Source organism: Agrobacterium sp. MCAB5 (genome assembly GCF_052114365.1).
Taxonomy (GTDB): Bacteria; Pseudomonadota; Alphaproteobacteria; order Rhizobiales; family Rhizobiaceae; genus Agrobacterium; species Agrobacterium tumefaciens.
In genome coordinates this window covers 1-115,343 of the sequence record NZ_JBFREP010000008.1, presented here as the reverse complement: position 1 = coordinate 115,343, position 115,343 = coordinate 1, and the positions used below count along the sequence as shown (strand labels likewise).

Sequence of the window (115,343 nt, the reverse complement as noted above, 5' to 3'; positions counted from 1 at the left end):
AACCAGCGACGGCCAAAAACCACTGGAAGATCAATCCGCAAAGAGCCACGCGGTGGCAGATGATGAGACGACAACGCGTCCTGCGCGCCTTCCAATTCTCCCAGTATTCGCGAACACGTCTCGTAAAATGCCTGCCCATCGGCCGTCAGCGCGAAGCGGCGAGTCGTTCGGTTGAACAGGCGTACACCCAAACGCTCTTCAAGCCGCATGACCGTCTTTGCCACTCCGGATTTCGACAGCCCCAGCCGTAAGGCGGCTTGCGTGAAACCGCCTGCGTCGGCAGCTTGAACAAACACAGATATACCTTTGAGATGGTCCTCGGCGATCATGCAAAACCCGATTGACGAACTGGTGTCGTCTTAGTTGAGAGGTCTTGGTACTTTAATTATATCCAGAACGTCAATAGAACAGGTGCAGGGAGGGTTTTGCTTAAAGGGGATATCCGTGTCAGTGCAATTCCAAACCCAAACCCTATCTTCAAGCGGCAATGAGGCGCGGCCGGCAGGGCGTGCAGTGATATTGCTGCTTTCGGTCGGTGCGGGCGTCGGGGTTGCAAGTGTTTACTATAGCCAGCCAATTCTGCCGCTCATGCGCGACGCATTCGGCGCTTCACCGGAACAAATGATATGGGTTCCCGCTATCGCCCAAGCAGGTTATGCGGCCGGAATGCTGTTTCTTGCGCCACTTGGCGATTTTGTCGAACGTAAGCGTTTGGTTCTCGTGAAATCGGCCCTTCTAGCGCTCGCGCTTGCGGTAACCGCAATTTCGCCGTCACTTTCCGTGCTGCTCATCGCGAGCTTGGCTTTGGGTATCCTGGGTAGCCTTGGACAGGACTTCGTGCCCATGGCAGCCCACCTTGCGACGGAAGAGCGTCGCGGTCATACGATTGGCGTCGTCACGACTGGACTGCTTTGTGGCATACTTTTATCACGGACCGTCAGTGGTTTTATCGGAACGGCGTTTGGTTGGCGGGCAATTTACGAAATTGCAGCAGTTTTGGTTGCCTTGGTATGGGTAGCTGTCTGGCATTGGTTGCCGCGTCAGCCCGCGACGGCAAGCGGCTCGTACCTCAGCCTTTTAAAAAGTCTTGTCAGCCTGTTTCGCCAGCATACAATTTTGAGAAAGTCTCTGTTGACGCAAGCACTTCTAGCGCTCCCGCTCGGTGCCTTCTGGTCAGTCCTCGCGCTGATGCTCGCTGGACCTCCATTCCACCTCGGTCCCTCGGCTGCCGGTGAGTTTGGTCTAGCCGGGGCGGCGGGAGCACTGGGAGCTCCCCTGTTCGGTCGACTTGCAGATAGCCACGGTCCCTCTGCCGCAATCAGGGTTGGTTGTGTGCTGGTCATCGCCGCTTTTTCGCTGGTCCTCATCTTTCCATTGTCCTTGCCGGTTCTGATCGCAGCTACCGTCTTGTTCGATCTAGGTGTGATGGCGGGATTGGTGTCCCACCAGGCCGTGGTCACGTCGATCGATCCAGCAGCGCGCGGCCGCCTTAACGGTCTGCTGATGAGTGCTGCCATGATCGGAATGTCCGTCGGCGCGACGATCGGTGGCTTTGCCTGGAACCACTTTGGATGGACCGGAGTATGCTGCCTTTGCGCGGTGTCGGGCGCTCTCGCCTTGCTTCGCTCGCTGCTTCCCCCTAACGCCGGCACTGGAATAGGTGGTGTCAGTGATTGAAAACACTGAACGTAAATCGGATCGAGCAGCCCGAATGCTCATTTCAGTTTCAGAGTGTCGCATAGATAAACGGACGCGAGGCTCGCGAATTTAGCAATTGCAGCATTTATAGTTGAACCCGGCGCAAAGGCATCGCGGGCTTGCCCCGTCGTTCCGAACCAAAGAACGACAATGATGTCAGGAGACACCGGTTCCGACCAAAGACGCGGACGGGCATGGCTGGCTGTCACGTGGTTCAACGAAACCTCTGTCGCTCCAGATTCCCGGCCAGCAAGGCGAAGCGCGTCGCTCGCGCTATGCACATCAACGCCGTCTTGGAAAACGAGAGGGATCATAACCTTGGTTCCGTCACCGTCATGCGGCCCCTCGGTTTCGACAAGATTGAGAGACCAGCCCTTCAGAAACAGAAGTTCATCTTCGGGAATCTTGACCGCCCCCGTTTCTGATGCCTGCGCTAATTTCATGGCCCCATCGTCGGTGAAATAAAGTTCGACAATACCTTGGGCACTGAACGCACCGGTTGGGGGGATGCTGAGCAGTTCCTCATCAACGCGGTTCTGATCGTACTTGCAGACCCCGGGGAGCGATAGAGCCAACTGGGCATGATTTCCTGCCCAATGCGTACGGAAGGTCTCTATTCCGAGGTCCTCCCTCTTTGCCAAAAGTGTCATGCGCTTCAACACGAACAAGCCTCCAAATCGTTTATTCTATGGGCGAGGAAAATCGAGTTCTATTTGCTCACGATTAGCTCGCGGCCGTGAGATGAGCAGTCGCCTGCCTGAGGCAACGACCAAAGCCCGCCAGCAATCGTGAAAGGTTCCACTGTGCTCATCTAGAAATTGCCATAGGAAATCAGCAATCAGACCGCCAGATAACCGCCGTCGACAACAAGTGTCGTGCCCGTCACGTAAGTCGACATATCAGATGCCAAGAAAAGCGTTGGGCCAACCAATTCGTCAGGCTCACCAAACCGCCCCATCGGAATACGTGCGAGGAATTTCGCCGCTCGCTGGGGATCATTCCGCGTTGCGCTGGTCATCGGAGTGTTAAACGTTCCAGGAGCAATTGCGTTCACGCGCACTCCGTCCTTGGCCAGTTCCTGTGCCAAGTTCTGCGTGAACATGCGCACGGCTGCTTTGGACGTCGAATAGCTGACCGAAGTGGCAGTCGAGACAAAGGATGCGATCGACGCCATGTTAATGATGGACCCCTTCGTGGCGCGAAGGTGTTCAAGAAAAGCGAGCGTGACATTCAAGGTGCCGTCGAGATTAACTTTCATTGCAGCGTCCCACGAGGTGCGGACGTCGGGGCTGTCGATCGTATTGCGCGGGCAGATCCCGGCATTGTTTATGAGCACTGAAACCTGGCCGATCGATTCTGCGACCTCGCGGGCAAGCGCGACACATCCGTCGGCGTCAACAACGTCCAGCGCCCATGACCAGGCGTCGCCACCGCGATCTTTGATCTCTGCAGCAGTATTTGCAGCAGCGTCGCCGTTGATGTCAGTCGCAATAATCCGAGCACCTTGGGCAGCAAGGCCGTGAGCGATTGCCGCTCCATTGCCTTGTCCAGCACCGGTGATGAAAACAATCCGATTCTCAAGTAGCACGAGTTTCTCCTCCCTCATGTCCGCCATGTTGGCGTTGTTGCTATGTAACGAATAGATTCGGTGATAGCAAATTTTCTATACAGCATTTTTTGAAGTCTCGACAAGAGCCGGGTTCTGGCACCGGTCTTGATCGCGACGCCGATGTTTGAAAATCGTTTCAAGTTTTTGCGTGTTCTAAAAAGGGATATGAAATCAGAATGCTTTGCGGACTGACGTAAATTACATCAGCCAAGGCTTCTACGTGAGATAGTGAATGAACCCCCTAACGGGTTCATATTACACGCTACTCCAATTCTCAGCAGAGAGAGACCTTCGGCATCAAAATCTCTTCCAGGTTGTCGTTTCTAACGTCCCGCCAACCGGCCTCTGCGACTTTTCGCGACCTGGAAGGAGGCTGTCGACGAGGAGCTAAAAATATTACATTGACAAATGGCTTCGTTATCACAGAATATCCTTGGGTGGCAAAGGGCGTGATATTGCTCTCAGGAAAGCGTATGGGAGTGCGCTGCCGCTGGAGGAAGGCGATATTTATCGCTATTAAATTTGGGAGGAGACCGCGTGCCTAGGACTGCGGATATTTGTGCGTGCGCACATGATCATCAAAATTTTCTCGAGGTCGACCCGGACGCGGATGCAGCGGAGGGCGGTCGTCATGTCGTTAACTGACAATCTTCTTGAGATGGATGGGGTTTGCAAAGTTTTCCCCGGCGTTCGGGCCCTGCACGAGATTACATTCGACGTCAAACCAGGTGAAGTCCACGGTCTTGTCGGCGAGAACGGCGCCGGTAAATCGACACTGATGAGCGTTGCGTCCGGGGCGCTTGTTGCCGAAGCCGGCATCGTCAAGATTGCGGGAGAAGAAGTGCGAGGCAATCCTCAGCTCGCGCGCGATCTTGGGCTGGCAATCGTTCGCCAGGAACCTTCGCTGATGCCGGACCTTACGGTCGCAGAGAACCTGTACCTTGGCCTGCCTGCATCGAAACGCCCTCCTTTATCGTCCACTGTGCGATGGGCCAGCCAGCTTTTGCGACACTGGAGCAGCGACGTCACGATAGACGTGCGCGACCATGTCGCAACTCTCAATCCCGAGCACCGCTTCATTGTCGAGATTGTCAAAGCGCTGGCCTGCGAACCGAACGTGCTGGTTTTGGACGAGCCGACAGAGCATTTGGCCGCCGAAGATGTCAGCCGCCTGTTTGGCCGGATTAGAGAAGTAACAGCACGCGGCGCAGCAGTTATTTATATTTCCCACCGCATCCGCGAAGTGCAGGCAATTGCTGATCGCGTAACCGTTCTGCGCGATGGCGAAGGCCAAGGCACGTTTGATGCAAAGACGCTTTCGGAAGACAAGATCGTTTCCCTGATTGTTGGGACGTCTCTCGACCGGGCCTTCCCTGAAAAGGCGGGATTGCGTATCGGAGAGCCGATTTTCGACGTTCAAAACTTTTCAGGTCATGGCTTCTCTAATGTCTCGTTGAATGTACGGCGTGGCGAGATCCTGGGCTTGGCTGGCATCGATGCCAACGGCCAACGGGAGTTCATGCGTGCCCTGGCGGGGTTGACCACAGGTCATGGTGTGCTCTCGATATCGGGCAAGACAGTCGATATCACCTCGACGAAGGACGCCATGAGGGCCGGGATTTCGTACCTGCCTGGCGATCGACACCGAGAAGGCATTTTTCCTGATCTCACGGTACGCGAGAATTTTTCTGCTCGAAGCCCTGCTGCCGACACTCTAGGCGGCGGGATCGTCAACCTTGGCTCGGAAGAACGGCGTGCTCGTGAAGCTGTCCATCGGTTTTCCGTCAAGACACCGAGCATTGAGACACCAATTCGATCATTGTCAGGAGGCAATCAGCAGAAAGTTGTGCTGGCCAGCGTGCTCGCATCAAATCCGTCCGTGCTTCTCGTCGACGAACCTACCCAGGGCGTCGATGTCGGCGCGCGCGCAGAGATCTACAAGGTCCTGCGCGATACAGCCGCTAAAGGCGTCGCCATTATCGTCGTTTCTTCTGATGCTCAGGAAGTGGCTGGGTTGAGCGATCGCGTCGCAATCTTCTCGCGCGGTCAGGTCGTTGAGATGCTTAGCGGAGACAAGGTCGGCGAAGACAATATTACTTCGGCTGTTCTAAAATCGACCAGTCAACGAGACAAGGTTCATCGGCAAACAGGTGCGTTCTGGAAATGGGCTGCGGGCGATGCGGCGCCTCTGGTGATGGTCGCAGCTGCGATCCTAATACTGGGCACGGCTGCAGCCTTTTGGAACCCGTTCTACGTTTCACCCAGAAGTCTGGCTGGCATGATGACGTTGATTGCCACGCTTGCCCTCGTCGCTTATGGACAGCAACTGCTGATGCTCGTCGGTGGCATAGATCTGTCGGTCGGGCCATTGATGGGGCTTTCACAAGTCGTGGCTTCCTTCTTCCTCATCAAGGGTATGCCATTTGAAATGCAGTTGACTGGTTGGGTGCTGGTAATTGCCGTGGCGGTCTTGGTGGGTATCATAAACTGGGTGCTGGTTGAGCCTCTGAAGCTCCATCCCATGATTGCGACCCTTGCCACTTTCATGGCCGTGCAAGCCGTCGCCCTCCTGCTTCGACCGGTGCCCGGAGGTATGATTGACGGAGCGGTTCTTTCCACTCTCTCAACCCGCGTCGGTTTTGTCCCCGTGACATTCCTGGCAGCAATTGGACTGGCGTTCCTGTTGGAGTTTTTTCTTTACCGGTATTCCGTTGGTGTTTCCCTCCGCGGCCTTGGATCTCGACCAGAAGCGGCCCGCGTAGCCGGTGTAAATCCCCGGAAGATGCGCCTTCTTGCCTATGTAGGATGCTCTGTGTTTGCAGGCATCGCGGCCATCACGATGATGCAACAGGTCGGAATTGGTGACCCTCGCTCTGGCCTCGGCTACACGCTGTCCTCGATCGCGGCGGTGGTGATTGGCGGGGCGAGCCTCTTCGGCGGTCGTGGATCTTTCGTTGGGGCGTTCCTTGGAGCAGTGTTTATCACCCAGATAAACGCAGTGACCTCGTTTCTCAGCCTCGATCAGGCTTGGCAGTCCTACCTGCTGGGCGGCCTCATCCTCGCGTCGGTCGCACTTTTCTCGAAGAGCAGACAGAAGGTCGTTGCGACATGAACAGTACAACAATGGAAAAAACGACCATGACGTCTTTTGAGCGCGTCAGTACGAAAGTAAGCGAGTCGGTGAAGCATGAGTTTGCATGGATTTGGATTGGCGCTGTCGCAATCTTCATCGCAAGCGCCATTCTAGCTCCAGGAACGGTTCGAGCGGCGTCTATCTATTCAATGCTGCCTTTCGCCGGCATCCTCGCGATCGTAGCGGCGGGCCAGACTATCGTCATCCAGCAACGCGGTCTTGATATGTCGCTTGCCGGAATGATGACAATTTCCGGGCTCCTACTTGCCAAGCTGGGCTTCATAACCGGATCTTTGCTGATCGCTGCGCCGATTACGTTGGTTCTTGCCTATCTCTTCGGCGTGTTGAACGGTATCTTAGTGTCGCGGGTCAACATCACACCAATCGTCGTCACGCTGGCGACGAATGCTATCCTGCTCGGTGCGATCCGAACACTATCTGGAGGCAGCCCGATGGCGGCCCCGCAGGAATTGGCGGCTTTCTCGCACCAGACGGTGCTCGGTATCCCTATGACCCTGGTTCTGGCCCTGCTTTTTATCGCCTTTATCAGCTTTGCCACAAAGCGGAGCACATTTGGGAGACGGTTCGTCGCTGTCGGTGCCAACCCCGCCGCCGCTTCCGCAGCCGGAATTCCGATCCTTCGCTACCAAGTAGCAACCTATGGCATCGCAGCGGTGTGTTTCGCGGTAGCGGGCATGCTGTTCACGGGCTTTATTGGCTCTGCTTCACAGACTGCCGGCAATGATTACCTGCTTCCAGCAATCGCTGCTGTCGTTGTCGGCGGGACGCCGTTCACAGGCGGACGAGGGAGTGTCATCGCAAGTGGCGTAGCGGCACTTTTCATGGTGCAACTGGGGCAGATGGTCTTGGCGCTCGGGGCGGGGACCGCCGTCCAGCTACTGGTTCAGGCTTTCGCCATCATTCTGGCAGTCACCATTCGACACGTTCCTGGCCTGCTGCGCCGGGCGTGAGTGACGACCACCAAGTCTAAGATCCGTTTGCGCTGACCACCGGGACATTGCCGGGCCTGCTGCGGCTTATCTGCTGGTTCGTCATCGATGCCAGGTCAAGAGAAACATTTGAAGAGGCATGGTCCATCAGATCATCGCCAAAAAGGGAGGAATACATGCCTAAGCGAATTCTGGGGGCCATGATGGCCTCCGCCACAGCGTTCTGTGCTCTTGCGGCAACCGCGCACAGCGGGGATTTCGTCTACACCAACCAACACGCTGACATTACCAAGATGTGCGGTACAAAGCCGACGCAGGTGGCCCTTATCGATGGCCAGGGAGGCGACACGTGGCGGAAGACCGCTCTTGCCGAACTTCGGGATGAGGCCTCGAAATGTAACAACATTACCGATATTCAGTACACGGATGCCGGCGGCGACGCGCAAGCCTATAACTCGGCGATCAACGCCTACACCGCCCAGGGATTCGATATCATCATCGCCTTCACCGACTTCGGCGACGCCGCCATTCCGGCTTATCGCGAAGCGACCAGCGCCGGGGTCATCATGGCTCCTTACTTCAACAATCTCGGCGGTGAGATCGGCGTGGATTATTCGGTCAACACCTACGAAGATGCCTTTACCGAAGGTAAAATGTTCGGGGACTGGGTGGGGAAAACAGTTAAGGAAGGCAACACTATATTCCTCGGCGGCATTCCAGGTGCGGCATCCTCGACTGCCTATTTCGAAGGCTACAAAGAAGCGTTGAAGAACTATCCCAGCATACAGTTGCTGGATGAAAACTTCATCGTCACGAACTGGAATCCCGCTGACGCGCAACGCGCAGTAACTGGGCTCATCGCGCGCTATCCCAAGATCGATGCCATCGGTGCGGACTACGGCCAGATCAGCTTGGCGGCTGTCAAGGCGTTCGAGCAAGCCGGCCTTGCGGTACCAGCGATGGCGTATCCTGGGACCAACAACGAATACAGCTGCAAATTTATTGACCAGAAAAAAATCGGCAAGGCCTGGAAGCAGTTTGCCGTGAGTGGCAACACCGCAGACATCCGGTTTGCCCTAAGAGCAGCGCTTGCGAAATTCCAGGGCACGGAAAACAACGAGCCACGCGCTGCTGTCGCCTACACCTTTTCCGACACAGAAGCTGGCCTTGATCCGCTTTGCGACAAGAACGCGCCCCCGGATGCCGATCTCGGATCGTCGCTGCCGCGCGAAAAGCTGCTCGAGCTTTTCAAGCACTGAACGACCCACGTACGGATGACTGAGCAACACACGACAGGCATTGAAAATGACGCTGCCAAAATATCATCAACTCCCGATCGACCCGTCTAAACCCCCACGTTCCGCTTGGGGACTTTGGGGCGACGAGGATCAACTCGGTTCGCTGAACCTCTTGGGAGAGGAGCAGGTTCGCCGAGCTAAAGACGCAATCAAGAGCTTCGAAACCTTTTCTCTAAATTGGCACCTGGAAATGCCAGATCCTCCGCTTTTTGGGCGCCATGCCCTCAAGCATCACCCGTTTCCGATTGAAGTCGGCTTCGACGATTCCTACGATAACTTTTCGACCCAGGCCTCGACGCAATGGGATGCTCTTTCTCATATCGAGCATCCTCAATACGGCTCCTATAATGGCCGTACCCGCGAGCAGCTTTCTGTTGCAGGCGGCGCCCATAACGGCATCCATCACTACGCCCGCAAGGGCATTGTCGGTCGAGGCGTCCTCCTTGACGTAGCGACATTCCTGGCAGAGCAGGGGCGTCCCGTCGATTGCAGCCAGCGGCGGGACTTTACAGTCGCCGAGCTTGAGGCGACCCGAAAATGGGCGGGCATTCAGTACGAGGTCGGCGATATCCTTGTCGTGAGAACTGGCTGGATTGGCTGGTACGAGCAAGCGGATCGGGCAATCCGTGTGGAAATGGCGGAAGGCACGCCTAAGACACCTGGCCTAGCCGGCGGCGAAGATATGGCGGAATATCTCTGGAACAGCCACTTTTCGGCCGTGACGTCCGATTGCCCAGCCGTCGAAGCTTGGCCACATGAACTCGAGGTCGACAAATATCTTCATTTTCGCCTGATCCCTTTGCTGGGCTTCGCGCTCGGCGAGATGTGGGACGTAGAGGCCCTTGCGCGCGCATGCGCGCTCGATCGACGGTACGACTTCATGGTCACGGCTGCGCCTTTGAACAAACTGGCTGGTGTCGGCTCCCCGGGGAATGTGCTGGCCATCCGATAGGAGCCATTGACCTACTCAACACTGACATCGGGAGGATGTCGGGTCGGGGTGATTTACCATTGGATGCGACGTCCGATGCGCTTTTCCAAACGTCGCACGGGAGGAATGAACAATGTCAAAATTCAATATGTTAAATATTACCCTGGTGACTGCAGTGGCATCCGTTGGGCTGTCGATACCGGCGCTGTCTGCGGATTTCGGCAAACTCGGTAAGGGCGCAGACATTGCCACGATCTGCGGCGATAAGCCGGCCAGTGTCGCAATGGTCGACGGATACGGCGGAAATACGTGGCGCAAAATCGCCATCGCCGAAGTAAAGGACGAGGCGGCCAAGTGCCCGAACATTGAGCGAACGGCCTATTCCGACGCTGGCGGTGATGCACAGAAATACAGTAGTGATATCAACAGCTTCGTTGCGCAGGGGTATGATATCATTATAACCTTTGCCGATTTTGGCGATGCCGCACTTCCCGCGTATCGCGCCGCACTGCAGGCCGGCGTGGTTGTTGTTCCTTATAACGCTAAGCTGACAGGTACACCCGGCGTCGATTACACGGCGAACCCGCACCAGGAAATGACTGAGGTGGGCAAGGAGATGGTGCGCTGGGCCGGGAAGAATATCAAGAAAGGAAACGTCGTGTTCCTTGGTGGATTTCCAGGCGCTGCAACGTCTCAGGCAATCATGGACGGAATTCGTGAAGGCATCACGGATTATCCAGACCTTCGTCTCCTCGACGAGAACTATGTGGTGACAAACTGGAACCCGGCGGACGCGCAAAAAGTCGTCGCGGGCCTGATCGCCAAATATCCGCAGATCGATGTTGTGATGTCAGACTACGGCGTCATTTCGCTTGCGGGTATCAAGGCCTTCCAGCAAGTCGGCCTAAAAGTTCCTGCACAGACCGTTCTTGCCAGCCAGAACGACATTAACTGCAAGTATCTGGCCGACAAGGCAGCGGGCAATGGCTGGGACTACATGTCGCTCGACAGCACGATCACGATCGTCCGTTTCGCACTGCGGCAAGGCCTTGCAGCATTCGAGGGCACGAAGCTTGATGAAACCACCAGACTAGTGCCCCTGACTTATGTCGACAGCTTCAAGTCGCAAGATCCGAAATGCGATGGCAATGCGCCCCCGGACGCCGACTTTACTTCGCTTCTATCACAGGAAGCGCTGATGAAGGCGATCAAGTAGCCGTATTGCCCCTGGCGCCGGAAGGCCGCGGCCATTCGGCGCCCCAATGTCCGCGAGTTACACGCTCGTGTGGCTGCAAAAAAAATTACAAAAAGGGAAGAACAATGATCATCCGCAGTGGCCTGATACGCAATCGCGATGGCATCGATTTCGGAACCTTCACGGAGCACTGGCGAAACGTCCACGCGCCACTCGTCGTGAAGATAGATGGGCTTCGGGCATATTCGCAAAACCACGTTCATGAACGGCTACCCTCAAACAGCGGGTCCGGGCTCCACCGCGTCGACGGAATCTCGCAGCTTTACTTCGATGATATCGAGGCAATGAAAATCTCCATGGCTTCCCAAGAGCAGCAAGCCTGCATCATCGACTTGCGTGGTTTTCTCAGCGACGTCACGCTGCTGATACAGGAGGCCGGCGATTTCAACACCTTTGGGCCTGCCACCTTACCGATCAAGCTGCTTTATCTTCTGCATTGCAACCAGAGCGACGTGCAAGAACTTGCTGGGCGCATTGGGTCCGTGATGGGCGAAGCTGACGCCAGCTGGAAATTTCGAATTAACCCGATCATCGCTCGAGACGTTGTGGTGGACCATACAATTTCTGCAGGGGAGCAGGTTGTCGATCTGGTTATGGAGGTCTGGGTTGAAAATAAGAGCGATGCTCAAGCTGCCGCTGCCTTGGTCAAGGAGAGCAGTCAAATCGGCGTCGTGGCCGGGTTCGAGGTCGAGGAAGTCGTTGTCTTGCCACAACAGTGATCTGTTCGAATTAGGAGGAGGAGCGAAACAATGAACAAGGTAATCGCAACGGGCATCATCGAAGGCGAAGGTCCGGTGGTGAAATCGGATGGCAGCTTCTGGGCCGTCGAAATGGCCGCAGGACGTGCCTGCGTGTCGCGTGTCAGCTACGCCGATGGGATCGTGCCAACCATAGAGGTTGGTGGTCGACCAAACGGAATGACGATTGATGGCAACGACAGGTTATGGGTGGCCGAGGCCAGGCATGGTGCCGTAATCTGCTACGATGTGGACGGAACGATCGTTCGGGAGATCAAACATCCGACGAAGCGGTTCTTGTGGGCAAACGACCTGCGATTTGGACCGAACGGTCTGCTTTATCTGACGGATTCCGGGATACTCGACACCACGTATATCACCGGCATTTCCATTGACCCAGCTTACCGGAGCTTCGACTACGAGGGTTGTATTTTTGAAATTGATCCGGTGGCAGGAACTGTGCTCAGAGAGATTGATGCCGGCATGAAATTCGCCAATGGTCTGGCATTTAATGCCGATGGTTTTCTGTTCGTCAACGAGACGCTAACCGGAAACGTCTATCGCTATGATCTAAGCGAGGTTGATCCGATCCGACGTCCGTTTGGTAACGTCTACCAGACCGGCGATTTCCCGGAATGGGCTGGGCCGGACGGTATGGCGTTCGGCGCTGATGGAAGGCTTTATTGTACGATCTATGGTCAGGGCGGCATCTCGGTCCTCGACTTGACCGGGAAGCTCGTTGACGTCATCAAGACGAACGGATCGCGCACGACCAATATCGCCTTTATTGGCAATACGTCGACCGCTATCGTAACTGAGGTCGAGCACTCGGCCGTGGAACTCGTCGAAATGCCGTGTTCCGGCTTGGCATTGCATCGGCCACGCCTATCGCTCTGATCTGAAATATAAAGCCTCACCGTGCCGACAACCTTTGCGGACTTTATCCGCAAAGGTTTGTGGCGGTTACCTCAAGATCGTAACCCCAGAGCTATCACAGGATTATGGTGGGCAAACCCCTGCTTTGCGGCCCGTAATCTCGTCAGTCAGTAGAAATATTAGAATCTCAGCAAATCATCTTAAGCGGCCAGCGCGGCCCTGCGTTAATAACCTACGGTGAAGCGCTGCTTCACATGTCGTGGCTTTTCCAGTTCATCCACCAACGCAACCGAGTAGTCTTCGAACGAGATTGCGCTCTTTCCATCAGTCGTCAGGAGTTCGTCCATACCCAAACGGAATTTGCCTGTGCGCTCACCCTGACTAAATAGTGCAGACGGCGATAGAAAGGTCCAGTCTAGATCTGTGACAGTTCGAAGATAGTCCAGGAATTCCCCTCCTCTGGCAGCTTCGGCCTTGAAGGCATCGGGGAATGATAAGGTTTCGCTGAGTTTTTGACCGGGCGCGACCTCAAGGCTGCCCGCACCACCCACCACCAGGTAGCGGCTGACGCCAGATTTTCTAACGGCGTCAACCAGTTGAGAAGGTTCACTCCCGACAAATTTGACCGAGCTGATGACCGCATCGTGATCCTGGAGGATGTTCGCAAGTTCGCCAGGCTCGAAGATATCGCCCCTCCTTTTTGTGACGCCTTGTTCGTCGCGTATAGCATCCGGTTTGCGCGCAACAGCAGTCACCCTGTGTCCGCGGCTGACCAGCTCTTTTAGGATGGCTGATCCGACCCTGCCCGACGCTCCAATCAGCGCAACCTTCGCCATGTGCTTTCCTTCGATGTCATTGCATTGCGCACTTGCATGCTCTGTGAGGACCGACCTCGATCAGTCGGGCGTTATCGAGCCGGCACGATTTGGGAGCGGCATTCGCCAAAGCCAATGGTAGCGTAGCCGTCCCTTCGACCACGCGCTTGCAAGATCACCTCGTCACCATCCTCCAGAAATCTCCGGGTTTCTCCTGAAGCGAGCTCAATCGGATGCTTGCCTCCCTCGGTGGTTTCGAAAATGCTCCCAAAACCGCTACGATCTGGCCCGGATATTGTTCCCGACCCCAGAAAGTCCCCGGACCGTAGGTTGCAGCCGTTGACTGTGTGATGCGCAATCATTTGCGCCACGGTCCAATACATGTGCCGTGTGTTGGAAATTGATAGGCGGTGCGCAGGCAGACCCTTTTCCCGCAGACCGGGTGTAAGGAGAAGTACTTCTAGCTCGATGTCAAAAGCGCCCTCCGACTGATCCATCTCATCAGTGAGATAAGGAAGCGGCGCAGGGTCGCCATCCGGGCGCTTGGGCTGTGCGATGCGAAACGGAGCCAGCGCTTCCGGCGTGATTATCCACGGCGAGATCGTGCTACCGAAGCTTTTTGAGAGAAACGGTCCGAGTGGCTGATACTCCCAAGCCTGAATGTCTCGCGCAGACCAATCATTTAAGAGACAAAAACCCGCGATACTCGAGCTGGCATCGCCAATTGATATAGACTCGCCCTGATCATTGCCGGGACCGATCCAGACGCCGAGTTCCAGCTCGTAGTCAAGCCGCTCCGTGGGAGCGTGACGGGGCATGTCAGCGTCTGGAGCCTTGAGTTGCCCCATTGGCCGTCGGGTCGGCACGCCGGATGCTCGGATGGAGGATGCGCGGCCGTGATACCCGATCGGAACGTGCTTGTAGTTGGGAAGCAGCGGGTTTTCCGGACGAAGGAGCTTTCCGACATTTGTCGCGTGATGAATCCCAACATAGAAATCCGTGTAGTCGCCAATCTGCGCAGGGACATGCATCGTGACTGCTGAGACGTGGTGAAGACATCTCTCGACGCGATCCTTCTCTACAGCCCCCGTCGAAAGAATTTCGGACAAACGTAGGCGCAAAGCGCGCCGCGCGCTCTCGCCCAGTTTGAGGAACTCATTCAGCGTTTTTCCGGACGCCGCTTCTGCTGCTTCTGCAGCTGAACCTGAAAAAAGGCCGGCAGCAAATCCGACGAAGATGTCCAGGACTTTGTCACCTATCCTGATCCCTCCCCGAGGCTCTGCCCCTTCATAGCTGAAAATGCCGATCGGCAGGTTTTGGATCGGGAAATCGGATCCGATATTTGCACTTTCAACCCAGCTCTTGAGCTTCGGGTCATGTGTCTGATCAATCTTATTCATGATACTCAACGCTTTGTGGGATCAAAATGCTTGGTGAGGCGCTTGCCGTAGGAGCCGTAGTCGCTCTGAAGCGAGGGCGTCTCGGCTGCAAAGGAGGTCACTTTTTGTGGGAAGCGTGTCTCAAACATGAATGCCAATGTACCCTCAAGCTTGTGGGGCTTTAGTTCGGCATTGCTAGCCTTCTCGAATGCATCCATGTCCGGACCGTGTGGGAGCATGGTGTTATGCAATGAAATGCCACCGGGGACAAAACCACCACCTGTCTTTGCGTCATAGACGCCGTAAATCAGACCCATGAATTCGCTCATCACATTCATGTGGTACCATGGCGGTCGGAACGTGTTTTCGGCTACCAGCCAGCGGTCGGGGAAGATGACGAAGTCGATATTCGCTGTCCCTGGTGTCTCCGATGGCGACGTCAGGACTGTGAATATCGAAGGGTCCGCGTGGTCGTAAAGAAGCGGGCCGATTGGGGAGTATCGGCGAAGGTCATATTTGTAGGGCGCATAGTTGCCGTGCCAGGCGACAACGTCCAGCGGAGAATGGTCAATGTCGGTCACCCAGAGATTGCCGCACCATTTGACGAACATTTTCGACGCCGCGTCCTTGTCCTCGTACGCGGCAACGGGCGTCAGGAAGTCGCGTGGGTTGGCCAGACAATTCGCACCGATCGGCCCACGTTCAGGGAGGCTGAAAGCACCACCATAGTTTTCGCAGATATAACCGCGCGCCGGACCACTGATCAGTTCGGCCCGGAACTTAACCCCACGAGGAATAAGTGCGATCTCGCCCGGCTGCGCATCTATGATGCCGAACTCTGTCCACAGCCGCAGGCCGCCGAACTCTGGAACGATCAGCATCTCGCCGTCGGCGTTATAAAAGTATTCGTCGACCATTGAGCGTGTCGCAAGATATACGTGAGAGCCCATGCCAGCTTGGCTGCCGGCGTCCCCGGCGGTCGTGATTGTCCGGATACCTTCGATGAAGCTGAGCTGCTCCTCAGGCATGGGGATCGGATCCCAGCGCATGGGCGCAATCGGAACGTCGACTTCGTGTGCGGGGGCCGTGCGCCACAAGCCGATATCGACCTTTTCGAACCTGCCCCAGTTGGCGACTGTCGGACGAATGCGATAGAGCCAAGACCGTTCATTGGTAGTGCGGGGTGCCGTAAAGGGGGAACCGCTCAATTGCTCGGCATACAGGCCGTACGCGCATTTCTGGGGCGAGTTTCGGCCAATAGGCAAAGCGCCTGCAAGTGCCTCGGTTTCGAAGCCATTGCCGAAACCGGACATGTATCCATCGTTTGCGGCGATAACGCTTAACTTTTCTGTGGCTTGGAATACAGGATTCTGGACATTCATGATTGTTCCTCCTAAATCTAGTTACAAACGTAACTGTCCTTTTTGTAACTATCAACGATGGCAATGCTTAGACTTGAAAATTTCCTTCCATACCGTCTCAACAGGCTCGCCTCTCGGGTTTCGACAGAATTCCGGGCGGTCTATGGGCCTTACCACGACCTAACGATCCCCGAGTGGCGTGTCCTTGCTACACTCGGCCAGTTCCATGAGATGGGCGCCAGTGCAATCGGTGCACATTCGGCCATGCACAAGACCAAGRTCAGCCGCGCAGTCAGGGCTCTTGAAGACCGTCGTTGGCTCAGTCGCCGATCCCGCGAGGAGGACCGACGAGAGGAGGTACTGTCCCTGACCGTCGCGGGCCGCCGCGTCTATGACGATGTGGTGCCACGAGCCATCGCATTCGAAAAGCGGATACTCGACGCTACCGGAACTGACGCCGACCGGATCTTGCTCTTGCTGACGAAACTGGAAGCTGCTCTTGAAGGAGAATAGTCATGCCAAGTAGGCGACTGACGCAGCGCAGTCGTGTTCACGCTGCATCGTGCGTCACCCCGAGATAGGCGGCACGAACCTTCGGATCGTGAAGAAGCTGCTGCCCCGAACCTGACATCGTCACTCTACCTGTTTCGAGGACATAGGCTCTGTCGGCGATGGCCAGTGCCATGTTGGCCATCTGCTCGACCAGAAGGATTGTGATGCCGGCTTTTCGCAGTGACACGATGATGGCGAAAATTTCCTGGATGATCTTCGGCGCGAGACCGAGTGAAGGTTCGTCCAGCAGCAGCAACTTCGGTTTGCTCATTAGTGCGCGCGCGATGGCCAACATCTGTTGTTCACCGCCGGAAAGCGTCTCGGCAAGCTGCCCCTTGCGCTCGCGCAGTCGGGGAAAGAGTTTGAACTGTTCTTCGATTTCCGCTTCGAGATCATTTTTGGAGAGATTACGGAAATAGGCGCCAAGCGTCAGGTTATCGTAGATTGACTGATCAGAAAACACCTGACGACCTTCCGGCGACAGCGCCAGGCCGCGCGCCACACGAATGTGAGGCTGGACGCGCGTGATGTCTGCGCCATCGAAATGGATCGCGCCCGCCTCGGCCGGCATAAGGCCAGCAATTCCCTTGAGGAGCGTACTCTTTCCTGCTCCGTTTCCTCCGACAATCGCGACGACCTCGCCCGACTCGACCTTAATCGATGCGCCGCGAACTGCGGTAATTGGACCATAGGCCAGGGTAACGTCTTTGAGCTCCAGCATCGCAGGTCTCCTATGCTGCTTCAACGATGGCGCCAAGGTAGGCTTCCATCACGCGGGGGTCGGATTGAATCTTGTCGGGCCTTCCTTCGGCAATCTTCTGCCCGTAGTCTAAAACGACCACATGGTCGGATATCGCCATGACCAGATCCATGTGATGTTCGATCAGGAGGATGGTGACCCCTTCTTTTTGGATCCGGACCAGCAACTCACCTAGCTCCGCCGTCTCGTGTGGATTCAAACCGGCTGCCGGCTCATCTAACAAAAGGACTTGGGGTTCAGACGCCAGCGCTCGGGCAAGCTCAACGCGCCTTTGCAGGCCATAAGCAAGACTTCCTGCAGGAGAGGCCGCAAACTGGGTGAGGCCGGTGAATTGCAAGACGTCGTTGACCCTTCTCAGCGCCTGGGCTTCTTCTCGAGTCGCCTTCGGCAGGCCAAGGAGCGAAGAAACAAACCCATTCTTCATGCGCGAGTGCTGGCCAAGCAGGACATTTTCGCGCACGGACAAGTCCTGAAATAGTCGAAGGTTCTGGAAGGTCCTTGCCACACCGCGACGGCAGATATCGTGGACCTTGTGGCCAGTTATATCCTCGCCCAGGAATTCGATCTTGCCCCGATCGGCTCTAATGATGCCAGTCAGCATGTTGATAAACGTGCTTTTTCCAGCCCCGTTCGGGCCGATCAAAGCGTGGATGTGGCCCGTTGTAAGCTTCACAGATACGTCCTTTGCGGGGACGACACCGCCAAAAGCTTTGTTCAACGACTCCACTGTCATCAGGGAGGTGCCGGGCTTTTGATTGCAGCGCGTCGGGAGCTTAATTGAAAGGTCGCTAGCAGGAAGTATTTTGGAGCTACCCTCGGCAGCATGGTGTTCGCGGGTTGAACCGAACCGGAGCTTGGAAAGGACCCCCGCAAGACCCTTGGGCATGGCAAACAGGGCGAATAGCAGGAGAGCGCCGTTCACGAAATGCTCCGCCCAGGTCCATCGAGCCAGGACTGCCCCAATGATAACCAAGCTTACTGCTCCGAGAAGAGGCCCATAAAGCGAGCCGCTACCGCCAAACAGAACGAGCAGCAGAATGAAGATCGACAGGTTGAAGTTGATAAAGTCGGAATTGATGTACTGGTTCTGCTGGGCGACCATCGCACCAGCAAGCCCGCAAGTCACAGCCGCAATAACAAAGGCGAGCACTTTATAGCGATAGACTGGCACTCCCACCGCCCCAGCGGCGATCTCATCGGCCTGAAGCGACAGGAACGCGCGTCCAAACCGCCCGACAAGCAGGTTTCTTAGCAGTAGATGGGTGACAAGGCAGAGAGCCAGGCCGAACCAAACCCACTGAAGTGTTGTAAAAGGCACACCCCTGAAAGTCAGCGGCTGGATGGCATAGATGCCCATAGCGCCACCAAATATGTCTGAACCCTCCGCCACCAGCTTTTCGATGACAATCCCGAACGCCAGCGTTACCATTGCAAGGCTCGGACCCCTGACGCGTAGCGAAGGAACGGCGATCAATACGCCAAAAATCGCGGATACGACGCAGGCGAGCAGAAGCGATGTCCAGGGTCCGAAGCCATATAGTGTCGTCAGCAATGCTACCGTGTAGGCACCTGCTGCAAAAAGCCCCGCCTGACCAAGCGATTTCTGCCCTGCAAAACCCAAGAGGACGTTCATGCCTGCGGCACAGAGAAAGTAGATGCAGATCATAAAGAGGGTGCGTAAGTAGAATTCGTTCTGGATGAACGAAGCAGCACACGCAAGTAAGACCGCGAGGCCGACGGCTCCAATCAGATGTCGCATACGCTTAAACCTTGTCGATTGCGGCATGTCCGAACAACCCTTGCGGGCGAACTGCCAAGACTAGAATGATGAGGCCAAAGACGACAATCTCCTTCCACTGGGCCTGCCAAAGGCCGACAGCGGACTCGAGAACACCGAGAATAAAGCCGCCATAGATACAGCCACGCGGATTGGTGAGGCCCCCGATGATAGCGCCTGAGAAAGCCTTGAGCGCGAAGGCCAGTCCCATGAAGAGCGAAGCGGATGCGATAGGCGCAATCAGGACACCGGCAAGTCCTGCAAGCCCGCTCGACAGAGCGAACGCACCGATCATCATGGCACTGACATTGATGCCCATTAGGCTAGCGGTCTGTGGGTTGTGAGCGACCGCCATCATCGCTTTTCCGATCTTTGAGCGGCGCATGACAAGATCGAAAGCCACCATGATGATTATGGCAGAGACGAGGACGAGAATCTCTTGCGGCCTGACACCGGCACCCGCAATGCGCAACACATTGTCGCCAAGCGGAGACGGCACCATTACCGGAGCCGGGCCCCATATGGTCAATCCGATACTTTGCAAGATGACGCCAAAACCGATCGTGCTCATAACCCAGTTCATGCCTCGCTTCCCGGCAAATGGCCGAACAGCGAGCAGAAAAATGAGCACTCCCATTCCCCCAGCGATCAGAGTCGCGATGATCGCAGCAACCGGATAACGCCATCCAGCCGCCGCTTCAGCGGGAACGGCGGTTAGGCCACCAGCCAAACCTGAAAACGCAAGGAGCGTTGCAACTCCGATGAAAGCCCCAAAGGAGATGAACTCGCCCTGGGCGAAGTTCATCGTCTTGGTGGTTGTAAATGTGATGCTAAAGCTCAACGAGATGAGTGCGTAAACACCGCCGATCGCCAGGCCACTAACAAGTGTCTGTATATAGGTTGCTAGCATGACCGCTCCAAAAATGATCTATCGGGATAGGCGCGATTAAGCCCTCCGTTATTCCTCGAAGTCGGAAGGCTTCAGAGCTTGAACGGTTTCGTCGGAATATGTCGCGAGCTTGCTGTCCTTCCAGTGCGTCCACCGATAGTCCGACGCCGTCAGAGCTTCGTGCTGGTCGGCTGTGAAGGGCTTCTCGTAGGTCTTCATCACGCCTTTGACGGGAGCCTGGAGGTTATCAAGGGCTTCGCGCAACTTGGCGCCGTCCGTGTCGCCTGCCTGCTTTATCGCAGCGGCCAGGATGAGCGTTGCGTCATAGCAATGCGCTGCGAAACTGAAAGAGCTTTTCGACTTCAGGTTTGGCGCCAAGCGGTCGTAAAGCTTCTGCTGATCTGGTGTGCGATCTTCCGTGATCGTACGCATGAAGATTGGCCGCTCTGCGAGGGTCTTACCGGCAGTGTCGAAAAAGCTTGCATTATCGGCCGCCCACGAGGTGAGTGTCACCGGCGAATAGTCGATCTTTTCCATGCTGCGCAGCAACTGCGCTATCGGGGTACCTTGCGCCCAGACGAGGACTGTATCGACGCCCGCAGCCTTCATCTTGCTGAGCTGGGATGTCATATCGGTATCGTTCACGCCGAATTTCTCCGTCGCTACCGGGATTAGACCCTTCGCTTCAGCGAGAGCAGTCAGGTCTTTGAGACCGCCTTGGCCGTAGCCAGTTGTTTCAGCAAGGAAGCCGACATTTTTGGTGCTAGGCCGGTTCTTCGCATAGGCAACCATGCCCGCGATCTGCGCCCGATCGACCATCGAGACGCGATACATGTAATTGTCGGCTCCAGGCATCGCTTTGGTGATATCCGTTGCCGAACCCACACAACCGAGCGACGGATTCTTTCGCTGGTTTGGAATGTGTTTCCAAGCGAGGGCATTACCGGAGTTTGTGGGTCCAAAAACAGCGACGACCTCTTCGCTGTCGATAAGATCACTCATGTTTTGGATAGATTTTGGCGGTTGAGACAAGTCGTCTCGGATCACAAGTGTGAGCTTTTGGCCCAGCACGCCTCCCGCAGCATTGATATCCTCGATAGCGGCCTGGATGCCTTGCACACCCGCCTGTCCGCTCTGTGCCGACGGTGATGCCGAAAGGTCACCATTGAACCCGAGTTTGATTTCTTGCGCAGATGCCGTCGCCGCTGCCAATGCGCTCGTCAAAAGCGCCGCATTAAAGAGACTGTTTTTCATTGTCATTGTTCTCCTCCACTTCAAAAAAGCAGTGTTTCATCGCCGAATTTTGAGGCGCGGTATGTGTGGAGATCATTGGCGTGACGAGATACCTCGCTATTCGCAGCCATTTGAACAAACGTTCAAACGGCAGCTCTCCTCCATTCACCGTTGCTCCTCCAAGCTGGCGTCCTCCTTCCCGCTGCTGCAGCGGGCGAGTTTGACCAATACCTCATGACGAATTGATTAGCAATAGACAAACAAATTGGAAGTTTTCACTGTGCAGTGAGTGTTAATTCTATGAGAGGTATCGCGAGTAACTTATTGATTGTGCGGTATTTTTATACCGAGTCCCCAAAATTCTGGAAACCGGGAGGGCCGTAGCGCTCAAACAGAAAACAGCATGATTCTCGAGTGGACCACGAGAATTTGGGAGGCTGAACGAAAGTTGTTGAGGAACGAAGAGATTTGCATATAGCCTCACAACGAGGAACGATTGCACGCGATCGGAGGAGGAGAATTCGATGGAGAGGTCATCTCACCAGAACATCAAGGTCTGGATTTTGCGTCTGGGAGCAACACAAGGCGATGTTGGATGGTTTCTACGCGGGCGAAATAGTTCGACCGTGTCTGACCCTTTCCCCACGCACGAGCGCCGCCGCATGTTGATGTTTGCGATGCTGATCGCACATCCTGACGCTGGCCTGGTACTTTATGACTGCGGGTCTGCACCTGATCCTGCCGTTGCTTGGGGGCCGGACTTTGCTGACGGCTTCCCTTGGATCGAGTATACGGATGAGCATCGTTTGGATCGGGCGATTGAATCGACAGGGAACAGCATCAAAGACGTCAAAGCGATCGTCCTTAGCCACCTCCATCTGGATCATGCCGGCGGCCTTCAGTACTTCACTGGCACAAGCATTCCGATTTATGTCCATGAAGACGAATTGCGCCAGGCATTCTACGCGGTCGCGACAAAGGAGGATTACGGCAATTATCTTCCTGATTATCTGTCGTTCGAACACAACTGGCAGCCGTTGACCGGTTCAACCGTCGAGGTTTTCAAAGGGGTGACGTTTCATTTGCTGCCCGGGCACGCAAACGGTCTCATGGGACTTTTGCTGGATCTGACGAATTCAGGGCCGATCTTTTTCACGTCGGATCAGTGCGTGTTCCTGGGAAATTTCGAAGCGTCAGAGCCACCTGGCTGGGGAATGCGGAATCAGGATGCGTGGTTTTCCTCGAATAGAAGGTTGAAGCGCATTGTTGAAAACAGCAAGGCCCGTGTCTTTTTCGGTCATGACGAGTGCAACCTCGCAAACTTCGACTGCGCGCCACACTTCTACGACTAGTGGCGAAACGACATAGCGGGCGGGCATAGCCTTAAATTTGCTAATACCGAATGTATTGACGATAAACGGATATCGCGGTACCTCTTCCTCTAGGTCCGCAAGCGAGAACACGCCCGTAAGCGGGAGGTCATTCATCCTGTTTCCTTACTGCGGCGATGGTCCTTTGGCCGGGAAATATGGTGCGTTTTTGAGCAGCTCTGTAAGGCAGTCACTGGCGTCGCCCGCTTCTAGGTCCAACCCCAAGATCTGCTGCCCTGACGGCGGTGGTTCGAAAGAAATGACAACAGGAGAGGAAGTCAGCATGGTCGGGAGACATGGAATCGTGAGATCACCTAATCGCGTAACGGCTGCAGCGAAGGTGATGGGCGCCGCCGCCTTGTTCATAGGATGCGTATGCCTCAATGCATCTGCGTCCTGGGCACAAGAGCATACGCCGCACGCGTCCGCAACGCCTTGGCCCGGCGGAACGTGGACGCCTGGAGAAGCAATTTTCGGCGCGAAGGTCGAGACACAGACATCGGTTCGCATGAACGACGGCACTGTCCTGAAGGTCGATGTCTCTTACCCGACCGACCTCAACACGGGCGAACGGGCGAAAGGGCCATTTCCTGTCCTTCTTACGCAAACGCCTTATCTGAATACGAAGCCGACCGCAGGCGACTACTTTGTAAAGCGGGGCTATATTTTCGCCACCGCCTATGTTCGCGGCACCACTTCATCTGGCGGTGAATTCGGATTTTTCGATCAACGGGAAGCAAAAGACGGAGCAGAACTTGTTGCATGGGCTGCGTCACGGCTCGAGAATTCAAATGGGGTTGTCGGGTTACATGGTGGATCTTACGCCGGTATCAACCAGGTTCTGACCGTCGCGGAGCTTGGTGCAAACTCGCCGGTTAGAGCGATAGCGCCCTATTGTATGGGAGCAGAACTATATCGTGAGCCGTATTTCGCTGGTGGGATTCCGTCGCAGACGTTGAATTTTCAACGTGTTATCGGAAGCGCAATGGGCGGCAAAACCGCACCTACAGGCGTCACTTTCCTTGAGGAGGTAACGACCGGAGGCTCTCGAGCCTATGATGGCACGTACTGGCAATTGCGCACTGTTGGAAACCTTGTACAGAAAGTCGCCGATACTGGTGTTCCGGTCCTGCTTTGGAGCAACGAAGGCGATATTTACGCGCAGAGTTCTTTGGAGCTCTACGCCTATCTGCAGAATGCCAGTCAAAAGCTCCCGGTTTTCGGTCAGATGGCGAAAAGCAAGCTTCCGTCAGGCCGGTATCAGATCGTTATGGGGCAAGGTGGGCATTGCGAGAACGAAGATGATCGCATTACGCTTGAATGGTACGACACTTGGCTGAAGGGCGCCAAGACCGGAATGGCAGACACGAATGCACCGATCCACGCGCATGAAATGATCTCGAACCGCTGGTTCAACACAGGCGCCTATCCACCGGTCAGCACCTACACCTCGTACTATCTCTCAGCCGACAGGACATTGTCTAAAGACGTTCCGGCGACGCCGAGCCGCGACGGAATCACTTGGGCACAGCCAGGCGCCGGCAGCATACTCCAGTTTGATTCCCCGGCTTTCGTGGATGGCGCCACACTAGCCGGCCCGATCAGCGCATCTCTCTTTGCTTCATCGAACACAAAAAACCTGGAACTGATCGCAACTCTGGAGGTGGTCGACGCTGATGGGGCCGCTACGAGGATATCATCAGGTACAGTGCTCGGCAGCTTATCCGAAAACGACCCTGACCGATCGTGGTTCGATACCAAGGGTCTGCCTGTTCGGCCCTATGGCGCTTATGCCGTTAATAAGCCGGTTAAGCCGGGCGAAGTAAACAAATATGACTTCGCCGTGTCGGCACGTTTTGCCGCTATTCCCGCGGGCAGCAAGCTTCGGCTGGTTATAACAACGCAAACGCCTTCAGACAAATGCGGGCCGCCGCTCGGTCTTGATCCATGCTTTCCCACCGGTCCTCAGGCAGCGTCACTGGCGGGGGGCACGACGACGCTTCATTATGGACCTGAAACCGCCTCGGCGATTAATCTTCCTCTCGCGCCGGCGGAATGCTGGGTATCGAGTGACAATCCAGGAATACCGTTCTGGAAGAACGATCCTGAGTTGGCGGGCGAGGGGCCTTGTCAGGTGCGGTCTAGATAATCCCGCCATATTCTTCAACGATAGATACTGCCCGGCTTTAGTCAGTGCCCCCGGGCAGTATCTCGCCGCTTAGACGATCGCCTTGGGAATTAGTAAATCTCTTGATGCCCTCTCCAATCGATATAGCCTTCATGATGATGCTTCCAACACAGGTTGTCGAAACGTACTTTCACCGCGTCGACATGCCCGCCTGAGTGATCAAAGATTACGATTTAAATTGATCTGGGTGAGCGGAAGCGACAGCAGGAATTTGCGCGAGGGATTTATATAGACCGGCCGTTCGTGGCCACGCTTCTAGATCAACATCCCATCGTTGCGCATTATAAGCCTGAGGGATCAAACAAATGTCAGCGAGTGAGATTTGATCGCCGTGGCAAAACGCGCCCGTTTCCGGAGTATCCAGCATGCTTTCAAACGCCGTAAGGCCGCGCTGAATGAAGTGCTGCATCCATGCCTGGGTTGTAATCTGACCGTCTGAAGCATCTACCGCGTACTTCGCGACAGAGACGTTGCAGATCGGATGGAGGTCCATCGAGATTGCGTAAGCAAGAGCACGCACACGGGCACGCTCCATGGCGCCATCGGGAAGCAGGTTGGCTGCTTTCGTGTCATGGAGATACTCCAGGATTGCCAGCGATTGCGTGAAGATCCGCCCATCAAGGTCAAGCGTCGGCACGAAACCTTGAGGATTGAGCGACAAATATTGCTCTTCTCTTTGCTCGCCCTCCAAGAGATTGACAGTTTTTGTCTTGAACGGAATCTCCGCAAGATTGAGCCCGATTCGAACCCGATAGGCCGACGATGAGCGCCAATAGTCGTACAAAAGAGCCGGCATTTTAGCCTCCAATGATTGCTTCCAAGGCGAGAGCTTGACCTCCCAGAATTTGACGGTATGTTTGTTATACGCGAACTCGTTTGTCAAATACGACTTCGTTCCGTCGTTATAGAGGCGTCCCGTCTGAGCAAGAATTGGACATGAATTTTTGCGTTGGGATGCTTCCCTCTTCATCTACTTGCCCCCGGGATTGTCACCAACGGCACTCAGAGGGCGTCTTCTGACCAGTTAATGGGTTGGTCGACGGCTAGATCAAGTAGCCAAAATCGAGAACAATGCAGGAGAAACACCAATGGAAAAGAAGTTCGCATCGCAGGGCGATCTCACCGAGAAGAAAGTCACTTTCAGCGAGATTGGCAGAGATCTTTACGCGTTCACCGCAGAGGGTGACCCGAATTCAGGGGTGATCATTGGCGATGACAGCGTGATGGTGATCGAGGCACAGGCTACGCCACGCCTTGCCAGGAAAGTCGTTGAGTGCATTCGGTCCGTGACAGATAAACCTATCAAGCATGTCGTACTCACCCATTATCACGCTGTGCGAGTTCTCGGGGCGTCGGCATTCGGTGACACAGAAATCATTATGTCGGATATAGCCCGTTCGCAGGTGGAAGAACGCGGCAAGGAGGACTGGGATTCTGAATTCGGGCGCTTCCCGCGCCTGTTTGAAGGCCACGAGGAAATTCCTGGTCTAACCTGGCCCACCACAACCTTTTCAGGTAAGATGACCGTGTATCTCGGCAAGCGCAAGGTCGAGATCATGCATCTAGGTCGCTCGCACACCGCCGGCGACTCAGTCATCTGGGTTCCGGATGAAGAGGTGATGTTCACCGGTGATATCGTCGAATATCACTCTGCATGTTACTGCGGTGACGCACACTTTACGGACTGGCCCCGCACCCTTCAGGAAATTGCTAAATACAGTCCGAAAGCAATTGTACCGGGCCGCGGTGACGCTCTCGTTGGCCATGATATGGTTGCGAAGGCAATCGCCAGTACGACAGACTTCCTTGAAAGTACTTATAAACCTGTTGCCCAAGTCGCTGCGCGTGGCGGTAGCCTGAAAGAGGCGTGGGATGCGTGCCGGGCGGCCTGCGATGAAAAGTTCGCCAAATATGCGATCTACGAACATTGCCTCCCGTTCAACGTTGCGCGCGCTTATGATGAAGCACGTGGTATCGACACACCCCGCGTATGGACTGCAGAGCGTGACAAGGCGATGTGGGAATCTCTTCACGGATAAGCTTTCTTGCTTCGGTCACGCCCTACGGCGTGACCGAACTGGTGCATCTGACATGTCCAAGTTATTTGAGAAGTGCTTGATAATCACTCACCCGGTGCCTCAAGCCTTTTATTCGCGTTTAAATTCAAGCAACCATTGTCGTGTGTGCCCGGCCAAGTCATTTCTCGAAATGAGCCATCCAGGCGATGATCTGGCGTTAGTACCAGCATTAATGCTGAGATTAGATCGGGATCTTAGAGGTTGGCATGGCTCGCATGGACATTATTTCAGGCATCGAACGCAGACGACGCTGGCCGTTGGAGGTGAAGCTGAGCATCTTGGCGCAAGCAGCTCAGCCTCGTGCACGCGTCTGCGATGTGGCACGTCGGCATGACGTTCATCCATCCCTCATGATCCCAACGTGTGGCGTAGCAGCAGGCATTAAGGACAAAGTCCGGAGACGAAATTCCTTCGGGTTGCAGTTTGTTTCACGCTTAAAGAACTTGCTGAAGTGGGTGGCCTCCTGAAATCCCAGCTTTTCCGCAATCACACCGACCGCTAAATCGGTATGTGCTAACAAGCGCTTGGCTTCGAGAGTTAGGCGCCTGGAAAGAAATGCCTTTGCACTCATGCCAACTGCTATTTTCGTAGCTCGCGTCAGGCTTTTCTCCGTGCACCCAAGTTGCCTGGCATAATCACTGACTTGACTCTTTTCGGAAAACTGCTGCTCGACAAGATTCTGAAAGCGATTGAAGCGTTGGAGCGCCCCCGCATTCTGGTGGTCCTGGCCCGGTCGCCTGCCATGTATGACAGCAAGCCACGTCACAAAGGCATAGAATTCATAACGCAGCAACGCATTGACGTCCGCTGCAAGTTTTTCTGTGCTGGCATTCCCGTCCAGTGGGGAAAGTACTGATCGTGATTCGATTAGCGAGTCGTCGCGCATCCGAACAATGGCGTCTGATGCACGGTTTAGCTCAGAGGCGTCCAGCGTAAGGCTCGCTGGCAAGCGATCAAGATCAAAGACCGGCCGGAGGTCGTTGGATATGGAAAGCGCGGGCAAAAGGAACTCGGGGCGAAACAGGATAATCCATCCGTTCCAGCCCTCGTCGCTACCGAAGTTATGCGCTTGTCCTGGCCGCAGTGCAAGGAAGGTTCCGGCGGAGCAGGATACCGGTTCGAAATCCACAATCTGAACACACCGGCCTTCGGTGACACAAATCAGCATGTAAAATTCATAGCTGTAAGTAAACTGCATGGCCTCCCTCGGTGTTCTTCCCTTGAGGTCAGCTACTGCGAAGACTTCAAGGTCGTACCGATATGATCCCGAGGGGTGATAGCCGAGATGTTCGACATCAACCTTCCTCCGGCTAGTGGAAGCCATTTTTACATAACCTTTCCGGGCATACTGAAATCACCACATGTCCGAATTCTATCAGGAATTCGCGGAAATCTGCCTTTTTGTGCGATGTCATGGCTGTTAATAGCCATGTGAATGGTTATTTTGAAGGATAAAAAATGTCGATTGATGTGAAAAAAATCGGAGAGACGCTTCTTGAGCTGGAGCGTTCGGCCAACGAGCGTTGGAGCATAGGCGACACCAGTGGCTACTTTGAAAGCTGGCACGAAGACCTCGTCTATTTCGATCCTCTCGTAGAGAAGCTCCTTGTGGGTCGTGAAGCTGCGATTGCCCATATCCAAAAGCTTTACAAGAACCCTCATATTATTCGGAATGAATATCTCAATCCTGACGTTATCGTCAGTGAGGTGGGCGATCTTGCCGTGTTGAGCTACAACCTCAATACATTTGTCTCAGACGGAGCCGAGGGCGAAAAACCTCTGCGTGCCTGGAATTGCACGGAAGTCTATCGCCTGATTGATGGTCAATGGCGCATTGTCCATTCGAACTGGGGTCTGACAAAATCGGTGGATATCGCCTCAGTTTAGTGACCGATGAACTCCAATCCGATGTTTCTCGATCGGCTTGCCTTCCGTTGGAGGGCAAGCCGATAACTCGTCCCATGTGGGGAGCGTACTATGAACAAGACTATCCGAGCTGTCGTTCTTTGGTCGAGACCCTCGAAAAAACAACGAACTGAGCAATCTATGGCGAACTGTGTAAACCTCGGAAATTCATAAACTTTGGGTCACGCTAGGTTCCGTTTTTACAGCACGTCAGGCGAAGCTCCCCTACTAAAGTTCCATAACATACATTATGCGATATGTTATACCATAACGTGTTGATATCAGCTCGCTATGCCCCTTGGCCGCACTGTCATTTTGGCCGCAACACACGTTATGGTGGAGTTTTGAATGGAGATTTTACGAGTACGGGATGAATTTCAAGATATTGTTCATGCGGTTCAGAATGCCCCGAGTGTTTACGATGCGCTGCGCGTCCTGGAAGTGGCTTACGATATCGACTTTTCAACTTACCACCTTGCGCTGACGGTAGCGGACGTGGTCGATACTCCATATGTACGCACGACATACCGCGACGCATGGGTTGCTCGTTACCTTCTACGAGGATACGCGAAAGTCGATCCCATTCTGCGCGAAGGTCTCCTCCGGCAACTGCCCTTCGATTGGCGCGAGGTCGAGTTTTCATTAGCGGCCCGTGACTTTTTGCATGACGCCAGGGAAAACGATGTTGGCGCCAACGGCTACTCCATTCCGATCGTCGACAAAAAGCGCCGTGCGCTCTTCTCCCTGAATTCGCACAAGTCTGCTGACGAATGGAACGCAATCGTTGAACAATTCCGGAGCGAATGGAAGGAGCTGGCCTTTCTTATCCATCACAAGGCCATCTTCGAACTTCACGGCGAGCACGACCCAATACCGCAGCTATCCAGTCGTGAAATCGAATGCCTGCATTGGACCGCCCTGGGCAAAGACAGCGTAGATATTGCTGTCATTTTGAATCTCTCCGAGCATACCATTCGAGCCTACATTAAATCGGCTCGACACAAGCTCGGGGGTGGCTCAATCACCTTTACGATTGCGCGGGCAATGCAGCTACGGCTGATCAATCCATTTGGCAATACCCACAGCTGAGGGTACCAATCCGGGGTATTTATCGGCCCTTGTGCAATCCTCATGGTGCTTTCTATCGAACGATGGAGGCAAACATGTACATTCTTGTTCAGGCTCACGAATATCACAAACATCTTGAGCTTCTCTATCAATCATTCCGGCTGAGAAAGAGGGTCTTTGCTGACCACCTCGGCTGGGATGTATCAGTGTCAGGCCCTTACGAACGGGATTGCTACGACGATCTTCAGCCCAGCTATCTCCTCTGGTGCGATGACGATCGGGCGAAGCTCTACGGCTCGGTTCGTCTTATGCCGACGACAGGCCCCACGCTTCTCTACGACGTCTTCCGCGAAACATTCCCCAATGCCTGTGATCTTGTCGCGCCCGGCATATGGGAGGGAACGCGCATGTGTATCGACGAGGAGACCGTAGCGCGCGACTTTCCCGATATGCGCCCAGACCGCGCCTTCTGCCTGCTCCTCCTTGCACTGTGCGAAGTGGCCCTCGACAACGGCATCGATACTCTGATCTCGAACTATGAACCGCACATGCGGAGATTGTACAAACGCGCCGGTGCAGAGTTCGATGAGCTCGGTCGAGCCGACGGCTACGGAAGGTTTCCAGTTTGCTGCGGAGTCTTCGAGGTCTCCCAGCGCGTTCGCGCGCAAATGCGGCTGAACTTGAAAGTGGCAGGACCTTTGTATGCAGGCCGTTCATTTTCCAGGCAGGGCGAATTGCCGGCATTCATAACCGCTTGAATCGGAGACTGCGGCAACCAACCAGGACTGGAGGGAGCCGCACAAGGTATCGAGGTTTCAATAAGGCAAGGCTGGCTTCCAGCTTTGATCGTTAGCGAATGAACTACAATGGCAACACATTCCGGAAAATCGGCTCTACGGGCCTCGTCATTTTCGAGAGAGATGGGACCCTGTTGACACGGCAAAGCCCGCCGAGGGATTTCATGCTGGGAGACATCAGCAACGAATTCGTCCAAATGCTTCAGCATCTGCGCGTAACCGGCATAAGGTTTGGGTTTATCTCGGATGCAAGAGGAATGGACGTCGGCTCCCACGGCATAGCAGAATTTGCGGCCCTCACCGGACGACTCGACGAATTACTGCGGACCCGGGAGGCGGCGCCGGATTTCTGGATGACATGGGGTCTTTCTCCGCAAGAAAGTAGAGTCGCTGCCCAGACAGGAAAGGAGCGACGAAAGACCGATGGTTTGATCTCCGGGATGATCTTACAAGCCGTTGAATGGTATGGTGTCGACAAGCAGGAAGCCATATTTGTCAACAGCACGGCGGCTGGTCTGCTGGCGGCAAACGATGCAGATATTGCGGCTCTGCAATATTCTGGTCTTCCAGCGGATCGAACCATTCCGCCCTTGATAGAAAGGGAACAGCAATATCTTTCTCCGTCTGAAATTGTGGACATTCAACGGCTTCACACCGAGATTCAACGGGTTATCGGGCTGAGCCGTCGCCGGTCAGCCTAAACGCAGAATAGAAAACGGATTGTCGCCTCAGCGGCTGCGGTCGCGAGGCGGGCGAAGCTTTATCGACTTTTGCGACTCGCGACTACGTTGTTGGGCCTTCTGGCGCTCGCGATCCGCGCCATCGGCTTCCGTCCTGTCGTGCTCGGCATTGGACCTGGCAATACGCGACTGATCGCTTGAACGGTTGTTTGAGCTTTTGTTGACAATGCCCTGCTCCGCAACGTGATCACGACCAGCCGCCGACTTCGTTGCCAAACCGTTCAGGCTGGTTTTGTCTTGGCCCCCATCACCACGATCGCGGTTTCTGGCCACACGTGAGTCAAGCTGGAGCCCAACGACCTTCCCAATGATCTTCGTCGCCTGTTCGAAGATCAACCGATCGGATGGGTCGGCAATCTTCGCAGCAAGATTGATCGCAGAGTTTGCGAGCGTTTCTTTCGCGGCCTTCGCTTGGGCAGCGTTAATCGGTGTTGATCGCAACATGTGCTCATCTCCTTTCTCTCTGGTAGGGTCACGGCCGGCCTGGACGGCTGTCTCAAGCCGCCGGTATTCACGTTGGAGCCCAATCGCCATGTCCTGGCTAAGCTCGCGCGCAGTGCTCGGAGCAGACCGGTCCTTCGCGATCTCATCCAACATCTTGAGAACAAGTCCGACCGAGTGGCGGCTCTGATCGAGCCGCTTTCGTGCATCCTGCAATCTGGGGGCAGTTGGCGTATCTCGAACCTTGGCCAGGACTTTGTCGACGACGTTACTCGGCGCCGTGGCTCCCATTCGCCGAAACATTTCCCATTCCCACCGTTTGACGGGCGGCGGCCCGGCCCGCTCAAGGCGCTTCTGACGATCAATCGGGATGCCCCGTTCACGTGCTTTATCGGCGAAGCGAAGTCGCCATTCGGTAAAGTCGCGAATGTTCGGATTGAGCATCTTCCCATTGGAATTTCGCAGCGCGACGATCACATGCAGGTGTGGATGCTTGTCGAGATCGTTGCGATTATGGACGGCATAGGCATAGCGGTGTCCAGCAAATTGCTCCCTCAGGAAATCACGGCCGGCAAGAATGAGTTGATCGCGATCGACATTTGCCGGTCCTGAGAGCAACAGGTGCATGAAATCCCGAGGCTGGCGGGTCTGCATAAGCGCACCGACGACTTTCGCTTCCGCCGTCAGCTGTTTGTGATCCGCAGTGGTTGTTTCGCGCCGCTCAGTGCCGTGCAGATATCGCCCGCTCTTACCAGGACGCTCCTCGACATGCGTGGTCGTCGAAAGTGTTACCTCCGCGCCCCTGCGTTGCATGGCGTGCAGCGTAGCAGTCAGCCCTTTCGGGCCCGACGAAAACTCGGCCGGGTATCGCGAGATCGGTGTGATCCCCTCGTTCCTCAAAGCTTGATCCAGGCGTGAGTCGATTGCATGGGCCGCATCCAGCTCGCCCGGGATGCGATTGCTACTGCTTCGATCAGACCTGTCCTTCTTTTCGTGGGCGATCACCAGGGCGAAATGCAATCTTGTCTGCCCGTTCACACCGTCGCTCACACTGAACGCGTATGTCCGGCCAGTGTCACCAAGTTGGTGAAAACCGTCAGCAGCGAGGGAGCCAAGAGCTCGGGCTATTTCTTCCCGACCGGCTTTTTCAAGCTCGTAGGTCAGACGCAATACGTCGCTGCTGCCCTTCCGATTGCCAAAATCCCTCTCCCATGAACGCGCCGCTTCGTTCAGATCCGAGACTTCGCGGTCGTCCTGATCGAGCGCCTTTTCTTCCTTGCTCTGGTAGGCAAGCACGTTTCCGGCGGAACCAGCCCCGGCACCATAGGAGAGGACCTTTACCACCACCGCATTGTTGCCAGCGGCCCGACTGATCGCCGAGGCAGCGCCAGCATTCTTGACCGAGGGTCGCTTGCCTAGGCCGACTGACGGTCGTTTTCCGCTGCCACCACCACCGCGTCGGCGCAGATCGTCTTCGATCAAATCAAGGTAGCTCGGCAGTCGCCGACCTTCCGGTCTAGACTTTGAGCGATTTCTGGAGACCTCGTTCATCGTGTTTCCTGATGAGCTCGACAATGTACGATGACGGCCGGACAAAGGCGGCGTCGCGGATGGCGTCGATGGCCCCTATGACCTCGTCCAGCTTCTGTGCGATCAACTTGATACCCTCGGCGTGCCCGATCTCTTGTGCGAGAACGGCCTCGTTGCGAAAGGCAAGTTCGCGGAGAAACTGATGCATATTTGCCATTTGCCGGTCGTGCTCTTCGAGCATCGCTGGAACATGCATGATCTCCCTGGTGACGATCAGCTTGGCGATGATGTTGATGGAGATATCGAGCCGTCCGGCAAGTGCGTCGACATTGCTCAGGATGTGATCAGGCAGACGGAACATGATGGGGGGGTGTCGCATGTGATCTATAGCCCTCTCGCCTTCAGCGCCTCCAGGATGAGCCTGTGCGTCGCCGACGACAGTTGCTCATGTTGCTCCAACGAAACCCTGAAAATCTTCGTCAACACGTCGTCATCGAGATAAAGCGATATCCGTTTTCGTTTCCCGGATACGTCAGCCGCTTTGGCCCGCACCGGCGCCGCTGATCGATCCTTGCGTTCTTGCCTGGCTGGCGCGGGGGTCTTGGGAACATCTGTCTCAGAGGGTGCCGTTTCCTGTCGTTGCGGATCGCCATCGGGCATGAGTGTGTCGAGATCGATGGTCGTTGGCATATACGAGGTCGCGGCCTCCTCCACATCCCTGGCCTGCTCTTCACGGGATCGGGCAAGGGCGAGAATGTTTCCGGCAGGCGTTCTTTCCCTCGACATCGTTTAGGCGGCCTCCGCCTGCAGTAGCCCGATGAACTCGTTGTTGATCCTCTTCACCAGATCGATTGCGTCGAGCACGCTTTCTGACGCCCGCCGCTTGGCCGACGGCGTCAACGACGGATTGTCTGCAATGCCTGCAAGCTTGGAGTAGAGGGAACCATAACCGGCCCCGACATCGCTGAAATGATTGCTCTTGCGGACGACTGTCTCGACCATCGGAATCCGGCCGCTCGCCAGGATGGCGTGAACCTCGGGAAGGGATCGATTGTGCTTGAGGGCAATCATGTCTACGTAGTTCCAGATTGCCGCGTATGGGATCGGCTCACGATCCCGCTTCCGGCTTATCTCCGTCAAAATGGTTGCCACTTTGATGGCTGATGTCGCAGCTGTCGGCTCGGGAATGACCGGAATGAGAATTGCGTCGCACTCGTGATAGACCTCGATCGCGCGCTGATGCACATAACCGCCGACATCGTAAATCCGGATGTCCGCTTCGGGAGCCTTGTCGAGGCGCTCACGAAACCTGTCACCGGGCGCTACGCGCAGATGCAACAATGTCCCGTCGGTCGGCAACAGTCCCCGCTTCATGGAGACATTGTACCAGCGCGTCGACGATTCCTGCTCGTCGCAATCGATCAGCAGAGTCCTGTGCCCCTGCTGCGCAAACTCCGCAGCAAGATTGACGTTCAGCGTCGACTTTCCGGCCCCACCTTTGAAGGTCGAAATGGCGAGCGAGAGAGGTTTGACTGTCATAAAATTTCTCACTCTTTGGACCGAAGCCGAAGTTGCGATCAATCGAGCCCGCTCACGCGTTCGCCAGCGGAAGATCGAAACCCATCGGGTTCAGCAAATTGTCTTCGCCCCCATATGACACGAGGGAAGCGCATTCTTTTACCGACCACGAAGCTTTGCCCGTGCTTCCTCCTGCTGTCGGGCTGCGATTAACCCCTCATTGAGCCGCATCATTGCGCGCTCACGTGTAGCCTCGGAAATTGGATCCCTCCCCGGCCAGAAGCGAAGGATTGGCAGGACGAGCAGCAGGAAGGAGGTAATTGTCGCGGCCTTGAACCATGCGGATCGGGCATAGAGATCGGCAGCCCATTGCCAAAGATTGTCCGTCATTTCTAGCGGCAGAAGAGCATATGAGAACGTCAACACAATCCAGTAACCGACGAAGGCTGCGACCAAAATGCATGCGGCTGACACCAGCAAAAAGCACGCGATCTGGAACATCAACCACACGGCACGGAATGGAAGTGTGAAGGCCACGAGCGCCCTTTGATACATCGCCATCTTCTTGTCCCCACAGGCAAAATGAGTACCTGAACAACCATATCTCAATCTTTGCAGCTTTTCCATACTTGCACTACAGTACAATTTCGTGCATGTTCAAAAAAGTCAACAGGTGACGGATGAGAACATGAAGAATGGCGCATGGCGATCTTCTCGCCACCTCATTTGCAGCCTTTTGGGTGCTCTGGTCTCGGTGCCCGCGTCGGTTAGGGCCGACACGGCTGAAGAGTTCGTCAGCTACTACCAGCAGGCCTACTTACAGGGGCGTGACCTGGTCCCCGCATTGCCGATACCACTCGATACGTCCTCGATTGCGACACGACTCGATCTCCAGAGTGTCACCCCGAAAGCTGCGCTGAGCGGCAATGGGTTTCTCGCAGCGGATGGAACTATTATCAAACTCGCAGGAGTTCAGGGCTGCCTTTCAACCGAGCCGCTCGATTATTCGGGAATTATTTCGACCTGTGCCATGATCTCGCTTGCCGCGATGACTGCGACCATCGCAGAGATACAGGAAGTTGCTGGAAACGCGCTCCCTTGCCATGAGCTTGGGCGGAGCCCCGGCCATCCGACGGTACGATATGCGGAATGCTTTTTCATGGACAGAGATACCGCGCGATCGCTTTCTGAAGTGCTGATCAGCAAGGGCGTGGCCTTCGCCTTCCGTGACAGTGCTGGCCAACCGGCCTTTCCGGAATATGCGCAAATGGAAAACGTCGCACGGGCGAATAAAGCCGGTATCTGGGCCAGCGCCCATTTCTTCCATCCCTACGGTGAGCGCTACCGCGCCAATCCGACAATGCACTGATGCGGACCGGAACCTTGATGCTTATATCCACGATCACAGCTTCCGGCTTCTACGCAGGAATTGTCATACTGCCGATGCTTGCTGGTAACGAATTCTCGCAGATGCAACTTCCTCGGGCACCAGCCTCTCCCGTTCCGGTATCGCAGGCTGACCCTCCTGTCACGAAAGACGCGGAGCTTGCTCAATCTTCCGCATTTGTACCCTTCCCGACACACGCGCAGTTCGAGACCGGCGATAGCTGGGTCTCAGGCGGCCGGCGGTATCGGCTCTTTGGTCTACAGGCATGTCTGCGCGGGACTACCGTTACCGTATCTCAAGGGACTTCGCGCGACTGTGGAGAACTGAACGTGATCATGATGCAGGCCCTGGTCAAAGACGCAAAGCCCGTCTGCACCAACATTCAGATGATCAACGAGAACAATGTGGTTGTCGCGTGTCAGACAACGGCAGGCCAACACAGTTATGATTTTGCGACCTATCTTATCGCGCAAGGATGGGGATTTGCCGCAGTCGATAGCACCGGCCAACTCATTGTTCCTGGCTACAGGGTCGCTGAGGAAAGCGCGCGCACTGCCCGTGCAGGGCTTTGGGCTTATCCTGACATGCCGCACCCGGTCACCGTCCTGATGCAACAAGCCGGGGTTTCGCGATGAAGGTCTCTGTCATCTCGATGATATTGCTCGCCCTCGCCCCCACAGGATCACTGGGGCAGGCTTTCCCCAGCGACGTTCCGCGTCAATTGTACGGCAGGGTTCAGGTCGTCGATGGCACTACATTCGAATTCATCAAGACCCGTCAGCTCGTCCGTCTTGCTGGATATGAAGCCCCCCGGCTGGCGCAAAGCGCAACGACTGAAGGTGTGACATGGCCGGTCGGGCAGGTCTCGCGCGCTTGGATGGTCCTTCGGACGCTCGGCCAGAACGTTAATTGTGCGCCGATCGGTCGCGACAGCAACAAGAACCTGATCGCCCATTGTTTTGTGGGCGAGACCAACCTGGCGGCGACGGCGATTGCAGAGGGGATCGGCTACGCCTTCAACTATCCCGACGAGCCCCAGGTCCTCGCCTATTTCGATCTGGAGAGAAAGGCGAGAGGGCTCGGCTTTGGCATCTGGTCGTCGCCGGACTTATCGCCGCCCTGGCTCTACAACGTATTCCCAGTACCTGGTGAGAGGTCCGGCGGCCGCACGCCAGCGGCCGAAAAGAGCCTTCCCCTGCCCCTTCCGGTCACTCCCGACACCGCGCTGTCTCTCACGCAAGCGCAAGGAGGCTAAATGAAAAGCCCTTTCGAAACTTCGGCTATTTTCGCAATCTTGCTCGCGGTTTCTCCGATCGTCGCCGGAGCGCAGGACGGCGCCACGCAAACACAAATCGAACGGCGCGATCCGGACTTTTGCGGTGCGGGTGGTGGGGGCTGCGACCCAGCAGAAGTGCAGCAGTGGAAGGCGGTTGGCAACAGGCTTGCAGACCTGTCCTCGGCCGACCTTAGCCAATACGCCTATGCCTGCGCCAAGCATCGTGATTGGAAATTGGAGTGCGAAACCAACCCGATCGCGATCCTGAAGCGCCTTGGTATCGAAGGATATTGAGGCCGCCCGTGCGTAGCTCTCGCAATGACGCCGCTGTCGCTGCTGCAATCGGCCTCCTCGTGGGAACCGGTGGTGGCTATGCGATCAATGAAACGGTGTGGATTGGTCAGACAGTGGAACTAAGGCTGGAAATCACACGCCTGAAAGAGGAGGCGCAACAGAGGCTGACGGTTGATGTTCCCAATAACCAGGAGGCGAGTGCCGCGATCGCCAAATCAGGTCGTACGATCCGGATTTCTGAATGCAAACCCCGCCAGGCCGTGCCCGGTGTCACCTGTACCGGCATCATCACCACGACCAGTGGCTCGTTTGCGGGAACAACGCAACCAGGCGTCCTGTCGTTTGCCAAAATCGACGGCACATGGGCGCAAATCCAGTAGTGCACACAAAGGAGACGGATAGTGAAAGCGATCATGTTCTTGGCCGCAAGTTTGATTGGCGCGCTGTCGACGGTGCCTGCAAAGGCAGAAGACGCTGAATGGGGATGCCAGGTTCTGCTGTGCGCCGCATCGAAAAACCCAAACTGGCATGGTGTCCCCTATTGCGTTCCACCAATGCGCAAACTCATCGCAGCCATGTCCAGACCCGGCTTCTCCTGGCCCATCTGCCATGAGGCGAAGGCGGGAAAGCCTGGCCGTGAAACCTACAAAGATTGCCCACCTGGCACCACGGCCGGTTACTCGTCGCGAGGCGGCGACAACCATTGGCGGGGAGAACCCGACCAATGCATCGAAACAGTCAATGTCTGCCGGGCTTCGGGCCAGCACGATGGCAATACCAGGTCAACAGGTTTGACGATCAATCGGCATTTCGGCCGAGATGGCGAAAGCTGCATCCAGCAGATCGCCACTCCGCGCCCGCGCCGCGCGGATCCTTACTATTTCGATATTCCAAACGACGAAGGGGTGAAAGAAAGGTTCTGGTTCAACCTGAACCAATAGCGCTGGCCTGTTACCGCTGTGGCGAACTTGGCATCACGAGTCTGTCGCGGCGGATTTCTGCTTTTTGCGGCGGGCTTTCCAGACCGCTATCCGATGGAGGTCGGCTTCGGTGATCCTGAGCAAATCCTCGATAACGACATTCCATTCTCGCTGCATCTTGTCGAGGGTCGAGAGTTTGACGTCACGCATGGCACGGGTCACCTGCGATATGTATGCTTCATGTACGCCAAGCTGCTCGGCCAGTACCCTGTTCGTCAATTTGCGCTCGGCTTTCAGACGCTCCAGGCCAATGGCTAGCCTCTCCTGGAACGACAGTGAGTCCAGTGTTGAGATGTCGATGGGCTCGACCGGGTTTTCACGCTTCACACGAGGCATCGGACACCATCCCTGGCCGCGAATACAGCCCTGCTATGACAGAGGTGAATGCCAACAAAACGACGGCCCAACTCCCTGTCACGGCGAGCTCGCTGCCTCCCTGGAACTCTCCTGTTCATCCGTCCCCCGATATCGACCGCAAACCAAAGCGATCAGGCGTAAACCAATTGTTGGCCAAATTTTGTATTGGGCAGTTCGCGAACTCGTTGCGGTCCCTACACCTACACCGCCAAGGTCCGACCGTGCAAGTGGACCTGGCCTGCAGACTGGAGCGTGTTACCGGACGTACCGTACCGGTTCGAAGACGATATGCGTATAGTGGTCAGGAACAGTTCCGCTCATGTACTGGCCGACCTTTCCGGGGAAGAGGCCGCAGCGCTGCGCGCCTGGTATGGCGACGCCGCTTCCAACGCAGAGAAGGCGGTCGCCCTCGCTGTTATCCGGCAAGCCAAGGTGATGAACGGCTGGATCGAGTGTGATTGTCTCACAGGTCGGGTCCAACCACTACTTGCCCCGATACGGCAGGAGCATACCTATACGTTGCGACGATTGTCGTCCAAGGACGAGGACCCTCTCCGACATATGGAGCGGCCAAATCATACAAGCACCTGCCCGTTCCACGTCGATAAGGACGCCAAGCCGGCGCTCATTGATCGCAGTTACTACATTCGACCGGTTCGAAAATCCGATCGAAGCTACATCGATGCATTGCCCGCGATTCCCGACCGTCTCGCCGACGTCGCTGACCGTGACATCAACCGGTTGACTGAGCGAAACGACAGACCGTCCAGACTCGGTGGCATCCTGTGGCGGCTGCTCGACGACGCCGGGATGAACGTAATCCCACCATTGCAGGATGATCCCGATCTGGCACTTCGAAATCAGCTCTCGAGACTGCGTGCCGCCGCGAGGGGCCTTCGGGTCTTGAGAACATGGTCTCTCAACGCGCTGCTCTCGACGTGGGCCGCCGATTACTGGGAGCCCGACAGCCGCTGGCAACGCCTGCTCGAAACCTCACGTCCGGATTGGCCCGGTACGCTTCGTCGGACTGGCTTCATGCTGCTGTTTGCCAAAGCTGTGTCCGCTCAGGCGATCATGCCGGCATCATCCTCGCGACCAATCGACGTGCTCGGAAAGGTGCGACAACCGCTGCGCGGCGACCCGTCACGTCGAGGCCCGTTCCTCAGCCTGCTGAACGTGGACTTCGGCGACGATGACGCGGGGCCAGTGCGAGCTGTTCAGGCCTATGCCCAGCCGGTCTACAATGGTGACACGCTGTTTCCGGTGGAATCCGGTTTCGAAAGAGATGTCTCTCATCTCCTGTTCTGGCTTCAGGGATCCCTTTTCGAAAGTATTCCTGATCTCCGCGTCAAGATTACCAAACCGCTCTTCGCGTCAGAGACACCGCTTGGGCCCTGCCGGCCGGATTTCGTCCTGGAAGCAACCTACAAGGACCATAGGCCGGCAACATTGATCGTTGAGGCCTTCGGCATGGAAACCGAAGAATATCGCGAAGCCAAGGACAAAACCGTTCCCCGCATGAAGCGTCTCGGGCCGATTTTCAGCCTCTTTCCCGAGCATCTCGCGGAGGCAAATGCGCAGGCCACAGCCAAGCGCCTGCAAGATTGGGTGGTCGAGCAGGTCCGGCACATTTGAAGCGTTAGAATTCAACAAGAACTTGAACGGATGACCTGCCAAGCTACGCTTAGCGCGCCGTGTGAACGCTTCACTTACCGAACAGGCTATAAAGAAAGAGTCGCCATCGGCCCTTAGCGGTCAGGCGCCATCCCGAGGAGCCATGAACCCATCGTTCGTTAATTCTCGCGGCTTTCCGGAATGGGAATGGGCTATGGTTTTCTAGGAACGTTTCGTAGGTTTTTGACCTCCACCCAGGAATTTCTTGATAGACGGTTTCGTCGAAGACAATGTCGTTTACCGCGAAGTCAACGAGGCCGGTAGGAGATCTATTAAGGACGACCCACTCTCCCGGCTCCACTGCGAACCTGTCTGCATAGGTGCCGACTTCACGGCTCGCAATCATATTGCTGAAGTACAGAATATCAGCAGTAGGTATAATTCGCTGGATCATTATCGGATAATGTGGGTAACCCCCGTCATCCCCCCACGAGTTGATAACATCAAGTTCAAACGCAATCGTTTCTTTGCCAGCTGCCTGGGCTGCTCGCTTCAGCCGCATGATGGTCTGGGCATAGCTTTCACCAGCGGTGGGATGATCACGAATCTCGCGCACCATTCGTTTTAGGTGAACGATATGGATACTTTTGTCCCGTAGTAATGACTGGGTGTGCTCGTAAAGTCGCAAAAGTTCGTCGCTGATAGCGTCAATCCTTTGAGGCGTCAGTGTTTTAACTATCTCGACGATAACTTTCTCTTTGTCCTTAGATGGAGAATGCTCAAAAACCCTGTCAGGAAAGAAGGGAAATCGATAGACGTGAAGCGCTCGCTGCACAAAAAATGTGAGAAAGGCATAGCCCATCCCTTTCGTCCAAGTGAAGCCTTCAACTGGCCTGCTCGCTAGGCCGTCGCCATATGTGATGCAAGCGTAGAGTAAATCATCCTCTATACGGAAAAGCCGATCCTGCATTTCCCGGACAGGAAACAAGATGTCTTGGCTCGTTCTCACGCTGCAGCTCTTCATATCCGAACTTTGCTGCGGCGAAGGTGTAAAGTCGATATCCTGTGTTGTCACGTCGGGTTCCCATACAATTTCGGCTCAGTCGGGAATTAACCTCACGCCGCCCGTCTATTCAATCCAATTTGGAAGCTGGAGACTGGCCTCCGGTCAGGGGCGAAGTCATCACCGATCTCGGTTCATTCTCAGCCAGCTGACTGCCGGATCAACGACTTGCGGAAGTAAGATGCACAACGGATTACCATATTGTGGTTGTCTGGGCAGGATTTGAGCCCGCAACCACATTGTAGGTGATAGTCTTCGCTGACGCGCAAATATTTCTTCAAAGCAATGTCCAAGCTTGTATGACACGAATTCATTCGTTAGCTCCTCGAACCGCGACCACAGTCTGGCCGCGAACAAACGGTCGGTGTCAGAATGAAACGAATTTGTCACCACTGTGAAGGCTCACCCAGCTCTCGCGCCGCCGCAGCGAGCAGGGCATCCTGAACCGGCGCCAGCATGTCTGGAGGGCAGCGTCCGAACATGTGCGCTACGAGCTCGTCCGCGAGGTGCGACAGTGTTGGCTTTAGCCTTTTCGGAAACAGATGATCGATCTCGCTCTCGTCAGAACCGAGACGCTGAAGCTCGGCGCGGATCGTTCTCAGCTCCATTTCGCGTTCCTTCACCATCAGCCAGAGACCAGGTTCGGCTTTGGCGGCGGCAACGATCCGTTCGAGGCTACGCTCACCGGCAATATGCAGGCTCGAAAGGTGTTCTATTTTTGCCATGCTGTTGTTCTCCTGATGCTCGGGCACCGCAACCTGTCCTGGTCGAGCCCTGTGAACTTCGATTCGCTCGAGGTCAGCCCACTACGCGCCATCCGGCTCTTTGTTGGACTCCCCATTATCTTCGCGCAAAGGATCGCGGGCAGTGTCTGCGAACTCGCGTAGCCAGGCTCTCGAACTGTCCTCGGTTAGCTTGCCGGAGAGCGTGTCTATCAGGAGCTCGACGTCCGCATTCAACTCTTCCGGCTCAACTACATTTTCCGCAGCCTGCCTGAAGATGACTTCATTCAAGGCCTGAAGGTCGTCTCCGAATGCCTGTCTTACTTCCTGGCGCTGGAGAACGGGCGAATCGGATGACCGATCACGGGCGGCACCTGCTGAGACGGGTGCGCCATCCTGACGATTATTCCCGCTCGTCGGAGATCCGGAGTAGACACTTCGGCCGAGCTTCTCTTCATCGATATCGAGATTGATGTCATCTGCAGGTTTGGCGTGGAGGTCTTTTGCCTCACCGCGCTTCTCTTTCCGGCTGGCCGCACCATGGGCGGGCCCGCGCGCCGGCTGCCGATGCTCATCGCCATGGTCTCCTTCGGCCACACCTGCTGCGCGGGTCTCATCGAGGTCCAGCCGGCGACGCAGTTCATCGAGGGAGGAAATATAAACGTGACGAACGCCTTCCTTGACGATGAAGCGCAGGTCATGAGGCTTGCGGACGCGCTCGATCGCAGCAAGGTCGATGTCAACTCCGGGTTCGGCACCTGGCCGATCGCTCGGAGAGGCTGCATCCGGAGCGACGGGGATGGGGAATTCGAAACGGTCACTGTCTGCGATCGTCCACTCTACGGGCTTCAGACAGGGCTTCGGCACCATCTTGAACTTGCGCACTTTCGCGAACATCCGTTCGCCACCAGCGTCCAGTTTCATGATCCGCATCACCGGCATGCCGGTGACCTGCAGGATAGCCTCTTCCGGTTTCATCATCATCAGCGTGTTGACCGGCAGGAGATCGACAGAGACCGGGACCTTCGAGATCGACCGTTGACGGCGGCCGTGGCGATGGGAATAGGACGACTGCTCAATCCATTCCGTCGTTTTCCCCGCCGCGAGCGAGACCGCCATCGCATCGTCCTGGTTCTGGAAGTTCATGAAGACCTTGATCGTCGATGCCCCCATCAGGATCTTCTGTCCGGACCGCTGATACAATCGCTCCAGCTGGGCCCCGTCCTGAAGAATAAAGACAAAACGCACGCCATTTTTTCGTATCAGGGGGGCGAGCGTCAGCACCGTGTCGATGCGGCCGCCATTGCCGAACTCGTCAAGCATCATCATGACTTCGTGCTCGCCATTGGGCAACGACCCCATCTGGACCAGCTTGTCGGCCATTTGCTGAATGAACATCGAGATCAGCCGCTCATAGATCTGGATGGCATTCCAGTCGGCCTGGATATAGATCACCATCTTCCGCTTTCTGATCATGTCGATCGGGATCGTCGTGATCGAGGTGAGCGCCTCCACCAGCGGGTTCTGCAGGAAATTGAGTTTGGCGACGATTTCGGCCGCGATACCCTCGCCCAGCTTTTCATGACGACCGGCAAACTTGGTGAGCTGCATACGGGTCTGGTCGGAGAGGATCGTCTCATAGTTCTCCAGCAGCTGGACGATTGCCGTCCGTTCGTCGGACATCGAGTTCAGAATACGGTAGAGTTCGCTCAGCGACTTGCGGGTGTCAGGGCATTCGAGCACGAAGCCAAGCATGGCGGTGAGCAGGATTCGGGCACTCTCCTCCCAGAAGTCTGAGGAATCCGAGCGCAGTCGCTCCGGCAACAGCATCTGCGTCAACTTCTGGAGGTCTGTGATGCGCTGGTGAGGATCCGTGCTTATTAGGTCGAGAGGGTTGTAACCATCGGTGAACTTCGATCCCGGCGCCAGCAGGAAAGTCTCAAAGCCCTTGTCCTTCAGATAGCCGGAAGTCTCCTCGAACAGTTCACCGCTCATGTCGAGCACGACCTGAGAACCTTCGAAACTCATCATAGAGGGGATGACGAAGCCGCGCGACTTTCCCTGTCCGGGGGAGCCGATCAACATCACATGCTGGTCGCCGTCATTGCGCAAAAGCAGCCCTTGCTTGAGCCCGAGCACGATCCCTTGCTTGTCGCGCAGGCGAAAGTCAGCCGCATCCTTGAGAGTCGCAAGGCGGGCCTTACCCATGATCATCCGCTGGCGCTTCTGGATTGCTGCACCGATCGGAAACCCCACAAGCGCGCCGGCCGCGGCAAGCCCCGCCAGCGTGGCCTGAACCGTCTGACGGGATGGCCGCTGGTACCCACCGGCTGCATCGGTCGTCCCGAACGGTGCCTGATACATGGCCGCAAGATGGCTACCGTAGTAACTGGCGATATCGGCATGTTCGCCAGCCTTCGTGGCAACGAGATAAAAGGCAAAGCCATAAATAAAAGCGCCGGCCCAGGCGGCAGCAAATATCATCGCGGTAAGCGCAATCAGACTGAACATTGAGCGGACATGCAGGAGATAAAGGATCTTGCGCGAGAGCGCCCTGCCTCCCTTCAGCATCCATATGCATATCAGGAAGAACAGGAACGGTGATGCAAGCGTGAATGCCAGAAGCGACAATCCGACCGTATTGCGGGTATGGATGATCGACCAGGTGTAGCGGGCGCCGTCAGCGATGCGCACTTGGCTCACATAGTCGAAATACGATGGCGAACCAAAGGAAACGATATAGGCGTCATAGATCAAGGTGAAGAAGGCAAGCCAAACCACCACGACGCCCAAAAGCGCGACGGGCAGTGTGAAAAAAGACAGCTTTTGAAGACCCGACCATTTCGGGCGATCATTCTCTCCGTCCGTGTATACGCTGGCCATGTTCATCAACCTCGTCGGCAAAATAGATCTCGCTGACGCCGCGACCGCCGGCGGCATCGCTCTTCTTCAACTGAACCACGATCGGGATGATCGAGCGGATGTAGCGGATGATGTCGTCGCGCTCCATGCGGACATTGCTGTTGAGCACCAGCGTCGACAGTCTATTGAAGGCATGGTGCGGCGAGTTGGCGTGGATCGTCGACATCGAACCGGGGTGACCGGTGTTGATGGCGTTCAGAAAGTCGAACGCCTCGTCGCCGCGCAGCTCACCCATGAAAATACGGTCGGGCCGGAGGCGAAGCGCCGTGGCCAACAGGTCGCCCATCGTCACCCGCGCCTCCCCTTGCCCCCCCTTCGAGACCAGCAACGAAACAACGTTTTCTTGGCGTGGCTCCAGTTCGGCCGTGTCCTGCATGAGGATGAAGCGCTCGTGGTTCGGGATTGCCGTCAGCATGGTGTTAAGGAATGTTGTTTTCCCGGTGGATGTGCCGCCCGATATCAGCATGCTGCGATGGTTGGCCGCCGCCAGTTCCAGGAACGCCCGCGCCTTTCCTGTCCGCAATAGTAGCGAGAGTTCAACATCGACATCATCGATGTAGTCGTCGCCGGTTACCTTGGTGAAGCGGAAGGCGCCCGCCTTCTCATAGTCGTTGAGGTCGAACCGTCGGATGAACTGCTTGCGGATCGACAACGCGTGTCCGGTTGCCGAGGTCGGGCTCAAGACAAACTGAACGCGCTCGCCACCCGTCAGTGTCGCCGACAGAAGTGGATTTTCGGCGTTGATGGTCTGCTTTGTGAAGGAGGCAGCGCGAGACGCCATGTGGCGGATGACATCCTGATCCAGTCCGGCGATGTCGTGGCGCACCATCTGGAGATGACCAATCTTTTCCAGCCAGACTTCGTTACTGCGCTGGCAGGAGATTTCGACGACAGCGGGATCGTCGAGGAAAGGGCGGATCGGCTCGAGCGCCTCGGTCAGAAAGTGCTGTTCGGCGGAAATCTGGGGGCGCGCATTCATTTGCCGTATCGCACCTTGCGCAGTCGTTCGAACTCTTCGCGTACCGGGTCGGGATAGAGGCCGGCAAAATCGAGGTCGCGTGTTACGAAGACGGTGATATCCGAGCCTTGGGGAATGTAGATGGTTGGGCGGATGTTGCGGGAATCCTCAAACGCCGTCGCTGCCATTTGCTGGATGCCCGAGGCGATGGTCTCCGCGGCAATCGCGCGGGCGCGGTCCTGAGATGTCTCGCCATTGTCCTGCGGAATGCGGGTGACGCTGCCATTGTCGTTGACGATGGTAATGTCGCGATCGTCGCGCTGGCCGAGTTGCGCGATGTACTGCGTCGCGCCGCCGATCAGCGTCATCAAAGCCGGCGGCCCGAACCGCTCCCAGTTCTTTCTGTCTACGACACCGGTCATACCCGATCGCCCAAGACGGTCTGTGCCATAAGAGCCAAGCTGCACTGAGACCCCGTCGCCGCGGATCATCCGCGTCCAGACAATCAGGATCCGTTCCTGCCCCCTCTGGACGCCGGACTTGTAATCGCCAATCAGCGAGGAGCCGGCCGGAATGAGAATCCGTCGGCCGTCGAAGGAATAGACATCCTCACGCACAATTCCCTTCACCATGCCGGCGAGGTCGGAACTGATGGCTGTCTCCAGCGTTCCTCGGATCATCGTGCCCTGCGGAATCCAGGCATCGGTACGACGGTTCTCGGTGGCGACCGATACCTCCACACCCTGTCCGCCGATCGACTTCACGAAGGCACGGTCGCCATCGACAGCACCGCCGACATCTCCGTTCGTGGCGTTTGATGCACCAGCGTTGCCGTTCGCCCCGAACAGGCCCGCTGGTTCACCGGACGACGCCGCAGCCCTCCTGGTCTGGTCAGATTGATCAAAGACCATCGCGGATGAGCGGATGCGCTCGAGCAGTTTGGCCTCCCGCTCCAGCTCGATGCATTTCGGGTTGTCGGGATTCTTGCCTCGGGAGCAATCGATCTCGGCAGGGGGCACGATTGGGGCTGCAGCCGGCACGCGCGGGGCCGGTGGTGGCGGAGGTGCTTCCGGGACCTCGACCGTGGGCAGCGGCGGCGGTAACGGTGTTCTGAAGCCTTCATTTCTTGGTGTCTGGACGGGCCGGAATTCCTCACGGGGTGTCGTGTCAATCGGTGGCTCTTCTTCGCCGCCCGTCAGAAGGAAATAGAGAACCACACCAAGGCCGGCAATAGCGGCAACGACGGCAAACGGGCGCATGAGGCCTATGCCACCGCGCCTCACCTGTCCGCCAATGGACGTGTCGGTGTCGATGGATTGGTAATTGGGATCCGACATGGTGCCCCTCCTATCTTGATTGCGATTGCTGGCTGAATGTTCCGCTGCCAATTCGCTTCGGCGATACCGCGCCCTCGATCGGCGCAGGAATATCGGCAGGGGCAGTCCGGAGATTGAAGAGGCAGGTCTCGGCCTCAGTACCAAAGCGCAGTGTCCACTGCCGCGAGACCTTGTCGATGACGATGTAGTCGGCCTCGCGGCGGTAGTTCACGAGGCTTTCGCGCCGCTTGCCGTCAACGATGAAGATCGCCGGAACGTCGCCGGTGAATTTCATGAAGGTCTTCAATCCATCGTCAAAGACCCAGAGCGGCTTGGCTCCGTCGCTTCCCTTGAAGCCGTAGTCGTAATTGACCTTGTCGCGACGGATGTTCTTGATGTTGGGATTGCGCTGGGCTTCCTGTGCCTGCTTCCAGAGCTCCGTCGTTCCTTTCAGTCCGGCATCCTCAGGATAGGTGAACCGCAATTTGAAGGTCTGGTTCTGCATCGCCTTGGTATCGTTGACGCGCAGGTCGAAGGAATAGGTCCGCTTCGTCGTGACCACCGAAAGATTGGTGGCCGCATCCTTCTCCATCGGTTTCAGAGTGAGCGAGCGGCGGTCAGCCGAGGTAAGTATCTGCCAGGAGACGGTATCGCCGGCAACGACCTGCGTTATATCCTCGTCCGGACCGAAGAGGATCGTCGTCACCAGCCCGTAGGTGCCCGTCACGAGGAAGACCTGCTCGGCCGAATAGGGAAGCGACCGGATTCTCGGATCGAGCCGACCCGGCCTGGCAACGAGCTCGGCATGCGCAACCAGCGGGCCCAGCAGCATGAACAGAGACATTGCAACGCTCCGCCTCATCATGGCGTGATCCCTGACGGCATGGTCTCGGGAACCCTTGCATATTCGGTCACGACAAAGCCGAGAGGATTGTAGAGACGGACCCGGTTGCTGGCGGGCAGGTTGATCTGCCGGTAGCGTATGGTCGCCGACCAGCGGGTGACGACATCGCCACCACGGCGACGTTCTCTTGTCTCGAAGCGAACAGCCATGGTCGATGGATTGAGGGGATTGACCGAGAGGATTTCCGGGCGGATTTCGCCGGTTGCACCGAGCATCTTGACCGGCCCTCTCGGATTGGAGGGGTTCATCCAGGCCTCGTAGTCCTTGAAGGCTTGCGAGCCGGGTTCCGACCACAGCGCAATCGTGTCGAAATTGTCCGACAGATAGCGAGGATCGTAGGTTTCGCGGCGGATCACATAGTTGCCCGCAAAGGCGGCTCGGACAGCCTGGTTTTCCGATACGCTCGAGCGATCCTTTTCGAGCGTGGTTACCGTCTCCATGTAGCCGGTGTTTTTGTCCACGATCAGCGGGACAACCTCGGTACGTACCAAGGGAAAGAGTTGAGCAACTGAAAATGAGAGTACAGCCGCGACGGCCCAGCCGGCTACCGCGAACACAAGCAGGATCAGACCGATCAGGTTGCGAAGGGAGCGATTCTTCTCACCCCAGGAAAGGTGTTGGTCGTAAATGTCCTGCGGACCGGCAACCTGGTCGGCCGGCGCGGATTGCAATTGCCTTCTGAACAATGCCAAGGTCTATCCCCAAAACATAATCGTGGTTAATCTCTTTAAGCCGCGTCATCGGCAGAAGCGGCTTGCGCATGGAAATTCTGAATTCGACCAGCGCATGTTTCGCCTCACTCGCCGCTGCGCCGACGCATGGTCAGCATCCGGCCGAGCGCACCAGCGCCTGCAATCCCGCCGCGGCCGGCGAGCGCAGCCGCGGTGACCGCGCCTTTTGGCCCGGCAAGTATGCCAAGAGCCATCGCTGCCGCCTGTCCGCTTCTCGAACCGCCCGCGGAGAGGCCAGCGCGAGCCGCTCCATACGTCGTGTTGACACCACCGCCGTCCGGTACTGAAGGCGCGATGCCGTAAGCGAACGTCCTTGCAAAATCAGGAACCTGGAAAATGAAATAGGAGATCAGCGCCAGATAGAGCACCATGGCCAGCACGATCGCCAGCGCATTTTCCCTGGTCGCCATGTCGCCGTTGATCGTGTCCATCATGCCAATGAGAAACCCGAAAGACAGCCCGGCCATGACATAGGTGAAAAGCAGCATGAACATGCCATAGGCGATGCCCCTCACCCACGCATCGAAGACGAAACGCGTGATGCCGAAGAAATAGGAGAGAATGGCGATCGGACCGATCGCAAGCATGACGGCGGTGATCATTTTCGCGAACAGCGTCACGCCAGTCAGGATCAGCAGCATCGGCAGCAGGCCGAAGACCAGTACGATGAAGACCACCACGGCCCCTGTGACGTTTGGCAGCCATCCGGATTCGTAGGAATTGAAGAGCTGCATGGCGAAGTCGTAGACCTTGCGCGACATGCTGGCGACTTGGCTGGCAAGATCGGAGCCAGCGGATTGCCCGCCCATGGCGGACGAAATGGCAGCACCCAGATCCTGAGGTGACGTCAAAATGAATTGACCGATGTTGTCGTAGAAGGTGGCCCAGGACATCACCAGCGCATAGGCAAGCGCGAGTTTCGAGGCCGTGATAGCCATGTCCTGCAAGGAGACGCTCGACAGACCGAGCGCACCCCAGAGGAAATAGAGGATAAGAAACAGCGCAAGGATGGATGAAACCAGATCGCCATTCTCGGCGAACAGTCCCCATGCTTTCTCGAGGGACGCTTCGTTGATCCTGTCGAAGTATCCGAGTGCGTCGCCATAAAAATTAACCGCGTAGCTGACCGGATCCATTACTCCCCCTGGAAGAAATTGACGGGTCGCATCGGACCGCAATCGCTCCTGACGATATCCGCAAGGGCCTGTTGCGACGGCGCTGGTTGTTGCCCCGCCTCGTAGCCGAGCGCCGGGACGGGGTTCTCGTCAGCTGAGCATCTGGCCAACTGTTCGAACTTGCCCCCGCATCCCGACAAGGTGGCGACGGCCAGGATCAGCAACGGGTCGAACCTCAATGGTTCTGCTCCTCGAATGCCTGCAGCTGATCGCGAACCGAAGCCCCGTCTGCGCCACCGCCGCCCGAGCGCATCACGCTGTCGGGAAGTGTTGCGAAGGTCTTGAGGTTCTGGGATGAGGTGGCGAGGGCCGCCTTATACTGCTGGTTCAGCAACATCACCTGATTGTTGAGTGAGCCGACGGCCTCATTGGCAGTCTGGTTGCCCTGTAGCACCATCTGCGTGTTCTGTTCGAGTGCGCCCTTCAGGTCCTGCGCCGTGCCGATCTGCTCCGTCGCCTGCATGAAGGCATTCTGCCGATCCTTGGTGGCGCTGTTCATTGCATCGGTGAGTGCCGTCAAAGTCGTCAGCGCATTGATGCCCTGCGAATAGGCCTGGTTGGCGCCTGACAGCTCGCCTCCCTTGACGGTATCGACGACCATCTTCACCAGATTGAGTCCATTGATCAGCTTGGCGGCAGTGTTCTGGAATTCACCGCTAATGCCACCGAACAACGCTTCGTTTCCGGACAGGATGCTGTCGAAATCCGGCGCCTGGCCCATGCTGAAACCATTGCCGGTCGCAAGCTTGGCAAACTGGCTGGCGTCCTGCGACCGGTCGCCAGTGATCGCCTGAAGCGTCTTTATCGTGTTGTCCTTGACGATGGACGTGTCGCCCTGGATCTGCTTCGAAAGCTTTTCAATCTCCTCGCTTATCGCGATATTTTCCTTGTCCTTGACCGGCACCTGCGCAAAGGCGTGCGACACTGTGGTGATGCCGAGTGCTGCGGTAATAACGAATTTTCTCATCTGCCTTTCCTCTCTCTTTGCCTGTTCAGTTTGCGGTGGGTCGAGCGTCGACGACTGTGACCAACCCGAGCGCCGGATCCTCCAGCACCGAGAAGGTCGCGACATCGCCACTGGCGCGTGCCTGCTCCTGAAGGTCCTCGAGCCAACGCTGAATCTGATCTGTGGTGGCGGTCGACGGCACGGCAAAGCATCGGGTGCTGCCGGTGTCGATGATGGTCGATGGGCACTGGACTTCAGCCATCACGAGGGAACCGTCATGGTCCCTGGCGTTGCCRCCTCCTGAGCCGCGCAAGGCTGCCGAAGAAGACTGCAGCCCGGCTTGCAGACGCTGGAGATACTGCTGGTTTGCCGCCAGCGATTTTCCCAGGAGCTCGTTCCAGACTGAACCTCGTTCAACCTGCGCCTCGGTGTTACGGTCGACCGCCTTTTTCAGCTGCTCCCCGCATCCGCTGGTGTCACTGACGGTTTCCGTTTCGACATCATCGCCCGACGGGGTCCGGTCGCCGTTCTCGGCCTTGTTCCGGCTGTAGTAGGCCGAGACCTTTTTGACGTAGTCCTGGGTCTCGGGAATGTTGGGTATCCGACCGTTCTGCAACGATTGGCGATAAGGCCCGGCATTGTATCCTGCTGCGACCAGGTCATAGCGATTGCCGAACATTCCCTGCAGTTGCTTGATGTATTTGACACCGCCGCGGATGTTGTCGCGCAGGTCGTAAGGATTGACTCCAAGTCCCGCCGCGGTCCCCGGCATCAGTTGCATGACGCCGGTCGCGCCAACGGGCGAACGCGCCGATTGGCGGAAGCGTGACTCCTGCTCGGCGATCGCCAGCGCAAAATTGGGATCGACTCCCTGGCGGATTGCTTCGTCCGCCACCATACGAGCGACTTCCTGCTGGCTATGCGTACGCTTCGACGGGCCGGCCGGCAAAGTGTCACCGGCCATGCCCTCGGCCGAGCAATCCGCCGGCGCGCCGGAGCCTTGTCCGGGCGCAACGCTGTCCGTCGTTCCGCCCGACGCACCTTTCAACGCCCGCGTATCCGCCTGATAGGTCTTGTACCAGTTCTCCGTCGCCTGCTGGATGTTGCGGCGGGCGTTGTCGATCACCGGCACCTGCGCAAAGCCTGGCGCCGGCGTGAACAGGGTGGACATGACGATGGCGCTGATGGTTGTCAGTTCAGGACGTCTTGCGTTGGTCATCGGACGCATCCCCCTCCCAGTCGCAGAATTTCGACAGCCAGTTCTTTGGATCGTCGCCATATTCGTCGAGCAACATCTCAACCTCCCGGACTGTCTCCTCACGGCCCGACAGGACCTTGATGAACTCCGGCATGTGAGACATGTCGACACGCGCGATCACACTGCTCTTCGCGTGCTTGATCAGCATGAAGCGCGAGGCCGGATCACCGTTCTTGACCCAGTCGAACTCGGCCCTGGAGAGGCCGAAATGGTCCATGTAAGAGTTTTCGTCGGCCTTCGGATTGGCGAAGAAGATGTTGGTCGACGTCTGCTCGATGATCGTCCGGCTGACACTGGATTGCACCACGTCGTCGGCTGACTGCGTGCCGAAGATGACGAGACCATTTCGCTTTCTGATGGTCTTGAAATAGTCCTTCATGGTGCGCTTGAACTCGTCGTCATCGAGCAGCTTCCAGGCTTCGTCCATAAGGTTGATGATTGGCGCCTTGCCGTCGTAAACCTCATCCAGCCGGTGGAACATGTAGAGGAGTGCTGCTGTGCGCACGGGCGGATCGTCGAGGATCGACGTCATATCGAAGCCGATCATTGGCCGGGAGATGTCGAGATTGTCATCGGCATTATCGAAGAGCCAGGCATAAGGTCCGTGGTCGACCCACTTGTCGAGCCGTGCAATCAGGCTTCCCTCGGTCCGCTCGCTTCCGGCAAGCAGGGCGCGAAGTGACGACAGGCGGCGATAGGATCGGTCCTTCGTCTTGAGGACTGACTTGATCGCGGTGCGGATTATAGTCTCTTCCTGGGGCGTCAGGCTTTCGCCTTCCTTCGACGGCCTCAGCATGAAGCTTAAAAGCCGATAGAGGAAAACGCGGTTCTCTTCGGTGTCGTCGAGGAGCAGGGGGTTCCAACCGGATGGCTCGCCAGGTTCGAGCGTCATGTAGGTACCGCCCGCCGCGCGAACCATGATGTCAAGACCGCGGTCCTTGTCGAAGACGATGGTTTTCAGACGCGGGCTGACACGGTAGGCCTGCAGGATCAGGAATGCCATGATGACGGTTTTGCCGGAGCCGGTCGGTCCGAATACCGTCGTGTGCCCGACATCGCCCTGATGGAAATTGAAGAAGAACGGTGTGCCTGACGTTGTCTCGAAAATGGTGATCGCCGGTCCCCAATGATTGCCGTCCGGCTTGCCATAGGGATAGGCGTGGAAGCTGCTCAGGCCCGCACAATTGAGGGTCGAGATCACGGCCCGACGGGCGATATAGGCCTGATTTCCAGGAAGCTGTGCCCAATAGGCTGGCTCCGCGTTCAGATCCTCGCGGACATAGGAAGCACCGAACGCTCCAAGCTCGTTGCCGATCAAGGCAACCGCATCGTCCAGCTGGGCCGCCGATTTCGCCACCGGCATGACGGTGAGATGATGCTCGGCGAAGGCAACGCGTTTCCTCGCCAGTTCATCACGCGCAATATCAAGACTGGCCTGAACGCTGGAACCGCCCTCGTCGGCCTTCGACAGTTGCCGGTCGAGCCGCTCGATGCGGCTTCTCGCGGCCATGTCGTCAATGAAGGACATGGACTGGGTGAGCACCATCTCAAAGGGGAGCTTGAGAATGTAGTCGAGCATGCCGGCGCCCGTCTCGGGCGGATATTCCTTCAAAGACACCATTGCGGCGTAGCGGTCATCGCCCTGCGTATCGCCCTGAAGATGGATCGTCCGGTTGCCGATTGATGTGCGACGCGCCGGCAGCATCGCATCGATTGGAAGGTTGCCGAGCCGGACTGGCCGGACACGACCGCCATTCAACAGCGTATAGAAGAATTCGCATTGTTCCGAGAACCAGGATCCTGGGGTACGCCCATCGACCTCCATGCTTTCGGAGAAGTCACGAAAGATTGCTTTGCCGTTGCCAAGGTCAACCTGGACGCGCTGCACGTCGCGCAGGACTTTGGGACCGTAAGCGATGAGCGATTTTTCCAGTGCTTTTGTCGCCTCGACCAGTTTGTCACGCATTGAGCGAAACTGTTCCTTGCGCACCACATCACCGCCGATGCCTATGATACGGGAAAGCGCGGAGCCTTGTTTGAACAGCGGGCGCACGACGAGCGAGATGTAGGTGTCGTTGACGAACATCTCGTTCATTGAGATGCTTGCCTGATAGACATCATCCAGACGCCGGATGAAGGGGTCGGTGAAGGTTGCTGGCAATGACGGTGCCACCTTTCGCCTGACAACATGGGTGTAGAGCGCAAAATTGCCGATCGAGGAAATGGCGCGAAAAGCCGAGTTACGCTGCCGCTGCAGCATGTTGATCGTTTCGATGTCGGCCGTTTCGAACGAGAAGCCTGTGAGGCGCAGGGTCGATACCAGGCAATCGTTCTTCAGCCTGATGATCCCGTTTTCGATCGGAACATAGAATGGAACATGGGTCGAGATATTGCGATCGGCAAAGATCTCCCAACCCTTCGACAAGCTTCCCTTCAGCGATCTTGCCATCGTGCTCATCGGTCAAGCTCCGTAGGTCCGGATGCCCCCGCCCAGTCTGCGGCCGAGGGGATTGACGCCGCACATGCTGAGGCGGCCGAGGATGTCGAAGAACCAGAGGTCGAGTTTGACCGTCAGCACATAAAGAATGCCGTGCAGGACCACGAACGACACGGGGAACCACAGGATGGAGCCGAGCACCATGAACACCATGAGCGAGACGAAGCACTCCGCCAGGAAGTACGTGTAAGGGATCCCCATCACCGTCGGCGGCCGCGTGAGCGCAAGGATGACCGGATAGGATTCGATATGGTCGTCCCCGCCTGAAGTCTTGTTGGCAGAGTTCGTCATGATCAAGATCCGGCGCCAGCCAGGAAGTCTACAAGCTCAGCGGCAGCAAACATGCCGGCGAGGCTCCCACCGACCCGCAGAAGCGCGCCCCAGGACCAGAAGCCGAAGGCCGCAGCGAGGAACATGCCAATGAAGGCAATCGCTCCAACCGAGCGACCAAAGGGGCCGGTAAAGAACTGTACCAGCCTGTCGGCAGCATTCTCCAGGGCATCAAGGCTTTGAGCGGCAGCTGGCTCGTATTGACTGACGAACAGCACCGAGGCGGCGAGCAACACCATCGCCGCATGGCCGGCCCCCTTGCGCTGGACCAGGGAACGGCAGCTCACGCTGCCAACGAGAATTGCCATGACAATCATGTTCATTGAAGTACCTCATCCTTGACGATTTTGACCGGACCGCCGAGTTGCGCCGCGTCCAGCGGTTGTGGGAGGCGGCTGTCCGACGCGAGCGGGCTTGCAGCTGAGAAGACAAGCATCGGGGACCTTGCCCGGTCGGTCGGGCCTGAGCGGCGGTGCTGATTGGATTGAAAGCCAGATGCTGGACCAGGCATCGGGGGCTGGGAGCTTGCCGGCTTGCCGGTGTAGTAGCCGACGACACGCGTCACATAGTCCGCGGTTTCGCGGATCAGTGGCAGGGATTGATGCGCATCGACGCGTGGTTCTCCGGCATTGTATGCGGAGGCGATCAGCACCGGGTTCCTGTACTTGTCGATGAGCAGGCGCAGGAAACGCGTGCCCGCGCGAATATTCTGTTCGGGATCAGTAAGGTCGTTGGCGCCGAAAGCATCGCCAATCTTTGGCATCACCTGCATCAGGCCGACGGCGCCAGCCGAACTAACGAGGCCCGGATTGAAACGCGCGTTTTCCGCGCGCATGATCGAGAGCACCCAATTTGGATCGACCTCTTCCTCAGCGGCGATTTCTACTGCAAGGGCTGCGTAGTCCTCAGGCACGCCGAAAAGCAAGTCGGCACGGGCTTGCGTCACTGTCCGATCGGCAGGGGTGCCGGGTCCGAAGACTGGATCGACAGTGCCCGCGTCAGACGAGAAGACACTGATGGGCGAGAACACGGCGCGGTCGCGCCGTGTACGTACGCTGCGGGCCGCTTCTCCCGGTAGCTCTGGAACCCTATCATCCGATCCGACCGTTGCTTCGGAAATGAATAACAGATCTTGGGGGATTGCGTTGTTATTGGCCTGCCCCGAAAAACGCTCGTTGAAACTGGTGAGATCGATGCTTGGCGGTGGCTGTTGGTCGGCTTCCACGGCCGGTGTTGGCAGCGCGCCGGGCTCACTTGAGGTTTTACCCGCGAAGCGGAACGACCAATCGGTACGCTCATGGTTCTCGCCGATCTTAAGCGGCTCGCTCCCGGCGGACGTTGCGGCAAAACTTGTGGCCAGGAACATAGACGTCACCGCAGGCCAGACTGCTCTTCGTGACGCTCTGAGTCGCGGTCTATCCACAGAAGAAAGCAGGCTGTCATCCATTCGAACCAGTCCATAACTTGCACTTCAATACAAGTTATGGACTGCAATCCGCGCCAGAAATCAACTGAAAAATACGACTGGAGCACAAATTTTATCCCGGAGGTCATTGGCCCGCTGATAAATATCTAACGGAATCAATGCTGTAATCGCGCCCAGCGATCCGGCTTCCAGCGATACGCGATTTGATCCCGATCACCCAGGATTCGAGCCAGACGAACAGCGGTTCCCCCTTTGACCAGCACTGAACCTGCATCCGCTCCTGAGGGCCCGTTATAGATTCGGCATGTGAAATTCGGCAGTTCCCGTTGGATTCTCGACACCGGCCAGCAAGTGGAAATCTGATAGCGAGAATCATCAAGGTTCGTCGCGAGTTCACGTGTGATCTGCTGCACCGGCCCGAGACGATGGCGCCCGAAATGCGTACCGTAATCCAGTTGGCACTCGACGATATTGCTGGGATAGTGCCGGCAAGTGGTCAAGCTGAGATAGGCATACGGCACTGGCAGCAGCGTCCGGGGCGGTTGTTCAAGCTGCGCACACGCGGCCAAGGGAATTGCAACGGCCATTGGGCAGGTCAGCGCCTTCATGATTTGCATGGCTCACCTCCTAAGTTTCCTGCTGATATCCGGCATGTTCGAGGGCTTCGAGAAAGAGGTCCCGGGCGAGCTCACAATAGGGCGACGACGGCTGCGCCAGATGCAGTTGGGTCAGGACCAGCCCGAGCGTTCCAATGGTCGCGGTTACCTCGTTGAGGTCATCATTGAGGCCATCGCGAAACAGCTCATGTCCATCGTGGCTTTTGGCGATGATCGCATAGTCGTTGCGCGCGATGCTATGCCACAATTCGACGGTACCCGTTTCGCCGTCTTGGGTTTCCGTGTCGCAGGTGAGTATCATCGCGTAGTCTGGAAGAGGAACGTCGCATTCCTCGATGGCGGTTCCGCCAGCAAATTCCGTGAGCGCCACCGCAGACGAGAACAGCAGCAAACGTTCGTTGACCAGCAGCCGCCGTTGTCCGAGGCGCACAAAGCCGTTCATGACGCCCGAGCGGATAATTTTTGGCGCGAGACATTCCTCGCAGTGCTCGCAGACCTGAACCAACCGATCGTTCCTGAAGGAGAACGTGTTATGGAAACGACCAAGGAGGAAGCGTGCGATATTTTCGGTGCGACCGCCAAGCGACTCGACGAATGCGAACGCACCAAACCGCGTCCACGCTTGATTGACATCACTGTCTGCCGATAACCCTGCAATGCTCACCAAGCTGGATGGGCCGGCCACGATGCCTGCGGTCCGCGTCTCCGTACCGCAGTGCGGGCAATCTATGCTGACCGGCACCCGGTACCATTCCTTCGTCAGTAGGGATCGGTGGCTTGTCAGTGGGAAACCCGTCTTGCTATTTTGCCGGAAAGACTTGCAGATATCGGCTCAGAACCGACACCCGGCGCTTTGCCACAAGAGAGAAATGTCATCGATAACGCCTTGAGGTTATGTGATCAAACTTGCACTTCGATGCAAGTTTGTAGCAGTCATAGGCAAAGCGCTCAAGATGGGAAGTCGGGTTTGGTGGGCCGACACCCAAAGCAATCCGATCGAGGCATCCTCTCTTCCGGTCGCCGCGTCGGGCTCGTTTTGCCTTTGCCGGGCATGAGCCGCTCGACCATACGCTGGTCCGTCATGTCTATGACATTTCACGCATGGACGGTAAGTATGACCTCGGTGCAGCGGTTGCGATTGCATTGGACACGATGGCGACCGAGTCAAAAAGCGACCGGGCGGACAAATATCCCGACTACAAGTCAGATCCTCCCGCTGAGACACTCAAAACGTTGGACATAATGTCCACGCATACAGAATTCGCCGCAAACTACGAAAAGCTCATGGGCGACATGGTGTATGGCTCCGGCCAAGTTTCGCGAAGGCCTTCGCGGCTGTGGAGCGCTTTGCGCAATAAGTCCGCGAAGCCTGAGAACGATTTCACGGAAAGAGATTGGGACACATACTGGAATCCAGCAGGTCCCGTATTCCGGAAGCAGGGCTTCTCTATAGCACCTGCTTCAGTGCGCTATAGGTAGCGTGCCGCCCGACTACTCCGACCGGGATATTTAGGGCTGTTGAATCGAAACGACTTCGCGCATTCACCTATTTGCCTACGAGCGAATTCGCGGGTTCGCACAATGACATAACACCCTTTTGGCGAAGGCATCTATTCACCCAATCGGCGACGCACCGTTTCACCGCGTTGCTTCTTTGCTGATCCGCAGATTCACCGCATGGCATAGACACCGATGCGCTCACTCACGGATCTACCGATGCACTCAATCGGAGATGCACACATCCGCCTGTTCACGCATCCACTGCTTCACCCATTCATCCATTCACCGCTTCACCTAGTCGGTGTGGGGCAAATTCGCCGATCTGCACCTTTGCTGATCCGCCATGTCACCCAATGGCACAAACACCGATCCACTCATTCACCGATCTACCGATACACTCAGTCGGAGCACCACGCGTTCATGCGTACGCCTAGACACCGATATGCCCGTTAGCCGATACACCGGTCCGCTCATTCGAGTAGCGTAATCGTCTGATCGCTGAAATCCCGGTGTATCTCTCGCCGGACGGAAGCTCTCCTAGACCCTCAAAACGAGCCCGACCGCCTCCCCTTCCGGACATACATCGCTCGCTCGCCGCCGTTGTCCGTGCCCAGCCCCCAAAAAAACGAAGATCACGGAGATCGTCGGTCGCTCTGGCGACGATCGCCCCCCGGGCGAAACGGCTAATGGTATACCATTAGCCTATCCTGCCATATCTCACCACCATGTGTGACCCACGTGCCCGACCCGCCAATGCTGTTGCGAGTCGTCAGACGATGCAACAGCGATCACAGGTGTACGCCTGTGATCCGCGGAGGAGGAATAGCGCGTGGGTCACACATGGTGGTGAGATATGCTGAAGCGAGCCGCCGTCGCGAGCAGTCGGGATGCCCGTGACCGCAGGGAGCGGACATCGATGACATGCGAACGACAGGGCGGTGAGCACACCGCAGGAGCGGATGATCGGCTGGAGCGGATGCCCGAAGCATGAGGGCGCAGCGCAGGACGATCATCCGCTCCGTATTGTTTGGGGAAGTCGCGGCAGCGTCCGTCTACCGGTCCGAGAGGCCGGGCGGGGCTTGCCCCGCACCACAGGGAGAGGGGTGTTTGAGGGGAGAGGCGGCAAGTCTCTCCCCTCAAGACCGCACGCAGGCTCGATGCCGGCAAGCGGTCCGGACCATGCGGAAAAGACGAGAGGCGAGCAGCGCCTCTCGTCTGCAATTCAGTCAGGCACCCAGTTCTCGGATGACGGCTGCGACAGGCCAGTCGCCAAAATGGGTCCGGCACTGGGCAACGAGAATGTCGACGGCCGTCTCATTGGCCTCAATGGCTCGGATCGCCTCATCCATGTCGTCGTAGGGTCCGAGATTTTCGAGCGGTTCGTAGTCGCCGTAGTCTTCGTCCCAGTTGCCGGCGAGGTACAGCGGAGCGTTTTTGACACGGACCAGTGCTCGTTCTGCTTCGTGAATGAGACGGAACCCCTCGGTCCGCTGCCGCCAGTATTCCGGGCTTGCGCCGTCGATGTATTTAATCTTGCGCTGTGTCATAAGAAGTCTCCTTTCGTTTTCTGACGGAAGGAGGCCGCACGATAGCCGCGAGGGGTCAGGGATCGCGGCACGCGACCGCCCGCGGCGGCGAGCGGAGGAACCGATTTTCTGACGACGCCAAAGGCGGCGGCTGAAAATTGGAGGGGCCGCGCTGTCCTTGACGCCGGAGTGTCGGGTGCACAATGGGAGGTCAGAGAGAGAAGATCGCCCGCGGCCACGATCAGGGGCCGCGTCCGTTTTCCGGCGACCAGCCGGTCCTTTCCTGTCCGCCACTGAAGCCGTGCTTTCCTGGGAACCGAGAGCGGGGGGCATGGCGAGCGATCATGAAAAAAGGGGCGCCCGCCCGGTGAGAGCGGAAGCCCCTCGATGCGAGGTCAATAGCCCAAATTAGCGATGATCTCGTCAAGCTCCTCATCGAGGGCGAAGTCGAAATCATGGTCGTCGCCATAGTCGGGAAGATCACCCTCTTCGTGACCGCATTCGGTGCATCTGATCGTATGATACTGGTTTATCGAACCGGCTTCGCAGGCCTCCCAGTAGCGCTCGAATGCTTCCCCGCCGCATTCGGGGCATGCGATAATTTCGAGATCGTCATCAAGGTCGAAACCACCCGGCTCCACGCAGCCGCCGTAAACTCTTGTCATGATCGTATCCTTTCGTTTCTGTGACGAAAGGGAGCCACAGAGCGCCGCCGAGCGGGTCAAGGATCGCGGAACGCGACCGCCAGCGGCGGCGAGCGGGGGAGCCGATTTTGCCGGCGGGCGCATCAGCGGCCGGCGACAAAATTGGGGGAACCGCGATGTCCTTGAGGCGGGAGAAGGGGATCGTAGAATGCGGCGTCATAGAGATAGAGAGAACCACGCCCGCGACAGCGGGCGTGACCATTTCCGGCGGCCAGCCGGTCTTGCACCATCTCCGCGCCGCAACGGTTGCGATGCCGCGCCGGCGGTGCCACACCGCGAGAGGATCGTCACGCGACAGCGCGGAGAACGCTTGCGGGCTCCGTGAGCGCTCCGGGGCGCGAGTAGAGCCGTCCGGCAAAGCCGGCTCGCCCGATCATCTCTTCGGCGATTACCAACACATCACGCAAATGAATCGGTCGGGCATAACCGATTCAAATCTCTCGTTGGACCTGCGCTCCGTGATCGACGATCCTCCCGGCATGATCACGCAGCCCTATCAGCTTTATATCGAACGCACGGACGCCTCGATGAACATGGCGCGTTACTATGCCATGGATATTTCGGAGACCTTGTTTGGAGAAACCCGGCTGACCCGCCGCTGGGGACGCATCGGTGCGCACGGCCAGTCAAAGGCGCATATCTTCCAGCGTGAAGAGGACGCCGTGCAGCTGTTTCTCGATCTCGTTCGCCAGAAGCGGACACGCGGCTACCGCCCGGCTGGGCGGCAGGCGGAACGAGGCCCGCTCGCGTGGGCCTCGACAGGCGTCTTATCGGCCCCAACCCCAATCGGTCTCGAAGGCGATCTCGATCTCGACGAAAAACGGGATCTTGATCGCGAGCTTGAGGCCGAGCTTTCCTTTGCGGAAGAGGTGGCCGGCGACGTGGCCGAGTGCGCGGAGCCGTCGCCCGGTGGATGTGAGGAATTGGGAGAGTTGGCGCATGATGTTTACTCCTTTCGATAACGTGTCATTGCGGGGATAGGCCGCGGCCCGGAAAGGAGTGCTGCACCTGAAAGGGCGGTAGCGAATGCAAAGGACCTGCCCGAGGCGGCAGGTTGCGGTGCGACGACCGGGCTGCAACATCCCCGATGCCGATGACAGGGGATCGAAAGGAAGGACGCGACAACCTCCCAGATCTTTTCGGACGAGAGCAGGCTGCGACGTTCGATGTGCTCACAGCCGAAGCGAAGCTTCGGGTCTTGGCCGCCGGTCGATCCGGCGTGCTGGGCCAGGAACAGCGGCAAAAGCCTCCGTCAGAACGGAGGCTCCGAGGAATGGCTGCCGTCCTGTTCGGCAAGCGCGGCGGCCAGTTCGGCCTGAGCGAGTTCGAGCTCGGCCTGGATCTGGCGACGCTCGCTGCGGTCGACTGCGTTGGCAAGCTCGGCGCGCAGCTCGGCAACCTGGATTTCAAGGGCATAGGTCATCGTCATCTCCTTGACGTTTGTGAAAGACGAGGACCAGCGGCGTGAGGGGATGGCGGGGTCAAGGATCGCGCAGCGACCGGCGGAGCCGGCGTATGGGGGAGCCGATTTTCTGACCCGGACCGGCGGGACGGGGCTGAAAATTGGGGGAACCATGCGTCCTTGAGGCCGTCATTTCCGAACGGCACAATTGGACGTTCTGAGCAGACCCCCACCTCTCCGTATGGCACCGGCAAGATGCAGGCGGGTTCGATGCCCGCTTGCATCTTCATCGTATTGGGAGAGACCGGACGTGTTCGCCGGCATTGTGCCGCCGGGCACGGCGGGATCGAGCGTTAGATGTCAGAAACGGCTGGAGACCGCATATTTCCTGTGGTTTTCGCGTCTTTTCGGGCGGATGCGGAGATATCGCCCCTATCGTCGCCGCATCTTCAACCTCATACCGGATGGGGTGAAACACGAGGAGCCATTATATTATGACCACGACCAATGAAATTGCGGAAAAGATCGCATCCGAACAGAACCTGAGCAAGGCGCAGGCCAAGGCGATTGTGGAGAGCGTCTTCCGGCAGATCACCGAGGCGGCGCTGACCGGCGCAGAGACGTCCATTCCGAGCTTCGGCAAATTCAAGCTCAAGGAAACGCCGGAGCGCGAAGGCCGCAACCCGGCGACCGGCGCGACGATCAAGATTGCGGCTGCGAAGAAGCTGGCGTTCACGCCAGGCAAGGCCGTGAAGGACGCACTCAACGCCTGAGCTATCCTCATGACAAAGGCAAAGCCGGATCCGTGCGCACTGCCCGAGCCGGCTTTGTTGTTTTTGGGTGAACGACCCCGCCCTGGGGCGGGGCCATTCGGGGATCCCGGTCATGCGGCCTCGCGGTTCGGGCGGGACCAGACGAGGACGTAGTCGCCTTCCTTTTCGGCCGGCCACAGAGCGGCGCTGATCGGGGCGTTGAAACTCGGATCGTCGAGCTTGAGGGAGATGTAGGGCTCGCCGTTGGCCGAGACCGAGTTCCAGCCAGCTCCCACTTCGGCAGCGCCGGAGGTGACGCGGAAGTCCGGGGCGTCGCGGGACACGCGCTCGATGGGATTGAGGCGTGCCTTCATTGCGACCGTAAGAGTGCGAACGTTGCCGACGATGGAGTTGCCGTTGGTGGAGAATTCGCCGATGACTGCCATGACTTGGTTCCTTTCGTGTGATCGGGCTGCGCCCATCGCTGCCTCGATGACGGTGTAAGGACCGGGAGCGATCGGCACCGCACCCCTTCAGGGGCCGGAACGCAGTAGAGGGCGGCCGGACCGGGCTATTTTGCTTCGCGATGCAAAGCCCGGCCTGCCGGGCGGCGGAAAATAGTCAGGGCCGGCCGTTGCGGTCAGCCGGTCGAGCCGCAGGCGTCTTGCGGTCACATCAGTCCCATCGAGGTCTGCGTGAGTGCAGCGGTGTCCAGGGCGGAGGAACCTGGCAGGGTGCTGGATTTTGGCGGCCCCGCTTCGAACAGACGCTTTCGTTGGCACGGACTTTCGGGATCGGCCGCATGCTGGCGCTTCCGTCTGGCGACGCATTTTACCGGGACGTCGGATTTCCCGCCTCCTCTCGCTCTGGCGTTTGACGCGACTGGACCGGTGACGTCACCGACGCACTGTCCGCTCTCCCCCATTCCTGTCCCGTGCCAGCGCCTGCGCCGGATTTCTGCCGGCAGCAGCTCGCCAAAGGGGGCAAGACGGCCTTGTCCGTTTCACCTCCGATCAGAACGCGGGGTGTGAGGTCCGGTGGCCCGATAGCCGACTTCCGCCACGGAACGGGACACGTCCGACCGCTCGCACCGGGCTCTTGTCAGACGCGCGATCCGATAGGGGTGCCCGGCATACACGGCAACGGCTTTCCAGTAGACCGCCATTGGCGCCTGATTCTGTCGCCAACTTCGTTTGGCCGCGCTCACGCGCAGCCCGCCTCCCCTTTCTGGCCGACAAGCCAGCAGTGCAGATCGCGCCGCATGAAGCCGATGGATCCACTGATCTCCGTGATCCGGGCATCGCCGTCGATGTAGCTCCTTTTCGAAACAGATCGACAAAGTGCCACATGACGTCGAGATAGAGCTGCCCTCCGACGAGCGCGACATCGCAAAAGCCGATTTTTTGAAGTACGGTGAGCGATGCGATGTGCGGTCCGGAATGTTCGCCGGAGGGCTTGACGCGCGCACGAGACGTCGGTCGCCGCTAGTGTGTTCCGCGATCGCCGCGCTACATTGCGGTTGCCATTGCTGCCGTCATACGGGCATCTTACCTCTCGATCGTCATGTCTGCGGCCGGAAACCGAGACGGGCGGAGAGAAAGGCAGCATGCGCCTTCTCCCTTCGAGGATCGACTGCACGGAGGGCCTGCCTTAGAGCCACGTCATATCGTTCGATCGCCGTTATATATGCGGGGCCGTCACGTTTCGTCGCCGAGCAGGCAAGGATCAGCAACCGGGAAGGATAATGGCTATCCATCACGCAGCCTCCCTCTGGTCGGTTGCGGCAGGCTGCAGGCTATGGAGATAATTGACAGCGCGTTGCGCGTGCGCCGACGCCTGAAAAATCGCCCGCTTATCATTGGCCAGCAGACCTAGCCAGGATGCAAGGTAACTCGCATGATCAGGACGGGGCTCGAGTTCCGGAACGATCGCAAGGTCGGCACACAAGAAGCAGCTGCCGAGCTCGGCAATCAGCTCTTCCCTCGCGCGATCGGTGCGATCCTTGGCGTAGCGCGAAAGATCGCGACCGACACGGTCGGCCGCCGCAGTCCAATGGATATGCTCATGACCTTCCACGGCCGCGTGGCTTCCCGCATCCCGAAACGCCTCGAAGGGCGGCATCTGGATATGATCGGTGACCGGTGCGTAATAGGCCTGACTGCCGCCGCGGCGAACGACCGAGCCCGTGTTGCGGAAAAAGCGGTCCGCACTCTCGAGGCGTTCGACCGGATCCGCCGGCTTGGATGGCGGCGCGTAGTAGCTATCCGGCAAACCGTCGATCTGAGCAACGTTGAAGACCGTATATGCCTTGAGGAACGGAATATCGCGCTCAACCTCCCCGCCCTGGCCATCGGATTCGGATTTGGTGAAGCGGCTGGCATAAATGACCGTCGTCCCGGTCTCTCCCTTGCGAACAGCGCCGTTCAGCTGCAAGGCCTGCTTGAACGTCATCCAGGTCGGCGAGACATAACCTTGCGCTACACTCTCCGACCACAACAGGAGTACGTTCAGACCACTATAGGGTTCGCCATTGTGGCGCAGCGGTCGGCTGATCCGTCCGGTCGTGTTTGCGGCAGTCCACGGCTTCATCCATGGACGCACGCCTTTCTCCAGGTCAGCGACAATTTTGTCCGTAATGCGCGAATAGAGATCGGCGCGTTCGCCCTGCTCTTTGCTCTTCATTTCTTTGAACCTCCGTTTTCGGAGGTCGCGACCATCGCGACCCCGTCACGGCGGTCAAAAAGCCGGGGAGGTCAGGGATGAGCGCACGCGGAACGCGCCGCAACGAACGTGAAGGAGGGCGCAAGCCCTTGCGCGAAACCCTCACCCCGGCAGGACCGGAGGCGGGACGGGTCGCGATGAGATCGATTATTGCGCCTCTTCTTCGGCGCGGGCGACGGACTTCACCAGCAGGACAACTTTCTGCCGCACGGCAGCGGAGGGGATCTGGATGAAAGCACGGTTGAGATTGAAGCCTTCTGTCGAAGACAGGAACAGCGCAACCTCATCGGTCTCGCGCGAGATATGTGGATTATCGTCGTCTTGCCGCTCACCCTGGTTTCCGTCGAAGAAATAGGACATCGGAACATCCAGCGCTGTCGCGATCTGGCTGAGGCGGCTGGCGCCAACGCGATTGGCACCCTTCTCGTATTTCTGGACCTGCTGGAAGGTTACGCCAAGCTTGCCCGCCAATGACTGCTGGGACATACCTATAAGCTTCCGCTTCAGCTTGATACGGGCACCGACTTCAACGTCGATCGCGTTCGGGGCTTTCCCTGCATCACTCAATTACCTGCCTCCTTGCGCCTGTGAGGGTTGCAGAATGACGCTCTGGCTACATCCGTTGCAAGACCGTATTCTGATATGCGCATGATAGAACGGAAAGTTTCCCCGACTTTGAAATCACTGTTCCGGGGTTGGACCGGTTGCAACCTCTTCGGTCCGCGCAGGTTCTGCCAACGCCTGTCTCTCCCGGCGGATTTCCTCGACGCGCAGCTGCGCCGACAGGCGATCCGCTTCCTCGACCGGAGTGACCGGTGTACCTGTTGCATCATGACGCATGGCGTCCGGCTGAGCGCTCGCCAGCAGGTAGTTCTTCGAGCGCGCATAGGCGGCAATCGCCCGGCGCAGGTGCACTGCCGGCACATCCGGTTGCAGAGAGGCGCGGAACGTTTCAAATATGCCAATGACGAACGGAAGGATGGGATCACCCTCTTTCGCAGGAAGAACCGGCGCCGGGGTTGAAAGAAGCGCGTTGATCGCTGCGGCCTTTCGCAAATCGGAGGCGTTGGCCAACACGGGTCCCTGTGACTTCGACCACGGTTTAGTCTTGGGGGCTGAAGCGTCTTCCATGCGTGTCCTTTCGTCATCGATCCCCTGCCATATAAGCATGCGGAGCTGACGAGAACAGGATACTTCGTCTGCGTGAAGGATTGGCGGGGCCGCAGCCCATAGGCGCTAACTTAACCACCGAGCCATTTGCGGTAACCTTTTCCGCGGAGGCTCGGTGATGCGTGGCCACATGATGGCCCAGGCGCGCGCATTGAAGTTATGATTGAGTTTTCCGATGATGGCGGCTCGCAAAGCGCCAACAACAAGTTTGACGTTTCGCCACAAGCAGGGATGCCGTTTGTTTCCTGCTGTCCCCTCAGGGGGAAGAGTCCGGCAATTGCCGGGTTATGTCTTCTACAAGCAGTACGGTCAGCAGATTCGCGAAGATCCAGGCCTTCGCTAGGCGCGGATCTTTTGCCCGCAGCTTATCAAGATCAAACAGGCTTTTCATCCGTTTGAAAGCAAGCTCGACCTGCCAGCGCAGGCGATAGAGCGCGGCAATTTCTTTTGCGGGATACTCTGCTTCAGTCAAGGAAGTCAGGAGTAATATATGGCTGGCCGCCTCCAGAGTACCGGGCTGAACGCTTCGCCCTTTTCGGCGATTATCGCGCTGGATACGAGTACGACCGACTTCCACTTTCTCAGGTGGCAACCGCACGGCGATCAAGCGAGCCGGAACCGGGGATTTCAGTGAGCGGCCTTTGCCTCTACCGATCATAATCTTGGTTTCGCCAATTTCCTCGTCTTCGAGGCCACGAAGAAAGTCGAGAATATCGAAGCGGCCGCCAAAATTATCTTGCCAACGTAATCCACGCCAATGCACACGCACAACGTAGTCCCCCGGCCCTTCCGAAATCGCTGCGATACAGTCCGGCCGAGAACCGAAGCCTCGATCGGCAATACGTATTTCACCGTCATCCGCCTTGAAGCGGTCAAGCTTTTCAGCCTCCCGCCCATCAGTGAGTTCAATCGCTGTGAAACATTGTGCCACCGGGTCATAAGCGACATGCAATCGCCAGTCCTTGCCGTAGTTGCCAGGGCCATTGATAGCTGTGCCATCTACCAGCCTCAGTGGTCGCACACCCTTGCCCGACAGGCCAGAACGTCGAGCTAACGCTTGTCCAGCCAAACTAGCAAACCAGTCAGCAGCACCACGAAGTCGCTTCAACAGAGCAACATCGGAAAGGGTTGAGATACCCTGGACGCCGGCCCAAGCGGCCGCTTCCCTCAATGACAATCCACCGGGTCCATAACCAAGCCCAAGCCTTAGCAAAGTTGCGCCATCCCGGACCGCGCGACGCCGTACCAGCGCGCCAGAAGCGCGAGCCGAAGCGTCGAGGCTATCGGCTCCTCCGAAGAGCGGTAGCAATTTGGACCAATCGTTCAGAGAAAAGCTGTGATTCATCGCAATGTTGAATCACAACCGACTCTTTGATCAAAGCCTTAAGTTAGCGCCTATGGGCCGCAGCCCCGCCGTGAGGTCTATTACTCGAAGGCTGAGAGCTGGGCTGCGGCCGCCTTGCGATCGAGCGTCTGGCCGGGATTTTCGACCGGGCGATCGAAGGGCTTCCAGGTTTCGCCGACGACCTGCTCATAGGCAGCGACTGCGCCGACGGCCGCCATTCTCAGCGCATGCGCCTGGATGCCCATGTCAGCTGCAAATTCACGCTTGCGCTGGGCGGCGCTGTCATAGCCGACCGGACCGTCGAGATCCTCGTCGCGGGCGTCCGCAGCACTTTTGGCGGTGGCGTCACGCGCCTCGGTGACGGCGCGGGAGTAGAACTGGCCGGCGCCATGGGCCGATCCGACATAGGCGCCGACGATGCGCTGAAGATGGATCTGCATTGCCCGTTCGCCAAGCCCCTCGGAAAGTGCGGTGGCGGTCTCGACGATCAGGCGCTCGTGCATGTCACGGATGCCGTCGCTGTCGAGGATGGCGGTCCCGAAACTTTCGGCAATCCGGAGCGCCTGGGTTTCGTCGGGGCATGTGAGGCGGACCATTTCGAGGGTGGCGCCTTTGCGCAGCGGCACGACGCGGGCGGATGGGCGGGCGGCTTGACGGGACTGGGTGGTGGACTTTGCCATGGTGTTTTCCTTGTCTCTTCGCCGAAGCGTCGGCCCCCTTGGCCGTTCCGTCCTTCGGTGCGGTCGAAAGGAACCGGCGCAAACCGGGCGGTTCAGGGTCCGGGCGGGCCAGATCGAGCGAAGCAGGCATGCGGTCAAGCGGGCTGCCCAAGCCCTTGCGAAGCCCGCATGCCTGCTTTGTCGAGAGCGGCATGACTGGCCGCCCCGCGGCGCGACAGCGGCCTTGAACCGAACGGGCGCCGGTTCAGACCGCCACGAAACCGAAGGACGGAACGGCCATGGGGACAGATCCAGGATGCCGAAGAGGAGAGGAAATCAGGCAATGCCTGCGCCAGGCCCAACCGACCCCCCTGCCTTGCCGCGGCTTGCGCAGTCATCACAAGCGCCGGACATCACCGTCGGCTCGCACCCCCGTTTGACCAACACTGCCGGGCAGAGGTGCACGGGCACGCAATGATGCGATTGCCGCCTCCTGCCGCGCGAGCTTCCGCGAAAGTGCATCGATTTCCGGCTGGCGCTCGGCGGTGATGGCGGCAAGATTGGTCCGATAGCGATTGAAGAACGCTTGCCGCTCAGGCGGCCTGCCCCGCCGATACGCGGATCTTCGCCGGCCAAGAGACGGTATCAGCGCGGTCATCTTGCGGATGATCTGACGCTCGATCATGTCGATCTGGTGCCGCGTCTGCCGGCAGGCATCTTCCATGCGCCGCAATGCCACATGATGGTCGAGCGAGGTCATGCCGCATCCCTCCCCGTCCATGACGCGAAGCTCGATGGGCCTTCGTAAACCGCGTGTCGCGTCTCGTCGATGACGAAGCCGAAGCAGCCCGCCTTATAGTCCGCCGACGGCACCAGAAAGCGCCGCTCCTCGATGCCGTGATCGCGCCTGCCACCACGCGTGGCGATGACCTCCGTCATGCCGGGGTGATGGTCCGAGCGAAGCGCGGAGGTCACGATCCAGTCGTTGRCATGTTGCTGCTCGAAGGCGCGTCGATCCTTTGTGTGGGATTCACCGGGTGCAAGGACCCGTCCGAAGATCACCTCCCATGCGTCTGGCTCCCAATCCTTGAGCGTCCGTGCCGCGCAACGCTGCTCGAACCCGGTGAACAGTTCGGGAAAGGCGACCGCGACCGCCGCCCAGGCGGAATCCTCCTCGTACCAACCGTCCTGCGACCGCACCATCGGATGGACTTGCGCATTTCGGTTTCCGGAGAGCTTGAAGCCTCCATGTCCTGCCGTGGTGTGAGAAACCACACCTTCGGCATAGATGGTGGCGCCTTGGGAGGGACCCCAGGGAGTATTGCAGTGGATCCGCGCCGTCCTTCGGGAAAGCCCAGCCAGTTCGCGGATATGCTCGACCTGTTCGAGCATCCGCGCATGAAACGCCGGCTCATCTCCGATCCTGCCGTGATGAGAATAGAAGTCGTTGCGTGTGAGATCGGCGAATGGTCGCGTGACGCGCCAGGCGGAGACGAGAAAATATTGACCGTCGCGCTCTGACACCATGGCGAAGACAAGGTCTCCGATGCGCGCCACGGTCAGGCCGTCTGCACTTATTCCAAATTCCACCCCTGAACCGTCAGGGGTGGACGGAGCGGCCGTCTCAGGAGTGAGGTCCGTCATGCTGCGACCCTCCCTTCGACGATATCAGCGGCGATTTCGTCCGCCGTCACGTCCTCCAGAACAGCGGAAGGGTAACCGTGCCGCGACAGCCAATCCTCCGCGGCCTCGCGGTTCGCTGCGAGATGGACGAGTTCGGCATTGTCGCCCGCCCGGTCGAAGACGCGGCAACTGCCGATAGTGGGACGCTCGACAATGCTGAAGGTCAGGCTGGTTTCCAGCGAGAACGTGCGGTGGATACGAATGGTGATGACACCGCCGCCGCCAAAATCGCCTTCGTGCAGCGTGACGTTTACCGGCAGGACGATGCTTCCGGCGGCGCGCTCGTCCTGCTTGCGGATCAGCCGGCCGGAGCTGTTGCTGGCCTTCCAGGCGGACAGTTTTTTTCGCTGCCGTTCGGGCGGACGAGGCGCGCCGTCGGACCATTTGAGGATGGAGCCGATCGGCGCCAGAAATGCGAGATGTGCAGTCATGCGAATTCTCCCTGGATCTTGAGGGGTGTTGGAAACGAAACCGCCGCCGATGGAGGCCATCAGCGGCGGAAATTCATTCGGAGAAAAATGGAAGCGGCTATTCCGCTGCGATCCCGTAAGCGTCGTGATCCTCGACCTGCTCGCCGGTCTCGGAACCATGATCGGGCGTACCGGGAAGATCGTCCTCACCCTCGGAGGGATCGGCACCCTCTTCCTCGATCTGCTCCTCCTCGACGTCCCCCGTCTCGGTTTCGGCCTCTTCCTCATCGTCCATAGCCTCGCCGTGTTTGATCAGATCGACGACGTCCTGCCGGTCGGGAGCAAAGAGCGCGGAAGCGTGGATGAAGCGTTCCTGGCTGAAATGATCGACGAGAGCCGCACGGGTCTCCCGAACTTTCTGGCGCGGAAGCACGTTCGCCTCCTTCGCAGCCGCCTCGAGCGCCTGCCGCGACAGGCACAACAGAAAATCTTCCGAACCCATGTTTGGCAGGAAGCTGTCGGCGCCGATGGCGTCTCCGGCGATGCGCGACACCACACCACTGTTCGACATGCCGCGTCGGCACGACAGCACGTCGACCAGCATCGAGCGGGCGGCAACACGCACCGTCTCCATGTCAAAGGTAAGCTTGCCATCTTCGGACAGCAGTTGCGCGGCATGACGCCGGAAGCGCTTCGGCCCGTACACGCTGTCGCTTGCGCCGGAGTCGACGCGGACGTTGAGGCCGGCGAAGGCAAGGACGAGCAGCGCCATCAGCATGTCGTCCTCGATCGGCGCGCGGCCGAGTGCCTCGTGCAGGGCATCGGTGCGGAAATCGCCGATCATGTCCTGACCCTTCTGGGTGACGTCCGGGCGCGGCTTCGGTGCGTCGATGACCGGATCATCGACTGTTCCTGCCGCATCGTTACCGGCGGAAGCGCCACTCTTGCCCTTCTTTTTGTCTTCGGGCATGCGGAAGGCAACCGATTGCACCTTTCCGTCACGGTCGAGATACATGGCGACATGGTCGGACTTCGACGGCTTGCCGTAGATGCGCTCGGCCTTCTTTGGCAGGTCCGGCTGGCCCCAGTTGTTGACCTCGACGATCGCGCCCTTCCTGGGGAGGTTGCTGGTCATCCATTCCTGCTGGGCGCCGAGGAAGGCCTCGACATTGGTCGTGTAGCGGCTGTCTTGATCGGCCGGTGCGAACAGATCCTCGACCCATTCGATGCCGTAGGCCTGAGCGAGGTCATCGCCGAAACTCGCATCCTTCGCGAACATCCGCGTCTTCGAAAGCGCACGCGAGATGTTGTACCAGTCGGCGCGCTCGGTCTTCTTCGGCTTGTTGGCCTTCCAGACTTGCCTCTGTTCCTCGATCGATGCGGCGGCGATGGTGCGCAGCTGCTGCTCGTTCGGCATGTCGCCAAGCGCCATATGGTCGAGCATGGCCGGCAGAACGTTGGCCAGAAGCCTGAGTTTGCGGATCTGGCGGACCGGCAGGGCGAGCGCCACGCCAATCGCTTCCTCGGTCCAGCCAAGGGCAACGAGCCGTTCGATGCCCCGCCACTGATCGATAGGATTGAGCGGTTCACGGGCGATGTTCTCGACCATGGAGCGCATGGCGCCGTTGTCGTTGGCCGCCTCACGGACGATCACGTCGATCTCCTCCAGGCCCGCGGCAATCGCCTGGGCGACACGCCGATGCCCGGCCTGAATGATGTAGCCGTTTCCGCCGTCGGTTTCCGGCGCGACGATCGGCGGCTGGATGATGCCAACGGCCTTGACCGTTGCCAGCAGCAGCGCATCGGCTTGCGGTGACGATTTCGAGCGGCGTGCGTCGTCGGGATTGTTCTTCAGCGCACGGGGATCGAGTTTGAGGATCTGCATGGGATTTGCTCCTTCCGGGTTTCGGAGCGGCGGTCGCCACCCCTTCCTGTCTTCAGTTTTTTCCGAAGACACTTCCCGGACCGCGGAGCGGACGGACCGGCGCAACTGCGCCCGAGCGGCCCTGCCCGTCAGGGCGAGCGGGGCGAAGCCTTGCGAGAACGACGGGCAGGGTTGAGGAGGGAGCGGTTGAGCGACAGCGGCGGCGAGACGGCCGATCTGCGAACGGTTCGCTTCTTCCCCATTTTCTTTCTTCTCCGCTTTGCGAGCACACTAACCGGCGCTCGATCGCAGGATTTGCGAGCAAAGAAGGCTCCATTTCGGGATTGCTTCATCCGTGAAGACAACCGTTGCCACGGTGCTGGGCGCAGGACTACAAAAACGCTGACGAACAACGCGTCGCCATGTTATCAGGCCAATGCCTTCTATCGGACGGCGCTTGATATTTTACGAGGAACTTCGTATATATGGTGACGCTCGGGTTTAACGACGCGAAGAGAAAAGTGATAACCGCCCTTTTGAAGGGGACGTACCTGCATGAGGCCGAACGCTCGAACGTCGATACAAAAAACCTGCTGCTGACCGGTCAGGTTTCCGCTTCTACGGTCTGCGACGTTCTCAAGCGCAGCCAGGGCCAAGACCATTCGTCATCGGCGCATCATCAGGCTGCTTCTATTCAGGTCCACGTCATTCGACGTGATGGCTGGTACATCAAATTCTACTTCGTCGACCCGAACACCGTATTCATCAGCGTGCATCAGTGAGGCTTTCATGAAGCTCTACCAACCAGGCGATACCAGCAAAGCCATTTGCCCGCACTGCGGAAAGCTGGTCGCGACGACATTTGCCTACCGTGATGTGCCGTTCGACGACGGATCGGGCACGGTAAAGGGCATACTGGCTGCAGTCTGCGATGAATGCGACGCCGTTGTCGCAATCCCCGCGCAGTCCACGCCGGCCATCCGGCGCGCACGGGAGGTCGCTGAGGTCGCACTGGAAGTCAGCATTCCCGCGCCCGAGGTCGAGATCCTCGATGCTGCCGCCTATCGCATCGATCCTGCTGCGACCACGCGCTTCAGGAAAACGCTGTTTGCATTCTATCTTCAGCGACTTCGCCAAAACGAACCAAAAACCAATGCCTTGCGCCGCAGCTTCGAAGCATGGCAAACGTCGAAGGCCGCGAGCAGCAAGCGCATAACGCCGAAAATCCGCATCCCCAACCGGCGCCTGTCGTTCAAGATTTCCGTCAGGACCGATGAAGACGTCCGGTGGGTCATGGCGGCCAGCGGCATGAACAGGACAGACACGGTTCGCTCAATCGTCATGGAGATCGAAAAAGATCTGCTGGTGCCCAAGGTGCCGCGCGATCTTCGGCATCTTCAGGACATTGCTGCCGTCGTCAACGCCTGACCATATCCTCTGTCCGCGCACGGCGTACCGGAACCTCCCTGTGACAGGAAATGCCGGTGCGTTGGCCCTTTGGCGACGAACAACAAATGCATACGAAAGGACGTGTCCATGCCTTATCAAGGCAAACGTCCTGAAGCAGGGTATAATCGCCCTGCAATGTCGTGGCCGGAAACGAAACAGGCTTCATATGCACGAAGGCCGGGTATAGGTACGGCTACCGACGGACTGCGTAAGGTACATGGATGACATATGACTGGACCGGCAAACGGACACGCCGCATGAGGATCGTCAGGCTTGTCACAGCGGCCTTCCTGCTCTCGCTCCTCGTGGCCGCACCTGTCTTCGCTCTCTTGTAGCCGCCGACAAGAGAACTGCAGGCGAAAAGCCATATCGCCTGAACTGACCGTTTTAAATGCCGATGCGTATCGCCGCGAAAAGCGTTTTCGGTTTGCCGCGGATGGCGTTATCCCCGCCGTAGGCCCCATTCCCGCTCAAACGCATCGCTGAATGCCTCCTCGCCTTGAGGCGGTGTCACAGGAGCGTGGTGCACAGCCTTTTCAAGCGGCGCGGGGCGCACGTCTTTCGCCGTGACCTTGCCGCCCTTTTCCTCGACAACATAGTGAAGCCGCAGACCGGGCTGAAGTGTGGGACACGCAGGGTCGGTGATGCTGCTCAGATGGAGAAAGATGTCCGGACCTCCATCATCGGGCGCAATGAAGCCAAACCGTTTGGTGGCATTGAACCACTTGACCTTGCCTGTCGGCATATTTTTCTCCGTGCTAGTTGGGCTTTATCTGCGATTGCTTCGCTGCCCACATTTCATAATCGCGGATCAGATCTTCGGCGATCGACCATTGCGGATATTCGCGCCGCAGGAATTCGTTCTGCCGCTCCACGTCCGGCGACTGTTGAACGGCGCGTTGCCGGAAACGGTCAAGCACACTGTGACGCATCAGGGCAAGGCACTCCAGCGACGCCAGATCACGTGGCAGGTGTTCGAGCAGGCCGCTGACGGTTACCACCCAGTTGTTGACCACATAAGGGCGATGAGCCTCTTCGACCTTGCCTGTTATGTCCTCCAGCATCGAGAGCAGCGCGACAAACCGGACGGGCCAGGTTTCGGGCAGAAATTCCAGCGCCATCATCTCGACCGTCTCACGAACGTCCTCGGGAAGGGCCTCGCAGAACCCGTGTTTCGAATATTCGATCAACGATTACTCCTTGCCATGCGGATTTTCCGGCGTGTTCAGACGATCTTTGATCTCCTTGCCGGCACGGAAAAACGGCACCCATTTTTCCTCGACGAATACGGCGTTGCCGTTGAGGGGATTGCGACCTGAGCGCGCCGGACGATGCCGCACGACAAAGGTGCCGAAACCGCGGATCTCGACGCGGTCTCCCCGTTCAAGCGCCCCAGTGATTTCATCGAGAACCGCATCGACGGCATTCTCCGCATCCCGACGATGGAGGTATGGATTTTTCGCGGCAACGAAATCAACAAGCTCGGATTTAATCATGACACGCTTTTTAGCGGAAACATGGCATTTGGGAAGCTTCTGCAGCCACCACATCGATGGACCGTGTCGCAGCCGGCTACGCTCCCCCGCGCGCCGGTCGCCACATCGGTTTGTTGATCATGAAAGATGATTCCTTACGCGGCGAGGTCCTCCGCCTCACCATCATCGCGGGCCGATTTTGCAAGCGCGTCCTCTACCTCCCGCAACGCTTGGCGTTTTTCTGCCAGTTCATCCGCGAATGCAAAGGAGCCACCCTGCCGTGACTGGTAGGAGGCCAGCCTCCGGCGATACTCTTCCAGCCGCAGGCGGTAGCGCTCCCGCTCCTCCTCGAACCCATCGAGCGCGTGTTCGAGCCGCGAGATGGCACCAAGCGGCGTGACGGTCACCGGCAACTCGATCTCGTAGTCTGCGCCGGTGCGCTGAAGCAGGGTCTGGTAGTGGTAGTTGTCGCCACGCCCGAACGTTTCGCCATCATAGACGAGATCGAAGCCGCCAATGGACGCGATGACGGTTTCGCCCTGGCACTGAAGCTGAACGAGGCTGAGGATTTCCTTCATCAGCGCCCTCCCCGCCTCCTTGCGCTCTGTATATGTCTCGCCCGTGACGTCAATCGCAAAGGCATCGCCTGCGGTCGGCACCAGCCGCTCGATGTCCTGGCCGATTTCACCAATGCGCCGTTTGGCGGTTTCGATCTCGCGCTCGGCGTCGCGGATCTGCCGGCGCACGGCGAAGAGATCATCGTCATGGGCGGAACGCAATCGTTCGAGCCGGGCGATGTCGGCTTCCAGCCCCGCCTTCTGCATCAGGCGCTCATCACCACTGGCAATCGCCTTTGCCATCGCGAACTGATTGGCCTGCCCTTCGTTCAAATCCTCCAACCGGCGGATCGACGTGTCGCCGGACAAGGCTGCTGCAATAAAACGGGCCTTGCGTTCGTTGTTTTGCCACATGGTGGCATCGAGCGAGCCTTGCGTGGCATAGGCGTAGATCTCTACCTCGTCGTGCTGGTTGCCCTGACGGACGATGCGGCCCTCCCGTTGTTCGATCTGCGAGGGCAGCCATGGCACATCCAGATGGTGGAGTGCTTTCAGACGCGCTTGAGCGTTCACGCCCGTGCCCATCGTCTCCGACGAACCAATCAGGAAGCGAACATTTCCGGCCCGCACATCGCCGAACAGCCGCTGCTTGGCCTCGGTTTTTTTGAAGTCCTGCATGAAGGCGATCTCGGACGCCGGGACGCCCATGCGGATCAGCTCGTCGCGGATCCAGCGATAGGCGGAGAACCCCCTGCTCTTCTCGACGTTGATCGTGCCAAGATCGGAGAAGATCATCTGCGCGGCACCCGCCAACTCATAGCGCTTGCCATCCGAACGAATATACTCGTTTTGCGACGTTTCTTTCCAGATCCGGTAGGCATTGCGTACGAGAAGATTGAGCTTGTTGTCCGGCTCGTCATCCATGCCAGGCATCACCAGACGAAGGTCGATCGCCGCATGGCGGCCGTCTGTGATGACCGACAGCAGAATGTCGTCTCCCGGTTCAGGTGGCCGGTCACGCTCCTCTATCGCCTTGATGCGGGTTTCGAGGATCCTCTGGTAGGTCCTGAACGCCGGCGTCGGTGCGGCCGTGAGGATCTGCCGCTTGCCCGTGGCGATCTCCGGCACCTTGACGTATGCCTTGAGGTCCTGCGGCATCACCACGTCGGCAAAGGCGCGAAACATGGCGATCAGTTCCGGCACATTGACGAAGGACGAGAAGCGGCTGACCGGCTTGTATTTGCCCGACGGCTGAAGCTCCAGTTCCGTCTTCTCGTCACCGAAGTTCGACGCCCAGGCGTCGAACTCGTGCAGCCCGCGCTCGCGCAGGGCCTCGTGGCCCAGCAGCCGCTGGATCGAGAACATCTCGCCGAGCGTATTGGTGATCGGCGTGCCGGAGGCGAGGACCAGCGCGCGGCCCGGATTCTTCGTCTCGATATAGCGGGACTTCACATAAAGGTCCCATGCCTTCTGCGAACCGTTGGGATCGATGCCCTTCAAGGTGCTCATGTTGGTGGCGAAGGACAGCTTGCGAAACTCCTGCGCCTCATCGACGACGATCTGGTCGACGCCGATTTCCGAGATCGTCAGCAGGTCGTCCTTTCGGGTAGAAAGCGCTTCGAGCCGTTCCTGCAATCCCTCCTTCAGGCGCTCCAGCCGCTTGCGCGACACCCGGTCATCGCTTTCCACCTTCGCCAAAAGGTCCTCATATAGCTGTAATTCATCCTGGATCATCTGTTGTTCGAAAGCCGAGGGCACGCCGATGAACCTGAATGCCGAGTGCGTGATGATGATCGCATCCCAGACCGCCGTCGCTGCTCGGCTGAGGAACCGGGCGCGTTTTTCTTTGGTGAAGTTCGTTTCGTCGGCAATGAGAATGTTGGCGGCGGGATAAAGGGCGAGAAACTCGCGTGCCGCCTGCGCCAGGCAATGGCCGGGAACGACCAGCATCGCCTTGGCGATCAGGCCGAGCCGCTTCTGCTCCATGATGGCCGCGGCAAAAGTCATGGTCTTGCCGGCGCCGACCGCATGGGCGAGATAGGTCGAACCCGCCGAGATGATCCGCCAGATGCCGCGCTTCTGGTGGCCGTACAAAGTGAAGGCGCTCGACGCGCCTGGCAGCTGAAGGTGGGAGCCATCGAACGCGCGCGGCGCGATGTTGTTGAAGCGATCGTTGTAATCGCGCGCGAGCCGGTCGGCCCGGTCCGGGTCGGTCCACACCCACTCCTGGAATGACTGCTTGATCTTCTGCAGCTTGTCGCGGGCAGCTTCGGTATCGACGACATTCAGCACCCGGCGCTCGCCATCGGTGTCCCTGATGGTGTCGAAGATCTGCGGCACGCGGCTGTTCAGGGCGTCGGAGAGCAGTTCGCCGGCATGACGGCGGCTGGTGCCCCATTCGGAGGTCCCTGCCCCGCTATAGCCGAGCTGCCGCGCCTCGACCGTCCAGGAGCCCAGTTCCGGCAGATGATGGATGCGGATCTCGGCACCCATCATCTCGCGAACAAAGGCGACGATGTCAGAGGCCGGGATCCACGGCGCGCCGAGGCGGGCGGTGATATCCGAGGGACGAAGATCGGTCGGCTGTACCTCTTGCAATGCCCGGACATTGCGCTGAAAGACGGGATCGAGTGCAGCGGCCGCTTCAGCCACAGCGAGCCTGGTGCGAACCGGGCCGGAGAGATAGGCGTCCGACGTCTGCCAAGAGCCATCGGCGGGATCGTGGAAGATGGTATCGCCAAGATCGGCGATCACGGTGTCCGTGTCACGATGCAGCAATTCGGCGATATGATCGATATCGACACGGCCGCGTTCGTTGAGCACCACGGCCAGGGCATCGGCAGCACTGGTGATAACGGGTGCGGCAGGCGGTGAGATCACCCGTTCGGTAAAGATCGGACCGGGACGGGCGGTATCGGTTTCGAGATCGTAGTCCTCGATCGACGCGACCAGCCAGCAATCGGGGTCATCCAGAAAGGGTGTAAGGTTGGGGCGCCGATGGGTTTCCTTCACCTCGCCGGTCTCGGCATCCTCCGATATCGACACTGTCGTATGGTTGATCGGTCCGAAGTCGCGCACGAAGCTCGACCAGGCAATGCGCAAACGCACCTGGCTGTCGCGCCATGGCCGGTCCTGTTCCTGCGCCTTCAGAACCGCGCGCACCGCATCGCGGATCGGGATTAGCTTGGTGATGATGCGGACATGCTTTTCCAAAAGGCCTTCGCCTGACCGCCCTTTCCGCACGGCGATCGCGACAGGCGAGCCATCAATCATCTGCATCAGGCCGTGTCTGGTGTCGATGAAGAAGCTGCCTTCACGGACCTTCGAACTTTCCGGGCGCAGATCGACGATGTCCCCGAGTTCATCTTCCAGATCGATGTCGATTTCTGTCGGTACGCCGTCATATAGATCTTCCGGGAAGAGGGAGATGGCGGCATTCAGCGCGGTTTCGAGATCGACGTCGGAACGGGGACGGCATGTGTATGTTTCGCCGAAAGGGCCGGAGGTAAGCACGTGGTCGCCGAGCACGAAGTCAGGATGACGGGCAAACCAGCGATTGACGCGGATCGCGCCTTCGTCTTCCGTTGCAGCACGGACCTCATCGACATCGAGCCAGGTCTGGTCGCCCTCCGGTTCGCCTGCCTTGCGCTTGCGGAAAAACAGCAGATCGACGACGACGTCCGTGCCGGCGTCTCGCCGGAAACTGCCCTCGGGCAGGCGGATGGCGGCAACAAGATCGGCCGATCTGGCAATATGTTCGCGCGCCGTTGCATCGGCCTTGTCCATTGTGCCGGAGCTGGTGACGAAGGCGGCAAGGGCGCCGGGCTTCAGCAGATCAATGGACCTTGCGATGAAGTAATCGTGCAGGCGCAGTCCTAGCGAGCGATAATGCCGGTCCGAGCGCACGGTTCTGTCCGAGAAAGGCGGGTTACCGATGGCCAGATCGTAGATCGGCGACAGGTCCGTGTGCGCAAAATCACCTGCGATGATCCGAGCCTTTGGCTGAAGCAGACGAACTATCCGCGCGGTGACCGGATCGAGTTCGATGCCRGTGACATAGCTCCTGTCCCGAAAGACTGCCGGCATCAGCGCCGGAAACAGGCCCGTACCGATGCCTGGCTCCAGCACACGGCCGCCGCGCCAGCCCATGCGCTGCAATCCGGCCCAGATCGCCCGGATGATGAACTCGGGTGTAAAATGTGCATACTGGGTGCAGCGCGCCAGTGAGGCATAATCGGTTTCGGATACGGCGCTCTCGAGCCTTGAGCCGAGATCGTCCCAGCCCTCACGAAATTCGGCCGCGCCCGGGCGACGGAACATGCCGTTGGCCAGTTCCGACGCACCAAATCCGGTAAACCGGATCAGCCGCTGCTGATGCTCGCGCGCGACGGGGACGTCGTTTCGCTCGATCTCGTTGGCGGTCAGAATGGCGGCGACATTCATCCGCGCCCTCTCCTTCCAGTTGGCGGCAAGGCCACGATCCTCCCCATCATCGAGGTAGAAGTTCCTGCGGTCGCCCTGTGTGCACGCAACCGGCTTTCGGGAAACGGGGAGCGCCGGTGCGGGTGCAGGCGGAGTGGGATCAGGATCGTCGTCGTTGGCCGGCTCCGGCGCAAAACTGCCAAAGCCCGTAACGCCGAGACCGAGTCCCGATGACAGCGCGCTGCTGCCGAACATGTCGAGGGTGAAGGGATCGTTGGACATGGACTGTTCTCCTTGAAAAGAAAATGAGCGCCATCGCCCCGCCGGGAGTGCCGGCAAGCGAGATGATGGCAACATGGATGGAAGCTTGGCCGTGAGGCCGGTGTCAGCGGCGGATCGGCGTGATGGACATGGACGTGTCGCCCATGGTGATCTGCAGATGGGTGCAGCCGGGACTTGCCGTGATCAGCTTGACGAGCGTGAAGGCGTCGAGAAACTCTATCCCGTCATCGCCCCCGAAATGCCGGCGCTTGTAGTGCCACCAGTCGGGGTTGGTTTTCGGATCGCACTCTTCGGCATAAACGACGCATGGACGCTGTGCTTCGGCGAGCGTGCCGTTGGACATGATGTACACGCCCTCGTCGCCAACCAGCCAGACACCCGGCTGTTCATCACGACCGGGATAAAGCCCGTAGTGGGGATTGCGGAAACCGCCATTGCGGTAGGCGTCGATCCGACCGCGCATCATGACGATGCGGACATCCGTCACGGAAAAGGTGAACATCGCCCGCCCCTCTCACGCTGCAAACGCGTCGGGCAGATAGCGCAGATGCACAGGCAGTTTCGCGGAAATCTCGGCGTCGGTGAGCAGATCGAGCCGTTTCAGAAACGTGCCTTCCTTGCCGCCATAGAGGAGCACCGTCCGCTTGCCACGATCACCAGTAGGCCAGCGCTCTCCGGCGTAGCCGCGATAGTCATCCGCCGTGCTCGACCAGATGTGCTCCAGCCGTTCCTCGCGCGTCATCGCCCGAACCGGACGGGTTTCGCGCTCGTTGATGGCGTTGCGCATGCGCTCGGGCGAGCCCTTGTCGGCGAGGTCGCAATAACCGTGGAAGTGCCGGAGGCGCCCGTCGATCGACAGAGAGAAGATGATGCTGGTAACCGATCCCGTCAGAAATTCGCGCATAGCGAACATGTCGCCGCGCATCCAGAGCGGTGGCAGGATCTCGAACATGTAGTTGTGCTCGCGTTCATCGATTTCGAACCATTCGCCGCAGTAAAGGGCGCTGTCGTCGCCCTGCCATCGGCTCGGGCGTTGCGCGTGGCGGTCGAACATGCGGAACATCTGCCGCCGATCGGCGACGCCTTCAAAGACTTTACGGATGGGAGAAAGGGTCATGATCGGGCTCCTTCAGCCTCGTCCGGGCAGGAGCGCGGCGGATCCTCGTGGTCGCCATCGTCTCTTCAGCCCTTCCTGACCCCTCCCCTCAGGCCGCCTCTCCGTCCGGGCGGGTCAAGGGCCGGCACAGCCGGGCGAAGCTTCACCCTTGACGCGACCGGCGGGCATGCGGCAGGCCTTTCCCCCTTTCCTTCCTCTTTCCCTTTCACGGATGTACCTTCAGGACCATCGTTCCGGTCATAGTCGTCCTCCTCTGCAATCGTCCCCGCCGTCGGCCGGTCGGCCTTAGTCTTTGCGTTTGTCGCGCTGCCATTGGCACAGCCTATGGTGGAAGTTCTTGGTCATGCCAGACCGTGTGGCGTTCGGAACAGCTCAATCGGGCCTCGGCCTGCTTCTTGTTACGGTCGGGTAAGCGCTAGGTTAAGCTGGCCGATGCGTGCATTGACGCGGCCGGCGTGCCTCCCGTCCTTTTCGCTTTCCTGTCTCCCTTTCCTGTAAAGCCTCATTCCAGTCATCGGCGGGCGGCAATAATCGCTGCCAACCGCAGCCTGCCTCTTCGGCCAGTGTGCGAAGACGACTGGCGAATGTATTGCCTTGCGCGTTGCGGTCAGTCGCAGCGACAAGCAGGGCGCCGCGAGTCGCAGAAAGGGCGCGGAGTGCGGCATCGGTCGCCGGGGCCCACCCGCCACCTGTACTCAGGTAAAGCGTGCCTTCACGCATGCCCTCGAAAGCGGCAAGGCTCATGGCGTCGATAGCAGCTTCGGTAACGCAAAGCCGGCACGCGGCCGGCAGGCCGAGCCGAAACAGGTCCTTGGCTCCGCCGGTTGCAAATCCTCGCCATTCCGGACCACGCTCCTCCCAACCCGTGACGAACCCCATATCATTCGTATGGGCTGCCCACATACTTCCATAAGGCCCTTCCCGAAGAAGGTTCTGCGATACCGCGGTACGAATTATCTGTCCGGGCAGTGATCTTGCCCTGGAAAGATAGTGCCACGTCTCCGAGCCCGGCCACGGTCTGCGCTTGCGGTTCCATCGTTCGGCAATGTTGAGGTCCGATTTGCGGGCGCGATCCGGCTCCCTCCATTCCGGTACGCGCGGGATATATCCGATAAGGTCCGCAACGCGATAGCGTGCTTTAAGGAAGCCGACGCCATCAAGATGACTGATAAGCGAGAACACGTCGCCTTTCGCTTCCGAGAGTGGATCGAACCAACCGTAGCCGTCATGAATCATGATGATGATTTCCCTGTCACGGCGATACTTTACTGCCCGGCTGGTGCTTTCCTTCTGATCGATCGCGAAGCCAGCCTTTTCCAGCACCGCCGAGCATGGCACCCGGCTGCGTAGCTCTCTAATTTCGTTCTCTTCCATTGATTTTCCGGCCTTGTTCAGCCGCCCTCTTTTACATTGGGTTGTATTCCCCCGCATTTGGGGGACCCTATCTGGCGGCCGCGAAGAGCGCGCGGAGGCAAGGGCGCGGCGGGATTTGCGGAGAACTCGGGCGTCTCAAGTGCCGCCTGCCCGCCGCGGCGAAGCTTCCCTTGCCGCCGCCGGCTCGCAAGCGGCACCCGAGGGGCAAGGCAATCTATGAGCTAGCGGCGATAGATCCTGGCGGTCGCCGGAGGGCGACGGCACGAAAGGGACGCGGACGAATAGGCAGACTCCGGGCGATCGGTATTTCCCTGCCGCAGCGCTGCATAGGGGTAACAATCCAGGTGACGTTTGGAGACCAAGCAAAGCGATCATACTCGCATGGTGACGCATTTTGCGGCCCCAATGCGAGCGACCGGAGCTCCTCAACTTCTTAAGCGACCACTTCGCTGCATGGCGGCCTTGGCTTTACATAGCTCTCCCGGACACCGGTTTGAATTGGTACTCGCCGCTGCGTGTAAAAATTTCGCGACAAATTCAGTGCTATGTCATAGGCTCCGCCGCGAAGCAGTACGCGCTGTTTCGGGGCGTCGAAACCCCTGTATCCGAAGGTTGAGCCTACCAAAAAGGCTACCTCCTTGACCTTATGGGTCGGGGAGCCTGTTGGCGTATGTCCAGGTTCTCACGAGCTAAAGGCTACAGGGCTGTGGATACACGGTTTTCGAACTCCCCGATCACAAGGGGTCAATGAGCACGGCAATGGCGGGGGCGCACCGCCGCTAACGCTCCGGGAGAAACCGTTGGCAGAGGATATCGTTTTTACTTTTTACACATACTCGAATGCTGGTGTTCCAACGGAGGAACGTTGGAAGCCGACCGGTATTCCGGATACTTTCTTCGACAGTCGGGAAGAGGCTCAGCGCACCGTGCTTGAGATGCGTGACGATGTGACATCCGATCCGGAAATGGAGTGGCCAGTGATGAACCTGGAGAAGGTAGTGACGGTCCCCGTCAATCAGGCGAGCATTCTTGCGCTACTGAATCAGGGACTGGGTGCGTTTGTCCAAGAGTACGAAGTTATCGAGTGCATTGGGTCTAAATGAAGTGACAAGTACGCTTGGTGCATCGGATTAGCCTGACAAGACACCAGTTCGCCTTTACCGGAGCAAGCCCCATTTTACATCCGCGGCGCGTCGCCATCGGTAGAGATCCGAGCAACGCTTGCACCCTCTATCTGCCGACGACATAGCTAGGCACGACAAGAAAAGTTTGCAGATTGCCCGTATCAGCGTATCCACACTGGAGACGGATACTTCAACGGCCTCTCATAATATGATCGTTTCTCTTTCCGTGGCTTCTCACAAGGGCTTCAGCCTTTCGGAGGCCATGGATTCTCAGTGCTTGCCAATTGCCGGCACAAGAGGCCGCACTTGAAAATAATCTCCCGGTGATATAGGTTATGATGCAAGTTAATATCCAAAATATTCAAAAGGTATCGGGATGTCTGTCACAAATGGTCTTCGCATCTACGACGGCGCTGAATTTGCTGATGCGCTACAGCTCGAGATGGAGCCGGCTTCTGATGAGAAAACATCGGATGCCGATGCGCAAATAGAGAAGCGTAAGCCGACAGCGAAACCGCGTGCGTCTTCCATGGGCGTGAAACTCCGCAGAGCGATGGCGAGCGCCATGCACTCCACGCCTGAAACCGATGTCAATGACATGATGGTCTTGCTGGTCGACAGCCCAAATCGGGCTGTACGAGAGACGATTCGCGACATCGTCGAGCATGTTCCGGCAATCGTGGAAGCCCGCCAGAGCAAACTGACCGATGACGCCATAGACGCACTGGTGACGGTCTATATGCGCACGTCTCCGAATGCGGAGGTTGAGAGATTGCTCTACGACAGCAATGCCAAGGCAAGAGCACGGTTTTTCGCGGAATGGCCGAGCTTTACCAGCAAAGATCTGGCGGATGTTGCCGGACATGGCTCTAAAAACAAGAGCATGACGGCCTCGCGATGGAAGGTGAAGGGAAAGGTATTTTCGATCAAGCATGGCGGCGTCGAGTATTTTCCTGCCTTTCAGTTCGAGGAGGGGCAGCCCATTGAAAGTATCGCCAAGGTGCTCTCCCTGCTGGGTGGGAAAAAGTCCGGCTGGCAGCTGGCATTCTGGTTCACCTCTCCCAACGGATGGCTTGCCGGCAAACGCCCTGTCGACGTGTTGAAAGAAGGCGATGCCGCGATCTCCGCGGCGGACCGTGAGGTGGAGCATATCTCTGGATGATCGATGCGCCTCCATCCCCCTTCCCGGCCTCGAACTCTTATGTGCTCAAGGCCGGGACTAGATTCCACCGGGTCCACGATCAGCGTTTTGGGAGCTGCTCTTTCAATCCCGGCAAAGGCCGTCCGAGCCGCTTTGCCCCGCTGTTCCTAGGAAGCGATGCTGTCGCCACACAGTATCTAGCAACGGACTACGAATGTGCCGTTCATGAGACGATCTTTCACGATGTGCCGATTGATGAGCCGAACAAGACCGTTGGCGTCGACAATATCAAGCCGCTCGCTCATTCGGTTATTGAGCTGAACCGCGATCTCGTTCTGGTTCCTCTTTTCGCCCCTGATCTGGCCAAGTGGGGCGTCAGCAGAGCGGACCTTATCGATACGACCGCCGCTGACTATCACATCACAGCTCAGTGGGCCTTGGCTATTCATCAAAGCCGTCCCGACGCGCATGGCCTGATCTGGACGTCGAAACGTTGTGATCCGCAGCAGGCGCTGTTGCTCTTTGGGGATCGTGTCGTCGAGACTGATCTGATCGAAATTAGTAATGTTCCGGTCTACTCGGACATTCGGGAGATGCGGCAGGTTGCTGCGTTCGCTGCGCGCGTCGACGTCACCCTCGTTTTGTAACGCACGTCTACCGTATGCGCGCCGCCCCTAGGCAGTCCCTCGTGCAGGTCGCCGATATGTTCAGCAGCGAACATGACGCAGAGGTAAACCCAACGCGTTTATCGGGCATTCCGGTGATCACCAACGATATCAGGCGCGAGGAAGCGGGAGAGCTGGAGCTGGCTGTGGCCATCAGGTGCGCGCATCACGGCAATCTCGACATGCTGACCGCAACGTCCAGTGATGCATCCGGCTCATTCTCCATCGACCACCGCCCGCCTTTTGAAGTTGAGGCCGAGTTCGCGAGGGAATCAATCGCCGCCTCGAGGTCTTGGACGACAATTCCAACATTGCCCATTCGTTCAAGAGCCATGTTTTCGCACACAATCATTTCGTTGTAATCTTTAAGCCGACGGCTGAGCCGGCAACGCGCCTGCTCCAAGCCGCTTTGACAAAAGCTGGGGCAAGAAAGTGAAGAGCCATGGGTTTTCGGCCATCGCGACGATTCTCATCCGCTCGCAGGACAGACTTGGCATCAACAGCACCCAGTTCTGCTTGCTGATGTACTTGGTTCGGACCTAACTTGCATGGGCAGGCGGCGACCACGACAGGGAGCGACATGATCGTCGGAGCCCGCAAGGATCTCGCCGAGCCTAGCAAGGACGGCACCCCTGCCCGGATTGTCGCGGCGTTGACCGTCGGTTTTTAACCGGCGCTGCTCGGCAAGGCATATGAAGATCTTGGACAGAGGACCCTCAAGGACACCGCCAGACGGGAGACGGCAAGGGTCTTCGCCGCAAGGATTTCACGCGATCGCTGGGTTCGATCCTGACACCGCTAAACCGGCTGGCTCATCACGATAAACAGACGCCATCGATGGTTGGATTTTGGCCGGATAAACCACGTGCCCGATATCTGTTCGGGGCAACAGCGCGACGCGATTGCCATTTCTTCCGAGGGCACCAGTGTTCTTGACTGCACTATCGGCCTGCCGCCCATTCACGGCAATCGCGTAAATGAAGCAATTTCAGGGAGTTAACTGAGTTTGCAGCTGCAAACTCCGTTTTGAGCTTTCTGGGAGCGACCGTTCGGCACGCCGGCGAAATGCTAACTCGATATCCTGAGCCAATTCTATCTGCACAATCCGGCGCGCTTGGCGTCCTTCGCTCAAGCTCAAGCTCAAGCTCAAGCTCAAGCTCTGCAAGCCCGTACGCTGAGGATGTGCGCTAACGCGGGTGATCCATCAAATTTTGGCGATAGAAAAGTTTGCAAACGCCTTCATGTGAGATTTCACCGCCGGTGGTTTAACAATGGCGGCTAGCGATGGGCTAGGCCCGGGCGGCACCATAGCGCTCGGCCCTCACCTCCTCGGCTGCGAAACTCGACCCGAGTTGGCAGAAACTGATTTCGACAGATAGCAACAACCGTTTCAGCCGCTAGGGACAGCGCATGTGCCGCCTATGAGCGGCTTGGAAAAGGAAGGACACAACTTCCGACTGCCGGTCTGAGATGCCGCCGCCCGGCCGTGTCGTCATTCTCGACACTATCAGCCCCAGAAACCTGCAGGCGGAACAGTTGGTCGATTGGATGGTCACTTTCCCCGCGAACCTGTTCGCTCACGTTGAAGCAACGAAACGGCCTTCTCAAAACCTTTAAGGAAGCGAATAGCGAGAACGTTCTATGCGATCACATAGCCGCTGTACGATATTATCGGGTCAGCCTCCCTCGGATTGCCTGAGTTTCTTTTGAGCTTATAGGGCACGAGGCTGAGTTAATGCGGCGCGTATTGAACATTGTTTAAAAAACCGAATTTTCTGAAGCCCCTGTATCAGTTTGCAGCTGCAAACGCCTCAGGCCGCACTTAATCCACCCTGGCCATTTCCCCTCAAAAGGGACATGATCATCGGTCCGAGCGAGAATTTCCCTACTGCGGCGCGGCGGGTCAGGTCGCGAAGGTAACCTCCGGGGGAGTTGATCATGCCGGCACGTTCGAGAATGTACGCCATCGCTATGGCCGCGTTTTCCGGTCCCATAACGTCGGTAGCGTCCTGATATGCAGACGGGGTGACCCCCAGCATTGATCGAACAACGATTGCCGCAGACATTAAGTCTCTCCAGCATCCGATGACGCCGCCCGCTCCATAATCGAGGATCTGGGGGCACGCTCTTAGTACAAGACCTAACGGAAACATCTTCAATGGTTCTTTTGGTTGGGCGCCTTCATTTGGTTTCTCACCCGTTTCCTTTCGAAAGCCCTGTTCAAGTTCAATTATAGATTCGGGATATGAATTCTGTATGTGCTGCTCATTCTGGGCGGCATTGGTGCTAGGAATTTGCATTTCTTGATGGATTTCTAGCTGGTTAAGGACCGCCTCTTTGAGCAGCGTCATGTCGAGAAGAATTTCCCGGAGGCTTCCGGCCGTGGGATTGCGAGGAATGCGGCTTACGAGGACGGCATAGGTGAGTTCAAACGACTGCCAGTCGCCGTCGGCGCCTTCCATGAGTGCCGCAGTGATGAGCTTTCGGACATCTCGTCGGCATATTGTGAGGTTCTCTTTGGCCCTACGCAGAGCAGCCCGTTCGCTCACGACCTGTTGAGCGAGAAGCGCGATTTCTTCGGATCGAGCCAGAAGAGGAGAAATGTCGAAGCCGAACGCGCTTTCGATTTCTCCGGCTGAGTCCCTTCGGGCGTAACGTTTCCCGTTGGCGCTATCTCTGCGTATGACAAGCCCGGCCTCCACGAGAACCGCGATATGCCTCCGGAGTGTGGAGCTCGGCATGCCGTGCGCTCGGAGGGAAAGCTGCAAGTTGGATGGGAACACGATCAACTCGGCGTCGTTGCGAAGTTCGTTTCCCGGATAGAAACTCAAGAGCGCATCGAGCACGACGAGGCTATTGGACTGAATACCAAGCAGGTTCTTCGCGGCAGATACATCGCGGAAGATCCGCCACTTATCGACGGACTTACCTGGCTTTCTTTCGGAAGCTGAGTGCTGTCGCCGGAGGAGAGCAAGGGATATCCCCCGCCGCCCAAAGGGCGTCGTTACGTTATTCGGTTGCATCGTTCTTTACCTATCTGGAGGCAACAGAAAATTGCTCATCAAAACGATGCCAAAGACTCTTGACGATGATTCCCGAAAATGCGATTCTGAGCTTGCTTAGAGAACAGAATAGGGCTTCCGGAACGGCGACGTTTTGGGGGCTCTTTTCTTTTGCGGGTTACGTATCCTTTTTGTCGTTTCTAGCGTGATGCTCCTCGTAGAGCGCCGGCAGTAGTTCGAGCACGAAAGAGGCGAAGTCAGGCGTCGCCCTCTTGTCGATCACAATTTCAAGCTTCGATTTATTGTTCTTGATCTGCGCTAAGCGTGCACCTCCAGGCGTCGACATGACGGCTGGAAGGCCGCGCTCCAGCGGTTTTGGCTTCAGATAGGAAAGCGTCTGTTTGAAACGTTCTTCCGACGGCAATGCTTCCAATGAGCGTGCGAATGCGACGACATCGGATGGCGAGTCCGACTTCACCACCAGCTCGGCAAGCTGCTGCCAGCTTGGGCGGCCAACGCCTGGAGCTGCACCGATGGCTTCGATCAATTCCGAGGGAAGGACGTCCACCATCTGAAGCATGATGGAAAGCGTGCTCTTATCAAGTGACACGGAGGACATGATGACCTCCCGTGAGAACCGGTCTTTGAGACGTGACGCGAAGCGGGCCTTCTCAATAAAGGACAAATCTTCACGTTCGTTGTTTTCTTGCCCTTGCGCGATCACTAACTGCTCGTCGGTGAGGTCACGCACAACGGCCTTCACGGGGAGTCCGAGCTCCGTGACCGCGCGAAGACGCCGATGGCCAAAGGCCACTTGATAGCGTCCGGGTTTGTCCGGATGCGGTCGGACGAGAATGGGAACCTGCTGCCCTTGCTCCTTGATCGAGGAAAGCAGCCCCTCTATTGCGCCGGGTATGCGGTCCTGCACGAAGGAGGGCTCGACGAGCTCCGGTTCGAGGTCAATGACTGTCTGTCCCTCGGCAAGTTTCCGCTCGATTTCATTGGCGCGTCTGCTTCGATCGTTCAAATCGCCGAGCGTTCTTGTGACGGCAGCCATGGGTTTCGATTTGCCCGCATCCAGAAACGGCCTAGAATGCGGCGGCGGTGCGGTTGCTTCTTGTTTTCCCTCACCGTGAAGGGAGGAAAGGAGGTTTTTACGGCTCATGATCTACCCCAGGTCGCGTTGATCAACGACTCGATTTCTGCATTGACGTTATTCATTGATTCCAGTGCCCGATCGTAAGTCGAGCGAGTGAACTGAGTTCGCTCGACCTCGAAGAGTGTTTGATTTGTAATTCCGGCATCCGAAATGGCCGTGCTTTTCAGCATCGGATTGACAAGTACATCCTCGCCGAACATCGAGCGCAAAAAGGCAACCATCTGGTTCTGAGGCCCATCAGTGGGCTCAAAGCGGGTGATAAGATAGCGCATCCAGTTGTTGCGATCTTCAGCACCAGCCTCCGCGATCTCATCAAGCAGCGCGCTCATCATCGAGAGGAACTGATTCATGGACATGACATCCAGCATCTGCGGATGAATCGTGATCAAAACGGATGTCGCGGCTGTGAGCGCCGAGAGGGTTAGAAATCCGAGCTGGGGAGGGCAGTCAATCACGACAACGTCGTATGCGTCGGCGACTTCCTGAATTGCGGCCTGGAGGCGAGCAAAGAACAAGATGTCATCAGGTTTGCGCTGAAGAAGGGCCTTTGGCGTGTCGTGTTCAAACTCCATTAGTTCCAGGTTGCCCGGGATAACATGGAGGTCCGGGATATAGGTTCCTCGGATGATCTCATGGATCGGCCGACGCTCGTCATCGTAGCGTATGGCGCCATAGATCGTCTCATTGGGGCCGACATCCATTTCCGGCTGATTTCCGAACAGCGCTGAAAGGCTCGCTTGCGGGTCCAGGTCGATTGCGAGAACGCGGTAGCCACGCAACGCGAGGTATTGTGCCAAGTGGGCAGCGGTCGTGGTCTTGCCAGACCCACCTTTGAAATTCATGACGGAGAGGATCTGAAGCTTTTCTCCTTGCCGACGATGGGGTAGGTACCGGCCGCTGGCGCGCGCAGGACGGTCGAGATAGTTGCGGATTGCGGAGATTTCTTGGACAGAATACATCCGCCGTCCACCGGCAACCACAGGCCGGAACTCTGGTTCGCCGTCCTCAGAAGCTTTTTTTTCCAGCTCGACCGCAACAGTTCGCAGGTAGCCTTCGGCAACGCCCAACAATTTCGCAGCTTCCGACGGTGTGAATGCCCTGATGCCCTTGCGAGCGTGAGGCGGGAAAATATTTGAATGATGTTCCTGCAGCTTGGTCGAAAGGGAAGCGGCATGCTCACGGATCTTGGACCGTAAGGGGGATATGGGGTTCGCTGTGGCCTTTGCGGTATTCGTCATCTTCTCGCCTGTCCGATCTCACATGCGCAGACAGGCCATTCAATGCCCCAAGTCCGCAGATGAACTATCTGACCCGATTTTTGCAGCTCGGCAAGGGATTTAAGGTTAACAGACTATTAACGCTTCTGGCGTCTAGGGGCTACGTAAAGTGTATCCAACATGCAAATCACAGTAAAATAAGGCTTTTTGGCTCGACTGCTCTTGGAAAGAGGTCTGAATAAAAAGAGTCGATAACAAGGCAATTTCTGCCAATCGGCGCATTCTCGCACTTCATTACACAGCAGAGCATCTTTTTAGCAGCGTGTGAGTCGGTGATTCCATGCAGGCCTAGAGCAGGTAAGCTCTCGCAGGCCCAACAAAAGGTTGATGAGGGCTCCCTATCAGACGCCAGTTTGCGATGACGCAACGTCTGCCGCCTATTCCAGACACTTGCGCGGTATCGGACTAGGTTCCACCGCTGGGAACCGCTCTCCGCGAGGGAGGAAATGATGAACGACAGTCGCCGGGTTCACTTGTGCTTCGATATGCAGCGCATGTTCGAGGAAGACACGCCTTGGCATGTTCCATGTATGCGAGATGTCTCGCCTTCAAACCAGGAAATTGCGCAGCGCCTGCGAAACCCTTGGACCCGAGAATGCGGCCGCTGTCATGGCCTGCATTCTGGAGCGGGGGGGCCAGATCAACTCAGCCGGGGGTTACCTCCGTGATCTGACGCAACGGGCGGAGAAGGGTGAGTTTTCCCTCGGCCCGTTGCTGATGGCGTTGATGCGCGCCAATGCCGGGAACGATCGGCAGGCGGGATGACATGGTGATATTCGGCCCTGTTTCCGTCTTAGGCAACCCCGGTGAAGAAGTTATCCAGCAGGACGTTGAACTCCTTGTGCTTTTGCCAGTGGAGCCCGTGTCCGGCATTTTCGACACGAACCGCTCCACGGTTCCAGAGGTTCGCGAAAGTCAGGCTGTCGATGTAATCGAGATTGATCACGGGGTCGTCGGCGCCGTTGACGATGGCCAGCGGAACATGAGAAGTTTCGACAAGGGTGCGCTGATCGGAATGTTTTCCGGAAAGGGCTGCATCGATCATCAACTCGCGGGAGCGCCCGTCTGTTCGTCTGACAGCGGTTTTCCAGAACGTGTCATGGACGGCGTCCGATCCAAGCGCGAGTTCAATGACCATGTCGATTTCCGCTTCACTCAGAGTCTGTTTTCCCGTGTAGGCGAATTCCGGATTGGGAAGAAAGCCGAGCGCTGCCCCTTCAGGGCCCGGAGGGATTGGCGGTGTGCCGAAGATCATCGTGCCCGCGGCATTTTCCGGCAGGAGCCTCATAAGTTCCAGGGCGACGTGGCCGCCGAGAGAGTGGCCGAGTATGGCGAAACGATCGAGGCCGAGTGCTTCAATCACTTCGCAGATTGCACCGGCGTATCCGTTGAAGTTGTACGTGCGCAGCGGATCGTTGGCGTCGGAAGACAGACCATGGCCCGGTAGGTCGACGGCTATGACCCGGCGTTTTCCGGCCAGCGCCTCGATCTGGAAATGGAATGTTTCCTTGCAGACCGAATTGGCGTGGATCATGAGGAGGGGGATTTCACTGCCGGCTGTGTCGAAGACTGCGATCCGTCCATGGGATGTCTCGATCGTTTGTTCACTCATCATCAATGCTCCGTGTTCACCTTCAAATTCTCGTCCTGACCGAGTTGCCGAAGGACCTAAACGATCTCTGTGACCACAATCTGAAGCTCGTGTTACGTGACACCCGCAAGCCACCATCCGGCAGGGTCCCGCCCTCCTGAATGTTAGAGGCCAATTTTCCAGATATTGGGCACATAGGTCGACTTTTACTGAAGTGTTTCAGCCCTCTTTAGATTCATGAGGTTCATAGAATTCCATATTTCTCACGGTGATATTTATGCGTCGTATTGTAGAAAAATCGATTGTCACCGGACTGCTATCGGTGTTGGCCTCGCTGACGATCTCGTTCAGCATTGTGCCGTTGCTGGGCGGTCAAGTTGCGGGCGCGGGCCTGCTGATGACCATATTATGTCCGCTGGTCATATCGATCCCGGCGTCGGCACTGCATTTCACCCAGTCGGAAAAAGTGCGGCGGGCAGAGGCAGCGACGAAAGAAGCTCTGAACAAATTGGCCGATGCTTATGAAGCGCTCCGTATTCAGTCTCGCAGCGACGGCCTGACCGGTGTTCTCACAAGAAGCGCATTTATCGAAGATCTGGCTTTGATAAGTCAACGAGGTGGGACGGGAGCCCTGCTGTTTCTGGACCTGGACTACTTCAAGTCGATCAACGACCGGTATGGTCACGCGATCGGAGATGAAGCCCTTCGCTGCGCCGGACTTGTCCTCGCCCGCTACCAGAGCGATTCAGATTTCGCAGGACGTCTTGGCGGTGAAGAATTTGGACTTTTTCAGAGCGATCTGGCATTCGAACAAATGCGCGGTCGTTGCGAGGAGGTTCGGGAGGAAATCGCCGGTATCGTCTTGAAAACACCTTCTGGCACCCAGGTGCGGATCTCCACCAGCATAGGTGCGTGTTATTGCCGGAAGGGCTTTGATCCATCGGACTGCCTGAAGGCAGCAGACGAAAATCTCTATCAGGCTAAAGCCCTAGGCCGAAACAGGGTCATTGCATAAGCACTGCTTACGGTTTTCTCGGCATATGCGGGTGGGGATCGGCCATGGCGGGCTGCCGCTCATGCGGGCGCCACGCCCAGTTCCTCCGTCACAGTACCAACCGTGCAGCGCGTCCCATTTTGCGTTCGGTATTGTTGTAGTATCCCGAAGCTTGAGTGACCGACTTGTGCAGGGACTGCTGCATCGCCTCCGGCAAGGGGATACCGCGGTTCGCCGCCTCGGTCAGATACCCAGAGCGAAGTCCGTGTGCAGAAAACTGCGCCGGGTCCAGCCCGGCCTGCTTGATGCGCGTTTTCAGGATGAGATTGACGGATTGCGGCGTCATTGCCCGCCGATCGAGATTGCCCCACTGGTCGATCCGCCGAAAGACGGGTCCCGCTTCGATTTTCGCCTCTTCAAGCCAATGCTTAAGCGCGGCCACCGGTCGGCCGATCAGCACAACATGTTCATCATCGTCTGACGTCGTGGTTTTGGTGCGGCCGAGATGGATTGTCAGGCAGGGGAGGAGAGGGGAGTGCTCGTCGGTGGGATTGGTGCGGACCGGTTCCTCTTCGACAAGGTCCTCAACACGTAGTCCCGCGACCTCGGAACGGCGTCTGCCGCCGGATGCGAAAGCCATCAGCAGCAGCGCCCGGTCACGCAGGTCGACCAGCCGATCGCCCGCGCAAGCCGCAAGCAGTTTGGCAAGGATATCAGCGGTGACAGCCTTCTTGCTCTTTCTCTGCCGCGGTCGATTGCTGGCGCGAACCGCCATGCGGAGTGCGCTTTTTAGCGACGGCGCCGAAAACGATCCGGTCAGCCCGCGCCAGCGCGTCAGGATCGACCAGCTCGTCAACCGGCGGCGAACGGTCGCCGGCGCATGCGGGCCGGTGCTTCTCAGCAAGCCCTTGAGGCGGAGAGCGATCGCGACGTCCTCGGGCATGCCGTGATCGGCGTTGGTTCCCCGCTCGACTGGGTCCCACAGATGGTGGGCAACGAATTTTAGAAGAAGACTCTCGGGCGCCGGCCAGGGGAGGGGAGTGCCAGCTGCCAGAGAACACCAAGCCTCGAGATAGGCAAGGTCGGATGCAAGGGCCCGCATGGTGTTGTCGCCCATGCCTTCGCTGGCGAGGTGCTTGAGCGTCGCGACGTCGTCGTCGGTGAGAAGCTCGGCGAGCTGGTCTCTGCGATCGAATGGCAAGATGGCGTCGAGCGCATCCAGTTCTCCGGCACGGGCCAGCACACTGTCATCGATCCTAACAATTCCTTTGTCGCCGCGCGTATTAACCATTGGCCTGCGGCCGCCAGCGCCCGATGACGTTTTCGATTTCGTTGCGATAGTCGGTCGGATAGACCAGTACCTCCGAGCGCGCCAGAAAGGTGAAAATCGTTGCCATGTCCTTTGCGATATGTGGATCGACATTGGCGAGATCGGTCAAATCGAAGCCGCCATGCACCTCGGCGTTCCACCAGGCGAGGATGAAGTTGGCAACGCGGCGACCTTGGCCGCTATCATCCTGCGCGACATTGAGCAGTTTTTCGAGGGCAAATCTCACACGGTCATCCATAAGAATCCTCTTTCTCGGCCGTCTCGGATTGCTGCGCGTGGCAATTCACAGCCCTCATTTTGGCAGGCCATGTTCGCCATAGAGACCATCGTGGCTGGAGGTCACATCGGAGCGGATATTGGAACGCCCCTCGGCAGCCAGCCTCAGAATTTTCATCTTCAGAGCTCCTTACCAGACACGTTCGTGCAGCACTGCGTCGAACACCACATCCGTCGAGACGAAGGCGCAATGCTCGAGCCGGGCCTGGGCCGCCAAAATCCTGTCCCACGGATCCCGGTGCTCCCAGTCGAAGGCGGCCGCCAGTTCTGCATGCAGATCGCTGATGGCAAGTGTCTGCAGCCCGCTGGCCGTCACCGCGGCGCGCAATTCCTGCGGTTTCAGATCGAGCTTTTTCAGCCGCATCTTGTTGTCGAGCTCGTAAAAAGTTACGGCGCTCACAAGGATCGCATTGGCCTTGTCCTCGATGATTGATCGCGCTGTGTCTGAGAGGCGATCGCTACCGATCGTCCACCAGTAGACCGCGTGGCTGTCGAGCAGCACCTTCATTGCGGTTTGCCGCCGTCTTCTGGCTTGCCCTGGAAGATGCCGACATCATCGCTCCATTCGCCGGCATCGATCGCGGCCTGTTCTGTGTCGATGTCGTCGAACAGATTGTCCGGCAGATCGCGCTGACGCAGCAGGCCGAACGGGCGTTTGCCGCCGTCAGCTGGTCCGATACGGGCATAAACCTGGCTACCGCGCATGATGACGATTTCCTCGCCCTGGCTGGCGCGTTCGAGCACTTCCGCGAAATGCTTGCGGGCTTCGCTGATCTTGTAGCTGGTCTGCGGCATCAGAAACTCCATCTTTTGGCTTGCGAACGCAGGTTACCATGCCATTAGCGTAGGTACAAGCGACTTGTACGCATCACTATCGATACTTGAATATTATCGATGGTTAGAGCAGCAACTCACAATCATACCATGTGGCGAACTGTAATATTTAGATAGAGTTCGTTTAACAAATCATTTACCATGATTTCAATGTCTTACGATCTCACGAAAATCAGCATGACTGCCTTGATGGAGCCGGCTTTTCAGGCGGGTGTCGAATTGGCGCGTCTCGACGAACGCGTTGCCCGATCGCGTGTGGGGCAAGGATGGATCGAGCGCTCTCATTTCACCGACGCCTGCGCCTCGCTGTGGATCGACGGCGAACTCGTCCACTTAGAAGACCTTGTCCTCCACGACGCCACAAAAGATATTCGCACACCCACCCACGAGCTGACAATCGCCCGCGATGTTTTGCGCACCCGTCGGCGCATCGCCGCACAGTCGCCGGATTGGGCGTTGTCTGCAGAGGGTATCCGAACTTTGCGACAAACGTCGGACATCGCGTTGGACATCGCGTCGGCCAGCGCAGACGAGGGAGAGACGGCCGACGGCATTCGGCGCGCGGACGCGTCGGATCCAGAAGGGGAGGGGGACGATGGYGATGACGTCGAAAATCTCCCTGGCGTCGACTATGCCGCGATCGATGCGGTGCTTGCCCGGTCGGAAGCGGCGATTGCGAACGCAAGGCGGCCCGGGCGTGGGGGCGACCAAAACAAAGATCCGATGATCTATGATCTCGACTGGGACGAGGATGCCCGGCTCGACGAATGGCGCGGCGTATTGCGGCAGGTGCAAGGCCTGCCGGCCGTGCTGCAAGCGATCGTCGCCCTCGATGCCTGGAACGAGCTTTCCGTGCTACAGCACGCGCCCTGGCTCGGCCGGCTGTTGTCCGCTTCAATCCTGCGTCAAGCCGGCATCACCACCGGGGCTCATCTAGCCGCCATCAATCTCGGCCTCAAAACCATTCCGGTTGATCGGCGCCGCCATCGCAACCGGGAAACCCGGCTGATCGCCATCGCCAATGGGATGTTGGCGTCCGCCGAGATCGGCATGAAAGAGCATGACCGGCTGGCGCTGGCCCGCACCCTATTGGAGCGGAAGCTGGACGGCCGCCGGACGTCTTCAAAACTGCCTGAACTGATCGAGCTGGTGATGGCAAAACCGTTGGTGTCGGCGAAAATGGTGGCCAAGACGCTGGAGGTGACGCCGCAGGCGGCGCGGCGGATCGTTTTGGAACTCGGCCTCAGGGAGATGACGGGGAGGGGGAGGTTTCGGGCGTGGGGCGTTATATAAAATTCCCTTGATTTTAGCACCATATCTTTAGTGTAGCCAGGAAACCTAGCCGGAAAGTGACCGCGTAAATTTAGCAAAATGGGCGCAAGGGTACCCATTTACAGTTCGCACGGGAAAATCTCCGAAGCCGTAGATTTCCGGCGTCCCCAACACGGGCACTCAGCCGTAATTCCGCTGTGCATACGAGAATATACCATGATTCAGCGTGTACATTTAGCGGAACTCTGCGAGAGTAATTCGAAATCGCTGGTTGAGTCTCGGGTTGCACGCTTGCGTGGAATCTTTGTCTTGGGGGGACTGAGGTTGAGGATTTGAGTGGAAGGGGGCTGAGCGAGCTGTCGATGCTGATGGTGACCCGTGTGGCTGCGCGCACGCTTTTGAAAGAGCTTCCCGACGGTTCGGATCTCGGGGCGGTGTGCATGGATCTGGCGCCCTATGACGCGCCGCCGGTCGAATTGTTGAGGAGCAAGCTGGCTGCCCTTCCGGTCAACGAGCGCAACTACTGGATTGGCACCCTCTATACCTTGATGATGACGCAGGAAGCGCGTCGGGCCCAGGCTGCATATTTCACGCCGCCCTACCTGGCAGAAGCCGTCATCGATCTTGCGGTAGAACATGGATTCGACCTCAGACGACACGATGTGCTCGATCCCGCGGCGGGCGGAGCGGCCTTCCTTTCGATCATCGCGGCGAGAATGCGCGACGCCGGTGCAAAGCCGCTCGACATCGCCTATCGACTCAACGGCGTCGAGATTGACCATTGCCTTGCCGAAATATCCGAGCACCTGATCTCCGAACAGCTCGGCGGATTCCGCGGACGACGGATGGTGGAGACCCACGACAGCCTCCATACCACCACTCACGCGTCCTACGATCTGGTGATAGCGAACCCGCCCTATGGCCGAATTACTCCGGCCGACCTCAAAGACGACCGCTGGAAGAAGGTCGCGCACTCAGGACACATTAACAAATACGCCGTGTTCACCGAGCTTTGCCTGCGCGTGGCCAAACCGGGCGGGCTGGTTGCCTTGGTCGTTCCGTCGAGTTTCAGGGGCGGGCCGCTCTATAACAAGATGCGATCGTTCATAGCCAGCCAGGGCCAGATTTTAGCACTTGGGACGGTGACCAATCGCGAGGACGTCTTCGCCGACGTTCAGCAGGATATCAGCGTCCTGCTCGTGCGGAAAGGCGCCATGCATCGCACGATCTTACCGGTGAATTTCCCGGAGTTTACGGCGAAGGGCATTGCGCGCCCCGTTCCAACGGGGGTCCTTTCGGACGAGGTCTCATCGCCTTGGCTCGCGCCGTCCGATTCAAACCGCGAGCGCGGCGGGGCGACGATCGCAGACTACGGCGTCGTCGCGAAGGCCGGCTACTTCGTTTGGAACCGGGAGCAGGCGAAGTTTTGCAAGGGAGACGAAACCAACGCGTTCCCATTGTTTTGGGCAAAGAACGTCCGACCCGGAAAGCCGTGCGTTCCGGCTAACCGCACCGGTGACGGCGTCGATTTCGTGCGCGTTCCGGAGGGCAGTCAGGCGATCGTATCGACGCCGGCCATCATCCTCCAGCGCACTTCCAACAACAGCCAGCCGAGACGCATCATTGCCGCGACCGTCGACCAGGATGCGGTCGCACCGTGGAAAGGATTCGTCTCCGAAAACCATACGATCGTCGTTTACGGCCCCGACGCCGAGGAGGTCGCGCTACTGGCCAAACTGCTGAACACCAGAGCCGTCGATGAGCGCTACCGTGCGGTGTCCGGCACGGCGACCGTTTCCGTCCAGCTTTTGCGTGAGCTGGACCTGCCGCCGCCGAAAGTCTTTCGCAAGGCTCTCCGCAAGACGAAGGATCCGGAGAAGGCCGCGGTGATCGCCTACGCGATGGCCGACTATAACAAATTGGCGGAGGCATCCTGATGGCGGGACCGCGACCGAATTTCCGTAGTGCACCAGGCACCGAACTTTCGGACCGGCGAAAACAGCAGGAGGATCAGCTCAAGCGACGTTCGGAATTGGTGGCAGCTCAAAAGGCAAGGCTGGCGTCAGGGACCACATCGGCAACCGAGGTTCTCGCCCCGGAACAGGAAGGCGCGCGAAACGCCAACACTTGGATGTCGGCGCTGTCAGAGATTCCGCTGAAGCCGATCGGAGCAGACACGCGACCTCTGGCGGATGTCTACAACAAGCTCCTTCGCGAGGCTATCGGAGCGATGAACAGCGGCGAGGCCGAGGTGGTGATGACGTGGCCCGCGCGCGACATCTGCCTTTCAGCGTTGGCATCCCTGCTGGCGCTCGCAGACGTCGCCGTAGCCCCGCCGGTCTCAATCAAGGTCGGCGGCGTTTCGCACCCGTCTTTCGAACGCCCAAACGGCTTCAGGGCTCTCCTCTATCCCTATGCCCGCACGACGCATGAGGCTGCCAGAGACGTTCAAATCGAGCGCGACTACCTCTGCCGCACCCATATGGCGCACTTCTCACGGCATTCGGCCGCTGGGCAGGACGAATCTTCCGCGCTCAAGGACTATCATCACACGCTGAGCCGCGTGCGGACATTGACTGGCAAAGCGCGCGACGGACGGATCTATCCCGAGTTCGAGCATCCGACTTTGGACGAGATACTTCCTCACGGCGCATGCGACGGCAAGGCGCATTCCTCGGGCACGCTCCTGTGGCGGACGAGCTCGAAGACTGACCTCAAGGTTCACAATACGATCAAGGGCCATGCCGACGATGGAAGTAAGGCGACCTACTTTCTCTACGGGTTGAGAAAGGACGATGATCCAGCCGCTTCGCTACGAAAGGTTCGAAGCGGGCTTGATCTGGTGATCGTCGATCTAACGCGGACCGCGCGGAACAGGCTGGGCGAAGATTGGACGAGCGCCGCTGCCGCCACGTTCAAGGCAATCCGAAAGGCCCATCCGAAGACCGGCGTGCTGGTGGTAACGGAAGACCCCTGGACGTTTGACAAGGCGCGCTTCGAAGTCTTCAATGAAAACGTGCCCGTGCGAAACCGGCCGGTGCCCCCGGCTAGGTCGAAGACAATTACGGCCATGTCGTCTTCCCTTCTCGCCGGCGGCGAAGAGAACGTCGTTTGGTCTGGATGCGGGGAAGTTGCGGTCAAAGGGTTCAATGGTCCTGGGACCAAGGTGGCCGAAGAATTGCGAACGATCGCGCGCAAGGCACAGCGCGCGCACGACGCTCAGGGCGCCGCCGCTGTACAGGACGTCATCTTCAAACTTCGTCGGAATGCCTCGCTTCCCGGTTCGCTCGCCTCGCTCAGCAACTTTGTAAGCACTGAGCAAGGGCAGGCGGCCGCGGCCGACCTCATGTCGAGTTATACGATCGCCGACGCCGTCCAGTTTCTCAGCGATCCGTCTGTCCCGGCAAGCCAGATCGGTGGCTCCGAGCTCGTGGCGCTCCTGCGTGAAGCCCAGGATATCATTTCGCGGCTTACCCGCTCGACGCCCATGTCTAGTCTCCTCGAAGCGATCGTCCGCAGCATATTGAACGCCTCGTCAAAGACGCTCTTCGTGTTCCGGACGCAGGCGCTTGCCGAGTTCGCGACGGCCGATCTTTCCAGGCGGATCCCGGAGCTCAAGGGACGGCTCGACAACGATATGATTGTATTCTCGGGTCCGGGCGGTCTCACCGACATCGCGGCCCGGCCAACGGCCGACCGCAATAAGTTCAAAAAGATTTTCGCCGTTGCCTCGGCGCGCGACGGTGTGCTTACGTTCTTTGCCAGAACTTGGCTCCCGAGCCAGGTATTCATCCTTGCGGACGGCGACACTCTACAGTTCTCTTCTCGAGACGCTGCCAGGTTAGCCGGAGAAATTGAAGAGCAAGAAATAGCGTCTCGGCTTAGGAAATACGCGAAGTCGTCGGCGGACGAGTTGGGCAGTCTAGGAAACTATCAGATCAAGATAACCGAGACACCGCCGCTGCCGCCCGAGCTCCAGTTTCCTTCAGAGACGGTGATCGATCTGGCCGGTCCCGCAGGCAGGGGCGGCCTCGAGCTTCTTGAACTGACGATGGCAAGCGGGCAGAGGATAATCGCCAGGCTTGGGACCGGATTGGTACAGTACGACCGGTCGCGATCACTCGAGGCATTCAAGCAGGTCGAAGCGCAGGACGTGAAGCAGGGCGACGAACTCTGCGTGATCAGCGCAAGCTTTATCGATCGTGCCCGACTGCTGCTGAGTATCACCGCAAACGCCACCGAGGCGATCCGCGAGTATCACGAGGATGTTGTCCGACGCTTCCGCAAGCTGCCGGGATCGAACGACAGCGACAGGATGAGAACTCTGATCGAAAATATCGGCGACTCGGACCTCGAGATGCAGCGCGTCCGCTATTGGGTCCATCTGGACAAGCAGTTGAGGGCGCCTTTGCACGAGGTCGTGACGCAGGCGCCCCAACACCACGCAATGTTTCTCAAGTTCACCTCTGCTCTGGGCATCGGCGAGGGCCTCGCCAACCGCTTCTGGCACTTAGGAGTGAAGGCGCAGCGCAATAGCAGAATGCGCGCGGGTATGGCGTTCCACGACTCCTATAGGAACATCCTGACCGATCCGCACGCCGCCGCGGCCTTTGCAGACACCGCGAAGCGCGCTTCCGAAATCAAACGTCTCCAGCGTCTCGCGGAAGAGCACGTTTCCCCAGTCAGGTCTCTCAGGAGGTTCAGGTCATGATCCAACGAAAGTCAGGCGAAGAACTTGGGAAAATCGACGTCGAGCTGAAGGAGGCCGTCTGCGATGCGCTCGTAAACATGATTACTCAGCGGGCGAGCGGCACCGACGACGCGGGCAGATATGTCCACGGCAAGTCACCAAGACGTGGAGTATTTTCTGGGCAGCTTCTGCCGCGCATGTCTCGCACGAACGAGGACGAGACCTCCGATATCAAGATCGCTGCAATCGGTATGGACTTCAACGTCTCCGCCGACGCCGGGTCCGTCCTGACTGCCGCGCCGCGGTTCTCCGTCTACGTCCGGGTGCTGCCGACCTGGGGGGAGATATCCAGCGACCGGTATGGCATCGAGATCGATTTCAAGCTTTCGAAAGAAACGAAGTCCGCCATTGACGAGAAGATCAAGGAACGCCGCGAGGAACTGTACGCGAGCGGAAACCTGATACGGCCCGACTGGAGCACGATGGATCACGGCCAAAAGGACGAATTCTATCGGCGCAGGCGCGCAATCCAGGATCAGCTTCGTCGCAGTGTCTACGGCGAGTTCGGCATCACGCTGCGCGGCGATGAGGTGACAAGCTTCGCCAAGGAGGAGGTCGAAGTTCCCGAAGCCGAGGGTAGCGAGGAGAGTGGAGAGACGACAGCGTCCCCAGATATCGGCAAGTTGATCACCGAGGGACGGTCGATCCCGACCCAGCACGTTTCGCCGGCGCCGATCCCTGGGAAGTGGAAGAGGCTGGACCTCAAGCTGCCGGTCTTCGAATGGCCGGCGCCGCTCTCCGGAGATGAGCTAAAGAAGTCGTGCATCGACTATTCGGCAACTATGCGCCTAGCGATTACGACGCAGCTTGCCGATTGGCTCAAAAGTGACGAGGGCAGGTGGGCTTGGCGAAACCGCACCGTCCGCCCAGCCGACGCCCAAAGCGAAGCGAGCTGGAACGCCTTCATCGAAGCTTTGAAGCAGGAGCCGGTGGACGCCTCGATGCTGCCGGACTTCACCGGTGTTGAGATCAAGGTCGAGCGACAGCGCGATTTCATGGACCCATCGAGGGTATCGATACGGGTGAGTCTCGACAATTCCTGCAGGGAACTCACCCCGCGCGAAGCCGCCGTCAAATGCAATGCTCTGTTCGGAACCAAGCTAACTGTCCGCGTCGCCAAGGCCGACCATCGGCCCGTGCAGTTAGACCGCGTGGAGCCGTCATACCGGTTCCGCGACTTTCTTTCCTATCCGGCGATCGGGCTAAACTGCGGCATCGTCGCTACGGACGCCGACGCCGTTATGGAGATCTCGACTACGTGGGCGCCGCGCTTCACCCAGCCTCGGATTGTTCCTCGCCAAGTGGACGTCGAGTGCCGTTTCAGCGTACTCGCGAAAGACCATGATGTCTCGGCGCTGCTGGATCTTCCTCGTGACTACCTCAAATGGATCGACAGGCAGGTGGCGGAGCTCAGCGACAAGGTGGTCGCCAATCTTCCACCCGGCGAGATGGTCCGCGAGCGGAAGCGTTTTGAAGAAGATGTCGCGGGTCAGCGCTACGAGGCGAAGCTCATTGAGCGCGGCATCAGGATACTCGTCGACTCTCGTGGGGCTGCGCTGGCCATTGCAACCTCGGCGCCATCCGAGCATGTCAGGCTTCGCCGAAAGGCCACGCCTTGGAATGCGTGGTTGATGACCAACGAAACCTTTGCCAGACGGGATCCGAAAGATCCGGAACGGAAATGGCGTCTCTTCCAGCTCGCCTTCATACTCGCCCATATTCCAACCTTCGCTTCGCGAATGGAGGAATACGCCCACGAATTCGAGGTGGAGCGCGACGAGCAAGCCGCGAGCCTCCTGTATTTCCCGACGGGCGGCGGCAAGTCCGAGGCGTTCTACGGTGCGCTCGTGTTCGCGATCTTTCTAGACCGCCTGCGCGGGAAGGACCGCGGCATCACCGCTATGATCCGCTATCCCTTGCGCCTCCTCACACTGCAACAGGCTCAAAGGCTGCTTCGTCTAACCGTTTGGGCGGAGATCGTCCGGCGTGAGAAGAAGGTCGGCGGGTGGCCTATCGAGATAGGCTTCTGGGTTGGTTCGTCCAACACTCCAAACAGATACTCGGCGATGCAGCCCGATCTGCCGACGCTGGCCGACCATCCGGATGATCGCTTGCTCGACGCCGATAGTGATAAGGTTGCGAACCGGTACCGCGAGGTCGTCGCGGCCTACAACAAGGTGCCACGTTGCCCATGCTGCGGCGAACTTACTGGACTGCGCCGATACAAGGCGCATGGGGCGACCAGGGAGCGCGCCGCGATCATCTGCTTCAATGCCAAGTGTGAGTGGAACAAGGCTCATGGCGGATTCGCGCCGCTTCCCTTCCTTCTGACCGACGATACCATCTACCAGCGCGCACCTGCGATCTTGCTCGGCACTATCGACAAGCTTGCAATGCTGGGACAGAGCACGTCGACCATCACCGAGATACTCGGCATGTTCGGCATGGCTCGTTGGGTCGACCCTGCTGGCAATCTCCGTAATCCGCGTAAGCTCGAGGAGCTGCAGGCGGGACCAAAGACCGAGGGCGCTGCAGGCGTGTTCCCGTCCTATGCCGGAGGCGAGAAGGTATTCTTCGATCCCTTCCCCTCCGTGATCATCCAAGACGAAGCGCATCTTCTCGAAGATAGCCTCGGGACCTTCAGCGGACTTTTCGATACCCTCCTTGAGAAAACATTCAAGACTATCGACGGGATATCGGGAGCAGCGCTTGGTGTCAGCCGTTACAGGGACTCGACCGGCGCTTTGACGCCTCGGCTTCCCAAGATCATCGCGGCGACAGCGACCATCAGCAATCCGGACAGGCAGCTCAAGGTGCTCTACCAGCGAAAGCCGCTTCGCTTCCCTTATCCGGGACCGGACATCTACCATTCGTTCTTCTCGGAGCCTGCAAGGCCACCAAAGGATAACGCAGCCAGGGTGCTACGTGCGGCGGCGTTGGAGCCGTCTCTCGCTCCGGAGGCGACCGCTCCTTGGATGCGCCTCTACGTCTCCTTGATGACGAACGATGCCACCCATACGGTGACGACTGTCGGAGTGCTCAGCTCCTTCCATACGGTTATCTCGCACCTCTGGTCTGCGCTGCTCGACGCCTCGACGTCGGCGGAGGCAGTTGCAGAACTCCGCTCGGCCGTATCCGGCGACGAGGGTGGAGACTGGCGGCGGGCTGCCATCGACCGCGTCCTTTCCGACGGCAGGACCGGCGACGTCATGGCGCTGATCGATCTCCATCGTATCGCGCTCGCCTACGTCACCAACAAGAAGGGCGGCGACCAGATCATCGACGCGCTGCACTCGGCAGTGGCCGACAAGCATCGGACGGCGAGCCTGCCGCATACCAAGTTCATCAGTCGTTTGATCTCGGGCGGTGTGGACATGCAGGAAATCCAGAGCGTGATGAAGGAGGCTGAGACGCCGTTCGGACCCGACGGCTATCCGAAGGTCGGCGAGACCCTCCGCAGTATCGTCGCGACGTCCGCCATCAGTCACGGCGTCGACGTAGACCGTTTCAACAGCATGTTCTTCGCGGGTCTGCCATCCGACATCGCGGAGTACATCCAGGCGTCGAGCCGCGTCGGACGCTCGCATGTCGGCTTCGTCATGTTGCTACCGACGCCACAGAGCAGAAGAGACCGGTACGTCATCGAGACGCACGACATCTTCCATCGTTTCCTCGAGAGGATGATCTCGCCGCCTGCGGTGGAGCGATGGGCCGAGACCGCGATCGACCGCGTCACAGCGTCGTATGTCCAGACATGGGCCATGCTGAAGGATGCGGAAGAATTCGTCGGACTTCCCGACGACAGGAAGTTCAACATCCGATCCAACGAGTTCACCACGACCCTTGGCTATCGAGCCAGGGCAGATTTGTTGGCTTTTGCCAACGACCTCGGCGGCTTCATGCTCGAGGCGATGGGAGCGAACGGACGCGGCGCCGAAGGCTTCGGTAGCCCCCCGTATCGCAACTTCTACCATGCCTCGACCGACCGGGCCGCACAGGAGCTCGGCACCAGCCTGCGGGGCCTCGACATTGAGTTTAGGCTGCAGAAATACTGGGAGCAGGCGGCAAGACTGCGCAAGCCAATGACCTCGCTGCGCGACGTCGACGAGGCAGGAGTCATAACAGCAGCCGACTTCCATCGCGCTGCCAGAGGCGGCTCGCTAAACGTGGACATGGCCGACGTGGCGAAGGTGATGAAGGCGATCCGTCGCCAACGTGGCGACAGTGCTGAGACAGACGCCGATGATCGCGGGGAGGGTTAAGAATGGCTTTCGGGACACGCAAGTTCGAAGGGCGCGGATACGGTCGACAGGGTTCCCTCGGCGACGAGGGCGACGCCAACAGAGCGACGCCGCCCAAGATGGTCCGCTCGCGTTCGCAGATCGCGACGGCCTATGCACCCGGCGTGCTGATGACTTGGGAAGGTGGCAAGGGTATCTGTAAGGCGGTTCCAATCGTCAAGGAGTTTGCGAACCCTCTGCCAGCGAACGTAACTCAGACGATCTTCGAAGGGATCAAGGAATTCGCTCAGAGTTGGCGGGATAGGGCGCGCGACGGATGTCCAGACGCACCCGACGAGTTCATACTCGATGATCCGTTCTACGATCACCGCACTGGCGACGTGACAATCGATCCGACCAGATTCGCCATGAACCAGCCGACCGTCGTCGGATACGTGCCTTATCCGCTTCTCTACCAGTGCGGCGTGTGCAAGACGCTGCGAGAATTCAAGAGCGTCGCAGAACAGGCGAAGCGTGGCCTTCCGGAAAAATGCAAGGATCACGATGCCCGATGGTCGCAGGTCGACGTCGTGTATGCGCACTGGTACGGAACCATCGAACCTTTGAGCGCCTTCAACTACGTCTTCGATGATAATAAGCAGGACGTGAAGCCTATTCAGAATTGCGCATGCGGGTGGACGACGTTCAAGCTCAAGAACCAACCGCCTGTCTTTAGCGAATGGCGATTCCAATGCGAAGAGTGCGAGACCACGCGTGAGTTGAAGAAGGCAGAACCGCACGTCTTGCTGAAGTTGAAGCTTGATCAGCAGAAGGGTGGACGAAAGTTTGAGTACCTTGAGGTCGACATGCTGCCGGTCTCCTACCGCGCCAGCAGCGCGTTCTATCCGCAGCGTGCGAGCTTCATCGAACTCCGCGAAGCGACTGTCGTCGAGCTGATGAGCCGGGGCCGCCAAGAGGATCTCCTACGCAGGTTGGCAGAGATCCATTCGATCCCCTATCGGGAACCGTCGGATGCCGAGATCGAAAACACGGTGGCGGGGGCGAGCAGATCGGACGAGTGGGACGACTACATCGCGACTCGAAACCTGTATCGAAAGAGGCAGGAAAAAGGGCAGGACGCGGCCGGCTTGAAGTCGGACATGGATGGTCTTCGCGAAAAGTGGTTTACCGACGGCCTAATTAGCCGCGGCGAGTTGTCCAGCGTCGCCATCGCCAACAAGGTCGGCCTGCGAGAGAATTGGGCGAGGAAGTTCGATCCTATCCGCCTGACGGTCGAGCACGCGGCTTTCGTCGAAGAACACATAAAGGCAGGAATGCGCGGCCCCCGCTACACAGCGGTGGACGTCACCAATCCCGACCTCCCTCTTTTCGAAAACGCCGGCGTCGCAGCGGAACTGGCGAGATACCGTAACGATGTGCAGGGCGTCCTCAACAAAACAGGCGTCGGCCAGATGGTCCTCATTAGAGGACTTCCGATTTGTGAATACAGCTTTGGATTTACTCGGGTCTCCCCAACGCCGGTATATCAGAGGGAACACAATAACAGGATCGTACCCATGCCGGTCCGGCTGGTCGCATTCGACGAGATGAAAAACCATCAGCGGCCGATCTACGTGACTCAGCAAAAGAACGAGGCGCTTTATGTCAAACTCGACGAAAAGCGTATTCGTAGATGGCTGAAGCGGAACGTCGTCATCGACATGCCTCCAGACGACGTCGGCATTTCTCAGGCGTATCTAGAACGGTATGAAGACTTCGGACAGTTTCTCGACGACTACAAGGACAAGGAGAGGCAGGGCGTGCCGCGGACGCTTGCGCCGTTCGTCTACATGCTTTTGCACTCGTTCTCGCACCAACTCATCCATTCACTCGCGGATGCCTCGGGCCTCGACCGCGACGGCATCGGCGAGTACGTCTTCCCGGCGGACATGGCCTTCACGATCTTCCGGAAAGGGATGACGCCGGATCTCGGCAACATTTCCGCCATGTGGCGGAACCACGCGATGGACTTCCTGCGGAGATCGATCGACCCGCGGATGCTTCGCTGCGGTTCGGGAAGTCTTTGCGACAGCAGGGGCGGGGCCTGTCCGGCATGCATCATGGTCAGCGAAGTGTCTTGCGGGTCCTCCAATCTGTTGCTGTCGCGATCCGTGCTTAAGGGGGGCCCGGCGCCTGAGTGGGAACTCGCCAGTTCTCCGGATATCGTCGGCTACTTCGATCCGGAGCTCGATCAATGAAGGCGTCATCCCTCGCGCAGGAAGGTCGAGCCCGCTTCGTCGTGACGATGCCGCCTTCGCCTAGTCGGATTGAAGCCGTGCTAGCTTCAACGCCGGCCGCCAAGCTCCTTGCCATGACGGAGACGGCGGACGCCTTCAGACATCTCGCTCGCAAGGCGCAGCATCGCTTGGTCGTTATGACTCCCTACATCGATGCAGTAGGTTGCGCGTGGGTGCTTGACATGTTTTCGAGCACGCCGGCGCGGGAGCGGGTCCTAATCCTCCAATCGGCGGAGCAGCTCACGAAATATGGCGTGGACGAGGCGGCCCTGCGTGCATCGGCGACGCAGATATTGATCTACGGCGGCGGCAGCACCGACGAAACCTTTCATTCGAAGATCGTCCTTGCCGACGGCAGCGACGCTTACGTCGGCTCCGCAAACTTTCTCTCGCGATCAAAAATGGCAAATCTTGAATGCGGCCTTATGGTCGAAGGACCGGTGGTCTCGTCGATTGCCACGCTCATCGAGGCGATTATGGCGACATTCGACGCAACAATTGTAGCGTAAAGCCAGGGACTGGTCTCCGAGCAGTGGAATTCGATAGCCCAATCTAAGTTGAATGCCTGCAACTTGGTGACCGAAAGTTCGGATTCTCCGATCAGGCCGTCGTCGTGCGGTTGAGACGACTGTCTACTCTTCAGCCAATCGCTCCTGGTTTCCGCAGTTCTTTTTGAGGTGGCTGTTTCACTAGCACCTGAATATTTCGGTCAGGGAGACGGAATACCGGATTCCGGGTGAGCAGCCTGCCGTCGTTTAATAGCGGTTCTGCCTGAAGATTAGGAAATGATCCGGCGCTCACGCGAACGAGGATTCGAAACGGCTCCCGCATGAACTGCACCGGGAAGGGACCGTCCCCGTGCTGGATACCATCTGGCCACCAATCGGATGTTCGGATCGAGAAGTTGGGACCACTGGTCCCGATATCGCCGAAAGCCGAATCCGATTAGTTCCGGAGAGGCCAGTCGGACGGAATGAGTTTTACTCCCGACGCCTTCGTCCATCGGCCCTTCACGGCGGCGACGTATTCCGGATCTTCCTCGATGTAGGCGTGTTCGATGAGGATGACCTGAAGCCCCGTCTGACGTGCAGTCTCGTCAAACAGAAACCGGACGATCTGCTGCATCGCGACCTGATCGTCGTCCTTTTCCATCTCCTGCAGCTTCTTCTCGTCTCCCCCCTTGGGATAGTAGGGACGACTGATCTGGTCGATGACTAAAAGGCCGGGGACGGGCGCCTTGATGGTTTCGAAAAGCTTCTGAAGCGAAAAGGAGAGGGCGAGATGGATCGCCAGGTAGTTTTGGTCGGAACCGATTTCGGCCATCGCAAGGACCGCCCGACGAGACGGCTCGACCAGCGAAAGGTTGGGGGTGGACGAGAACACGACGCGTGAGCCCGTCGCCGGCACCTCGGTGGGAAGATCAGCTAGCATTTCGGTCGCGAAGGCGCTGACCATATTTTCTGCGTCGCGAAGACGCTCCCTGCGCGCCTGCGGATCGACCTGGTCCCTAAGGTCCTCGATCCTAGATACCAGCGACGCCGAATCGATCGAAGCCGTCTGGAAGTCTTTCACCGTTGTCTCTAGGAACTGATCGATGCGACCTACTACCCGAGCCCTCTCCTGAAGCAGCGACCCCGTCTGCACTGAATCCTCCTCCACCCGAACGAGCCCGCTTAGTTGCGCCTCGACCTCTCTCAGGCGGTTGTATTTGGATCCGATTAAATTCTCGATGTGTCCCGAATGATCGTCGAGACGAGGTCGCATCTCGTCGACTGCAAGAACTTCGTTCGCAACGATGCTTAAGGAATTGCGGATCTGCTCGGCCATCGCTTGGCCGGCGCTATTCTGTGCATCACACACGGGGCAGCGTCCGTCGTCAAGCTTGAGATGGTCGACAAGCCTCAGCTTGTGCGATTGCCCGGATACGGCCGTTTCATACCCACTCGCCTCGCGAATGGTTCGCCTGAGCGTCTGCCGCTTTCCGCGGAGCGTTTGCAATTCGGAAACAAGCCCGCGCCGCTCCTCCTCCAGAACCGCGCGAGGCTCGGAGTCCCTCGTGTCGGAAGAGGCAATTCCGCTATCCGCGACGCTGGCGAGTTGACCAAGGAGAATTTCGTCGGATGTATCGGGCGAAGGAAGTTCGGCGACCAGGCCGACGCCTTGCGCCTGAGTCAGCAGTGCCATCGAGCGATGCGTCAAAAGACTCTGGCTCCGCTCCTGCGCTCTGGCCTCCCGTTCGATCTTTGTCAGGGCGGCTTCGAGCTGCCTGAGCGTCCGAGCGGCAAGAACGCTCGCCTGATCGACCGCACCCAGGAAATAGGGGATCGTCGCCTTGATGTCCCGTGCCTTTTCTGGCCTGTTCAAATCATGCAGTAAGGTCTCTCGGCTGGTGATCACGTCTCCCGACAAAAAGAGGTAGGGCGGCACGTCACGGATGGTCGCGCGGCCTTTCTCGCCCTTGGCAGCGGCGGTAGGGTCGTCCGTATCGTGAATACCGAACGTTTTTTCGATCATCGCACGCGCAGTTTCGCGGTTGGTTGGCCCCTCAAGCCCTTCCGACGTCTCCGGAAGCTCTAAGTTCCGGCCTGTCTTGACATACATCTGGCTGGTGCCGCTTCCGGCCTTCGGGATCTTTCTGCCGATGATGAGGTCGCTGTCGCCTTGCGACCAGTGAACGGCGACCGCCTCGGCGTGGTTGCGCACGAAGAAGGGTAGCTTGCAGTCCTTAGAGCCGAGGCAGTAGTCGATTGCGTCGATGATCGCTGACTTCCCCGTGCCCGAGGCTCCCGTAATCACGTTGACTTTGTCGATGTCGAATTCGAGCGTCCTACGCCTGCCACCCGTGCCGTAGAATGCAATTTCACGAACGTTCCAACGGTTCACGGCGTCACTCCGAATGCTGAGAAAATTGTTCCTGCCGATCCCGCCTTGCCCATCCAGGTGCCAAGGCGTTCCGCCCGCTTGACTGTTCGTTTTGGGTTCTCTGGAAGATTGGCGACCGGTGCTGGCGATAGGCTCCGTGCGCCGAGCCCGATCGTGCCTCCCGCGACGAGCGACAGCGCTCTTGTGCCAATTCCGAACCGCACCGCGGCGGAGACAATGTCCTTCGAGGCGTCGAGCCGGCTGCCAATATCCAGACGTACATCGGGATAGCGGTTGAGCCATGACAGGAGGCCGGTGGTGGCGGCCGTCTCCTCAAATGAGGTTTCCAGATCGTCGGACAGTGCGATGGGCAGGGCGAGGTACGCCAGGGCAAGGTCGGGCGATCTTCCGGAGGCTGCAACGTACTTCCGGCAAAACCCGACGAGACCGAACGTGACGAAGGCGGGGTTCGTCTCCGCGAAGAGGTCATAGGCGATGTTCATTTTTTGAATCCCAGACGCGCGGAATAGTCAGGATGCCATCCCACTCGTCCGTCAACCGAAAGGACATGGTACGTGCCCCGGATGTAGCTTGGCGTGGTGACACTCGACGCGATGGACTCTATCTTGTCCGGAGCATCGTAAAAGCTCCAGCTTAGCAGTTCGCGTCCCTTCGCCTCTTTCACTTCATCGGATTGTCCACCGCATTCTTCGCACATGTCAACGTGCTTGTAGGACCACTCCTCAGTAAGCCTGTCGTCGTACTTGGAGATCTTCTCTCGCCAGGATGGGTTCTCGGTGGACCATCGCGACCGTGATTCGCGAGCCCGCCATTCGTTAGTGACGGCCCTCTGAAGCCAGGCTCCGGTCCCGCCCACTAGACTTATCTGGCCCTCGACCATGGGATGTGAGCGATAGGTTTCGGGGGGAAGTTCTGCGGCAAAATGGTCCACGAGGTTGTCGTGCTCGATATCGGCGACAATCTCCATGTGTCGCTTCACCAGTTCGAAGCGATGGATAGCCTTGTCGCGCTTCCCACAGTGCGCATGGATGATCTGGCGGCTCCACCATTCCACCATCATCGCCGCCACGTGAGGCTGATTTTTCGCGAGCACAGACGTCAGGCTTTTCGCGAGCTCGTCCTCAATGTGCCGTATGTTCTGTTGGCCGGGCTTTATCCGGACCCTGGAAAGGATCTCGGCCTGCAGATCTTCAGTGAGATTCAGGAATGCCTCGCAACCAGACGCCCGCTTCGCATGCGGAAGCGGCTTGATGCCCTTCGCTTCAGCTTCCGCCCTTTCCTGAATAACGCGTTTAGCCTCGTCTTGCAAAGCGGCCAAAAGCCCGTCCCGGTCTTCGGTCTCATCGAGAAGAACCTTGAGTGGAGAGGTCGGCGAGATTTCCGCCACCGTGACAAGGTGCAGCAACGTGTTGGACAGGTCCAAACTGGGGAGCACGTCGATCCAGGCCTTCAATGTCTTCCACACGTTGACGCTAGCCACGGTTATCGCGTCCGGTTTCGCCGATAGCGAATGCTTGAGCTGCTCAAGGATCGTTTGCCCATTAGCCTCGAGAACGACGTCGTCGAGCGTCTCGAGATAGATCACTGCTTCGAAGCTTGTCTCGCTCCAAAGCCTCAGGAGAGCGTATTGGGCCTGATAGAGAAACCCCAGGGCTGAGGCGTCTGCGCTGTGGGCATTTGTACTGTCCAATTTCGGCCTCGCGGATGGGAAACTGCAGTCGGCTGTGCAAACGCGTTATACTTGTGATTCTATGAGTTGCGCAGGCACAGCTTGTGTAGGTTCCCCGGGTGCAATACTCAAGATGCAACTTCATGTTCCGAAGACCAATTTCATATTTTTCGCCAGAAAAGGTTACCGAAGAGGGCGATTGACGTTGTTACACTCCCACTCGGCTTTTTTACTCGCCCTTTAAATCGGAGCCTAGCCGAATCTGCTAGCAGCGCTGATGGTCGAGCGCGGCTTTAAGTCGGCCTCCTATTGGTCGCCTGCGTAAAGGAATAATGAGGCGATTACTGCGAGAAATAGTTTGTCGATCAGGAGTATGCGAAAGTCCGCAGGCCGACCGGACGCCGCATCGCTCGCAGCCTTTAACTTCGATCGTGTTAGAAGCGAGAATAGGTCGGGCTCGGCTATCGTGGAAATCTTCATGACCTATGGCTGCCGGCGCAAACCCTCGCGATTAGAGCGGAGCAAGTCCAGCGCTACATCAAGTCTCGGAAATGACTTGAGAATCGTGCGTGAAGATCCCCCAGCAATCTAAGACGACGGGTTCGTATCCGTTCACATCAGGATTTTTGTCAATTGTTCATTCGAGTGGCATCGAATTTCTCCTTCGTAGGCGGATCCACGGTCTGAGCCCATAGCAATTACCGGCCCGGTTCTCGGGCCTATACAACCTCACATCCGGTCGCCGCTCTCACGCGGCTGCTCCGGTCGCCGCTCTCACGCGGCTGC

Annotated in this window: 102 protein-coding genes and 5 pseudogenes (1 of these 107 running past the window's edge); 41 read left to right on the top strand and 66 right to left on the bottom strand. The window is 58.0% G+C overall.

The window, feature by feature from the left end; all coding sequences use genetic code 11:
- Positions 1-329: the 5' end (the start) of a LysR substrate-binding domain-containing protein gene (locus AB4Z23_RS18195; protein WP_441360456.1), read on the bottom strand. 592 nt of this gene lie to the left of the window's left edge; 329 of the gene's 921 nt are visible here — the first part of the coding sequence; it begins with the start codon at positions 327-329; the stop codon falls past the left edge of the window.
- Positions 330-444: 115 nt separating this feature from the next.
- Here AB4Z23_RS18195 and AB4Z23_RS18190 point away from each other — a divergent pair, with 115 nt between their 5' ends.
- Complete coding sequence (locus AB4Z23_RS18190; protein ID WP_441360455.1) at positions 445-1,677, top strand: MFS transporter; 1,233 nt, start codon at positions 445-447, stop codon at positions 1,675-1,677.
- Between the two features lie 38 nt (positions 1,678-1,715).
- On the opposite strand, the gene AB4Z23_RS18185 is transcribed toward AB4Z23_RS18190, so the two are convergent.
- Positions 1,716-2,360, bottom strand: a complete 645-nt coding sequence (locus tag AB4Z23_RS18185; protein WP_441360454.1) for an EthD domain-containing protein — start codon at positions 2,358-2,360, stop codon at positions 1,716-1,718.
- A gap of 176 nt (positions 2,361-2,536) precedes the next feature.
- On the bottom strand, positions 2,537-3,286 hold the full coding sequence (locus AB4Z23_RS18180; protein ID WP_441360453.1) for an SDR family NAD(P)-dependent oxidoreductase: 750 nt from the start codon (positions 3,284-3,286) through the stop codon (positions 2,537-2,539).
- Positions 3,287-3,938: 652 nt separating this feature from the next.
- Here AB4Z23_RS18180 and AB4Z23_RS18175 point away from each other — a divergent pair.
- From AB4Z23_RS18175 to AB4Z23_RS18145, 7 genes are all read left to right on the top strand, one after another.
- Positions 3,939-6,419 (top strand): ATP-binding cassette domain-containing protein, encoded by a 2,481-nt coding sequence (locus AB4Z23_RS18175; protein ID WP_441360452.1) that lies wholly within the window; start codon positions 3,939-3,941, stop codon positions 6,417-6,419.
- Positions 6,416-7,411 (top strand): ABC transporter permease, encoded by a 996-nt coding sequence (locus AB4Z23_RS18170; protein WP_441360451.1) that lies wholly within the window; start codon positions 6,416-6,418, stop codon positions 7,409-7,411. Before AB4Z23_RS18175 ends, AB4Z23_RS18170 begins: the two co-directional genes overlap by 4 nt.
- Before the next feature lie 155 nt (positions 7,412-7,566).
- Positions 7,567-8,649 carry a substrate-binding domain-containing protein gene (locus AB4Z23_RS18165; protein WP_441360450.1) on the top strand — a complete coding sequence of 361 codons (1,083 nt, stop codon included), beginning with the start codon at positions 7,567-7,569 and terminating at the stop codon, positions 8,647-8,649.
- Between the two features lie 46 nt (positions 8,650-8,695).
- Entirely contained in the window at positions 8,696-9,640 is a 945-nt protein-coding gene (locus AB4Z23_RS18160) for a cyclase family protein (protein WP_441360449.1), read from the top strand.
- A 112-nt stretch (positions 9,641-9,752) separates the two neighbouring features.
- Positions 9,753-10,835 (top strand): substrate-binding domain-containing protein, encoded by a 1,083-nt coding sequence (locus AB4Z23_RS18155; protein WP_441360448.1) that lies wholly within the window; start codon positions 9,753-9,755, stop codon positions 10,833-10,835.
- Between the two features lie 104 nt (positions 10,836-10,939).
- On the top strand, positions 10,940-11,593 hold the full coding sequence (locus AB4Z23_RS18150) for an EthD family reductase (RefSeq protein WP_441360447.1): 654 nt from the start codon (positions 10,940-10,942) through the stop codon (positions 11,591-11,593).
- Positions 11,594-11,623: 30 nt separating this feature from the next.
- Positions 11,624-12,508 carry an SMP-30/gluconolactonase/LRE family protein gene (locus tag AB4Z23_RS18145; protein WP_441360446.1) on the top strand — a complete coding sequence of 295 codons (885 nt, stop codon included), beginning with the start codon at positions 11,624-11,626 and terminating at the stop codon, positions 12,506-12,508.
- Positions 12,509-12,711: 203 nt separating this feature from the next.
- Here the strand turns inward: AB4Z23_RS18145 and AB4Z23_RS18140 are convergent, their stop codons facing one another.
- The 3 genes from AB4Z23_RS18140 to hmgA form a co-directional block, all read right to left on the bottom strand.
- Positions 12,712-13,323, bottom strand: a complete 612-nt coding sequence (locus AB4Z23_RS18140; protein ID WP_441360445.1) for an NAD(P)-dependent oxidoreductase — start codon at positions 13,321-13,323, stop codon at positions 12,712-12,714.
- A gap of 71 nt (positions 13,324-13,394) precedes the next feature.
- Positions 13,395-14,702, bottom strand: coding sequence for a fumarylacetoacetase (gene fahA / locus AB4Z23_RS18135; protein WP_441360444.1), 1,308 nt, complete (start codon positions 14,700-14,702; stop codon positions 13,395-13,397).
- A 5-nt stretch (positions 14,703-14,707) separates the two neighbouring features.
- Positions 14,708-16,063, bottom strand: a complete 1,356-nt coding sequence (hmgA, locus tag AB4Z23_RS18130) for a homogentisate 1,2-dioxygenase (protein ID WP_441360443.1) — start codon at positions 16,061-16,063, stop codon at positions 14,708-14,710.
- Positions 16,064-16,126: 63 nt separating this feature from the next.
- On the opposite strand from hmgA, the gene AB4Z23_RS18125 reads away from it, so the two are divergent.
- The gene (locus AB4Z23_RS18125; protein ID WP_441360442.1) at positions 16,127-16,555 is read left to right on the top strand and encodes a MarR family winged helix-turn-helix transcriptional regulator; all 429 of its coding nucleotides are present in this window, start codon (positions 16,127-16,129) and stop codon (positions 16,553-16,555) included.
- Positions 16,556-16,592: 37 nt separating this feature from the next.
- On the opposite strand, the gene AB4Z23_RS18120 is transcribed toward AB4Z23_RS18125, so the two are convergent.
- From AB4Z23_RS18120 to AB4Z23_RS18105, 4 genes are read right to left on the bottom strand one after another with little or no spacing between them, the layout of a single operon-like run.
- Complete coding sequence (locus tag AB4Z23_RS18120; RefSeq protein ID WP_441360441.1) at positions 16,593-17,315, bottom strand: ABC transporter ATP-binding protein; 723 nt, start codon at positions 17,313-17,315, stop codon at positions 16,593-16,595.
- Between the two features lie 10 nt (positions 17,316-17,325).
- Positions 17,326-19,113 carry a branched-chain amino acid ABC transporter ATP-binding protein/permease gene (locus tag AB4Z23_RS18115; protein ID WP_441360440.1) on the bottom strand — a complete coding sequence of 596 codons (1,788 nt, stop codon included), beginning with the start codon at positions 19,111-19,113 and terminating at the stop codon, positions 17,326-17,328.
- Positions 19,114-19,117: 4 nt separating this feature from the next.
- Positions 19,118-20,041, bottom strand: a complete 924-nt coding sequence (locus tag AB4Z23_RS18110; protein WP_441360439.1) for a branched-chain amino acid ABC transporter permease — start codon at positions 20,039-20,041, stop codon at positions 19,118-19,120.
- Positions 20,042-20,089: 48 nt separating this feature from the next.
- On the bottom strand, positions 20,090-21,274 hold the full coding sequence (locus tag AB4Z23_RS18105) for an ABC transporter substrate-binding protein (protein WP_441360438.1): 1,185 nt from the start codon (positions 21,272-21,274) through the stop codon (positions 20,090-20,092).
- A 503-nt stretch (positions 21,275-21,777) separates the two neighbouring features.
- On the opposite strand from AB4Z23_RS18105, the gene AB4Z23_RS18100 reads away from it, so the two are divergent.
- Together AB4Z23_RS18100 and AB4Z23_RS18095 are read left to right on the top strand one after the other, a co-directional pair.
- Positions 21,778-22,605 (top strand): N-acyl homoserine lactonase family protein, encoded by an 828-nt coding sequence (locus AB4Z23_RS18100; protein WP_441360437.1) that lies wholly within the window; start codon positions 21,778-21,780, stop codon positions 22,603-22,605.
- Positions 22,606-23,131: 526 nt separating this feature from the next.
- Positions 23,132-24,772, top strand: a complete 1,641-nt coding sequence (locus tag AB4Z23_RS18095) for a CocE/NonD family hydrolase (RefSeq protein ID WP_441360436.1) — start codon at positions 23,132-23,134, stop codon at positions 24,770-24,772.
- A gap of 205 nt (positions 24,773-24,977) precedes the next feature.
- Here AB4Z23_RS18095 and maiA read toward each other — a convergent pair whose 3' ends face one another.
- Positions 24,978-25,607, bottom strand: a complete 630-nt coding sequence (maiA, locus tag AB4Z23_RS18090; RefSeq protein ID WP_441360584.1) for a maleylacetoacetate isomerase — start codon at positions 25,605-25,607, stop codon at positions 24,978-24,980.
- 292 nt (positions 25,608-25,899) lie between these two features.
- Between maiA and AB4Z23_RS18085 the strand changes: the two genes are divergently transcribed.
- Both AB4Z23_RS18085 and AB4Z23_RS18080 read left to right on the top strand, forming a co-directional pair.
- Entirely contained in the window at positions 25,900-26,850 is a 951-nt protein-coding gene (locus AB4Z23_RS18085) for an MBL fold metallo-hydrolase (RefSeq protein WP_441360435.1), read from the top strand.
- A gap of 245 nt (positions 26,851-27,095) precedes the next feature.
- A pseudogene (locus tag AB4Z23_RS18080) lies at positions 27,096-27,185 on the top strand (hypothetical protein); the annotation flags it as partial.
- 41 nt (positions 27,186-27,226) lie between these two features.
- Here the strand turns inward: AB4Z23_RS18080 and AB4Z23_RS18075 are convergent.
- On the bottom strand, positions 27,227-28,213 hold the full coding sequence (locus AB4Z23_RS18075) for an AraC family transcriptional regulator (RefSeq protein ID WP_441360434.1): 987 nt from the start codon (positions 28,211-28,213) through the stop codon (positions 27,227-27,229).
- Positions 28,214-28,347: 134 nt separating this feature from the next.
- Here AB4Z23_RS18075 and AB4Z23_RS18070 point away from each other — a divergent pair, with 134 nt between their 5' ends.
- From AB4Z23_RS18070 to AB4Z23_RS18055, 4 genes are all read left to right on the top strand, one after another.
- Positions 28,348-28,776, top strand: coding sequence for a YybH family protein (locus AB4Z23_RS18070; RefSeq protein ID WP_441360433.1), 429 nt, complete (start codon positions 28,348-28,350; stop codon positions 28,774-28,776).
- 366 nt (positions 28,777-29,142) lie between these two features.
- Complete coding sequence (locus AB4Z23_RS18065) at positions 29,143-29,883, top strand: LuxR family transcriptional regulator (protein ID WP_258115158.1); 741 nt, start codon at positions 29,143-29,145, stop codon at positions 29,881-29,883.
- Between the two features lie 74 nt (positions 29,884-29,957).
- Positions 29,958-30,620 (top strand): acyl-homoserine-lactone synthase, encoded by a 663-nt coding sequence (locus tag AB4Z23_RS18060; RefSeq protein ID WP_258115157.1) that lies wholly within the window; start codon positions 29,958-29,960, stop codon positions 30,618-30,620.
- Between the two features lie 203 nt (positions 30,621-30,823).
- On the top strand, positions 30,824-31,360 hold the full coding sequence (locus AB4Z23_RS18055) for a hypothetical protein (protein ID WP_441360432.1): 537 nt from the start codon (positions 30,824-30,826) through the stop codon (positions 31,358-31,360).
- A gap of 27 nt (positions 31,361-31,387) precedes the next feature.
- Here the strand turns inward: AB4Z23_RS18055 and AB4Z23_RS18050 are convergent, their stop codons facing one another.
- The 5 genes from AB4Z23_RS18050 to AB4Z23_RS18030 form a co-directional block, all read right to left on the bottom strand.
- Positions 31,388-33,391, bottom strand: coding sequence for a relaxase/mobilization nuclease domain-containing protein (locus AB4Z23_RS18050; RefSeq protein ID WP_441360431.1), 2,004 nt, complete (start codon positions 33,389-33,391; stop codon positions 31,388-31,390).
- On the bottom strand, positions 33,357-33,749 hold the full coding sequence (locus tag AB4Z23_RS18045) for a hypothetical protein (RefSeq protein ID WP_441360430.1): 393 nt from the start codon (positions 33,747-33,749) through the stop codon (positions 33,357-33,359). The genes AB4Z23_RS18050 and AB4Z23_RS18045 overlap by 35 nt, the downstream gene beginning before the upstream one ends.
- Before the next feature lie 5 nt (positions 33,750-33,754).
- Entirely contained in the window at positions 33,755-34,156 is a 402-nt protein-coding gene (locus tag AB4Z23_RS18040) for a hypothetical protein (protein WP_441360429.1), read from the bottom strand.
- 3 nt (positions 34,157-34,159) lie between these two features.
- On the bottom strand, positions 34,160-34,909 hold the full coding sequence (locus AB4Z23_RS18035; RefSeq protein WP_441360428.1) for a ParA family protein: 750 nt from the start codon (positions 34,907-34,909) through the stop codon (positions 34,160-34,162).
- 138 nt (positions 34,910-35,047) lie between these two features.
- A complete protein-coding gene (locus tag AB4Z23_RS18030; protein WP_441360427.1) occupies positions 35,048-35,515 on the bottom strand; it encodes a hypothetical protein in 468 nt (155 codons plus the stop codon).
- 61 nt (positions 35,516-35,576) lie between these two features.
- Here AB4Z23_RS18030 and AB4Z23_RS18025 point away from each other — a divergent pair, with 61 nt between their 5' ends.
- Genes AB4Z23_RS18025 through AB4Z23_RS18000 form a run of 6 tightly spaced genes read left to right on the top strand, consistent with a single transcriptional unit; the run spans position 35,577 to position 38,786 of the window.
- Entirely contained in the window at positions 35,577-36,257 is a 681-nt protein-coding gene (locus tag AB4Z23_RS18025; RefSeq protein WP_441360426.1) for a nuclease, read from the top strand.
- Positions 36,258-36,274: 17 nt separating this feature from the next.
- The gene (locus tag AB4Z23_RS18020; protein ID WP_441360425.1) at positions 36,275-36,910 is read left to right on the top strand and encodes a thermonuclease family protein; all 636 of its coding nucleotides are present in this window, start codon (positions 36,275-36,277) and stop codon (positions 36,908-36,910) included.
- Positions 36,907-37,530: a thermonuclease family protein gene (locus AB4Z23_RS18015; protein WP_441360424.1), complete on the top strand. Its 624-nt coding sequence runs from the start codon at positions 36,907-36,909 to the stop codon at positions 37,528-37,530. Before AB4Z23_RS18020 ends, AB4Z23_RS18015 begins: the two co-directional genes overlap by 4 nt.
- The gene (locus tag AB4Z23_RS18010) at positions 37,531-37,845 is read left to right on the top strand and encodes a hypothetical protein (RefSeq protein ID WP_441360423.1); all 315 of its coding nucleotides are present in this window, start codon (positions 37,531-37,533) and stop codon (positions 37,843-37,845) included.
- Positions 37,846-37,853: 8 nt separating this feature from the next.
- Complete coding sequence (locus tag AB4Z23_RS18005; protein WP_441360422.1) at positions 37,854-38,225, top strand: hypothetical protein; 372 nt, start codon at positions 37,854-37,856, stop codon at positions 38,223-38,225.
- A 33-nt stretch (positions 38,226-38,258) separates the two neighbouring features.
- Complete coding sequence (locus AB4Z23_RS18000; RefSeq protein ID WP_441360583.1) at positions 38,259-38,786, top strand: hypothetical protein; 528 nt, start codon at positions 38,259-38,261, stop codon at positions 38,784-38,786.
- A gap of 33 nt (positions 38,787-38,819) precedes the next feature.
- On the opposite strand, the gene AB4Z23_RS17995 is transcribed toward AB4Z23_RS18000, so the two are convergent.
- Positions 38,820-39,161 (bottom strand): helix-turn-helix domain-containing protein, encoded by a 342-nt coding sequence (locus AB4Z23_RS17995; RefSeq protein ID WP_441360421.1) that lies wholly within the window; start codon positions 39,159-39,161, stop codon positions 38,820-38,822.
- 309 nt (positions 39,162-39,470) lie between these two features.
- Between AB4Z23_RS17995 and AB4Z23_RS17990 the strand changes: the two genes are divergently transcribed.
- Entirely contained in the window at positions 39,471-40,817 is a 1,347-nt protein-coding gene (locus AB4Z23_RS17990; RefSeq protein WP_441360420.1) for a hypothetical protein, read from the top strand.
- Positions 40,818-40,887: 70 nt separating this feature from the next.
- On the opposite strand, the gene AB4Z23_RS17985 is transcribed toward AB4Z23_RS17990, so the two are convergent.
- The 18 genes from AB4Z23_RS17985 to AB4Z23_RS17900 all read right to left on the bottom strand — a co-directional run bounded on the left by AB4Z23_RS17985 (position 40,888) and on the right by AB4Z23_RS17900 (position 61,352).
- Positions 40,888-41,871 (bottom strand): hypothetical protein, encoded by a 984-nt coding sequence (locus AB4Z23_RS17985; protein ID WP_441360419.1) that lies wholly within the window; start codon positions 41,869-41,871, stop codon positions 40,888-40,890.
- A 374-nt stretch (positions 41,872-42,245) separates the two neighbouring features.
- Positions 42,246-42,584, bottom strand: a complete 339-nt coding sequence (locus tag AB4Z23_RS17980) for a hypothetical protein (RefSeq protein WP_258115143.1) — start codon at positions 42,582-42,584, stop codon at positions 42,246-42,248.
- A gap of 81 nt (positions 42,585-42,665) precedes the next feature.
- Complete coding sequence (locus AB4Z23_RS17975; RefSeq protein WP_441360418.1) at positions 42,666-45,464, bottom strand: type IV secretory system conjugative DNA transfer family protein; 2,799 nt, start codon at positions 45,462-45,464, stop codon at positions 42,666-42,668.
- The gene (gene virB11, locus AB4Z23_RS17970; protein WP_258115141.1) at positions 45,433-46,482 is read right to left on the bottom strand and encodes a P-type DNA transfer ATPase VirB11; all 1,050 of its coding nucleotides are present in this window, start codon (positions 46,480-46,482) and stop codon (positions 45,433-45,435) included. Before virB11 ends, AB4Z23_RS17975 begins: the two co-directional genes overlap by 32 nt.
- Complete coding sequence (gene virB10, locus AB4Z23_RS17965; RefSeq protein WP_441360417.1) at positions 46,479-47,798, bottom strand: type IV secretion system protein VirB10; 1,320 nt, start codon at positions 47,796-47,798, stop codon at positions 46,479-46,481. The genes virB11 and virB10 overlap by 4 nt, the downstream gene beginning before the upstream one ends.
- Positions 47,799-47,808: 10 nt before the next feature.
- Entirely contained in the window at positions 47,809-48,621 is an 813-nt protein-coding gene (locus tag AB4Z23_RS17960) for a TrbG/VirB9 family P-type conjugative transfer protein (RefSeq protein ID WP_258115139.1), read from the bottom strand.
- 17 nt (positions 48,622-48,638) lie between these two features.
- Positions 48,639-49,373 (bottom strand): virB8 family protein, encoded by a 735-nt coding sequence (locus AB4Z23_RS17955; protein ID WP_441360416.1) that lies wholly within the window; start codon positions 49,371-49,373, stop codon positions 48,639-48,641.
- Positions 49,374-49,477: 104 nt separating this feature from the next.
- Positions 49,478-50,548, bottom strand: coding sequence for a type IV secretion system protein (locus tag AB4Z23_RS17950; protein ID WP_441360415.1), 1,071 nt, complete (start codon positions 50,546-50,548; stop codon positions 49,478-49,480).
- 214 nt (positions 50,549-50,762) lie between these two features.
- The gene (locus AB4Z23_RS17945) at positions 50,763-51,554 is read right to left on the bottom strand and encodes a conjugal transfer protein (RefSeq protein WP_441360414.1); all 792 of its coding nucleotides are present in this window, start codon (positions 51,552-51,554) and stop codon (positions 50,763-50,765) included.
- Between the two features lie 25 nt (positions 51,555-51,579).
- Positions 51,580-52,752, bottom strand: a complete 1,173-nt coding sequence (locus AB4Z23_RS17940) for a lytic transglycosylase domain-containing protein (protein WP_441360413.1) — start codon at positions 52,750-52,752, stop codon at positions 51,580-51,582.
- Entirely contained in the window at positions 52,730-55,249 is a 2,520-nt protein-coding gene (locus AB4Z23_RS17935) for a VirB4 family type IV secretion/conjugal transfer ATPase (protein ID WP_441360412.1), read from the bottom strand. The genes AB4Z23_RS17940 and AB4Z23_RS17935 overlap by 23 nt, the downstream gene beginning before the upstream one ends.
- 3 nt (positions 55,250-55,252) lie before the next feature.
- Positions 55,253-55,579 carry a VirB3 family type IV secretion system protein gene (locus AB4Z23_RS17930; protein ID WP_045024398.1) on the bottom strand — a complete coding sequence of 109 codons (327 nt, stop codon included), beginning with the start codon at positions 55,577-55,579 and terminating at the stop codon, positions 55,253-55,255.
- Positions 55,580-55,581: 2 nt separating this feature from the next.
- Complete coding sequence (locus AB4Z23_RS17925; protein WP_441360411.1) at positions 55,582-55,941, bottom strand: TrbC/VirB2 family protein; 360 nt, start codon at positions 55,939-55,941, stop codon at positions 55,582-55,584.
- Entirely contained in the window at positions 55,938-57,065 is a 1,128-nt protein-coding gene (locus AB4Z23_RS17920) for a lytic transglycosylase domain-containing protein (protein ID WP_441360410.1), read from the bottom strand. Before AB4Z23_RS17920 ends, AB4Z23_RS17925 begins: the two co-directional genes overlap by 4 nt.
- Before the next feature lie 134 nt (positions 57,066-57,199).
- Complete coding sequence (locus AB4Z23_RS17915; protein WP_441360409.1) at positions 57,200-57,661, bottom strand: hypothetical protein; 462 nt, start codon at positions 57,659-57,661, stop codon at positions 57,200-57,202.
- 10 nt (positions 57,662-57,671) lie between these two features.
- A complete protein-coding gene (locus AB4Z23_RS17910) occupies positions 57,672-58,403 on the bottom strand; it encodes a hypothetical protein (protein ID WP_441360408.1) in 732 nt (243 codons plus the stop codon).
- Positions 58,404-60,387: 1,984 nt separating this feature from the next.
- A complete protein-coding gene (locus tag AB4Z23_RS17905; RefSeq protein WP_441360407.1) occupies positions 60,388-60,708 on the bottom strand; it encodes a hypothetical protein in 321 nt (106 codons plus the stop codon).
- 374 nt (positions 60,709-61,082) lie between these two features.
- The gene (locus AB4Z23_RS17900) at positions 61,083-61,352 is read right to left on the bottom strand and encodes a hypothetical protein (protein ID WP_441360406.1); all 270 of its coding nucleotides are present in this window, start codon (positions 61,350-61,352) and stop codon (positions 61,083-61,085) included.
- A gap of 518 nt (positions 61,353-61,870) precedes the next feature.
- Here AB4Z23_RS17900 and AB4Z23_RS17895 point away from each other — a divergent pair.
- Positions 61,871-62,107 (top strand): annotated as a pseudogene (locus tag AB4Z23_RS17895) (WGR domain-containing protein); the annotation flags it as partial.
- A 536-nt stretch (positions 62,108-62,643) separates the two neighbouring features.
- Here AB4Z23_RS17895 and AB4Z23_RS17890 read toward each other — a convergent pair.
- Positions 62,644-62,814 carry a hypothetical protein gene (locus AB4Z23_RS17890; RefSeq protein WP_258115124.1) on the bottom strand — a complete coding sequence of 57 codons (171 nt, stop codon included), beginning with the start codon at positions 62,812-62,814 and terminating at the stop codon, positions 62,644-62,646.
- A gap of 473 nt (positions 62,815-63,287) precedes the next feature.
- Between AB4Z23_RS17890 and AB4Z23_RS17885 the strand changes: the two genes are divergently transcribed.
- Positions 63,288-63,566, top strand: a complete 279-nt coding sequence (locus tag AB4Z23_RS17885) for an HU family DNA-binding protein (protein ID WP_441360405.1) — start codon at positions 63,288-63,290, stop codon at positions 63,564-63,566.
- Positions 63,567-63,676: 110 nt separating this feature from the next.
- Here AB4Z23_RS17885 and AB4Z23_RS17880 read toward each other — a convergent pair whose 3' ends face one another.
- The 10 genes from AB4Z23_RS17880 to AB4Z23_RS17835 form a co-directional block, all read right to left on the bottom strand.
- Complete coding sequence (locus tag AB4Z23_RS17880; protein WP_441360404.1) at positions 63,677-63,991, bottom strand: DUF736 domain-containing protein; 315 nt, start codon at positions 63,989-63,991, stop codon at positions 63,677-63,679.
- A 1,309-nt stretch (positions 63,992-65,300) separates the two neighbouring features.
- Positions 65,301-66,227, bottom strand: a complete 927-nt coding sequence (locus tag AB4Z23_RS17875; RefSeq protein WP_441360403.1) for an ArdC family protein — start codon at positions 66,225-66,227, stop codon at positions 65,301-65,303.
- A 186-nt stretch (positions 66,228-66,413) separates the two neighbouring features.
- The gene (locus AB4Z23_RS17870) at positions 66,414-66,833 is read right to left on the bottom strand and encodes a helix-turn-helix domain-containing protein (RefSeq protein ID WP_441360402.1); all 420 of its coding nucleotides are present in this window, start codon (positions 66,831-66,833) and stop codon (positions 66,414-66,416) included.
- Positions 66,834-66,947: 114 nt separating this feature from the next.
- Entirely contained in the window at positions 66,948-67,343 is a 396-nt protein-coding gene (locus tag AB4Z23_RS17865; RefSeq protein WP_441360582.1) for a ProQ/FINO family protein, read from the bottom strand.
- A gap of 349 nt (positions 67,344-67,692) precedes the next feature.
- Positions 67,693-68,781, bottom strand: coding sequence for an IS4 family transposase (locus AB4Z23_RS17860; protein ID WP_441360401.1), 1,089 nt, complete (start codon positions 68,779-68,781; stop codon positions 67,693-67,695).
- Between the two features lie 80 nt (positions 68,782-68,861).
- The gene (locus AB4Z23_RS17855) at positions 68,862-69,461 is read right to left on the bottom strand and encodes a hypothetical protein (protein WP_258115119.1); all 600 of its coding nucleotides are present in this window, start codon (positions 69,459-69,461) and stop codon (positions 68,862-68,864) included.
- 376 nt (positions 69,462-69,837) lie between these two features.
- The gene (locus tag AB4Z23_RS17850) at positions 69,838-70,200 is read right to left on the bottom strand and encodes a hypothetical protein (RefSeq protein WP_441360400.1); all 363 of its coding nucleotides are present in this window, start codon (positions 70,198-70,200) and stop codon (positions 69,838-69,840) included.
- Entirely contained in the window at positions 70,197-71,084 is an 888-nt protein-coding gene (locus AB4Z23_RS17845) for a DUF7007 domain-containing protein (RefSeq protein WP_441360399.1), read from the bottom strand. The genes AB4Z23_RS17850 and AB4Z23_RS17845 overlap by 4 nt, the downstream gene beginning before the upstream one ends.
- Positions 71,081-71,554 carry a hypothetical protein gene (locus AB4Z23_RS17840; protein WP_441360398.1) on the bottom strand — a complete coding sequence of 158 codons (474 nt, stop codon included), beginning with the start codon at positions 71,552-71,554 and terminating at the stop codon, positions 71,081-71,083. Before AB4Z23_RS17840 ends, AB4Z23_RS17845 begins: the two co-directional genes overlap by 4 nt.
- Before the next feature lie 97 nt (positions 71,555-71,651).
- On the bottom strand, positions 71,652-73,418 hold the full coding sequence (locus tag AB4Z23_RS17835; RefSeq protein ID WP_441360397.1) for a ParB/RepB/Spo0J family partition protein: 1,767 nt from the start codon (positions 73,416-73,418) through the stop codon (positions 71,652-71,654).
- A gap of 186 nt (positions 73,419-73,604) precedes the next feature.
- Here AB4Z23_RS17835 and AB4Z23_RS17830 point away from each other — a divergent pair, with 186 nt between their 5' ends.
- Genes AB4Z23_RS17830 through AB4Z23_RS17820 form a run of 3 tightly spaced genes read left to right on the top strand, consistent with a single transcriptional unit; the run spans position 73,605 to position 74,825 of the window.
- Entirely contained in the window at positions 73,605-73,889 is a 285-nt protein-coding gene (locus tag AB4Z23_RS17830; RefSeq protein ID WP_441360396.1) for a hypothetical protein, read from the top strand.
- Positions 73,883-74,179, top strand: coding sequence for a hypothetical protein (locus tag AB4Z23_RS17825; protein ID WP_441360395.1), 297 nt, complete (start codon positions 73,883-73,885; stop codon positions 74,177-74,179). Before AB4Z23_RS17830 ends, AB4Z23_RS17825 begins: the two co-directional genes overlap by 7 nt.
- A 7-nt stretch (positions 74,180-74,186) precedes the next feature.
- The gene (locus AB4Z23_RS17820; protein ID WP_441360394.1) at positions 74,187-74,825 is read left to right on the top strand and encodes a hypothetical protein; all 639 of its coding nucleotides are present in this window, start codon (positions 74,187-74,189) and stop codon (positions 74,823-74,825) included.
- 463 nt (positions 74,826-75,288) lie between these two features.
- Here AB4Z23_RS17820 and AB4Z23_RS17815 read toward each other — a convergent pair whose 3' ends face one another.
- The 7 genes from AB4Z23_RS17815 to AB4Z23_RS17785 all read right to left on the bottom strand — a co-directional run bounded on the left by AB4Z23_RS17815 (position 75,289) and on the right by AB4Z23_RS17785 (position 84,073).
- Positions 75,289-75,591 (bottom strand): cold-shock protein, encoded by a 303-nt coding sequence (locus AB4Z23_RS17815; protein ID WP_441360393.1) that lies wholly within the window; start codon positions 75,589-75,591, stop codon positions 75,289-75,291.
- Positions 75,592-75,604: 13 nt separating this feature from the next.
- Complete coding sequence (locus AB4Z23_RS17810; RefSeq protein ID WP_441360392.1) at positions 75,605-76,036, bottom strand: hypothetical protein; 432 nt, start codon at positions 76,034-76,036, stop codon at positions 75,605-75,607.
- Between the two features lie 3 nt (positions 76,037-76,039).
- Positions 76,040-76,342, bottom strand: a complete 303-nt coding sequence (locus AB4Z23_RS17805) for an integration host factor subunit beta (protein WP_441360391.1) — start codon at positions 76,340-76,342, stop codon at positions 76,040-76,042.
- A 134-nt stretch (positions 76,343-76,476) separates the two neighbouring features.
- Positions 76,477-81,582, bottom strand: coding sequence for a lactate dehydrogenase (locus tag AB4Z23_RS17800; protein WP_441360390.1), 5,106 nt, complete (start codon positions 81,580-81,582; stop codon positions 76,477-76,479).
- Positions 81,583-81,685: 103 nt separating this feature from the next.
- Entirely contained in the window at positions 81,686-82,084 is a 399-nt protein-coding gene (locus tag AB4Z23_RS17795; protein WP_441360389.1) for a DUF3085 domain-containing protein, read from the bottom strand.
- A gap of 12 nt (positions 82,085-82,096) precedes the next feature.
- On the bottom strand, positions 82,097-82,699 hold the full coding sequence (locus tag AB4Z23_RS17790) for a DUF1419 domain-containing protein (RefSeq protein ID WP_441360388.1): 603 nt from the start codon (positions 82,697-82,699) through the stop codon (positions 82,097-82,099).
- Between the two features lie 420 nt (positions 82,700-83,119).
- Positions 83,120-84,073 (bottom strand): DUF3991 and toprim domain-containing protein, encoded by a 954-nt coding sequence (locus AB4Z23_RS17785; protein WP_441360387.1) that lies wholly within the window; start codon positions 84,071-84,073, stop codon positions 83,120-83,122.
- Positions 84,074-84,873: 800 nt separating this feature from the next.
- On the opposite strand from AB4Z23_RS17785, the gene AB4Z23_RS17780 reads away from it, so the two are divergent.
- The 3 genes from AB4Z23_RS17780 to AB4Z23_RS17770 all read left to right on the top strand — a co-directional run bounded on the left by AB4Z23_RS17780 (position 84,874) and on the right by AB4Z23_RS17770 (position 86,985).
- Positions 84,874-85,176 carry a hypothetical protein gene (locus tag AB4Z23_RS17780; protein ID WP_441360386.1) on the top strand — a complete coding sequence of 101 codons (303 nt, stop codon included), beginning with the start codon at positions 84,874-84,876 and terminating at the stop codon, positions 85,174-85,176.
- Between the two features lie 397 nt (positions 85,177-85,573).
- Positions 85,574-86,359 carry a hypothetical protein gene (locus AB4Z23_RS17775; protein WP_441360385.1) on the top strand — a complete coding sequence of 262 codons (786 nt, stop codon included), beginning with the start codon at positions 85,574-85,576 and terminating at the stop codon, positions 86,357-86,359.
- Positions 86,356-86,985, top strand: a complete 630-nt coding sequence (locus AB4Z23_RS17770) for an RES family NAD+ phosphorylase (protein WP_441360384.1) — start codon at positions 86,356-86,358, stop codon at positions 86,983-86,985. Before AB4Z23_RS17775 ends, AB4Z23_RS17770 begins: the two co-directional genes overlap by 4 nt.
- A gap of 8 nt (positions 86,986-86,993) precedes the next feature.
- On the opposite strand, the pseudogene AB4Z23_RS17765 reads toward AB4Z23_RS17770, so the two are convergent.
- From AB4Z23_RS17765 to repA, 4 genes and pseudogenes are all read right to left on the bottom strand, one after another.
- A pseudogene (locus tag AB4Z23_RS17765) lies at positions 86,994-87,337 on the bottom strand (VOC family protein); the annotation flags it as partial.
- Between the two features lie 1,477 nt (positions 87,338-88,814).
- Positions 88,815-90,026 (bottom strand): plasmid replication protein RepC, encoded by a 1,212-nt coding sequence (repC, locus tag AB4Z23_RS17760; protein ID WP_441360383.1) that lies wholly within the window; start codon positions 90,024-90,026, stop codon positions 88,815-88,817.
- A 157-nt stretch (positions 90,027-90,183) separates the two neighbouring features.
- Complete coding sequence (gene repB, locus AB4Z23_RS17755; RefSeq protein ID WP_441360382.1) at positions 90,184-91,170, bottom strand: plasmid partitioning protein RepB; 987 nt, start codon at positions 91,168-91,170, stop codon at positions 90,184-90,186.
- Positions 91,167-92,402, bottom strand: a complete 1,236-nt coding sequence (gene repA / locus AB4Z23_RS17750; RefSeq protein WP_441360381.1) for a plasmid partitioning protein RepA — start codon at positions 92,400-92,402, stop codon at positions 91,167-91,169. The genes repB and repA overlap by 4 nt, the downstream gene beginning before the upstream one ends.
- Before the next feature lie 488 nt (positions 92,403-92,890).
- Between repA and AB4Z23_RS17745 the strand changes: the two are divergent.
- Both AB4Z23_RS17745 and repC (AB4Z23_RS17740) read left to right on the top strand, forming a co-directional pair.
- Positions 92,891-93,013 (top strand): annotated as a pseudogene (locus AB4Z23_RS17745) (cysteine hydrolase); the annotation flags it as partial.
- Positions 93,012-93,206: pseudogene (gene repC / locus AB4Z23_RS17740) on the top strand (replication initiation protein RepC); the annotation flags it as partial. The pseudogenes AB4Z23_RS17745 and repC (AB4Z23_RS17740), both read left to right, overlap by 2 nt.
- 28 nt (positions 93,207-93,234) lie before the next feature.
- Here the strand turns inward: repC (AB4Z23_RS17740) and AB4Z23_RS17735 are convergent.
- A complete protein-coding gene (locus AB4Z23_RS17735; RefSeq protein WP_441360380.1) occupies positions 93,235-94,053 on the bottom strand; it encodes an alpha/beta fold hydrolase in 819 nt (272 codons plus the stop codon).
- Positions 94,054-94,309: 256 nt separating this feature from the next.
- Here AB4Z23_RS17735 and AB4Z23_RS17730 point away from each other — a divergent pair, with 256 nt between their 5' ends.
- Positions 94,310-95,047, top strand: a complete 738-nt coding sequence (locus AB4Z23_RS17730; RefSeq protein WP_441360379.1) for a GGDEF domain-containing protein — start codon at positions 94,310-94,312, stop codon at positions 95,045-95,047.
- Positions 95,048-95,135: 88 nt separating this feature from the next.
- Here AB4Z23_RS17730 and AB4Z23_RS17725 read toward each other — a convergent pair whose 3' ends face one another.
- The 4 genes from AB4Z23_RS17725 to AB4Z23_RS17710 form a co-directional block, all read right to left on the bottom strand.
- Positions 95,136-96,317 (bottom strand): site-specific integrase, encoded by a 1,182-nt coding sequence (locus tag AB4Z23_RS17725; RefSeq protein WP_441360378.1) that lies wholly within the window; start codon positions 96,315-96,317, stop codon positions 95,136-95,138.
- Entirely contained in the window at positions 96,310-96,594 is a 285-nt protein-coding gene (locus AB4Z23_RS17720) for a DUF7673 family protein (RefSeq protein ID WP_441360377.1), read from the bottom strand. The genes AB4Z23_RS17725 and AB4Z23_RS17720 overlap by 8 nt, the downstream gene beginning before the upstream one ends.
- 168 nt (positions 96,595-96,762) lie before the next feature.
- Positions 96,763-97,140, bottom strand: coding sequence for a type II toxin-antitoxin system VapC family toxin (locus AB4Z23_RS17715; protein ID WP_441360376.1), 378 nt, complete (start codon positions 97,138-97,140; stop codon positions 96,763-96,765).
- Positions 97,137-97,427 (bottom strand): type II toxin-antitoxin system Phd/YefM family antitoxin, encoded by a 291-nt coding sequence (locus tag AB4Z23_RS17710; RefSeq protein ID WP_441360375.1) that lies wholly within the window; start codon positions 97,425-97,427, stop codon positions 97,137-97,139. Before AB4Z23_RS17710 ends, AB4Z23_RS17715 begins: the two co-directional genes overlap by 4 nt.
- 180 nt (positions 97,428-97,607) lie before the next feature.
- Here AB4Z23_RS17710 and AB4Z23_RS17705 point away from each other — a divergent pair, with 180 nt between their 5' ends.
- The 6 genes from AB4Z23_RS17705 to AB4Z23_RS17680 all read left to right on the top strand — a co-directional run bounded on the left by AB4Z23_RS17705 (position 97,608) and on the right by AB4Z23_RS17680 (position 110,514).
- The gene (locus tag AB4Z23_RS17705) at positions 97,608-98,759 is read left to right on the top strand and encodes an RHE_PE00001 family protein (protein ID WP_441360374.1); all 1,152 of its coding nucleotides are present in this window, start codon (positions 97,608-97,610) and stop codon (positions 98,757-98,759) included.
- Between the two features lie 341 nt (positions 98,760-99,100).
- A complete protein-coding gene (locus AB4Z23_RS17700) occupies positions 99,101-100,675 on the top strand; it encodes an N-6 DNA methylase (protein WP_441360373.1) in 1,575 nt (524 codons plus the stop codon).
- Positions 100,675-103,449 (top strand): hypothetical protein, encoded by a 2,775-nt coding sequence (locus AB4Z23_RS17695; RefSeq protein ID WP_441360372.1) that lies wholly within the window; start codon positions 100,675-100,677, stop codon positions 103,447-103,449. Before AB4Z23_RS17700 ends, AB4Z23_RS17695 begins: the two co-directional genes overlap by 1 nt.
- Complete coding sequence (locus AB4Z23_RS17690) at positions 103,446-107,750, top strand: DEAD/DEAH box helicase family protein (protein WP_441360371.1); 4,305 nt, start codon at positions 103,446-103,448, stop codon at positions 107,748-107,750. Before AB4Z23_RS17695 ends, AB4Z23_RS17690 begins: the two co-directional genes overlap by 4 nt.
- A 2-nt stretch (positions 107,751-107,752) precedes the next feature.
- On the top strand, positions 107,753-109,966 hold the full coding sequence (locus tag AB4Z23_RS17685; RefSeq protein ID WP_441360370.1) for a hypothetical protein: 2,214 nt from the start codon (positions 107,753-107,755) through the stop codon (positions 109,964-109,966).
- Positions 109,963-110,514: a phospholipase D-like domain-containing protein gene (locus AB4Z23_RS17680; RefSeq protein ID WP_441360369.1), complete on the top strand. Its 552-nt coding sequence runs from the start codon at positions 109,963-109,965 to the stop codon at positions 110,512-110,514. Before AB4Z23_RS17685 ends, AB4Z23_RS17680 begins: the two co-directional genes overlap by 4 nt.
- 436 nt (positions 110,515-110,950) lie before the next feature.
- Here AB4Z23_RS17680 and AB4Z23_RS17675 read toward each other — a convergent pair whose 3' ends face one another.
- Genes AB4Z23_RS17675 through AB4Z23_RS17665 form a run of 3 tightly spaced genes read right to left on the bottom strand, consistent with a single transcriptional unit; the run spans position 110,951 to position 114,578 of the window.
- A complete protein-coding gene (locus AB4Z23_RS17675; protein WP_441360368.1) occupies positions 110,951-112,888 on the bottom strand; it encodes a DUF3732 domain-containing protein in 1,938 nt (645 codons plus the stop codon).
- The gene (locus tag AB4Z23_RS17670; protein WP_441360367.1) at positions 112,885-113,370 is read right to left on the bottom strand and encodes a three component ABC system middle component; all 486 of its coding nucleotides are present in this window, start codon (positions 113,368-113,370) and stop codon (positions 112,885-112,887) included. The genes AB4Z23_RS17675 and AB4Z23_RS17670 overlap by 4 nt, the downstream gene beginning before the upstream one ends.
- Positions 113,367-114,578 (bottom strand): ABC-three component system protein, encoded by a 1,212-nt coding sequence (locus AB4Z23_RS17665; RefSeq protein WP_441360366.1) that lies wholly within the window; start codon positions 114,576-114,578, stop codon positions 113,367-113,369. Before AB4Z23_RS17665 ends, AB4Z23_RS17670 begins: the two co-directional genes overlap by 4 nt.
- Positions 114,579-115,343: the final 765 nt, after the last annotated feature.

Bases quoted from the DNA above. Each gene is read 5' to 3' on its own strand.
- AB4Z23_RS18175 (WP_441360452.1), top strand. From the start codon at position 3,939: ATGTCGTTAACTGACAATCTTCTTGAGATGGATGGGGTTTGCAAAGTT.
- AB4Z23_RS18170 (WP_441360451.1), top strand. From the start codon at position 6,416: ATGAACAGTACAACAATGGAAAAAACGACCATGACGTCTTTTGAGCGC.
- AB4Z23_RS18165 (WP_441360450.1), top strand. From the start codon at position 7,567: ATGCCTAAGCGAATTCTGGGGGCCATGATGGCCTCCGCCACAGCGTTC.
- AB4Z23_RS18160 (WP_441360449.1), top strand. From the start codon at position 8,696: ATGACGCTGCCAAAATATCATCAACTCCCGATCGACCCGTCTAAACCC.
- AB4Z23_RS18155 (WP_441360448.1), top strand. From the start codon at position 9,753: ATGTCAAAATTCAATATGTTAAATATTACCCTGGTGACTGCAGTGGCA.
- AB4Z23_RS18150 (WP_441360447.1), top strand. From the start codon at position 10,940: ATGATCATCCGCAGTGGCCTGATACGCAATCGCGATGGCATCGATTTC.
- AB4Z23_RS18145 (WP_441360446.1), top strand. From the start codon at position 11,624: ATGAACAAGGTAATCGCAACGGGCATCATCGAAGGCGAAGGTCCGGTG.
- AB4Z23_RS18140 (WP_441360445.1), bottom strand. From the start codon at position 13,323: ATGGCGAAGGTTGCGCTGATTGGAGCGTCGGGCAGGGTCGGATCAGCC.
- fahA (WP_441360444.1), bottom strand. From the start codon at position 14,702: ATGAATAAGATTGATCAGACACATGACCCGAAGCTCAAGAGCTGGGTT.
- hmgA (WP_441360443.1), bottom strand. From the start codon at position 16,063: ATGAATGTCCAGAATCCTGTATTCCAAGCCACAGAAAAGTTAAGCGTT.
- AB4Z23_RS18120 (WP_441360441.1), bottom strand. From the start codon at position 17,315: ATGCTGGAGCTCAAAGACGTTACCCTGGCCTATGGTCCAATTACCGCA.
- AB4Z23_RS18115 (WP_441360440.1), bottom strand. From the start codon at position 19,113: ATGCGACATCTGATTGGAGCCGTCGGCCTCGCGGTCTTACTTGCGTGT.
- AB4Z23_RS18110 (WP_441360439.1), bottom strand. From the start codon at position 20,041: ATGCTAGCAACCTATATACAGACACTTGTTAGTGGCCTGGCGATCGGC.
- AB4Z23_RS18105 (WP_441360438.1), bottom strand. From the start codon at position 21,274: ATGAAAAACAGTCTCTTTAATGCGGCGCTTTTGACGAGCGCATTGGCA.
- AB4Z23_RS18100 (WP_441360437.1), top strand. From the start codon at position 21,778: ATGGAGAGGTCATCTCACCAGAACATCAAGGTCTGGATTTTGCGTCTG.
- AB4Z23_RS18095 (WP_441360436.1), top strand. From the start codon at position 23,132: ATGAACGACGGCACTGTCCTGAAGGTCGATGTCTCTTACCCGACCGAC.
- maiA (WP_441360584.1), bottom strand. From the start codon at position 25,607: ATGCCGGCTCTTTTGTACGACTATTGGCGCTCATCGTCGGCCTATCGG.
- AB4Z23_RS18085 (WP_441360435.1), top strand. From the start codon at position 25,900: ATGGAAAAGAAGTTCGCATCGCAGGGCGATCTCACCGAGAAGAAAGTC.
- AB4Z23_RS18075 (WP_441360434.1), bottom strand. From the start codon at position 28,213: ATGGCTTCCACTAGCCGGAGGAAGGTTGATGTCGAACATCTCGGCTAT.
- AB4Z23_RS18070 (WP_441360433.1), top strand. From the start codon at position 28,348: ATGTCGATTGATGTGAAAAAAATCGGAGAGACGCTTCTTGAGCTGGAG.
- AB4Z23_RS18065 (WP_258115158.1), top strand. From the start codon at position 29,143: ATGGAGATTTTACGAGTACGGGATGAATTTCAAGATATTGTTCATGCG.
- AB4Z23_RS18060 (WP_258115157.1), top strand. From the start codon at position 29,958: ATGTACATTCTTGTTCAGGCTCACGAATATCACAAACATCTTGAGCTT.
- AB4Z23_RS18055 (WP_441360432.1), top strand. From the start codon at position 30,824: ATGCTGGGAGACATCAGCAACGAATTCGTCCAAATGCTTCAGCATCTG.
- AB4Z23_RS18050 (WP_441360431.1), bottom strand. From the start codon at position 33,391: ATGAACGAGGTCTCCAGAAATCGCTCAAAGTCTAGACCGGAAGGTCGG.
- AB4Z23_RS18045 (WP_441360430.1), bottom strand. From the start codon at position 33,749: ATGCGACACCCCCCCATCATGTTCCGTCTGCCTGATCACATCCTGAGC.
- AB4Z23_RS18040 (WP_441360429.1), bottom strand. From the start codon at position 34,156: ATGTCGAGGGAAAGAACGCCTGCCGGAAACATTCTCGCCCTTGCCCGA.
- AB4Z23_RS18035 (WP_441360428.1), bottom strand. From the start codon at position 34,909: ATGACAGTCAAACCTCTCTCGCTCGCCATTTCGACCTTCAAAGGTGGG.
- AB4Z23_RS18030 (WP_441360427.1), bottom strand. From the start codon at position 35,515: ATGGAAAAGCTGCAAAGATTGAGATATGGTTGTTCAGGTACTCATTTT.
- AB4Z23_RS18025 (WP_441360426.1), top strand. From the start codon at position 35,577: ATGAAGAATGGCGCATGGCGATCTTCTCGCCACCTCATTTGCAGCCTT.
- AB4Z23_RS18020 (WP_441360425.1), top strand. From the start codon at position 36,275: ATGCTTATATCCACGATCACAGCTTCCGGCTTCTACGCAGGAATTGTC.
- AB4Z23_RS18015 (WP_441360424.1), top strand. From the start codon at position 36,907: ATGAAGGTCTCTGTCATCTCGATGATATTGCTCGCCCTCGCCCCCACA.
- AB4Z23_RS18010 (WP_441360423.1), top strand. From the start codon at position 37,531: ATGAAAAGCCCTTTCGAAACTTCGGCTATTTTCGCAATCTTGCTCGCG.
- AB4Z23_RS18000 (WP_441360583.1), top strand. From the start codon at position 38,259: ATGTTCTTGGCCGCAAGTTTGATTGGCGCGCTGTCGACGGTGCCTGCA.
- AB4Z23_RS17995 (WP_441360421.1), bottom strand. From the start codon at position 39,161: ATGCCTCGTGTGAAGCGTGAAAACCCGGTCGAGCCCATCGACATCTCA.
- AB4Z23_RS17990 (WP_441360420.1), top strand. From the start codon at position 39,471: ATGCGTATAGTGGTCAGGAACAGTTCCGCTCATGTACTGGCCGACCTT.
- AB4Z23_RS17980 (WP_258115143.1), bottom strand. From the start codon at position 42,584: ATGGCAAAAATAGAACACCTTTCGAGCCTGCATATTGCCGGTGAGCGT.
- AB4Z23_RS17975 (WP_441360418.1), bottom strand. From the start codon at position 45,464: ATGGCCAGCGTATACACGGACGGAGAGAATGATCGCCCGAAATGGTCG.
- virB11 (WP_258115141.1), bottom strand. From the start codon at position 46,482: ATGAATGCGCGCCCCCAGATTTCCGCCGAACAGCACTTTCTGACCGAG.
- virB10 (WP_441360417.1), bottom strand. From the start codon at position 47,798: ATGTCGGATCCCAATTACCAATCCATCGACACCGACACGTCCATTGGC.
- AB4Z23_RS17960 (WP_258115139.1), bottom strand. From the start codon at position 48,621: ATGTCTCTGTTCATGCTGCTGGGCCCGCTGGTTGCGCATGCCGAGCTC.
- AB4Z23_RS17950 (WP_441360415.1), bottom strand. From the start codon at position 50,548: ATGGATCCGGTCAGCTACGCGGTTAATTTTTATGGCGACGCACTCGGA.
- AB4Z23_RS17945 (WP_441360414.1), bottom strand. From the start codon at position 51,554: ATGAGAAAATTCGTTATTACCGCAGCACTCGGCATCACCACAGTGTCG.
- AB4Z23_RS17935 (WP_441360412.1), bottom strand. From the start codon at position 55,249: ATGAGCACGATGGCAAGATCGCTGAAGGGAAGCTTGTCGAAGGGTTGG.
- AB4Z23_RS17930 (WP_045024398.1), bottom strand. From the start codon at position 55,579: ATGACGAACTCTGCCAACAAGACTTCAGGCGGGGACGACCATATCGAA.
- AB4Z23_RS17925 (WP_441360411.1), bottom strand. From the start codon at position 55,941: ATGAACATGATTGTCATGGCAATTCTCGTTGGCAGCGTGAGCTGCCGT.
- AB4Z23_RS17920 (WP_441360410.1), bottom strand. From the start codon at position 57,065: ATGGATGACAGCCTGCTTTCTTCTGTGGATAGACCGCGACTCAGAGCG.
- AB4Z23_RS17915 (WP_441360409.1), bottom strand. From the start codon at position 57,661: ATGCAAATCATGAAGGCGCTGACCTGCCCAATGGCCGTTGCAATTCCC.
- AB4Z23_RS17905 (WP_441360407.1), bottom strand. From the start codon at position 60,708: ATGACACAGCGCAAGATTAAATACATCGACGGCGCAAGCCCGGAATAC.
- AB4Z23_RS17900 (WP_441360406.1), bottom strand. From the start codon at position 61,352: ATGACAAGAGTTTACGGCGGCTGCGTGGAGCCGGGTGGTTTCGACCTT.
- AB4Z23_RS17890 (WP_258115124.1), bottom strand. From the start codon at position 62,814: ATGACCTATGCCCTTGAAATCCAGGTTGCCGAGCTGCGCGCCGAGCTT.
- AB4Z23_RS17885 (WP_441360405.1), top strand. From the start codon at position 63,288: ATGACCACGACCAATGAAATTGCGGAAAAGATCGCATCCGAACAGAAC.
- AB4Z23_RS17880 (WP_441360404.1), bottom strand. From the start codon at position 63,991: ATGGCAGTCATCGGCGAATTCTCCACCAACGGCAACTCCATCGTCGGC.
- AB4Z23_RS17875 (WP_441360403.1), bottom strand. From the start codon at position 66,227: ATGAAGAGCAAAGAGCAGGGCGAACGCGCCGATCTCTATTCGCGCATT.
- AB4Z23_RS17860 (WP_441360401.1), bottom strand. From the start codon at position 68,781: ATGAATCACAGCTTTTCTCTGAACGATTGGTCCAAATTGCTACCGCTC.
- AB4Z23_RS17855 (WP_258115119.1), bottom strand. From the start codon at position 69,461: ATGGCAAAGTCCACCACCCAGTCCCGTCAAGCCGCCCGCCCATCCGCC.
- AB4Z23_RS17850 (WP_441360400.1), bottom strand. From the start codon at position 70,200: ATGACCTCGCTCGACCATCATGTGGCATTGCGGCGCATGGAAGATGCC.
- AB4Z23_RS17840 (WP_441360398.1), bottom strand. From the start codon at position 71,554: ATGACTGCACATCTCGCATTTCTGGCGCCGATCGGCTCCATCCTCAAA.
- AB4Z23_RS17835 (WP_441360397.1), bottom strand. From the start codon at position 73,418: ATGCAGATCCTCAAACTCGATCCCCGTGCGCTGAAGAACAATCCCGAC.
- AB4Z23_RS17825 (WP_441360395.1), top strand. From the start codon at position 73,883: ATGGTGACGCTCGGGTTTAACGACGCGAAGAGAAAAGTGATAACCGCC.
- AB4Z23_RS17820 (WP_441360394.1), top strand. From the start codon at position 74,187: ATGAAGCTCTACCAACCAGGCGATACCAGCAAAGCCATTTGCCCGCAC.
- AB4Z23_RS17815 (WP_441360393.1), bottom strand. From the start codon at position 75,591: ATGCCGACAGGCAAGGTCAAGTGGTTCAATGCCACCAAACGGTTTGGC.
- AB4Z23_RS17805 (WP_441360391.1), bottom strand. From the start codon at position 76,342: ATGATTAAATCCGAGCTTGTTGATTTCGTTGCCGCGAAAAATCCATAC.
- AB4Z23_RS17795 (WP_441360389.1), bottom strand. From the start codon at position 82,084: ATGTTCACCTTTTCCGTGACGGATGTCCGCATCGTCATGATGCGCGGT.
- AB4Z23_RS17790 (WP_441360388.1), bottom strand. From the start codon at position 82,699: ATGACCCTTTCTCCCATCCGTAAAGTCTTTGAAGGCGTCGCCGATCGG.
- AB4Z23_RS17785 (WP_441360387.1), bottom strand. From the start codon at position 84,073: ATGGAAGAGAACGAAATTAGAGAGCTACGCAGCCGGGTGCCATGCTCG.
- AB4Z23_RS17775 (WP_441360385.1), top strand. From the start codon at position 85,574: ATGTCTGTCACAAATGGTCTTCGCATCTACGACGGCGCTGAATTTGCT.
- AB4Z23_RS17770 (WP_441360384.1), top strand. From the start codon at position 86,356: ATGATCGATGCGCCTCCATCCCCCTTCCCGGCCTCGAACTCTTATGTG.
- repC (WP_441360383.1), bottom strand. From the start codon at position 90,026: ATGCAACCGAATAACGTAACGACGCCCTTTGGGCGGCGGGGGATATCC.
- repB (WP_441360382.1), bottom strand. From the start codon at position 91,170: ATGAGCCGTAAAAACCTCCTTTCCTCCCTTCACGGTGAGGGAAAACAA.
- repA (WP_441360381.1), bottom strand. From the start codon at position 92,402: ATGACGAATACCGCAAAGGCCACAGCGAACCCCATATCCCCCTTACGG.
- AB4Z23_RS17735 (WP_441360380.1), bottom strand. From the start codon at position 94,053: ATGAGTGAACAAACGATCGAGACATCCCATGGACGGATCGCAGTCTTC.
- AB4Z23_RS17730 (WP_441360379.1), top strand. From the start codon at position 94,310: ATGCGTCGTATTGTAGAAAAATCGATTGTCACCGGACTGCTATCGGTG.
- AB4Z23_RS17725 (WP_441360378.1), bottom strand. From the start codon at position 96,317: ATGGTTAATACGCGCGGCGACAAAGGAATTGTTAGGATCGATGACAGT.
- AB4Z23_RS17720 (WP_441360377.1), bottom strand. From the start codon at position 96,594: ATGGATGACCGTGTGAGATTTGCCCTCGAAAAACTGCTCAATGTCGCG.
- AB4Z23_RS17715 (WP_441360376.1), bottom strand. From the start codon at position 97,140: ATGAAGGTGCTGCTCGACAGCCACGCGGTCTACTGGTGGACGATCGGT.
- AB4Z23_RS17710 (WP_441360375.1), bottom strand. From the start codon at position 97,427: ATGCCGCAGACCAGCTACAAGATCAGCGAAGCCCGCAAGCATTTCGCG.
- AB4Z23_RS17700 (WP_441360373.1), top strand. From the start codon at position 99,101: ATGCTGATGGTGACCCGTGTGGCTGCGCGCACGCTTTTGAAAGAGCTT.
- AB4Z23_RS17695 (WP_441360372.1), top strand. From the start codon at position 100,675: ATGGCGGGACCGCGACCGAATTTCCGTAGTGCACCAGGCACCGAACTT.
- AB4Z23_RS17690 (WP_441360371.1), top strand. From the start codon at position 103,446: ATGATCCAACGAAAGTCAGGCGAAGAACTTGGGAAAATCGACGTCGAG.
- AB4Z23_RS17685 (WP_441360370.1), top strand. From the start codon at position 107,753: ATGGCTTTCGGGACACGCAAGTTCGAAGGGCGCGGATACGGTCGACAG.
- AB4Z23_RS17680 (WP_441360369.1), top strand. From the start codon at position 109,963: ATGAAGGCGTCATCCCTCGCGCAGGAAGGTCGAGCCCGCTTCGTCGTG.
- AB4Z23_RS17670 (WP_441360367.1), bottom strand. From the start codon at position 113,370: ATGAACATCGCCTATGACCTCTTCGCGGAGACGAACCCCGCCTTCGTC.